Annotated in this window: 93 protein-coding genes (1 of these 93 running past the window's edge); 57 read left to right on the top strand and 36 right to left on the bottom strand. The window is 52.2% G+C overall.

Features of this window, described 5'->3' with window-relative positions; translation table 11 throughout:
- The 7 genes from EII14_RS00455 to EII14_RS09420 form a co-directional block, all read right to left on the bottom strand.
- Positions 1-1198 carry the 5' portion of a C1 family peptidase gene (locus tag EII14_RS00455; protein WP_124930606.1) on the bottom strand. The gene continues 194 nt to the left of window position 1, outside the view, so 1198 of the gene's 1392 nt are visible here — the first part of the coding sequence; its start codon is at positions 1196-1198; the stop codon falls past the left edge of the window.
- Between the two features lie 42 nt (positions 1199-1240).
- Complete coding sequence (locus EII14_RS00450; RefSeq protein WP_124930605.1) at positions 1241-2287, bottom strand: NAD(P)-dependent oxidoreductase; 1047 nt, start codon at positions 2285-2287, stop codon at positions 1241-1243.
- 107 nt (positions 2288-2394) lie between these two features.
- Positions 2395-5019, bottom strand: a complete 2625-nt coding sequence (locus EII14_RS00445; protein ID WP_124930604.1) for an outer membrane protein assembly factor — start codon at positions 5017-5019, stop codon at positions 2395-2397.
- 21 nt (positions 5020-5040) lie between these two features.
- Positions 5041-5775: an isoprenyl transferase gene (locus EII14_RS00440; RefSeq protein WP_124930603.1), complete on the bottom strand. Its 735-nt coding sequence runs from the start codon at positions 5773-5775 to the stop codon at positions 5041-5043.
- Between the two features lie 3 nt (positions 5776-5778).
- Complete coding sequence (locus tag EII14_RS00435) at positions 5779-6615, bottom strand: hypothetical protein (protein ID WP_233569311.1); 837 nt, start codon at positions 6613-6615, stop codon at positions 5779-5781.
- Positions 6585-7715 carry a DUF6242 domain-containing protein gene (locus EII14_RS00430; protein ID WP_124930602.1) on the bottom strand — a complete coding sequence of 377 codons (1131 nt, stop codon included), beginning with the start codon at positions 7713-7715 and terminating at the stop codon, positions 6585-6587. The genes EII14_RS00435 and EII14_RS00430 overlap by 31 nt, the downstream gene beginning before the upstream one ends.
- A gap of 456 nt (positions 7716-8171) precedes the next feature.
- Positions 8172-8396 (bottom strand): hypothetical protein, encoded by a 225-nt coding sequence (locus EII14_RS09420; RefSeq protein WP_124930601.1) that lies wholly within the window; start codon positions 8394-8396, stop codon positions 8172-8174.
- Between the two features lie 590 nt (positions 8397-8986).
- Between EII14_RS09420 and EII14_RS00420 the strand changes: the two genes are divergently transcribed.
- The 3 genes from EII14_RS00420 (at position 8987) to EII14_RS00410 (ending at position 12307) form a co-directional block, all read left to right on the top strand.
- Positions 8987-10426: an MBOAT family protein gene (locus EII14_RS00420; RefSeq protein ID WP_124930689.1), complete on the top strand. Its 1440-nt coding sequence runs from the start codon at positions 8987-8989 to the stop codon at positions 10424-10426.
- Positions 10427-10490: 64 nt separating this feature from the next.
- A complete protein-coding gene (locus EII14_RS00415) occupies positions 10491-11519 on the top strand; it encodes a hypothetical protein (protein WP_124930600.1) in 1029 nt (342 codons plus the stop codon).
- A gap of 167 nt (positions 11520-11686) precedes the next feature.
- Entirely contained in the window at positions 11687-12307 is a 621-nt protein-coding gene (locus EII14_RS00410) for a DNA alkylation repair protein (protein ID WP_124930599.1), read from the top strand.
- A 124-nt stretch (positions 12308-12431) separates the two neighbouring features.
- On the opposite strand, the gene metG is transcribed toward EII14_RS00410, so the two are convergent.
- On the bottom strand, positions 12432-14474 hold the full coding sequence (gene metG, locus EII14_RS00405) for a methionine--tRNA ligase (RefSeq protein ID WP_124930598.1): 2043 nt from the start codon (positions 14472-14474) through the stop codon (positions 12432-12434).
- Positions 14475-14759: 285 nt separating this feature from the next.
- Here metG and secDF point away from each other — a divergent pair, with 285 nt between their 5' ends.
- A complete protein-coding gene (gene secDF / locus EII14_RS00400; protein WP_124930597.1) occupies positions 14760-17792 on the top strand; it encodes a protein translocase subunit SecDF in 3033 nt (1010 codons plus the stop codon).
- Between the two features lie 260 nt (positions 17793-18052).
- Here the strand turns inward: secDF and EII14_RS00395 are convergent, their stop codons facing one another.
- The gene (locus tag EII14_RS00395) at positions 18053-18862 is read right to left on the bottom strand and encodes a ThiF family adenylyltransferase (protein WP_124930596.1); all 810 of its coding nucleotides are present in this window, start codon (positions 18860-18862) and stop codon (positions 18053-18055) included.
- Entirely contained in the window at positions 18859-19566 is a 708-nt protein-coding gene (locus EII14_RS00390) for a Sir2 family NAD-dependent protein deacetylase (protein ID WP_124930595.1), read from the bottom strand. Before EII14_RS00390 ends, EII14_RS00395 begins: the two co-directional genes overlap by 4 nt.
- A gap of 165 nt (positions 19567-19731) precedes the next feature.
- On the opposite strand from EII14_RS00390, the gene EII14_RS00385 reads away from it, so the two are divergent.
- The 6 genes from EII14_RS00385 to EII14_RS00360 all read left to right on the top strand — a co-directional run bounded on the left by EII14_RS00385 (position 19732) and on the right by EII14_RS00360 (position 25498).
- On the top strand, positions 19732-20952 hold the full coding sequence (locus tag EII14_RS00385) for a sugar MFS transporter (RefSeq protein ID WP_124930594.1): 1221 nt from the start codon (positions 19732-19734) through the stop codon (positions 20950-20952).
- A gap of 197 nt (positions 20953-21149) precedes the next feature.
- Entirely contained in the window at positions 21150-21620 is a 471-nt protein-coding gene (locus EII14_RS00380; RefSeq protein WP_233569310.1) for an FKBP-type peptidyl-prolyl cis-trans isomerase, read from the top strand.
- A 147-nt stretch (positions 21621-21767) separates the two neighbouring features.
- Positions 21768-23252: a cysteine--tRNA ligase gene (gene cysS / locus EII14_RS00375; RefSeq protein WP_124930593.1), complete on the top strand. Its 1485-nt coding sequence runs from the start codon at positions 21768-21770 to the stop codon at positions 23250-23252.
- Positions 23253-23272: 20 nt separating this feature from the next.
- On the top strand, positions 23273-24418 hold the full coding sequence (locus EII14_RS00370; protein WP_124930592.1) for an AAA family ATPase: 1146 nt from the start codon (positions 23273-23275) through the stop codon (positions 24416-24418).
- Complete coding sequence (locus EII14_RS00365) at positions 24415-24882, top strand: hypothetical protein (RefSeq protein WP_124930591.1); 468 nt, start codon at positions 24415-24417, stop codon at positions 24880-24882. Before EII14_RS00370 ends, EII14_RS00365 begins: the two co-directional genes overlap by 4 nt.
- 22 nt (positions 24883-24904) lie before the next feature.
- On the top strand, positions 24905-25498 hold the full coding sequence (locus EII14_RS00360; protein WP_124930590.1) for a YqiA/YcfP family alpha/beta fold hydrolase: 594 nt from the start codon (positions 24905-24907) through the stop codon (positions 25496-25498).
- Between the two features lie 164 nt (positions 25499-25662).
- On the opposite strand, the gene EII14_RS00355 is transcribed toward EII14_RS00360, so the two are convergent.
- The 5 genes from EII14_RS00355 to EII14_RS00340 all read right to left on the bottom strand — a co-directional run bounded on the left by EII14_RS00355 (position 25663) and on the right by EII14_RS00340 (position 30008).
- Positions 25663-26172, bottom strand: coding sequence for an isoprenylcysteine carboxyl methyltransferase family protein (locus EII14_RS00355; RefSeq protein ID WP_124930589.1), 510 nt, complete (start codon positions 26170-26172; stop codon positions 25663-25665).
- A gap of 48 nt (positions 26173-26220) precedes the next feature.
- Positions 26221-26370, bottom strand: coding sequence for a hypothetical protein (locus EII14_RS09395; protein WP_199733836.1), 150 nt, complete (start codon positions 26368-26370; stop codon positions 26221-26223).
- Positions 26371-26733: 363 nt separating this feature from the next.
- Positions 26734-28185 (bottom strand): tryptophanase, encoded by a 1452-nt coding sequence (locus tag EII14_RS00350; protein WP_124930588.1) that lies wholly within the window; start codon positions 28183-28185, stop codon positions 26734-26736.
- A 110-nt stretch (positions 28186-28295) separates the two neighbouring features.
- Positions 28296-28850: a CvpA family protein gene (locus EII14_RS00345; protein ID WP_124930587.1), complete on the bottom strand. Its 555-nt coding sequence runs from the start codon at positions 28848-28850 to the stop codon at positions 28296-28298.
- A gap of 21 nt (positions 28851-28871) precedes the next feature.
- Positions 28872-30008, bottom strand: a complete 1137-nt coding sequence (locus EII14_RS00340) for a DNA polymerase III subunit delta (RefSeq protein WP_124930586.1) — start codon at positions 30006-30008, stop codon at positions 28872-28874.
- Positions 30009-30485: 477 nt separating this feature from the next.
- Between EII14_RS00340 and rd the strand changes: the two genes are divergently transcribed.
- Positions 30486-30650, top strand: coding sequence for a rubredoxin (gene rd / locus EII14_RS00335; RefSeq protein ID WP_124930585.1), 165 nt, complete (start codon positions 30486-30488; stop codon positions 30648-30650).
- Between the two features lie 159 nt (positions 30651-30809).
- Here rd and EII14_RS00330 read toward each other — a convergent pair whose 3' ends face one another.
- Positions 30810-31826, bottom strand: coding sequence for an aspartate-semialdehyde dehydrogenase (locus tag EII14_RS00330; RefSeq protein ID WP_124930584.1), 1017 nt, complete (start codon positions 31824-31826; stop codon positions 30810-30812).
- Positions 31827-32004: 178 nt separating this feature from the next.
- On the opposite strand from EII14_RS00330, the gene EII14_RS00325 reads away from it, so the two are divergent.
- Genes EII14_RS00325 through EII14_RS00315 form a run of 3 tightly spaced genes read left to right on the top strand, consistent with a single transcriptional unit; the run spans position 32005 to position 35736 of the window.
- A complete protein-coding gene (locus EII14_RS00325; protein ID WP_124930583.1) occupies positions 32005-34068 on the top strand; it encodes a cation:proton antiporter in 2064 nt (687 codons plus the stop codon).
- Positions 34069-34116: 48 nt separating this feature from the next.
- A complete protein-coding gene (locus EII14_RS00320; RefSeq protein ID WP_124930582.1) occupies positions 34117-34839 on the top strand; it encodes an ABC transporter ATP-binding protein in 723 nt (240 codons plus the stop codon).
- Between the two features lie 60 nt (positions 34840-34899).
- A complete protein-coding gene (locus EII14_RS00315; RefSeq protein ID WP_124930581.1) occupies positions 34900-35736 on the top strand; it encodes a S1 RNA-binding domain-containing protein in 837 nt (278 codons plus the stop codon).
- 942 nt (positions 35737-36678) lie between these two features.
- Here the strand turns inward: EII14_RS00315 and EII14_RS00310 are convergent.
- The 7 genes from EII14_RS00310 to EII14_RS00280 form a co-directional block, all read right to left on the bottom strand.
- The gene (locus EII14_RS00310) at positions 36679-37152 is read right to left on the bottom strand and encodes an anaerobic ribonucleoside-triphosphate reductase activating protein (protein ID WP_124930580.1); all 474 of its coding nucleotides are present in this window, start codon (positions 37150-37152) and stop codon (positions 36679-36681) included.
- 153 nt (positions 37153-37305) lie between these two features.
- Complete coding sequence (nrdD, locus tag EII14_RS00305; protein ID WP_124930579.1) at positions 37306-39411, bottom strand: anaerobic ribonucleoside-triphosphate reductase; 2106 nt, start codon at positions 39409-39411, stop codon at positions 37306-37308.
- Positions 39412-39997: 586 nt separating this feature from the next.
- A complete protein-coding gene (locus EII14_RS00300; RefSeq protein ID WP_124930578.1) occupies positions 39998-40420 on the bottom strand; it encodes a SufE family protein in 423 nt (140 codons plus the stop codon).
- Between the two features lie 84 nt (positions 40421-40504).
- Positions 40505-41512: a M28 family peptidase gene (locus EII14_RS00295; RefSeq protein WP_124930577.1), complete on the bottom strand. Its 1008-nt coding sequence runs from the start codon at positions 41510-41512 to the stop codon at positions 40505-40507.
- A gap of 43 nt (positions 41513-41555) precedes the next feature.
- Positions 41556-43337 carry a gamma-glutamyl-gamma-aminobutyrate hydrolase family protein gene (locus EII14_RS00290; protein ID WP_124930576.1) on the bottom strand — a complete coding sequence of 594 codons (1782 nt, stop codon included), beginning with the start codon at positions 43335-43337 and terminating at the stop codon, positions 41556-41558.
- A gap of 122 nt (positions 43338-43459) precedes the next feature.
- A complete protein-coding gene (locus tag EII14_RS00285) occupies positions 43460-43795 on the bottom strand; it encodes a DUF4491 family protein (protein WP_124930575.1) in 336 nt (111 codons plus the stop codon).
- Between the two features lie 45 nt (positions 43796-43840).
- On the bottom strand, positions 43841-44365 hold the full coding sequence (locus EII14_RS00280) for an Lrp/AsnC family transcriptional regulator (protein WP_124930574.1): 525 nt from the start codon (positions 44363-44365) through the stop codon (positions 43841-43843).
- Positions 44366-44684: 319 nt separating this feature from the next.
- Between EII14_RS00280 and EII14_RS00275 the strand changes: the two genes are divergently transcribed.
- The 17 genes from EII14_RS00275 (at position 44685) to EII14_RS00195 (ending at position 64001) form a co-directional block, all read left to right on the top strand.
- Positions 44685-46340 (top strand): putative transporter, encoded by a 1656-nt coding sequence (locus tag EII14_RS00275; RefSeq protein ID WP_124930573.1) that lies wholly within the window; start codon positions 44685-44687, stop codon positions 46338-46340.
- A 123-nt stretch (positions 46341-46463) separates the two neighbouring features.
- A complete protein-coding gene (locus EII14_RS00270) occupies positions 46464-47114 on the top strand; it encodes a S24 family peptidase (RefSeq protein ID WP_158608282.1) in 651 nt (216 codons plus the stop codon).
- A 1204-nt stretch (positions 47115-48318) separates the two neighbouring features.
- Positions 48319-49191 carry an ABC transporter permease gene (locus EII14_RS00265; protein ID WP_158608281.1) on the top strand — a complete coding sequence of 291 codons (873 nt, stop codon included), beginning with the start codon at positions 48319-48321 and terminating at the stop codon, positions 49189-49191.
- Positions 49192-49262: 71 nt separating this feature from the next.
- The gene (locus tag EII14_RS00260; protein ID WP_124930570.1) at positions 49263-49511 is read left to right on the top strand and encodes a DUF3098 domain-containing protein; all 249 of its coding nucleotides are present in this window, start codon (positions 49263-49265) and stop codon (positions 49509-49511) included.
- Positions 49508-50395, top strand: coding sequence for an undecaprenyl-diphosphate phosphatase (locus EII14_RS00255; RefSeq protein WP_124930569.1), 888 nt, complete (start codon positions 49508-49510; stop codon positions 50393-50395). Before EII14_RS00260 ends, EII14_RS00255 begins: the two co-directional genes overlap by 4 nt.
- Before the next feature lie 124 nt (positions 50396-50519).
- Positions 50520-51236, top strand: a complete 717-nt coding sequence (gene truB, locus EII14_RS00250) for a tRNA pseudouridine(55) synthase TruB (RefSeq protein WP_124930568.1) — start codon at positions 50520-50522, stop codon at positions 51234-51236.
- 131 nt (positions 51237-51367) lie between these two features.
- On the top strand, positions 51368-52423 hold the full coding sequence (queA, locus tag EII14_RS00245; protein WP_124930567.1) for a tRNA preQ1(34) S-adenosylmethionine ribosyltransferase-isomerase QueA: 1056 nt from the start codon (positions 51368-51370) through the stop codon (positions 52421-52423).
- Positions 52424-52442: 19 nt separating this feature from the next.
- Entirely contained in the window at positions 52443-53342 is a 900-nt protein-coding gene (folK, locus tag EII14_RS00240; RefSeq protein ID WP_124930566.1) for a 2-amino-4-hydroxy-6-hydroxymethyldihydropteridine diphosphokinase, read from the top strand.
- A gap of 6 nt (positions 53343-53348) precedes the next feature.
- Positions 53349-53990 (top strand): O-methyltransferase, encoded by a 642-nt coding sequence (locus EII14_RS00235; RefSeq protein WP_124930565.1) that lies wholly within the window; start codon positions 53349-53351, stop codon positions 53988-53990.
- A 21-nt stretch (positions 53991-54011) separates the two neighbouring features.
- Positions 54012-54347 carry a ribosome-binding factor A gene (locus EII14_RS00230; RefSeq protein WP_124930564.1) on the top strand — a complete coding sequence of 112 codons (336 nt, stop codon included), beginning with the start codon at positions 54012-54014 and terminating at the stop codon, positions 54345-54347.
- 4 nt (positions 54348-54351) lie between these two features.
- On the top strand, positions 54352-55587 hold the full coding sequence (locus EII14_RS00225; RefSeq protein ID WP_124930563.1) for an FtsX-like permease family protein: 1236 nt from the start codon (positions 54352-54354) through the stop codon (positions 55585-55587).
- A 126-nt stretch (positions 55588-55713) separates the two neighbouring features.
- Entirely contained in the window at positions 55714-58551 is a 2838-nt protein-coding gene (gene leuS / locus EII14_RS00220; protein WP_124930562.1) for a leucine--tRNA ligase, read from the top strand.
- Between the two features lie 53 nt (positions 58552-58604).
- A complete protein-coding gene (locus EII14_RS00215; RefSeq protein ID WP_124930561.1) occupies positions 58605-59627 on the top strand; it encodes a YitT family protein in 1023 nt (340 codons plus the stop codon).
- Between the two features lie 63 nt (positions 59628-59690).
- Positions 59691-60539, top strand: coding sequence for a hypothetical protein (locus EII14_RS00210; RefSeq protein ID WP_124930560.1), 849 nt, complete (start codon positions 59691-59693; stop codon positions 60537-60539).
- Positions 60536-61117: a non-canonical purine NTP diphosphatase gene (locus EII14_RS00205; protein WP_124930559.1), complete on the top strand. Its 582-nt coding sequence runs from the start codon at positions 60536-60538 to the stop codon at positions 61115-61117. Before EII14_RS00210 ends, EII14_RS00205 begins: the two co-directional genes overlap by 4 nt.
- 57 nt (positions 61118-61174) lie before the next feature.
- Positions 61175-63556, top strand: coding sequence for a hypothetical protein (locus EII14_RS00200; protein WP_124930558.1), 2382 nt, complete (start codon positions 61175-61177; stop codon positions 63554-63556).
- 178 nt (positions 63557-63734) lie between these two features.
- Positions 63735-64001, top strand: coding sequence for an HU family DNA-binding protein (locus tag EII14_RS00195; protein WP_124930557.1), 267 nt, complete (start codon positions 63735-63737; stop codon positions 63999-64001).
- A gap of 440 nt (positions 64002-64441) precedes the next feature.
- Here EII14_RS00195 and pckA read toward each other — a convergent pair whose 3' ends face one another.
- The 3 genes from pckA to EII14_RS00180 form a co-directional block, all read right to left on the bottom strand.
- Positions 64442-66046, bottom strand: a complete 1605-nt coding sequence (gene pckA, locus EII14_RS00190) for a phosphoenolpyruvate carboxykinase (ATP) (protein ID WP_124930556.1) — start codon at positions 66044-66046, stop codon at positions 64442-64444.
- Between the two features lie 285 nt (positions 66047-66331).
- Positions 66332-67552 (bottom strand): C1 family peptidase, encoded by a 1221-nt coding sequence (locus EII14_RS00185; protein ID WP_124930555.1) that lies wholly within the window; start codon positions 67550-67552, stop codon positions 66332-66334.
- A 68-nt stretch (positions 67553-67620) separates the two neighbouring features.
- Positions 67621-69030, bottom strand: a complete 1410-nt coding sequence (locus EII14_RS00180) for an aminopeptidase P family protein (protein ID WP_124930554.1) — start codon at positions 69028-69030, stop codon at positions 67621-67623.
- A gap of 263 nt (positions 69031-69293) precedes the next feature.
- Here EII14_RS00180 and EII14_RS00175 point away from each other — a divergent pair, with 263 nt between their 5' ends.
- The 20 genes from EII14_RS00175 to EII14_RS00080 all read left to right on the top strand — a co-directional run bounded on the left by EII14_RS00175 (position 69294) and on the right by EII14_RS00080 (position 97668).
- The gene (locus EII14_RS00175) at positions 69294-70340 is read left to right on the top strand and encodes a hypothetical protein (RefSeq protein ID WP_124930553.1); all 1047 of its coding nucleotides are present in this window, start codon (positions 69294-69296) and stop codon (positions 70338-70340) included.
- Between the two features lie 107 nt (positions 70341-70447).
- Entirely contained in the window at positions 70448-71065 is a 618-nt protein-coding gene (locus EII14_RS00170) for a hypothetical protein (protein ID WP_124930552.1), read from the top strand.
- 804 nt (positions 71066-71869) lie between these two features.
- Complete coding sequence (locus EII14_RS00165) at positions 71870-72898, top strand: PorP/SprF family type IX secretion system membrane protein (RefSeq protein ID WP_233569309.1); 1029 nt, start codon at positions 71870-71872, stop codon at positions 72896-72898.
- 81 nt (positions 72899-72979) lie between these two features.
- Entirely contained in the window at positions 72980-74431 is a 1452-nt protein-coding gene (locus EII14_RS00160) for an SUMF1/EgtB/PvdO family nonheme iron enzyme (RefSeq protein WP_124930551.1), read from the top strand.
- A gap of 30 nt (positions 74432-74461) precedes the next feature.
- Positions 74462-75475: a gliding motility protein GldL gene (gldL, locus tag EII14_RS00155; protein WP_124930550.1), complete on the top strand. Its 1014-nt coding sequence runs from the start codon at positions 74462-74464 to the stop codon at positions 75473-75475.
- Between the two features lie 27 nt (positions 75476-75502).
- Positions 75503-77056 (top strand): gliding motility protein GldM, encoded by a 1554-nt coding sequence (gldM, locus tag EII14_RS00150; RefSeq protein ID WP_124930549.1) that lies wholly within the window; start codon positions 75503-75505, stop codon positions 77054-77056.
- A gap of 48 nt (positions 77057-77104) precedes the next feature.
- On the top strand, positions 77105-78178 hold the full coding sequence (gene gldN, locus EII14_RS00145; protein WP_124930548.1) for a gliding motility protein GldN: 1074 nt from the start codon (positions 77105-77107) through the stop codon (positions 78176-78178).
- A 110-nt stretch (positions 78179-78288) separates the two neighbouring features.
- Complete coding sequence (gene upp / locus EII14_RS00140) at positions 78289-78948, top strand: uracil phosphoribosyltransferase (RefSeq protein WP_124930547.1); 660 nt, start codon at positions 78289-78291, stop codon at positions 78946-78948.
- Between the two features lie 937 nt (positions 78949-79885).
- Positions 79886-81730 (top strand): ABC transporter ATP-binding protein, encoded by a 1845-nt coding sequence (locus EII14_RS00135; RefSeq protein WP_124930546.1) that lies wholly within the window; start codon positions 79886-79888, stop codon positions 81728-81730.
- Positions 81731-81853: 123 nt separating this feature from the next.
- Positions 81854-83704: an LTA synthase family protein gene (locus EII14_RS00130; RefSeq protein ID WP_124930545.1), complete on the top strand. Its 1851-nt coding sequence runs from the start codon at positions 81854-81856 to the stop codon at positions 83702-83704.
- A gap of 3 nt (positions 83705-83707) precedes the next feature.
- Positions 83708-84616 carry a peptide chain release factor N(5)-glutamine methyltransferase gene (prmC, locus tag EII14_RS00125; RefSeq protein ID WP_124930544.1) on the top strand — a complete coding sequence of 303 codons (909 nt, stop codon included), beginning with the start codon at positions 83708-83710 and terminating at the stop codon, positions 84614-84616.
- A 63-nt stretch (positions 84617-84679) separates the two neighbouring features.
- Positions 84680-87508: an excinuclease ABC subunit UvrA gene (gene uvrA, locus EII14_RS00120; protein ID WP_124930543.1), complete on the top strand. Its 2829-nt coding sequence runs from the start codon at positions 84680-84682 to the stop codon at positions 87506-87508.
- 118 nt (positions 87509-87626) lie between these two features.
- Positions 87627-90248, top strand: a complete 2622-nt coding sequence (mutS, locus tag EII14_RS00115) for a DNA mismatch repair protein MutS (protein WP_124930542.1) — start codon at positions 87627-87629, stop codon at positions 90246-90248.
- Positions 90249-90276: 28 nt separating this feature from the next.
- Positions 90277-91002 carry a nitroreductase family protein gene (locus EII14_RS00110; RefSeq protein WP_124930541.1) on the top strand — a complete coding sequence of 242 codons (726 nt, stop codon included), beginning with the start codon at positions 90277-90279 and terminating at the stop codon, positions 91000-91002.
- A gap of 813 nt (positions 91003-91815) precedes the next feature.
- Positions 91816-92418 carry a riboflavin synthase gene (locus EII14_RS00105; RefSeq protein ID WP_124930540.1) on the top strand — a complete coding sequence of 201 codons (603 nt, stop codon included), beginning with the start codon at positions 91816-91818 and terminating at the stop codon, positions 92416-92418.
- Positions 92419-92445: 27 nt separating this feature from the next.
- On the top strand, positions 92446-93096 hold the full coding sequence (nth, locus tag EII14_RS00100) for an endonuclease III (protein ID WP_124930539.1): 651 nt from the start codon (positions 92446-92448) through the stop codon (positions 93094-93096).
- A 72-nt stretch (positions 93097-93168) separates the two neighbouring features.
- On the top strand, positions 93169-93690 hold the full coding sequence (locus tag EII14_RS00095) for an OmpH family outer membrane protein (protein ID WP_124930538.1): 522 nt from the start codon (positions 93169-93171) through the stop codon (positions 93688-93690).
- A 14-nt stretch (positions 93691-93704) separates the two neighbouring features.
- The gene (gene murI, locus EII14_RS00090) at positions 93705-94517 is read left to right on the top strand and encodes a glutamate racemase (protein ID WP_124930537.1); all 813 of its coding nucleotides are present in this window, start codon (positions 93705-93707) and stop codon (positions 94515-94517) included.
- A gap of 36 nt (positions 94518-94553) precedes the next feature.
- The gene (gene rnr, locus EII14_RS00085; RefSeq protein WP_124930536.1) at positions 94554-96896 is read left to right on the top strand and encodes a ribonuclease R; all 2343 of its coding nucleotides are present in this window, start codon (positions 94554-94556) and stop codon (positions 96894-96896) included.
- 220 nt (positions 96897-97116) lie between these two features.
- On the top strand, positions 97117-97668 hold the full coding sequence (locus EII14_RS00080) for a hypothetical protein (RefSeq protein WP_124930535.1): 552 nt from the start codon (positions 97117-97119) through the stop codon (positions 97666-97668).
- 366 nt (positions 97669-98034) lie between these two features.
- On the opposite strand, the gene ahpF is transcribed toward EII14_RS00080, so the two are convergent.
- Together ahpF and ahpC are read right to left on the bottom strand one after the other, a co-directional pair.
- A complete protein-coding gene (gene ahpF, locus EII14_RS00075) occupies positions 98035-99591 on the bottom strand; it encodes an alkyl hydroperoxide reductase subunit F (RefSeq protein ID WP_124930534.1) in 1557 nt (518 codons plus the stop codon).
- Positions 99592-99691: 100 nt separating this feature from the next.
- The gene (ahpC, locus tag EII14_RS00070; protein WP_124930533.1) at positions 99692-100258 is read right to left on the bottom strand and encodes an alkyl hydroperoxide reductase subunit C; all 567 of its coding nucleotides are present in this window, start codon (positions 100256-100258) and stop codon (positions 99692-99694) included.
- 230 nt (positions 100259-100488) lie between these two features.
- On the opposite strand from ahpC, the gene EII14_RS00065 reads away from it, so the two are divergent.
- Entirely contained in the window at positions 100489-101421 is a 933-nt protein-coding gene (locus tag EII14_RS00065; RefSeq protein WP_124930686.1) for a LysR substrate-binding domain-containing protein, read from the top strand.
- An 846-nt stretch (positions 101422-102267) separates the two neighbouring features.
- On the opposite strand, the gene bcp is transcribed toward EII14_RS00065, so the two are convergent.
- From bcp to EII14_RS00030, 7 genes are all read right to left on the bottom strand, one after another.
- A complete protein-coding gene (gene bcp / locus EII14_RS00060; protein ID WP_124930532.1) occupies positions 102268-102729 on the bottom strand; it encodes a thioredoxin-dependent thiol peroxidase in 462 nt (153 codons plus the stop codon).
- Positions 102730-102777: 48 nt separating this feature from the next.
- A complete protein-coding gene (locus EII14_RS00055; RefSeq protein WP_158608279.1) occupies positions 102778-103056 on the bottom strand; it encodes a hypothetical protein in 279 nt (92 codons plus the stop codon).
- Entirely contained in the window at positions 103031-104644 is a 1614-nt protein-coding gene (locus EII14_RS00050; protein ID WP_124930530.1) for an RNA-binding domain-containing protein, read from the bottom strand. Before EII14_RS00050 ends, EII14_RS00055 begins: the two co-directional genes overlap by 26 nt.
- Positions 104645-104677: 33 nt before the next feature.
- Positions 104678-105439 carry a YaaA family protein gene (locus EII14_RS00045; RefSeq protein ID WP_124930529.1) on the bottom strand — a complete coding sequence of 254 codons (762 nt, stop codon included), beginning with the start codon at positions 105437-105439 and terminating at the stop codon, positions 104678-104680.
- 63 nt (positions 105440-105502) lie between these two features.
- Positions 105503-106033, bottom strand: a complete 531-nt coding sequence (locus EII14_RS00040; RefSeq protein WP_124930528.1) for a nitroreductase — start codon at positions 106031-106033, stop codon at positions 105503-105505.
- 23 nt (positions 106034-106056) lie between these two features.
- Positions 106057-106536 carry an S-ribosylhomocysteine lyase gene (locus EII14_RS00035; protein ID WP_124930527.1) on the bottom strand — a complete coding sequence of 160 codons (480 nt, stop codon included), beginning with the start codon at positions 106534-106536 and terminating at the stop codon, positions 106057-106059.
- A gap of 210 nt (positions 106537-106746) precedes the next feature.
- Positions 106747-107442 (bottom strand): 5'-methylthioadenosine/adenosylhomocysteine nucleosidase, encoded by a 696-nt coding sequence (locus EII14_RS00030; RefSeq protein WP_124930526.1) that lies wholly within the window; start codon positions 107440-107442, stop codon positions 106747-106749.
- Positions 107443-107537: 95 nt separating this feature from the next.
- Between EII14_RS00030 and EII14_RS00025 the strand changes: the two genes are divergently transcribed.
- Entirely contained in the window at positions 107538-110180 is a 2643-nt protein-coding gene (locus EII14_RS00025; RefSeq protein WP_124930525.1) for a YfhO family protein, read from the top strand.
- A gap of 42 nt (positions 110181-110222) precedes the next feature.
- Here the strand turns inward: EII14_RS00025 and EII14_RS09570 are convergent, their stop codons facing one another.
- Positions 110223-110351, bottom strand: a complete 129-nt coding sequence (locus EII14_RS09570) for a hypothetical protein (RefSeq protein WP_255422046.1) — start codon at positions 110349-110351, stop codon at positions 110223-110225.
- A 103-nt stretch (positions 110352-110454) separates the two neighbouring features.
- Between EII14_RS09570 and EII14_RS00020 the strand changes: the two genes are divergently transcribed.
- The 4 genes from EII14_RS00020 to EII14_RS00005 all read left to right on the top strand — a co-directional run bounded on the left by EII14_RS00020 (position 110455) and on the right by EII14_RS00005 (position 115131).
- Positions 110455-111042, top strand: coding sequence for an FKBP-type peptidyl-prolyl cis-trans isomerase (locus tag EII14_RS00020; RefSeq protein ID WP_124930524.1), 588 nt, complete (start codon positions 110455-110457; stop codon positions 111040-111042).
- A 20-nt stretch (positions 111043-111062) separates the two neighbouring features.
- A complete protein-coding gene (locus EII14_RS00015) occupies positions 111063-111974 on the top strand; it encodes an FKBP-type peptidyl-prolyl cis-trans isomerase (protein WP_124930523.1) in 912 nt (303 codons plus the stop codon).
- 107 nt (positions 111975-112081) lie between these two features.
- Positions 112082-112957 (top strand): FKBP-type peptidyl-prolyl cis-trans isomerase, encoded by an 876-nt coding sequence (locus EII14_RS00010; RefSeq protein WP_158608278.1) that lies wholly within the window; start codon positions 112082-112084, stop codon positions 112955-112957.
- 299 nt (positions 112958-113256) lie between these two features.
- On the top strand, positions 113257-115131 hold the full coding sequence (locus EII14_RS00005) for an SLC13 family permease (RefSeq protein WP_124930521.1): 1875 nt from the start codon (positions 113257-113259) through the stop codon (positions 115129-115131).
- The last annotated feature ends 212 nt before the right edge of the window (positions 115132-115343 follow it).

The following is a 115343-nucleotide window of genomic DNA, read 5'->3' as shown; positions in this document are numbered from 1 at the left end:
ATTTCTTGGCTTTTCCTTGCTCGTCGAGATCAACGGCACAAAGGGTCATGGCGTGGCTCGAAGCCGAAGCAAACGTTTGAATGCGTTCGGCTTTTGTCATCGGAAAATCTGTGTCGAACAATGTGGCGTAATCGTAGTTGTCAAGCGAGAGAATACCCGTCTTGCGGTTGTAAAACTTGCCGACATCGCACGAATAATACATCCGCACGCTGTCTTTGATGCTCGCGATGGCCATCTCCTTGATTTCTTCGATAGGGAGGTTGATATACGTCCAGTTGTGTCCGTCGTAGGCGTGGCGGTCAAGATCGATGGTATAAGTCTTGTGGAACGGTCGCGAGGGGTCGTTCATGAGCATGACATAGTTGTCGATCAGATTCCAACCCACAAATCGACGATAGAAAGAGAGCGGTGTGTATTTCTCCGTGCTGACGGGTCGGCCGTCGGCAGCACGCATCGTCCAAGTAAACTCTGTGGGCGGTTCTCCCAAACAAGCCACGAGAATACGATAAATCGTGCCGAGCATCTCGGTCTTGCGAGCTTCAAGTTTTTTGTCGCGTTCGCCGGAGGCATAAGCCTTGCGAAGCGTCAGACCATATTCTCGAAGTTTCAAACTGAGGATAGAAGCCATGCGCGAGGTGTTGTTGGCATTGTGGCTTTCGGGCATCACCTCAGCCGGCACAGCTCCGTATTTGCTCACCAAATCCTGCACGCCGGTAAATGTTCCTCCGTCGGAAATGGGATTTTTGAACAGCCACTCCACCTTCTGATCGCTCATGGGTTTTGCGGCGTTGTCGATGACGGATTGCAGAAAGAGGTTCGACTTTTCGAGTTGGTCATAGAAAGAGTTGTAACTGTGCGAGAAGTGAAACTCTTTGAGAGCTTCTTCTTTAATGATGTGTGCGCGCATCACGTTCAGCCCGGTGAAGAGCCAGCAACGTCCGCTCGAAGCCTGATCGGTGATTCCTTTTGAGGGAGCTTCGTTGGAAAAATAAGTATCGTTGTTTTCTGCCGTGTTTCTCATGGTGGCCACGGCGTCGATACCGTTCATGGTGAGGGCATTTTGCAACGCACGAGCTGAGGGCGATGAGCTTTGTTGTTTTCTGAACTTGGTCAGCATTTCGGCAGTGATGCTGCCTCGTTGCGCCTCTGCCGCTAAGGGTGCGGCCAAGAGGCAAAAAGCAAGAATTATTTTATTCATTGTGTAGAAAATGTTTTTTTTATAAAGTTCGTTGTGCCGGTATCAGAGCCAGCCCTCTTTCTTATACCAATCGACGGCAGCTTCTACGCCTCGTGCCAATGTCCATTGGGGCGTATATCCGAGTTCTTTCCGTGCCGGTTCGATGTCGCACTTCCAGTTGCGTTGTCGAAGAATGTGAAACTTGTCCATGTTCAAGGCCGACATCTTTCCCGTCAGTTTTGAGAGCCAAGTGTTGAGTTGGCAAACGATTTGCAAAAACCACACCGGAGCTGTGATGTGCAACACATTGCGCACCCCCATTTCCCGTTGCAACAAGTCGCTGAAAGCGCGGCTGTCGTAGGTTGCTCCGTCTGAAAGTAAATAAGCCCGTCCGCATTCGCCGCGGGTCAGAGCCAAGAAACATGCTTCGACAAGGTCGAGAACATAGATAAAAGTGATGGCCTGCGGCGTAAAACCGACTGCGAAGTCGATGTGTTTGCGAATGCTGTCGGCCATGAGAAAATAGTCGCGTTCGCGAGGGCCGTAAACACCTGTCGGACGAAGAATGATGTAGTCAAGATCTTCAACGTCGGCCAATCCTTTTTCTGCATCCAGTTTAGATCGGCCATAGGCCGTGTTGGGTTGAGGCGTGTCGGTTTCGGAAATCGGTCGATAGCGTTCAAATCCGGGCAGCGGTTTTCCTTTGTTGTCGAGCAGAGGCATGTCGCAGACGTTGCCCATGATAGAAAGCGAAGAAACGAATACAAATCTTCCGCGCAGCAATTTCAAATCCGAAAGCAAACGTGCCAATCGGATTGTTCCCTCGGTGTTGGTGTGGCGAAATGCAGCTTCGTCTTTGGCTTTTGTGGCTCCTGCGGCATGTATGACGTGGTCGAATGCTTCATGCTTTTCTTTGAACGCTTCGAGTTGCCGTCGCAATTTTTCGTCGCTTCCCAAATCGAGTTCGATAAATCGAATGCGCTGGTCTTGCAAGTAGCGACGCGAACTGCCCACGCGCAGAGCCGCCCACACTTCAAAACCTTGTTTCAAAGCATGTTCCACCAAAAAAGATCCGACAAAACCGGAAGCTCCCGTGATGAGGATTTTCATAGATTGTAATTGCTTTTTTGTGAACGAATCGTCTATTTTCGTTTTCTTGTTCGCCCTTTGAACGATGCACGGCGAAAAGGTCGGGAGATGCTCCGGGGGAACTTTGTTTAGAACTCTTGTCCCAATACGAAGTGGAATTGTCCTCCGCCGATCTTTTGACCGCCGTTGTTTCCGTATTTTTGGAAGCCATACGCCCAGTCGATACCCATCAATCCGATCATGGGCAGGAGGATGCGTACACCGACGCCGACGGATTTTTTGAGCTTGAAAGGATTCATTTTATAAACATCCGTCCAAGCATTTCCGCCTTCGGCAAAGGCAAGGGCATAGATCGAGGTTGAGTTTTCGAGCATGAGGGGATACCTCAATTCGAGCATAACTCTGGTGTAGGCATAAGCATTTTGGTAGTTGGCACCGGCAATCGAACCGTCGTCATATCCGCGCAAAGCCACGGTTTCGGTGGCAAATCCGGTGGAAAGTCCCGACATGCCGCTACCGCCCATGTAGTAAGTTTCAAAGGGCGATTTGCGGTGTTTGTTGTAGGCTCCCAATATGCCCATTTCGGCGCGAGTCATGAGCACGGGGCAGTGTTTGAAGCTCGAATTGAGTGCCGTATAGGTGCGGAACTTGAAGCTCCATTTGTAGTATTCGATCCAACGATATTTTTCCTGCGCTTCTTTTTCGTAGGTCGCACTGTTGCGATTTTCCGCCAGTCCTTTGTAGCTTTTTCCGTCAATCAGACTGTAAGGAGGTGTAGCCGTGAGCGAGAGTGAAAATTCCGAACCGCGTCGGGGGAAGAAAGGATGATCCGTGGAGTTGCGTGCAAGGGTGACGGAAGCGTTGATGTTGTTGCTATGTCCGTTGGAAATGAGGAAACCTTGCCAATTTTTGAGCATGTAGCGCGTGTATCCGATCGAGGCCATGAACGTGAAATAGTCGTCCGGCCAACGCAGGCGTTTTCCGAAACCTACGTTCAGTCCGAAGAGCTGTATGTATTTGTCGGGATCGTAGAAATTGCCGTAGTTGTAATAGCTCGAATTCGTACCATAGCCATACATCATGTTGTTCAGGCCATAGTTGTTGTAGAAGCTGGAATGGATGCCCGTTTGCTTCGAGAAGAAGGCCGAGAACGAGAATTGGTTGGGGCGTTTGCCGCCAAACCACGGATCGATGAATGAGAAAGAATAGCTATGGTAATAGCGTCCGTTGGTTTGTAGCGAAAGTTGCAGCGTCTGTCCGTCGCCTTGTGGAATGAATCCGGCTCGTTTATATCCGTCGCGTCCGAAGAGGTTTTGAATTGAGAAATTGGTGAATTTTAGGCTTGCACGTCCGGTGAGTCCCGTTTGTGCCCAACCGGCCGAAAGTTCCACTTGGTCGCCTCCTTTGGTGACGAGCGGATAGGTGATGTCTACCGTTCCCGACAAGCGGTCGGGACGGATGTTTTTGCCTATTTCGCTTTGCAACACTTCGGGGTCGAATTGGTTCATGCCGGCCAATTCGCGCACAGAGCGTTCGAGGGCATCCATCGAGAAGAGGTCGCCCGGTTTGGTGCGCAGTTCGCGGCGAATGACGTGGTCATACACGCGGTCGTTTCCGGAGATGCGGATGCGGTTGTAGGTAGCCTGTCTGCCCTCGGTGATGCGCATTTCGAGGTCTACGCTGTCTTTGTCCACGTTTACTTCGACGGGGTCGAGCGAGTAGAACACATAGCCGTTGTTGTAGTATTGCTTTCCGATTGCGTCTTCGTCGCCCGACAATCGTTTTTGCAACAAAGTTTGGTTGTACAGATCCCCCTTGCCCATTTTGAGCCAAGCCGATAGCATGTCGGAAGAGTAGACCGTGTTGCCCGCCCATTTGATGTCGCGGATGTAGTATTTTTGTCCTTGGTGGAGGTGGATGTAAACGTCCACGTGTTTGGCGTCGTAGGGCACGACCGAGTCGGCCACAATGAGGGCATCACGATATCCCCATGAGTTCATTTTATCGATGAGATATCCCTTGTCTTCTTCATATTTGTCGGCAAGGAACTTCTTCGAGTTAAACCACTTTTTGAGCGTACTTCGGTCGTTGGTTTTCTTCATCGCGTTTTTGAGCGATTTGACGCGGTCTTTGTCAACGCCGGTGATGTATATTTTGTGGACGCGTATTTTGTCTTTTTTCTTCACATTGACATCGACCATCATTTTGTTGTCGGCCGTGATGTCTTCTCGTTGCACGATGTCGACCTCTGCATTTTTATAGCCTTTCTCCTCAAAGTATTTGACGATGCGGCGTTTTGCACGATCCACCAAGTTGGGGGTGATCTGATTGCCCGTTTTCAGAGGAATGCGCGCTTCGATCTCCTCTCGTTCCGATTTTTTCATTCCGTTGAATCTGATCGACGAGATGCGGGGTTGCGCGGTGAGTTTGATGTGCAGATAGATTTTGTTGCCCACGATGCTGTCGGCCTCTATCTTTACGTTGGAGAAAAGTCCTTGTTTCCAATAGTTGCGAACGGCCTGTGTGATGTCGCTTCCCGGAATTTGATAGGTTTTGCCCACTTCAAGACCGGAAATGTTGATGAGCAGTTCGTCGTCATACCCTTTCAGCCCATCGACAGCGATGCCCCCCAACTCGTATTTTGAAGGGCGCGCAGAATAGACGATGTCGGGCGAGACGAAGGTTTGTGCTCCGGCGGCCGATGCCATGATCCAAGACACGACAAGGAGAAAAGAGAAATGCAGATATTTCATAAGAAAAATTTGTAGGGCGTATTAGGCCTTTTCGGTCACTTGTTCTGAGGTTTTTCCGAATCGTCGTTCGCGATTTTGGTAGTCGGCAATGGCTTGCTTCAAGCAGTCGGGATTGAAATCCGGCCAGAAGGTGTCGGTGAAATAAAGTTCGCTGTAAGCCGATTGCCAAAGCAGATAGTTGCTCAAACGACATTCACCTCCCGTTCTGATGAGCAATTCGGGATCGGGCATGAAGTGGGTGGCGAGTGTTTCCGAAATGGCGTTTTCGTCGATTTCTTCGGGTTTTATTTCGCCCTTCGCGGCTTTGGCGGCCAAGGTGCGCACGGCTTCGGTGATTTCCCATTTCGAGGAGTAGGACAATGCCAGCACCATCGTCATTCCGGTGTTTCGGGCAGTGTTGTTTTCGCAGCGTTCGAGGGATTTCCTCACAAAATCGGGCAATCGTCCTCGGTCGCCGATGACGCGCATCCGGACGTTGTTTTTCATAAACAACTCTTCCTCCAAACTCTCGATGATCAAAGCCATGAGGGCTTCCACTTCGGGGGCGGGACGGTTCCAGTTTTCGGTCGAAAAGGTGTAGAGGGTCAGATATTTCACCCCCAAGTCAGAGGCTGCTTCGGTGATGTTGCGCACCGTGGCAGCTCCTTCCTGATGTCCCATTGTTCGGTCGAGTCCGCGGGCTTTTGCCCAGCGTCCGTTGCCGTCCATGATGATGGCAATGTGTCGGGGTATGCGGTGAGGGTCGAGTTCGATCATTTTTTATTCTGCTTTGTGGCACGCCGGACAGCGTGGTGAGAAGTCGTAGGTGAGCGTAATCATCGTTTGCCCATAGTGGTCTTTGTTGCGAAACATATCGCTTTTGATGCCGGCCGGATAGGCAAGTCCTTCGAGGCGATCCGACAAGGTAAAATGAAACGTCCAATCGAGTGCCAAATTCAGGCGCGGTCGAAGTTTGTATTTCAAACCGAAGCCGATAGGCACGTTGGGCGTGAAGGCTTTTCCGATGTCGCCGTATGTCAGACCGAGACCGAATTGCATGAAAGGCACGAGGCGTCGATAGCCTTGATAGCCTCGGTGATAGCCGTAGGGGAGAAAGTGGACTTCGTAGACGGTGGAGAGATCCGCCCAACCGCCGTCGAATCGGTGTGCAACCCGATCGGTGGTGATTTGGTCGAACTGCGACGGATAGAAGCCCTTCATCGTCGAGGCATCGCCTCGTGTGAAGTTGTAGGTGAGCATGGTTTTGACGGCCATGCGGGGGTTGAGCACGAAGCGCAACAAGGCTCCGCCCGAAAAGTTGGAGCCGCCGTAGAACGAGGAGTTGACATCGTTGAGCATGAAATTCGTGCCCAACGTGCCCCCGATTTCTTTGGTGTAATACTCTTCGTCTTGCGCCCTCAGCGGAAGGGCAATCCCTATCATCAGCGCCGAGATGCAGATACAAAGAGAAAGAAGAGGTTTCATAAATACGCTTCGGTTAGTCGGATCTTCACGGCAAAGTCGGCCGCTGTCGTCGGTGGTCGGATCGTCGTCTGCCGTTCGGCCGTGTTTTTGTGTCGGCTTGTTCAGAAAAAGATGTGTTTCACCTTTTTCCACTGCAATCTGTTGATCGTGCCGCTCCACACCGTGTCTTGTCCGATGCGCAGCCACACGTTGTTGTGTTCATCGACAGTGGCTTTCAAAGCCGACACTTCGGCGGCTTCAAACGGCAAGCGGAATGTGTCGTGGTGTTTCCACGTGCGACCGCGATCGCGACTGAAACGCATCACCAACCGCTGCCCGGCATCAACGCCGATCAACAGCAAACCATCGTCGAAGGGCAGCAGGCAGGGCATGTTCAAGGCCGGCGCGCCCAGCGGATTTTCTGCGGTGACGGGGTAGTATGTCCAGCTGAAATCATAAGTTCCGCTCAGGTCTACATGGCGTTTCCAAATGCGGCTCTCGCCGTTTTGCGTGCCATACATCACTACCTCTTCCAGCTTTCCGTCTTTGCGCATGGGCAACCCCACTCCCACCACTCCCGTCGTGGGGAGAAATGGAGTGTCGGCGGCATCGCAGGCATCTTCCTGCCAGTCGAGGCCGTTGGCGGAGCGATATATTTTTCCGTTTTCGATTTTGAATTTCAGTGTCGAAGCAGCAAACTTTCCTGCTTGGACGTCGGCAAAATGACGTGCATCCCAATCGGCCGCGCTCCGGCGACTCCATTTCGCGCTGTCGCCCTCTTCGCGGTGAACACGCAGCTCTATGGTGTAGGTGCGTTTTGAAATGCCGTCTTCTCCGTGAATGGTGAGTCGGCGCGGCTGCGAGAAGTCTATCGAGTCGGTCAGCGAAATGATGGTGTCGCGTCCCGTTGCGAGCGATTGCAGGGTGGCTCCTCCTCTTACGGACAAAGCCGACAACACCACCCGCTTCACGTTGGTGTTGAAGGGGAGAGAGTCGGCATTGTAAATGGTGTTGTTGTGTTGGTCGATCGTCAGCTCATAGAGTCTGCCCGGCACGTTTTGCACATAAACGCTGTCTTTCTTTCCGTCGGCAGTGCGTGTTTTGATCTCTCGGTGCAGCTTTCCCAGTTTGATTTGGGTCACCACACAATCGTTGGAAACGACGATTTCGGTTTGGTTGTCGGACAGACAAGCCGTGAAGAGGCATCCGAAAACGACGGACAGAAGAGGGATAGCGGTCAGTGTTTTGAGCATAAGGAGATTTGTTTTGAGAACAAGCCTTGTCGGTGACGGATCACCGTGCCGGCATCTGTCGGGCTTCGTTTGAAGCATGACCGAACCGCGTATTCGCACCTCTGAAACGACAATGAGGCACAATACGGGCATGATAATTCACTTTGCAAAATTAAAAAGACTTTTTTCAAGAGAAAAACAAAAGCTTGTTTTTTCGCCCTTTTTTAAGTTTATATATGATTTTTCTCCGCCCCTCCGATCCCTCCCTCTGTTTGAGGATTGTGCTCTGCGAGAGTGGCCGAAAAACATAGTCTTTGTGTGCGAAACTGTGCGGTTTTTCGACCTCCGCAACCGGCTTTCTCGGTCTTCTTTCCTTTTTCGGCAAAGAGGATTTCTTCGTTGTTCCGTCGCGCTTTCTTTCACCTTGTCGTGTTTTCCGTTTCCGATGAAACCGCCCTTTTCGGCCGTTTTCTTACCCTATATTTTATTTTTTGCCGTTTTGCTTCCGCTAAAATGGGTATCGATTTGATTTTTAGTGTGTTTGGTGCGAAGGCAAAGCGAAGGCAAACGTTCGATGGTTTTTTCAACCGTCTGAAAATCATTGGTCTTACGGTGAAGGCAAAATTCTCTTCTCCCTTCACCTGCTTTCACCTGTTGGCGCGAAAAATGCCCTTTTTCAAAAAAGTGAAGGCAAAAAATCAATTTAAGAATATGATTTACAGGGATTTACAAATCCGTTTTTTATTTTGCTTTCACTTGCCTTCGCAAACATTGAGTTGATATTCAGCGTTTTACGCCTTTTAGCGGAAGCAGTGAAGGCAAAAAACTATGTTATGGTATACGCGCGCGTGCACGAAAGGCTATTCCGAACTCCCCGTTTTTGAAGGAAGTAGTTTTCACAAACTAAGAGATAGAATTGTCTGCCTCAGAGGCCGTTTTTTTTAGCTCTGAGGTAGTGACGTCCGGCCGTTCCGCCGGTGTTCGGGCGGCAGGCGTATGGCGACATCTATTTCTTTTTTTGATGAGAGAAGTTTTTGTAGGAATTGCAATGGGGGCTTTTATCTTTTTGTCGGTGTGATGCCGGTTGATGAGAGTTTGGGCTTTTCGTTTTTCGAGAGAATATTGTGAAATCATCAGACAAGCCGGAATGGGCGGCACAAAAAACATGGCTCGTTCTCCGGATTTATCGTTGTGTTCATGTGCAAGATTCTTTATATCTTTGCAGTTCTATTATAAATCGTTTGTAAATATGCCTGATTTACAACATTCTTTTGGTATCATTATTATTGATCATGCTGTTTAACTCCATACAATTTCTTGTCTTTTTGCCGATAGTGTTTTTAGTCTATTGGAGCTTACGGAACAAACTGCATTGGCAAAACCTTTTTGTGGTAATGGCCGGTTATGTTTTTTATGGTTGGTGGGATTGGCGATTTCTTTTGTTGATAGCCGTCACTACGGGGAGTAGTTTTTTGTCAGGTGTTTTTTTGGAGAGAGCACACAAAAACAGGCAATGTCAGAAATACATCAGTGCCGGAAATATAGTTTTGAATTTGCTGATTCTCTGCATTTTTAAGTATTTCGACTTTTTTAGCGAATCCCTGTCCGACTTGTTCGGTCAAATGGGCTATACGCTCGACAGGGTAACCTTGGACATTCTGTTGCCGGTGGGAATCAGTTTCTATACTTTCCAATCCATCGGTTATACGATTGATGTGTATCGGCGTAAGATAAAAGCCACCAAGGATGTCGTTGCATTTTTTGCTTTTGTATGCTTTTTCCCTCAGTTGGTGGCGGGTCCCATTGAGCGATCCGCAAATCTCTTGCCTCAATTTCTTCAACCGCGCCGATTTGATTATGCCCAAGCCATAGATGGTATGCGCCAAATATTGTGGGGCTTTTTTAAGAAAATGGTCGTGGCAGATAACTGCGCCGTGGTGGTGAATATGATTTTTGATGATTATCAGCATTTGGGGAGTGCCGATTTGTTTTTGGGAGCATTCCTGTTTGCATTCCAAATATATGGCGACTTTTCCGGCTATTCGGACATAGCGATCGGTACGGGGCAGTTGTTTGGCATCAACTTGATGCGCAACTTTAATTACCCCTATTTTGCGAAAAATATATCTGACTTTTGGCGCAGGTGGCACATTTCGCTGACAACATGGTTTCGCGATTACATCTACATCCCCTTGGGAGGAAATCGAGTGAGTCGCTCCAAACTTTTTTTGAATACTCTTATCGTCTTTGGGATCAGCGGTATTTGGCATGGTGCCAATTGGACTTTTGTTTGTTGGGGCTTGTATCATGCGTTTTTGTTCGTTCCCACGTTTTTTGTGAAGTCTTTGAGAAAAAACAATGACCGAATGAACAACGCGGGCGTGCTCACTGCCATGGGCGACATCTCCAAAATGGGAATGACCTTCTTTTTGGTCATGTTGGGCTGGGTGTTGTTTCGTTCCGACAGCATGGCGGATGCGCTTTCATATTTGGTGCGTATGTTTACCCAATTTCAATTTGGCCTGCCACAACATGGAAAACGTCTGGTTTTCTTGGTGATTTTTATGTGTTTGGCGGAATGGTTGCAAAGAGATCGTGCTCACGTTTTGCAGTTGGAGCGTTTTTCCTTTTTCAAATATGCTGTTTTCAGATATATCTTGTATTACACGCTGATAATGGTGATTTTTAATTGCTCCGCCGAGAAGGCCGATTTCATTTACTTTCAATTTTAGCCTGTTCGGGGGTATGGCTTTGAGCTGCCGCCTTGCAGTCGGATAAACTTCAATATCAATCATAATGATGCCCGGTTATAAACGATTTATAAAGAAAATACTTTTATTTTCCATTCCCTTTTGGTTGCATGTGGCCGGCTATGTTGTGGCAGACCCTTTCATGGTGATAGGCAACTACGACAATTTTTATCTTGAAAGAGAAATCCCCGTGGCATTGGACAGAGATTATGTCAGCACGATGACCTACATGCGCAATAGAGAAAAAACAGATTACGACAGTTTTATTTTCGGCAATTCGCGCAGCATGTATTATGAGGTTTCCGATTGGCGGGCACTGATAGGAGAACAGCATGCTTGCTATCATTTTGATGCTTCTGCCGAGTCGTTGTATGGAGTTTTGAAAAAGGTGGAGTATTTGGATGCAAACAACGATACGATAAAAAATGCTTTGTTCGTAATTGATGATACCTTATTGGAGCAGGCAGAGCCAAAGAAAGACAGTCATTTGTATTACCTCTCCCCCGTTTTGGAATCATATCGGAACGTTTTCGGCTTTCATGTTGCACATTGGAAATCATTCCTCAATCTGAAATTTGCTTATGCCGTCTGTGACTATTATTATTCGGGGATTATCAAAGACTATATGGTTGTCAATCATTTCTTTGAAAATTATGACATGGAGTATGACGTCGTGAGCAATGAGGTGAAAGAAACGGCCTTTGAAAATGAGATATTGGCAGGAACTTACTATACCGCCGAGCGCATGAAACTTTTTGAGGGCGTTCAACATCCGACGATGAGGGAGAGTGTCATCAAAGAAGAACAAAAAGAACTGTTGAAAGCCTTAAAACTCATTTTGGATAAACACCGAAGCCAATATAAAATCATCATTTCTCCCCTATATAACCAAATCAAGTTGAATAAAAAAGATGTAACTTATTTGTGCAACCTTTTTGGGAGCAATCGTGTTTTCGACTATTCCGGAGTAAACTCGATAACAGAGGATTATGGAAATTACTACGAGGCGGCGCATTATAGGCCGATCGTAGCCAAGCGGATTTTGCAAGAGATTTATGAAAAACGTCGGCCGTAAGCGAATGTTTTAATGATGTTCCGATTTGTCGGGCAACCTGATTTGGAAAGGGCTGTTTTTTGTTGCTTTCTTGCATATTTTCTTCGATCAAGCATCCTGCATTTTTATTTTATTTGTATCTTTGCGAAAACAAACTCATTGCATATTTCTAAAACTTCCTTTACTCGATGATTTCCCAAGAACTACCTCTCGAAGACCAAATTCGCGAGATAAAACGCCTGCTTCGTGCTGCCATGAACGGAATGGTCAGCGGCTCGATGCGTCGTCAGGGTTTGACCTATCGCGTGAATTTTGGAGTTGATCAGCCCCGACTGATCGAAATCTCCAAGGATATTCCTCATACCACCGCTCTTGCTCTGGCACTCTGGAAAGAAGATATCAGAGAATTACGTCTGCTTGCTCCCATGATCATTCCTCGCGAAGAGGTAGACGAGGAGTTGGCATTGCTGTGGATCGAGCAACTCGCCTTTGCCGAAGAGGCGCAGGTGTTGGTGTTGCATCTGTTGCGACATTGTGACTTTGCCTCCGATTTGGCTTTTCGGCTCATGGCGGCCGATGCCCCGATGAGTCGTTTGTTGGCATGGCTGCTGATCGGACGCTTGTTTATGGACGGTTTTCGCCTTTCGCCTCGCGACACCGACGAAGTGTTGGATCATCTCGAAAGCGAGTTGCGCGCCAAGCGCAACGACAGAGAGGTGCAACGCACCGCGCTCAACACGCTTCATAAATTCATGGAACTGGGAGCCGCAGAGGCGGCACGCGGAGAGCGCATCTTGCAAAGTCTGTAAGCGGCACTTGTTGCATCGGTGCCATTAAAAACGAAAGCGGCTCGCTTCCTTTTCCATGAGGGAGCGAGCCGCATTTTTTGGGGGGCGGAGCAAAGAGATTTTGTCGGCCTTGGCTGTTTGGCGTTTAGCACACTTCCGAACCGGGTAACACCGAACGGTCGGGGGTGATGACCGAAAGCGAACCGTCGGCATTGAGTGCGGAAAGGATCATACCTTCGCTGACAAGACCGTTTTTGAAAGTGCGAGGCGGAAGGTTGGCAATGAAGCAAACTTGTTTTCCGACAAGGCTTTCGGGTTCGTAGTGGCGAGCAATGCCCGACACGATGGTGCGATTGTCGAGGCCGTCGGCAATGGAGAATTTGAGCAGTTTGTTCATCTTCGGCACGCGCTCACAAGAGAGGATCGTGCCGACGCGGATGTCGAGTTTTTCAAAATCGGCAAATTCGATGTCGGGACGAACGGGATTGGCGCGGTGATTCTCGGCTTCGTTTTGCTTCTTGATTTCTGCCAAACGGTTGAGTTGTTTTTCGACGGCGGCATCTTCGATTTTCTCGAAAAGCAATTCGGGAGTGGCAAGGCGGGTGCCGGCGTCCAAAAGATCCATGCTTCCCAAACGTCCCCAGTCGGCGGAAGAAAGGGAAATCATGCCGCGCAGGCGTTCCGAAGAAAAGGGCAGGAAAGGTTCAAAAGCGATAGACAGGTTGGCCACAAGTTGCAGAGCGATGTGGAGAATGGTTTTCACGCGTTCGGGGTCGGTCTTGATGACTTTCCAAGGTTCGGCGTCGGCCAAAAACTTATTGCCGATGCGAGCGAGATTCATGGCTTCTTTTTGCGCATCGCGAAAACGGAAACCTTCGATCAAACGCTCCACTTCGGCCTTGATGCTCTTGAACTCTTCGACGGTGGCAAGGTCGGTTGGGGTGAGCTCGCCGCAAGGCGGCACGATGCCGTCATAGTATTTCCATGTCAGTTGCAGCGCGCGGTTCACGAAGTTGCCGTAGACGGCCACAAGCTCATTGTTGTTGCGCGCTTGAAAGTCGGCCCATGTGAAGTTGTTGTCTTTCGTTTCGGGGGCGTTGGCGGTGAGAACATAGCGCAACACGTCTTGCTTGCCGGGGAAATCCTGCAAGTATTCATGCAGCCAGACTGCCCAATTTCGAGAAGTGGAAATCTTGTCGTCTTCGAGATTGAGAAATTCGTTTGACGGAACATTATCGGGCAAAACGTAGCTGCCTTCGGCTTTTAGCATGGCGGGAAAGACGATACAGTGGAACACAATATTGTCTTTTCCGATGAAATGCACAAGGCGGGTGTCTTCACTTTTCCACCACTGCTCCCAAGTGTCGGGCAGGAGTTCTTTGGTGTTGGAAATATAGCCGATCGGTGCATCGAACCATACGTAGAGCACCTTGCCCTCCGCTCCCTCCACGGGCACGGGGATTCCCCAATCCAAATCGCGGCTCACGGCACGGGGTTGAAGTCCCATGTCGAACCAGCTTTTGCACTGGCCGCTCACGTTGGAACGCCACTCCGGATGGCTCTCAATCCAAGGTTGGAGCCACTCTTGGTGCTTGTCGAGCGGAAGATACCAATGCTTGGTCTTGCGCAAAACGGGTTTGCTGCCCGATACTTTCGATTCGGGATTGATCAGCTCGGTGGGCGAGAGGTCTTTTCCGCACTTTTCGCACTGATCGCCATAAGCTCCCGCCGAATGGCAGTGGGGGCATTCGCCGGTGATATACCGGTCGGCCAAAAATGTTTTGGCCTCTTCGTCGTAGTATTGCTCGGTTTCTTTTTCCAAAAACTCTCCTTTCTCATAGAGCGTTCGGAAAAAATCGGAGGCATGGCGACGGTGTGTGTCGCTCGTGGTGCGGGAATAAATGTCAAACGATATGCCGAAATCTTCAAAAGACTGCTTGATGAGTCGGTGATAGCGATCGACCACTTCTTGAACGCTGCACCCCTCTTTGCGGGCACGGATCGTGACGGGAACTCCGTGTTCGTCGGAACCGCAAATGAAAAGCACATCTTTGCCTTTTAGACGAAGATAGCGCGAGTAAATATCGGAAGGAACATAAACACCGGCGAGGTGGCCGATGTGGACTCCGCCGTTGGCATAAGGCAAAGCGGCAGTGACGAGAGTACGGTTGAATTGCTTTTCGCTCATTATAAATATAAGAATGTGTTCGAAAGTTCGTTTGCGAAGCCGTTTGTTTCGGCCTCACGTTGCTTGCCGAAGACTGCAAGCCGCTGATTTTGTTGGCAAAGTTAATTATTTTTCGATAAGAAAGGCATTAAACAAACAAGGAAAATATGTATTTTGACAAGCTCTCATCTTGTGAATGGAAATAAATCGCTATATTTGCATGCTCTTTGGTCTGTCTTCACGACACGAGATACCCCTTTTTATCCGTAAAACAATTAAAAACTTTATAAATAAAATTCTAATCAAATGCAAAACAAAGGATTTGTCAAAGTCATTGCCGGCTTACTGACGCTCATTTGCATCTTCTATCTCAGTTTCTCGTTTGTGACTTCTCACCACGAGAAAAAGGCAGAAGCCATGGGCGAAGTTGCGGGCAGGGCTTATTTGGACTCTCTGCGTCAGAGCGAGGGTAGCGTGTGGCTCGGCTACGACTACAAAACTTGCGAAACGCTGCAAATCGGTTTGGGGCTGGATCTCAAAGGTGGCATGAATGTCATCCTTGAAGTGTCGGTGCCCGATGTAGTAAAGAACCTTGCGGGCAGCAATGCCGAAGATCCCAAGATGAAAAAAGTGATCGAAGAGGCTCGTGCCGAAGCCGCTCACTCATCGGAAAACTTCCTCGATGTCTTCGTGCGCAAGTATCAGGAACAAGTGGGTAAAAACCAACTGGGAGGTATCTTCTCGCTCAAACTCAAAGATTCAGGCATCACGCCCAACAGCTCTGATGCGGCGGTGAAGTCTGCGCTTGAAAAAGAGGTGAAAGCTGCCGTCAGCAACTCTTATCAAGTCGTACAGCAGCGTATCGACCGCTTCGGTGTGGCACAGCCCAATATACAAATCCTTGAAGGTCGCGGACAAATGGGGCAGATCATGGTCGAAATGCCCGGTATCAAAGAGCCCGAACGTGTTCGCAAACTGCTCCAAGGCAGTGCCAATCTCGAATTTTGGGAAACCTATATGTTTTCCGAAGTGCAAGCGGCCATTTCTTCCTTGGACAGCCGGCTTGCCCAAACCAAACCCAACACCCAAAACAACACCGAAACCGAAACTGACGGCGAAACCGGTGCCACGAAACAAGACGTGACAGCTGTCGGCGACACGGCAAAGGCAACGGCATCGGCCGCAGAAGCCCTTAAAAATTCCGGCAAAAAAGAAGAAAACGCTACGGTCAACGCCAAACAAGCTGCCGGAAATGCCGCACGCCTCAAAGCCAATCCTTTCATCGGACACTTTGTGTCGATGGGACATCCCGAATCTTGTGTCGTGGGTTATGCCCTCTCCACGGATACGGCAGCCATCAACAGCATTCTCCACTCGGAAATGGCAGCCGAGGTTTTGCCGGCCGATCTTAAACTGGCTTGGAGCGTAAGCCCCGAAAACGGTATTTACTCCCTCTATGCTTTGCGCCGCACGGCAGGAAAAGCTGCCCTTGCGGGAGAAGTGATTGCCGACGCCAAAGACGACTACAACGAACACCACCAACCCGTCGTTTCTATGAGAATGACGTCTGACGGTGCTCGCGAATGGGCTACGATCACCAAGCGCAACATCAAACGCTCCGTTGCCATTGTGCTTGACGACGTGGTGTATAGTGCTCCGGTTATCAGAAGTGAAATCAACGGCGGTAATTCCGAAATCAGCGGAAACTTCACCACCCAGCAAACCCAAGACTTGGCTAACGTCCTCAAAAGCGGTAAGATGCCTGCTCCCACCAACATCGTACAGGAAGAAACCGTTGGTCCGAGCCTCGGTGCCGCTTCCATTCAGGCCGGATTTACGGCTTGCGTCGTGGCTTTCGTGTTGCTCATGATTTTCATGTGCGTATTTTACGGCTTCATCCCCGGCATGGTGGCCAACGCCGCTCTCGTGCTCAACTTCTTCTTCACTTTCGGAGTGCTCACCTCTTTCCAAGCCGCATTGACCATGAGTGGTATTGCGGGTATGGTGCTTGCGCTCGGTATGGCAGTGGATGCCAACGTGCTTATTTATGAACGCACGAAAGAAGAGTTGCGCGCCGGCAAGAAAATCAAACAGGCACTCGCCGACGGTTACGGCAACGCTTTCTCCGCGATTTTCGACTCCAATCTCACCTCAGTCATCACCGCCGTTATTCTCTATAATTTCGGAACGGGTCCCATCCGCGGTTTTGCCATGACGCTCGGTATCGGTATCGTTGCCTCTTTCTTCACCGCCGTTTGGCTCACTCGCATCGCTTACGAGCATTTCCTCGGCAAAGAAAAGTGGCTCGGTCTTACCTTTACGACCGGAATTTCTCAAAAACTCTTCTCCGAAACTCGTTTCGCATTTATGTCGATGGTCAAGAAGAGTGCCTTCATCTTCAGTTTGCTCATCATTGTCGGTGGTCTATCCCTTGCCGTTCGCGGTTTGCAGCGCGGCATCGACTTCACGGGTGGTCGAAACTACGTGGTTGAATTTGAACAAAAAGTTTCTCCCGAAGATGTGAAGAAAGCCGTTGAGACCAAGATTATTTCAACCGGCGAACAAGCCACGGTCAATACGCTTGCCATCGTGACAACGCAAAATCCTGCCGTTCGTATTTCGACATCTTACAAGATTGAGCAAAACGATCAAGAGGTCGATCAAGAAGTGGAACACCTCATTTGGGAATCTCTCCATGAGGCCGGTCTTATCAAGGCTGACTACAATGTGTTCAAAGATCGCGACAACCGCGCCGGAGGCTCTATCATCTCCGCCCAAAAGGTAGGCCCGAGTGTGGCTTCCGACATGACTCGCGGTGCCATCATCGCCGTCTTCTTCTCGCTGATCGCCATATTCGTTTATATTCTTGTGCGTTTCCGCAGCGTGGCTTTCTCTATCGGTGCCATTGCGGCCTTGGTGATTGATACATTCCTCATTATCGCTATGTATTCTATTTGCTGGGGATGGATGCCGTTCTCGCTTGAAATCGATCAAACCTTTATCGGTGCCGTTCTCACGGCGATCGGTTACTCGATCAACGACAAGGTGGTGGTGTTCGACCGCATCCGCGAAAATCTCGGTCTGTATCCCTCGCGCGAAACCGAACGTGTGTTCAACGAATCTATCAACAATACGTTGACTCGTACCATTATGACTTCGTTTACCACCCTTTTGGTGCTGCTTTGCATCTTCTTCCTTGGTGGCGATGCCATTCGCTCATTCTCTTTTGCCATGATTTTGGGTGTTATCTTCGGTACGCTGTCTTCAATCTTCCTTGCTGCACCGATCGCCCACAAAATTTACGGACGTCGCGCCCAAAAGGCCGTTGTACAAGCCTAATCTCGAAGGAACGACATTCGTTCTTTGCAATACGCAAACCGCGCTTGAACTGAAAAGTTCAGGCGCGGTTTGCGTTGTGTCGTATGTTGTGATGGCCATTGACAGACCGCAGAGAAACTGTATATCTGCTAAAATATCGACTTTGGCGGTTTGGGTGTTGTCTGTCTTGATCGGGTCGTTTTGAGGAGTTTTTCCCGTGGTTTCATTGAAAAGGCGATGGTTGCCGTGTGTGTCATGGCTTTTCAAACAACTTTCCGAAACTATTCTTTGGAAAGTTCGGCAACGATCAGTCCGGCGAGGGTGAAGCCGAAAATGGCGGTGATGTGTGCCACGGTGCCGTTGATTTGTGCTTTCTTGGTGTTCCAGTCGTGTGTCATGAGGTCGGCTCGTCCTTCGAGGCGGTCGGTCGTGTCGGCCACGGTCGGTTCGGGGCATTCGAGGATTTGCACGCCCACATTTGGGAGCAGTTCGTCGCTGTACACGACTTTGAATTTGCGCGAGGGGAAGGTTTTGGCGCGTTTGAATTTATTGCGCAATGCCCGAGCCAAAGGACATCCCGACGCTTTCCAAAACTCGGCCACGGCCACGCGTGTGGGATCCATTTTCAAGGCAGCCCCCATTGACGAAACAAAGAGGGCTTTTGTCGAAGTGGCGGTGAGAATGAGGTGTGTCTTTTCGGCGAGCGAGTCGATGGCATCGACGATCACGTCGTAGTCTTCGAGGTGGAACGAAGCCGCATTTTCGGCGTTGTAGATGTCTTGCACGGCCTTGATCTCGGCTTCGGGGTTGATGTCGATCAGGCGTTCGCGCAAGGCCTCGACTTTGACGCGTCCCACGGTGGGAAGCGTGGCCATGAGTTGGCGGTTGATGTTGGTGATGCAAACGCGGTCGGAGTCGACCAACGTGAGCCGGCGAATGCCGGAGCGCACGAGGCTCTCGGCGCACCAGCTGCCCACGCCGCCCACGCCGAAAATGATGACGCGTGCGTTTCGGAGGCGCGACAAGGCATCGTCGCCCACGAGCAGGCGCGTGCGATGAAGTATTTGGAGTTCGGTGTCGGAAGACGTCATGGGAGGTTGTTGAGGAGTTCGATGAGGCGTGCCACACCGATCGTGGCCGGTTCTCGAATGATTTCGACCGAGGCATGAGCCGGCAGTCGCACTTCTTGCGGATCGATGAGAAAGACGGGAATGCCCCGACGGCAGTGGCGGATGAGGCCGGCGGCCGGATAGACGGCGAGCGAAGAGCCGATGATGACGAAGATGTCGGCCTGTGCCACCTCTGCCGCAGCGGCTTCGATGAGCGGAACAGGCTCGCCGAACCACACGATGAAGGGGCGCAAAAGACTGCCGTCGCCGGCGAGCTGTCCCGGCCGGATATCGATTTCTCCGGGCGTGAGCGTGACGATGTGTTGCGGATCGTTGGGAGCGATCGACGAGCAGGCTTTCATCAGTTCGCCATGAAGATGAATTACTTTCGACGAGCCTCCCCGTTCGTGGAGGTTGTCCACGTTTTGCGTGATGATCGTCACGTCGTAAGTCTTTTCGAGTCGGGCAAGCAGGCGGTGTGCCTCGTTGGGCGAGGCTTCGACAAGTTGGCGGCGCAGTCCGTTGTAAAACTCATTGACAAACACGGGGTCGGCCTGCCAGCCTTCGGGCGTTGCCACTTGTTCGACGGGATGCGTTTCCCACAAGCCGTCTTTGTCGCGAAAGGTGGAAAATCCGCTTTCGGCACTCACGCCGGCTCCGGTGAGAACAACGATTTTTTTCTTCATGGCAGAATGAATTTATAGGTGCAAAATTACGCTCTTTTTGAAAAGCGCAAAGTCTTTTTGAGGGATTTTGTCGGTCGGAAATAAGAAAAAGCCGCTTTTTCATCGGTCGTTTCTCGACGAATGCTTAACTTTGTCTCCAAACACTCGTAAAACAGCATATACTATATGAACTTTGTCAAAACGCGCGATGGTCGCAATTTTTTCGTACCCTTTCTGCTCATCACGTCACTTTTCTTTTTGTGGGGTTTTGCCCATAGCATTCTTGACGTGCTCAACAAGTATTTTCAAGACGAAATGGGACTGACGAAAACTCGTTCGGCTTTGATTCAGGCCGTGGTCTACGGCGGATATTTCCTCATGGCTCTCCCGGCCGGTGCCGTCATCACGCGGTGGGGTTATCGCGTGGGCGTTCTGACCGGTCTGTTGCTCTACGGCGTGGGGGCTTTGCTCTTCATTCCGGGCGGACAGATCATGAATTTCGAGTTTTTTCTCTTCTCGCTGTTCATCATCGGCTGCGGACTGACCTTTCTCGAAACCTCGGCCAATCCCTATGCTACCGTTTTGGGCGAGCCCGAATCGGCCGAGAGGCGCATCAATTTCGCACAATCGTTCAACGGCTTCGGTTGGATTGTGGGGCCGCTCGTGGGCGGAGCCTTTCTTTTTACCGCCGACGGCAGTGCGCCCAACATCACGCTGCCCTATGCCATCATCGGAACGGTGGTGATTTTGATTGCCGCCGTGTTTTCTCGAATGAAGTTGCCCGAAATCGAAGCCGCCCCCGAAACCACCGACGACCTCATCGAGATCGACGAGCCGCAGCCCACGAGCCGCATATCGCTCTTTCGCCACAAAAACTTCCTCTTCGGACTGCTCGCCATTTTCCTCTATGTGGCGGCACAGACGGGCATCAACAGCTTTTTTATCAACTATGCCGTAGACAACACCGCCATCAGCGAAAGCACCGCCGCGCAACTCCTCGGCATGGGCTGCATGGGCTTGTTCATGCTCGGCCGCATGGGCGGCAGTTGGGCGATGGGCTACATCAAGCCCGAACGTCTCCTCATGTTTTGCGGACTTGGTGCAACAATCGCCACGACGCTCGTCGTGGCCATGCCCGGGCAGTGGGGCTTCTATTCTCTGTTCTTCGTTTATTTCTGCGAAAGCATCATGTTTCCCACTATTTTTGCCCTCGCCCTGCGCGGTTTGGGCACGCACACCAAAATGGCCTCTTCTTTTCTGATCATGGGCATCGTTGGCGGTGCGATCGCTCCGCTGCTGATGGGGCTCATCGCCGATGCCCACAACATGGCCGCCGGCTTCATCATTCCCCTTCTCTGCTTCGTGGTCATCACGACCTATGGAGCCTACGTGCATCGCAAAAAATAATACCGCTCTGCCGCTCACGCTCGTCTGCGGAAGCGGCGATGGCGGAAGCCGAACGGTGAAAATCTACCTCAGAGGTAGAATTTCCTACTCCGCGGTGCAGAATTTTCCACCTCTGAGGTAGTTTTTTCCGCCTCCTTTGTCGAGGCAGTCGTCCTCAACGAACTTTCGCACCCCTCCATTCTTTTTTCTCTCTGCTCATGGCGCACAAAAAGAAAATGACCGCTGCCGACAAGGCGGCCTATAAAAAAGAAAACGAAGCCCATCTCGCCGCACTCCGCCGACAACCCGACGTGGGCGAACTCCGTTGCGGCGTGCTCTACCGCGTGCTCCGCGCTGCCCCCGACCCTTCGGACGAACCCGACGAACGCCGACGCCGCAAGCTCGAAAGCACCCCTTCGCCCCGAACCGTGGTCACCGTGCACTACACCGGACGGCTCATCACCGGCAAGCAATTCGACTCCTCGCACCGTGGCAACGGAACGCCCGTCGCCTTTCGCGTAAACGAACTGATCACCGGTTGGCAGGTGGCATTGGTCAATATGCACATCGGTGAAAAATGGGAAATCCACGTTCCGGCCGCCGCCGGATACGGCGAACGGGGAGCCGGCCGCGACATCCCCGGCGACAGCACCCTCATCTTTGAGCTCGAATTGCTCGACATGGTCTGACCTCACCGGCATCTCTCCTCCCTCCTTTTCCTCCGAGAGGGTGCGGACGCACGCTTTCTTCTCATTCCTCAAAACGACATTCAAACACAAGGGAGTATCTCTTCTTTACGCTCCGCTTAACCATATAAAACACAACCTGCCCTCATCATGAACAATCCGCTTTTCATCCATAATACGCTCACACGCACCAAACAACGCTTCATCCCCCTCCACGAAGGCCGTGTCGGCATGTACGTGTGCGGCCCCACCGTCTACGGCGACGCCCACCTCGGCCACGCCCGTCCGGCCATCACCTTCGACCTTCTCTATCGCTACCTCCTCCACCTCGGCTACAAAGTGCGCTACGTGCGCAACATCACCGACGTCGGCCATTTGGAACACGATGCCGACGAGGGCGAAGACAAAATTGCCAAAAAAGCACGCCTCGAACAGCTCGAACCCATGGAAGTGGCGCAACACTACACCAACCGTTTCAACACGGCGATGGGAAAACTCAACGTCCTTCCCCCCTCCATCGAACCGCACGCATCGGGGCACATCATTGAGCAAATCCGCCTCGTCGAAGAAATCCTCGAAGCCGGCTATGCCTACGAGAGCAACGGATCGGTCTATTTCGATGTCGTGAAGTACAACGAAGACTTCAAATACGGCATTCTCTCCGGCCGCAACCTCGAAGACGTTCACGATGCCAGTCGCGAGCTCGACGGCGTGGGCGAAAAGCGCAATCAGGTCGACTTCGCCCTTTGGAAACGCGCCCAGCCCGAACACATCATGCGCTGGCCGTCGCCTTGGGGAGAGGGCTTCCCCGGTTGGCACTGCGAGTGCACCGCCATGGGACGCAAGTATCTCGGCGAAGAGTTCGACATCCACGGCGGAGGCATGGACTTGGTGTTCCCCCACCACGAGTGTGAAATCGCACAGGCCGTGGCTTCGCAAAAGAAACAGATGGTGCGCTACTGGATGCACAACAACATGATCACCATAGCCGGCAAGAAGATGGGTAAGTCCTACAACAACTTCATCACCCTCGACGAGTTTTTCACCGGCGGCCACGAGTTGCTCGAACAAGCCTACTCGCCGATGACTATCCGCTTCTTCATTCTCCAAGCGCACTACCGCTCCACCCTCGACTTCGGCAACGAAGCCCTGCAAGCCTCTCAAAAAGGACTCGAACGCCTCATGGACGCCCTGCGTCAGCTCGGCCGCATCGAGGCTTCCGACAAGGGGAAACTCACCGAGGCCTACGCCGCCGAAATCGAAAAGAAATGTTATGAGGCTCTCAACGACGACCTCAATTCGCCCATCATGATCAGCCACCTCTTCGAGGCCTGCCGCACGATCAACACCTTGGCCGACGGGAAAGAGAGCATCACCGCCGCCGGTCTCGACGCCCTGCGCCGCGTGTTCACCACGTTTTGTTTCGACATCCTCGGACTGCAAGCCGAAGAGGGTGGCAATGCCGGGCGAGAAGCCGCATTCGGACAGGCCGTGGATCTCTTGCTCGAAGTTCGCGCCAAAGCCAAAGCCGACAAAGACTGGGCTACGTCCGACAAAATTCGCGATAATCTCACCGCCCTCGGCTTCCTCGTCAAAGACACCAAAGACGGTGCCACTTGGAAGTTGAACAAATAATCTGCAAAATATTTCACTCCATGAAAGAGTTTAGAGTCGTCAATTTCGGGCCTATCCAAAAAGCCTCTGTCATGCCGGGAAATCTCACGTTTCTTGTCGGAGCGCAAGCCGGGGGAAAAAGCCTTTTTCTCGAAACCATGAAACTGTGGATTGACAAAGATGCCATTGTAGACACTTTGGAGAAATACAGCTACGTCACGACGAACGACACGGACAAGGTGTTGAACCTGTACTATGGAGAGGGAATGGCAAAGATTTGGAACGAAAACAGCAGCATCTGTTCCGATGGAGATGCCTTCTTGAAGGAAACACTTTCATATAGGATTGAAAAAAAAGAAGAACGCGTATTCTATGTTCCGGCACAGAGAATACTGAGTCTTACCGACGGTCGCCCCAAAAACTTCATGGAGTTTGACAACACGACGCCTTACGTGTTGAGAGCTTTCAGCGAAACGCTTCGCTTGTTCATGCAGCAAGGCTTGTCGGAAAGCGGGAAGTTGTTTCCTCTCAACCAACGACTCAATCAGGAAACACTTCTGTCTCTCAACAACAGTATATTCCACGATGCAAAGGTGTTGTTGGAAGAAAGAATGGGACAGAAAAAAATGTTTCTCCACACCGATGGTATGCAAATTCCTTTTATGGCATGGAGTGCCGGACAAAAGGAATTTATTCCGCTCCTGTTGGCATTCTATTGTCTTGCCGGCTCCCCCTCACAAGTGCTCAAAAAAAACAAATACGAGTATGTCGTGATAGAAGAACCCGAAATGGGGTTGCATCCGCAAGCCATCATCAGTGTTCTGTTGCAAATCTTGGAGTTGGTCGGCTTGGGCTATAAGGTGATTGTCTCCACCCATTCTCCCGTTTTCTTGGAGTTTGCTTGGGCGTTCAACCTTTTGAAAGACAAAGAACAAGGACGAGGGGTTTACGAACTTTTTGGTATGGACGCCGGCTCTTCGGCTGCTCATGTCGTCGAAAGTATGCTCTCGAAGACCATCCGAACCTATTATTTTTCACGAGATACGACAACGCAAAAAGTAGTGACCAAAGACATCTCTTCTTTGGATGCCGGCGACGAAAATCCATACATCGCCGAATGGGGCGGCTTGGCGTCTTTTGCCGGACGCACTTCGGAAGTTGTTGCCAAATACATGAGCCGGTTATGACGCGTTCCGTTTCTTCTCCTCTTAAAGCCGCCGCCGACCAAATCGAGGAAGTGAGAGGCTGTTGCAAAGACGGCTTGCAAGCCATTCCTTCGGCAGATCGTGCGAAGTTCAAGCCCATCAATATGCGGCTGCTGAAAGCAAGTTTGGATATTGACAAAAGCGTAAAAGATAGGTATCCGGAAGCCTCCCGTTGGGATTATGCCGTGGAATATGCGGGGAAAGTATATTTCGTAGAAGTGCATGGTGCCACTGAGGGAGAAGTGCAAAAGGTCATAGAAAAAGGGAGATGGCTCAAAGAGTGGTTAAGGGAAAGGGCAGAGAAAATTTCGGACATCAAAGCCGATGCCCCTTTCTTTTGGGTGCCGACAAGTGGTAATCAAATCCTCAAAACTTCTCCGAAAATGAAGCTATTGGCGCAAGAAGGCATAGCTTTGACCAACGTTTGGAGAGTCAATGAAAATTAGGAGAGTTCAATAAAAAACGGTTATGACCACGATTCTTTACATCCACGGTTTTGCGTCGAGCGGAGCTTCGGGCACGCCGCAGATGCTGCGACAAATGCTCTATGAGCAAGGTGTTCGTGTTCTTTCGCCCGACGTTCCCATCATGCCTGCCGAGGCTTTTCCTTTTCTGCAAAATCTGGTGACTGCCCAAAAGCCCGATCTCATCATCGGTACGTCGATGGGAGCTTTCTATGCCGAACAGCTGCGCAACACACTCCGCATCTTGGTCAATCCCTCTTTTCAAATGGCGCGCCTGCTCACCTTTCGCGGCATGGGACGGCGCGATTTTCTCAACAAAAGGGAAGACGGCGCGAAAGACTTCAAGGTGGACAAAACGATGATCGAACAGTTCGGAACGCTCGAAAAAGGCAGTTTCAAAAACATCACCGACAGCGACAGGGCAAAGGTGTGGGGATTGTTTGGCGAAAAAGACGAAAGCGTGAACCACCAAAAGGAGTTTCTCCGTCACTACGACCCTTCGCATTTCCGCCTCTTCGACGGCGGCCATCGTTTGAACGACAAAATCCTCAACCACAGCGTCGTGCCGCTCGTCAGGGAATTGCTTCATCTTTCTTGAAGCGTTTCTCATTGCCACAAACGATCCGACACGAAAGAAAAAGCGATCGACGGCCGAACCGAAAAGGTATGAAAAATGCCGAAGACAGAACACCGAGTTTGCAATCGGTTTCTGTCTTCGGCATCTTTGTTTGTCGCGCCTCGAAATAGGGTATTATCTCTCTGTTACCACAATGTTTTCATGGCTTGTTCTTCTTGGCGAATGCGAACGACGAGCAAAATGAGATAAATGGGCAGTCCCGCGCAAAGTGTTGTCCAAGCGTTGCAGAGCAAGGCCACTCCGATCAATTCGGGAATGATGTTGAGGAAATAGTTGGGGTGACGCACCGTTCTGAACAAGAAACTTCTTTCGATGCGATGTTCGGGCACGATGTAGAGTTTCAATGTCCACACGTCTTTCAGTTTGTAGATCACATAAAACAGCATGATGTAAGCAAAACTCATCACTGCAAGGCCGCTCAAAGAAAAGGTGTTGAAATCCGTGCCCGAAGCGTAAGCCTCATAGAGGGCGGTGAAGTAAAACGCGATGTGTGCCAAGGTCAATAGCAGTGAGTTGAATTTGCCGTATTGAACGGCTCCTTTTTTGAGCAGGCGTTTCTCGTTGCGGATGGAATAGGAAAGTGATACCAAACGTAAAGAAAAAAATACGACAAATGCTACAATAATACTTTGCATGAGTTGTTTTGAATATGTTTTAAGGTTTGAAAATAAGTTGGTTAGCAATTAGTTGTCCGTGTCGGGAATTTCGTTTTCGTGTTTTGCGTTCCACGCTTCGATACTGTCGTTCATCCATGACTCGCGACACAGTAAAATGCCATTCACTCCTTGTACGATGGTGACTTCTTCTTCGTCAATAATGTTTGTTACGCTCATAATATTATTTTGAAATGATAAATATTCTTTTTTTGAACGGCAAACGCATGGTCATCGAGACTTTTCGATGTCCGAATACTCCGAGTTTCCCCTTCGTTCTTCCGCAGCATTTCTCCGAAAATGCGGATTTTTGCAAAGGTAAGGAGTAATTTCGGCATCGACAATAGCTGAAAGAGGTGATTCTCATCTCTTTGAGCGAAGGGCTGTGCTATTTTTATAAAAACGTGTAAGCTCCGAGAGGTTGAAATCAAGTGGTTTGAACAACGACTTGTTGTCATGGAGCTTACACGTTTTTCGGATATTCTCCGAGGGGTCTTTGCTGTGTTTCGCCTTTCGAGAACGACCGGGCGAAACGAGGTGTTTTTAGAGCGAGTCGCCGAAGTCTTCACGGAATTTGGCGGCCAGTTTCTCCTGCCAATCTCCGATGGGTTGAAGGCGTCCGAAGAAGAAACGCAACACTTTCGGTTCGTCTTCCCACCGCAGGCCTCCGATGAGGTGGCGGTTGTCGTAAACCCATTTCACGCGATCGGCGCAATACTTCACTTGCGAGAGGGTGAACACGCGTCGGGGCAATGCCAAGCGCACGAGTTCCATTTCGGCGTGTTGTTCCGAACCGTCGGGATTGCGTTGTTCGGAAAGCGTGCCGCGCTCCATGCCGCGAATGCCGCCGGCGATGTAGAACGCCGTGGCCAATGCAGCGGCAGGATATTCTCCGTGGGGAATGTGGGGCACGATTTCGCCGGCATTGACGTGTGCGCCCAAACCTCCGGCAGGCTTCACCATCGGCACGCCGTAAGCGTCCAGTTCGTCTACGAGATATTTGGTGAAGAGAGGGCCTTGACTGATGATTTCCATGTCGAGCGTTTCGCGCAACCCCACGGCCATGGCTTCCATTGAGCGCACTTCCATGCCGCCGTAGGTGAGGAAGCCTTCGTAGAGAGGTATGTATTCTTTCATGCGGAGAATGAGCTCTTCGTTGTTGGATATAATGGCACCTCCGCGGGCGAAACCGAGTTTGCGGCTCGAAAAATAAATCAGATCCATCGCCTTGCCCAATTTGTGCATGATCTTCTTGATGCTCATCTCCTTGCACTGTTCCTCTCTGATTTTCATGAAGTAGAGGTTGTCTTGCAGGAGCGAGGCGTCGAGCACGCTCAGAATGCCGTTTTCTTTACAGATCTTGGCTACTTCGAGCATGTTTTCGAGGCTCACGGGTTGTCCGCCGATCAGGTTCGTTCCGGCTTCGATGCGCACGAAAGCAATGTTTTTCGCTCCGAGATCTTTGATGGTTTGTTTGAGGCGGGGAATGTCGAAATTTCCTTTGAACGGCTCGTCGTTGGCCGGCACCAAACCTTCCGGGCGCACCAGTTCGATGACGCTTCCGCCCATGCGCGTGATGTGTGCTTTGGTGGTGGTGAAGTGGAAGTTCATCAACGTAAACATGCCCGGCTTCACAAATGTTTCGGCCAAGATGTTTTCGCAAGCACGTCCTTGGTGGGCAGGGAGAAAGTGTTCCGTTCCGAACACTTCTTTTATGGAGTCGAGCAGTCGGTTGCAAGTTTCGGAACCCGCATAAGAGTCGTCGGCAATCGACATGGCCGCCACTTGATTGTCGCTCATGGCATTGACGCCCGAATCCGTGAGCATGTCCATGAAGACATCTTTGTTTTGCAGCAAGAAGGTGTTGTTTCCGGCTTCTTTCAGTTTTTCAAGACGCTCTTCGACGGGGAGGAGATGTAGTTTTTGAACAACACGCACCTTGTGCATTTCCAAAGGTACTTGCTCTTCCGGCAGGTAAAACTTTACAGATGACATAATTGAGTAGATGGGGATTTATTAGAAGTTGATGATGATTTCGGGAAGTCAATGCGTCAAAGGGTGTTGCAAACGGTCATGCTCGTAAAACTTCCGTAGCAAACCTCGGTCTATACGTCGATCCGCGTCGTGTCGGAGGACGCGGCGGCGCTGTCGTGCTCATTCCGGTCTTGTCGGAAAGAAGCGTCGTCCGAAGAGAGGGTTATGCCAAACGCATTTTTCACAAAGGCCGAAAAATTGGCTTGTATCGGCCGGTAAAGCAGGCTCTCTTCCGTGCGTTCGGCGTTGAGAATGCCCAAAGCCGACATGGCGGTGAGAATGCAACCGAGAAGAATGAAAAACTTGATGAAACTCACCACCGCTCCGAGTATGCTGTTGATAGTGCCGAGGCAAACGGCTTTGAGGGCTTTGGTGAGCATGTTGGCCACGGCTCCCAACACAATGGGAACGGCCACCCACAATATGAAGAAAGCCAGCAGCGAAGTGACGGCGTTGGCTTCGGTGCCGTCTACGGAAAGATAACGGCCGAAAGCCGAGTAGAAAGCAACAGCCACCAGCAGACCTACCAAAAAGCCGACGGTGGAAACCAGCTCTTTGAGCAAACCGTTTCGCCAGCCGGAAAACAGCGACCAAGCGGTGACGACCAAAATGAAAATATCGAGCATGGGTGAGTTGGGGAGTATAAACTACTGAATGAGTAAAACGATCATTTTCAAGGAAAAGTCGAAGAAGACCATGCGGGCATTGACGTTTTGCTCAATGTCGCGCTGTGCCAAGGCCAATTCTTCGGTGATGCCGATGACGTTGCGTTCGTTGATAAATCGTGCAAAATTCACGGAAAAAGCGGCTTCGTCTTTTGAGAGAAAATTGAGTTGGGGCAGTCCGAAGTTGAGCACAAAATTTTCGCGCACGAGCCGCTGTGCATAGTCGAGAAATGCCTTCTGTCGCTCACGACCCCACGTTGCGATGTGTTCGCTCCAAGCATGCATTTCTTTGATGTCGCGTAAGTAGCATTTGCGCATCAGCAGGATGAACATGTCAAGAAATTCTCGCTCATCGTTGTTCACTGATATTTGCCGCAACGCCCTTGTGTAGCTGCCTGCGGCAAGGTGGGCTATGTGTGCGGCATCGGTTTCCGAAAGTCCTCTTTCGCTCCGAAGCGCAGCGGCGATCTCCTCTTCGGGCAATGCTTTCATGTCGATGCGTTGTGTGCGCGAGAGAATGGTGGGCAGCAGTTTTTCGGGTTGGTTCGAGCAGAGGATAAACACGGTTTGCGCCGGCGGCTCTTCGAGCAATTTGAGCAGTTTGTTGGAACACGACACGTGCATCAGTTCGGGCAGCCAGATCACAACCACCTTGTAGCCGCCCTGAGAGGAAACAAGACTCACTTTCCGCAAAATCTCTTCGCTCTCGTCCGAATAAATGATCGGCTGTTGGTTTTCGATGCCCATGCGCTCTTCCCATGCGGCGAGATCGAAGTAAACGCCGTCGTTGAGCATCTCTCGCCATTCTTTCAGCCAAAGATCACACACCACCCTCGAAGCCGAAGAAGCATTCTTGGGGCGAATGACGGGAAAGACGAAGTGTAGATCCGGATGCGCCGCTGTGCGAGACATGGCGCATCCGCGGCATTTTTCGCAAGGGCGTGCCTGCTCTTCTTCTTTCAACGGCTGTTCGCAGAGCAACAATCGGGCATAATCAAGGGCAAGCGGCATTTTGCCGCAACCCTCCGGGCCGGCAAGAAGCAAGGCGTGAGGTATGCGTCCTTCCGACCATTGTTTTTGAAGACGAGATACGATGTGTCGTTGTGCGATGACAGACATAGGAAAAGACAATGCTTGACGAAAAACAGACGCCCCGTAGCAAAGTGGTCGTATGGGGCATTGTGCCTACAAAAGTACAAAAAATGTGGGATTGAGCGCAGTTGAAATCCAAATAACCGTCACTTATCTCCCACGATGCGATGTTTTTGTCGCAAAGACATTCGCTCATCTGCCAAAAACTCTTCCGAGATCGAGGCTTTGCCGGCTGTTCGGTGAGCAAGGAGGGATACCGGTGCGAGCATTCTCCGAATCGAAAATCCTCAGAGGCTGTCGCTCTGTGTATTTTCTCTGTTGTCGTCAAAACAAAACTGCGGATTTTTAGAATGGCCGTCCCGACATTTTTTACAACGGAAATATCTTGAATAATTTGTTTGTTTCATTTTTTTTCTTCATCTTTGCAAACGAAGATGGAAAACATCTTCACACAATATTCGTATAAATCAGATAAGTAGACTACTAAATTTAAATTCAGACACAATGAAAAAGTATCTTTGTGAACCTTGCGGCTATATCTACGATCCCGAAATAGGAGATCCCGATTCCGGCATCGAGCCCGGCACCGCTTTCGAAGACATCCCCGAAGATTGGGTTTGCCCCATTTGCGGTGTGACGAAAGAAGACTTCGTTCCCTACGAAGAATAAGCCGCGAGAACCACCGTTTAAGACACGAATAAACCGCGTCATGTCCCATTGGGGCGTGACGCGGTTGTTTTTGGGGCTTGTGTAAAAGGAAGCATGAAGCCTCCCATCGGCGTCGCTCCCGACCCGAAGGGTGCGGTTGCGGCGGCGATGTTTTTTTGTTTATTTGTTGAGGCCGTTGTTGGCAATGAGCCATTCGGCGATTTGCACGGCGTTGAGTGCCGCGCCTTTTTTGATCTGGTCGCTCACGAGCCAGAAGGTGAGTCCGTTGGGATTGGCCAAGTCTTTTCTGATGCGACCCACATAGACGTTGTCGCATCCGGCAAGGAAGAGCGGCATGGGGTAGTCTTTTTCGGCAGGGTTGTCTTGAAGCGTGAGACCTTCGCCGCCGGCGATGGCTTGGCGAGCTTCTTCGACGCTGATGGGGCGTTCGGTTTCGACCCAAATGGCTTCGGAGTGGCTGCGCATCACGGGCACACGGACGCAAGTGGCACTCACGTCGATGTCGGAGTGCATGATCTTTTTCGTTTCGTGATACATTTTCATCTCCTCTTTCGTGTAGCCGTTTTCGGTGAAAACGTCGATTTGAGGAATGACGTTGTAGGCCAGTTGGTAGGCAAACTTGCTCACCGTGGGTTTTTCTCCGCCGACGATTTGTTTCATCTGCATTTCCAATTCGTCCATGGCGGCAGCTCCTGCTCCCGAAGCGGCTTGATAGGAGGAAACATGAACTCTTTTGATGTGCGACAGTTTTTCGATGGCTTGGAGTGCCACGACCATCATGATGGTTGTGCAGTTGGGGTTGGCGATGATGCCGCGCGGGCGGTTGAGGGCATCTGCTGCGTTGCATTCGGGCACGACGAGGGGCACTTCCGGATCCATGCGGAATGCGCTGGTGTTGTCGATCATCACGGCACCGTGTCGGGTGATGTCGGCTGCAAATTCTTGGCTGATTCCGCCTCCGGCACTGGTGAAAGCGATGTCGATGTCTTTGAAGTCATCGGTGTCGTGGCGGAGTTCGCGAACGACGATGTCTTTTCCGCGGAATTGATAGGTCGTACCTGCGCTACGGCTCGATCCGAAGAGTCGAAGCTCGTCGATGGGAAAATTGCGTTCGGCCAATACGCGAAGAAATTCTTGGCCGACGGCGCCACTGGCGCCAACGATGGCTACGTTCATGTTACAAAAAGTTTGTGTTGCTTTGCGGTGCATTGCGCTTGTGCAAAGAAAACGAGTGATTCAGTTGCAAAAATATGATTTTCCGAGGGAATAATAGGCCGGATTGCAAAGTTTTTTGTTACTTTGTAGCCGATTTATATACTTGAATGTATACCTATTGCGGTTCTATACAAGCTTCATGTCTGCTCTGCATTTGCCCATCACCGATCCGACTTGGATTTTCTTCCTTGTGCTCAGTGTCATCCTCTTTGCTCCGATGATGCTCGAACGCCTTCGGCTTCCGTCGATTGTCGGACTGATTGTGGCGGGCATGGTGATCGGGCCGCATGGTGTTCGTCTGTTGGATCGCGACGCTTCGTTTGAGCTGTTTGGCAAGGTAGGTTTGTACTACATCATGTTTCTTGCCTCGCTCGAAATGAATCTGACCGATGTGATGAAAAACCGCAATATCGCCATCGGTTTCGGTTTCATTTCCTTTGCTCTGCCTTTTGGTGTGGGCTTTGCAGTCAATCATTGGCTGTTGGGCTTCACCGTTCCGGCCTCGCTGATGGTGGCCTCTATGTATGCCGCCCACACGCTGCTGACCTATCCTCTCGTGATGCGTTGGGGTTTGTCGAAACATCGTGCGGTGGGTATCGCCGTCGGTGGCACGATCATCACCAACGTCCTCACGCTGTTGGTGTTGGCCGTGGTCGGCGGTGTCAATAAGCCCGGCGTGACCGACTTCAACCTGCTCGAACTCATCGCCAAGATCTGTTTGGTCGGTGTTGTGATCGTGTTGGTGTTTCCCCGATTGTGCCGATGGTTCTTTCGTCGTCACGGCGACAGCATCGTGCAATACATCTATGTCCTTTCGCTTGTGTTTTTGGGTGCAGGGTTGATGGAGTGGGTTGGCATGGAGGGCATTTTGGGTGCCTTTTTGGTCGGGCTCGCGCTCAATCGCTCCATTCCCCCCACCGGGCCTTTGATGAATCACATCGAGTTTGTGGGCAACGCCCTCTTCATACCCTATTTCTTGCTCGGTGTGGGCATGCTCATCGACATTCGCGCGATGACCACCGATCGGAGCGTGGTGCTGCTGGCTGCGATAATGCTGCTGACGGGTGTCGTCGGCAAGGGTGTTGCGGCATGGCTTTCGCAAAAGCTGTTTGGGCTCACTCGTTTCGAGGGTCGGCTCATTGTCGGTTTGTCGGCCGCAAGAGCCGCGGCAACGCTGGCCATTGCGCTTGTGGGCTACGACATTATTTTGCCCGACGGCAGCAGGTTGTTGGGCGACGACGTGCTCAATGCCGCCATGTTGCTCATTTTGGGCTCGTGCGTGGTGGCATCTCTGGCCACGGAAAGAGCGGCCAAAGACATCGTTCTCTCCGGTGAGGCGAAGCAGGAAAGTTCGGGCGAAACGAAAGACACGCTCCTTGTCGCGCTCAACAATCCGCAGACCGTCATTCCGATGGTAAACATGGCTCTCATGCTCCGCACGCCGGTTCCCACCTCCGAACTCACGGCCGTGAGTGTCGTGTTGGACGACGATGCCGAAAAGCGTGCCGCCGCCCAAAAGCAACTCGACTATGCCGCCAAAATGGCCGCTGCCATCAACGTCAGGATGCAAACCCACTGCCGTTGGTCGGTCAATGCGGTGACGGGCATTGTACACAGTGCAAGAGAGTATGAAGCCTCCGACATCTTGGTCGGTCTGCATCAGAAAGAGCACATCGGCGAAACCTTCTACGGCAAGTTTACCACCGATCTCATCGCTGCTGCGCGTCAGCAAATCATCGTTTACAGGGCACTCATACCGGTGCATACCATTCGCCGCATTCACATCGTCGTGCCGCGCAAGGCCGAGTTCGACCCCGGTTTTCGGCATTGGTGTCGCCGCATGGCCATGCTCGCCACGCAGACTTGCAGCCGTATCTCCGTGTATAGCGGCACGACCACCCTCAAAGCCGTGGAAGAGGTGTTGAGGGGCGAGCATCGCATTGTCGATGCCGAATACCACGAGCATCTTTCGTGGAACGACTTCTTGTCGGTGGCCGAGCGACTCAGGCAGGATCACCTCATCGTCTTCATCTATGCCCACAAGGACATGCCCTCTTATCATCGCTACATCGACCGCATTCCCGAACAGCTCGAACGCTATTTCTCCTCTCGCAGTTCGATGATCGTCGTGCCGGCACAGTCGGGAGCAGCGAGCAACATCACCTCCGATCTGCGCAGCGGTATTTCTGTCAGACAAAAATAACCCCCTTTCATTCCTCTACCGATTTTCTTCACCGTAGATCACGGATTTATGATTACGCTAAACAACATCAGCAAGTCTTTCGGCACGCTCCGAGTGCTCAAAAATATCGATCTCAGCATTGAGCGCGGTGAGGTCGTCAGCATCGTCGGCCCTTCGGGAGCCGGCAAAACCACATTGCTCCAAGTCATGGGCACGCTCTATCGTCCCGACGGGGGCAGCCTCGAAATAGCCGGTTGCGACGTCACGAAACTGTCGAAATCGGCATTGGCGCGTTTTCGCAACGAGCACATCGGTTTTGTGTTTCAGTTTCATCAGCTTCTGCCCGAATTTACGGCACTCGAAAACGTGATGATACCCGCACTGATTGCCAAAAAATCTCGTTCGGAAGCAACACGCCGCGCCTTCGAACTGCTTGATTTTATGGACTTGACACCGCGTGCGCACCACAAGCCTTCCGAACTTTCGGGCGGCGAAAAGCAGCGTGTCGCCGTGGCCAGAGCGTTGATGAACAAGCCCGACATTATCTTTGCCGACGAACCGACCGGATCGCTCGACACACGCAATCGTCGCGAACTTCACGAACTTTTCTTTCGTCTGCGCGACACCATGGGACAAACCTTCGTCATCGTCACGCACGATGAGGAACTTGCCCGTATTGCCGATCGCTGCATTCACATCGTGGACGGCTGCATAGAGCCACCTGCCGTTGAAGCGGCCGCCGTTGCGGTGCCTGACGTTGAAGAAAGCTCCGTTGCCGCCGAAGAACTTTGATGCCCGACGTCGTCCCACCCTTTCGTTTCACCAGATTTTTTCTTTTTACACTACCATTATATGCTGCAACTGGGTCGCTACAACACGCTTACCATTACCCGATTTACCGACCACGGAGCCTATGTCGATGGCGGCGAGGCCGGCGAAATACTGCTCCCCAAATCCTACGTCCGTCCGGAGATGCGTCCGGGCGACAGTTTATCGCTCTTCGTTTATCTCGATCAGCAGGAACGCCTTGTCGCCACCACCGAAAGACCCCTCGCCCAAGTCGGTGATTTTGCTTTTTTGCAAGTGGCTTGGGTCAATGAATACGGAGCTTTTCTGCATTGGGGGGTGATGAAAGATCTGTTTGTGCCTTTTCGCGAGCAGAGGCGCACCATGCAGATCGGCGAAAGCTACATCGTACACATCTACATCGATGAGGAAACGGGGCGTTTGGCCGCCACCGCGAAAATCGAGCCCTTCCTCCGGCCGGCTTCCTCTCATGCTTATCATCGCGGACAGGAGGTGGACATCCTCGTGTGGAAACGCACCGAACACGGGCTTAAAGTGATTGTGGACAATGCCCATTCCGGATTGATTTACAATGAATTTATCTACGGCGTCGAACCCCGCACCGGTCAGCGTCTGCGTGCCACGGTGATCGACGTGCGTCCCGACGGTCGTCTTGACATCAGTTTGCAGCGTTTGGGCAAAGGGCGTTTTCGCGATTTTGCCGAAGATTTGTTGGAAGCTCTTCGCGCTGCCGGCGGCTTTTTGCCTTTCACCGACAAAAGCGCTGCGGAGGTCATTGCCGAACGATTTGCCGTTTCCAAGAAGACCTTTAAGCGTGCCGTCGGAACGCTCTACAAAGAGCGTATCATCACGCTGTCGGACGACGGCATACATTTGGTGTGATTTCCTTCGTCGGTCTTCCCCTCAAAAAAGACAATGGTCGTTGGCAAAGCAACGACCATTGTTTTTTGTGTATCCTCAATCTGAGGGCATGCTCGTTGCCTGCCGTTTGCGAGTAGAAAGAACCCGCCTTCCGTTTTTTGAGGCATGCCCTCGATTTCCCAAAATGATGCCCGGCACAAATGTTGTTTTTCCACAAAGACATCGGCAGGTTTTTCGAGTGCCGATTTTGAACAATTGCTTGGAAAATCAAATTTTCTTCCTTGGAAATAAATACTACATGGCTCGCAGAAAATTCTATCTCAAAGGTAGGGAAATCTACTTCCTTTCGGAATGAAAGAAAACAACTCTCTCGCGCGTACGCGCGCGCGTTCCCTATACGATTGTTTTTGCCTTCACTGCCTCCGCTAAAATGGGAAACCTACTGAATATCAGTTTGTTTCGGTGAAGGCAAGTGAAGGCAAAATGGAGGTTTGTTTTATAATGGGTTGTAAATCAGTGTGTTGTTTCGTGATTTTGCCTTCACGTTCTCGAAAATGGCCATTTTGTTGCCCGAAGTGCGGAAGGAGGTGAAAGCAAACGGTGGTTTTTGCCTTCGCTAATATAATTTTGTATATCAGTATGTTATGAAATTTCGTGAAGGCAAACTTCCGCTTTGCCTTCGCAAGAAAATCGCTCATTGTCAGAGGTATATCGGTTTTAGCGGAAGCAAAACGGCAAAAAATAAAAATACGGGTAAGAAAACGACGAAAAAGGGCGGTTTCATCGGAACATGATGAAATCGAAAAAAGGAGCGAGAGTGTGAAGGGAGCGGTGGAAGATTGCGTGCTCCCCAAAAACGGTTCGAGGCGGACGGCACAACTTGTTTTGACAGATGAGGGACGGCAGCGGCATTCGATCGACTGAAAAAAAACGGCCGACAGATTTTCGAGCCATCGGCGTTTTTTATCTTTTTTTCTGAAAACGAAAGGTGATGTCTTCACGCGTGCCGTCGGCCGAAAAACGATACATTCGTTGATTGGTCGTCGGGGCATTGAGCGGCCCCCTGTCGGCACGCCATGCTCCGATTTTCACATAGTCGGGAGCCACATCGGCCGAAAGCATGGGGGGGAACTTGTCGCGACCGCTATACCACCCCGTATGCAGACGCGGATAGACTTTTTTCAATCGTTTCAAGAGAGAAAACACAGAAGCCGGATCATTGTCCCCTCCCATTAAGCCTACACAGGTTATGGTCGCCCCATATTGCTCGACAAGGGCAAAAAGACGTTTCTCCGTCAATTCCTCACCGTTGTCGCCCCAAAGGTAGGTGCTGTGGCATCCGGGGCAGGCGCAGGGACAGAGCGAAAGATTGACGGCGAGGGTGATTTCGTCGGGAAATTCTTGAAAAACGATGTCGTGATTGACGTATTTGAGCATGGGGCGATGAAAGAAAACCGGTGATAGAAAAAATGACGCGCCCGACCGGAGAGGCCATTCGGGCGCGTCGAACCAAAATACTTTGAACCGGTGATGGGCAACACTTCTTTCGATAACCGAGATGGTAGAAAGCAGTGTCGGATGGGGGGGGGATCACACTTTCACTTTGGGTACCGTGCCGTAGTAGCGACGAGCCGCTTCTTTCTGACGGTCGGCCGAGAAGTTGGAAATGCGCTTCAAATAGCCGATGATGCGTGTCAGATAGTCCACGTCTTTACTCTTGCAGTGCGGACATTCGTCGAGGTATCGTTTGTCGATCTTTCCGCAGGCATTGCAGAGTGTGTTGGGAATGTTGAAAGTGAAATAGTTGCATCCTTCTATGGCCGCCACGCGCAGCAGTTGTCGATATTGCGGTTGGGAGAGGTGTTCGTCGAGATTGCAGTGAAGCGCGCTTCCTCCCGTGAGGTGAGCGATGTAGCGACGGCCATGGAGGCGGAATTTCTGTATGGGGTCTGTCGAGGTGTCTTCCACGACATAGAAATAGGAATTGTAGCACTCGCGCGGCACATAGTAGCCGTCTTCGCGATCCCAGCGTGCGTGCTTGACGCCCACGTTTTCGGCAGGAATCATTTCGCAGTTAAACATCAGGTCTTTCGTGCGATAGAGGCGGTTGTAGTGCTCGATGGTGGAGAGAATGTTTTCCACAAATTGTGCATACTCATCGTTGTCACTGATGGTCATACCGAGACTTTCGGCGGCTTCCACAATGCCGTTTACGCCGATAGTGAGATATTGACGCTTGATGTTGATGTATCCGGCATCGAAAAGGGGCAGAAGGCCTTTTTGGCGCATCCATTCGAGGTTTTCGTTGTAGGCGGTCTGCACTTTGTGAACGAGATCGACGATGTCGGCAAGATAATCCACATAGTTTCGTCCTTCGCGGGTGGCCTGTTGCACACAGCGGTTGATGTTGATGGTGAGCACCGATTTTGAACCCGTCGAAACTCCGCCGGCTCCAAGGGTGTAGGAAAAACCGTTGTCTTGAATTTCGTTGCGCAAACGGCAGCAGGACGCAAGCGAATCGGCATTGTCGCTCATGTAGGTGAAGAAAGAATGCCCCTTGCTATACATTTCGGCGGTGAAGTCGGCATATTCTGCGTCGATGACGTCGCCGTCTTTGCTGAGCAGTGCCATGGTTTCCACGGGGAAGGTGAGCACGGTTTTGGTGCGTTCGGCGTTGAACCAATTCATGAAACGCTTTTGCAACCACGACACCGACTCCCAATTCGGACGCGAACCGTCGGGGAAATAGAACTCTCCGAAGATGGATTCGAAATAATAGCGGTCGTAGTAGGAGATGTTCCAAAACACACTTTGGAAATTGCGTGCTCCGGTGGGTTGGTTAATGGAATAGACGATTTGCTCGAAGCAGTCGGTGATAATCTTGTCGAGTGTGCGTTTGCGAAGCGAGAGGTCCATCACTTCGTCGGCACGTAGATGGAAGTCGTCGCCATATTCTTTGGCCAGAAAATAGCTCATGTACATCAGAAACTCCGGCGTGGCAATCGCACCGCTGAGCATCGAACTGACAATGAACACCATATTGACAAAACCGCCGCAGAAGGATTTGAGGTTGGTGGGCGCGGTGGAGTTGCCTCCGATCGACAACGTTCCGTTCAGAAGCCACGGATACATCGTGATCGAAGCACAATAGTTGGCCAGCGAGGTTTCGTCGTTTTTGTAGATAAAGTGCTTTTTGAGCAGATAAATATACCGATCGGCCACTTCTTTTCCATACATCTGCTTGATTTTGTCGCAGAGCAAGCGACGGTTCAGGCGAATGAAGTCGCCTTTGGGGATTTCGCCGATGAGGGTGGCCAAGTTCTTGTTTTCCACATTGGCATTGGAGTCGAACTTAGAGCCGGAAGCCGCATTTCGGGCGTTGCAATAGTCGATGAGGAAACGGAGTTTTTCGGCAGTTTCCCGATCTTCGCTGTGTCTGTTTCTATACACAATGAAGGCTTTGGCCGATTTGAAGTAGTGTTCCGACATCAAGGCCACCTCCACTTGGTTTTGAATGTCCTCGACACTCATGCCGTTGCAAAAACGGAGGTGCGACACAATTTTGGTCAAATCGTCGGCATTCAAGGCTTCGCCTGCTGCGGTACAAGCCTTCATGATGGCGCTTTTGATTTTTTCGATCGAAAAAGACTCTACATTTCCGTCGCGCTTGGTGATGAGGAAATTTTCAGTGCTCATAAGAAATTTGAAAAAGAAGAAAAGGAAACTGAGAATGACTGTAAAGACGAGGGGTTTGCTCGAAAAGCCGCAAACGAGACACTCATCATGCCGCAAAGATATAACTAAAAAACTATATTACGAAATAATAAAATAAATATTTTTCTTTCCAATGATAAAAATATTTCTTTGAGTGGAAAGATAAAAGTTTTCCGAAATGGAAAACTTTTTATATATTGTATGATATGTAATTTATTGATATAATAATATTTATGCTTTTATTTTGGGGAACTTTTGTTTTTGCGAATGATATTATTTGTAAACTAAACTTCATGTAGAGTGAACAAAAATACGCATATCTCTTGATTGTTGGCAGATATGAGAAATTTCTCTCTTCAACACTGATGAGTGGGTCGAAGAACGTTGGCAATCGGGGAATTTCAAACCCAAAACTCTTTGTTCAAAAAGCAAACGGCGCGGTTTTCCGCCTTTCCGCACGAAAAGGAATGACGCCGGGAAGAAAAGCACCGACAGAATACACCAAACGCTCCTCTCCGCACGACAAGCGAGGGGTGCGGAGAGGAGCGTTTGGTACTTTTTTCTCCGATCAGCCGCGGGCACTTATGGCAAGAGCATACATCTTGATGCGCTTGATCATGGCAAGCAGCCCGTTGGAACGGGTGGGAGAAAGGTGTTCGATGAGGCCGATGTCGCGAATGAAATAGAAATCCGCGTCCATGATGTCTTGCGCGGTTTGTCCGTTGACGACACGCAGCAAAAGACTGACGATGCCTTTGACGATGAGCGCATCGCTCTCGGCACGAAAGCGGAGTGTGCCGTCTTCTTTTTCGTCGCACACAATCCATACGCGACTTTGGCAACCGTCAATCAAGTTGGTTGCTGTCTTTTCTTCCTGCGGCAGGGGCGTGCAATCTTCACCCAAATCGATGAGGAGTTGGTAGCGGTCCATCCAGTCGTCGATTTCGTTAAACTCTTCTATGATTTGGTCTTGCGTTTCGTTGAGGGTCATGGGGATATATGGTTTAGGGAAAGAGGAGTGGTGAGCAGTAAAATCTCTACCGAAAGAAAAAGGCGATGTCCGTTTTCATCGGGATCAGTTTGAATTCTCTTCGGACAGGAGTTGCAACACAGTCTGTCCGACGGCGCGGAGCGTGGCCGGGTCGATATTTTCGGGCGTGTCGTGGGTGGTGTGCCAGTGTGAAGTGAAGTTTGCGCCCTTGTTGTAGGGGATGATGTTGATTGTGGGAATGAGCGCAATGGTATTCATCGGAACATGATCGTCGGTGACATATCCTCCGTTTTCTTGGGGGAAGAAATCGGCAGCTTCGGCATAGCGGGCGGCTTCCCAAGCCCGGACAACCACATCTTGGGCAAACTGCAACGAAAATCCCTCGTAGTGAAACTTACTGCCGCGGCCGCCTACCATGTCGAGCAACACGCCATATCGGGCGGTATAGTTGGGGCGATGCGGATTTCGACTCCAATACTGGGAGCCAAGACACCAATTGTCGGCATTGTCCTGTGCCTCTTGGGGTGCCCAATAGGGCGCGCCGTAGTCTTCGGCATCAAAACAGATGAAGTCGATGCCCACCGCGAGGTTGAGGCGGTCGATTTGACGAGCTATTTCCATCATCACGGCGATGCCCGAAGCTCCGTCGTTGGCGGCCATGACGGGCGTTCGGTGGAGCGTGGAGTCGGGGTCGTGGTCTGCCCACGGACGAGCGTCGTAGTGTCCGGCAATGATGATGCGGTCGGCCAGTTCGGGCTTGTAAGCGGCAATGATGTTGCGGCATCTCAAATCCTTTCCGTCCCACCCTTTGACGACGGTGCGCTGTTCGGTGACATCAAGGCCATGGCCTCGAAACTTCCGCACAATATAATCGCCACACCGCTCAATGGCTTCGGAATTGGGAGTGCGGGCGCCGAAATCGCATTGCGCTTTGACAAAGGAAAAAGCCGAATCGGCATTAAATTTGACGCTGCAAATGCGCGACGAGTCGATTTCGGAGGCGTTTTGAACGGAAGCGTCGCTTCCTTTGCAGCCCGCACCGAGGAGCAACACGCCGATAACGGAAAGGAGATACGGAAATTTGAAAATCATGATAAACCTATTGACCATTACAGATATGGTGTATAAAGAAAGATCAGAACAAAGGTTGTGCGTCCGCCTGTGCGAGCGTCATCACTCTGAGGAAATTGCCTCCCCAAATCTTACCCAAATCCTCGTCGGTGAAGCCCTCGGCTTGCAGCCTGCGCGTGAAATTGAGCAATTCGGAGGCATCGGCCAATCCGCGAACACCGCCGTCGCCGTCAAAATCGGTGCCGATGCCCACGTGGTCAATACCGGCAACCTTCACCATGTGGAGGAGATGAGCCACGGCGTGTTCGAGGTCGGCATGCTCGGAGGGATCGTTCAGAAATCCGGCGTAGAAGGTGCATTGTGCCACTCCGCCCTTTTGCGCCAAAGCCCGAAGTTGATCGTCGGTGAGGTTGCGCGGATGATTGCAAAGAGCACGAGCCGAAGAATGGCTGCAAACAATCGGCGTCAGGGAGTGGTCGAGAGCGGCATAGAAGCTGCTTTCGGCGGCATGGGAGAGATCGACGATCATGCCGACTCTGTTCATTTCGCGAACCACCTTTTTCCCGAAATCCGAAAGTCCGCCGTGTTCCGCTCCGCCCCTCGCGGCATGGCGTCGGAGATCGGCGGCATTCGGGCGCGCCGAGTCGCAAATGTCGTTGTTGCCGTTGTGGCAGAGGGTGGTGTAGACCACGCCCCGACGTCGGAAACGCTCGATATTGCCCAAATCAGTGCCAAAGGCATAACCGTTTTCGATGCTCGGCATGATGCTTTTGAAACCTGCGACTTTATGGCAGATAAGGTCTTCGGGCGTAAAGGCCATTCGTGCCTGCGGACAATGTTCGATCATCGTTTCAAGACGATCGAGAATGCCGTTGGCACAGGCCGTGGCTGCCGTGTGTTCCTCCGCGCTTCGTCCGCCTTGCGGCAGATAGGCCACCATGATCGAGGCGTCCAATCCGCCTTCGGTTATTTTGTGAATATCGACAAGCAGTTGAGGATCACGGCGGTTGAAGTCGATGCCGCAGTCAAATTTCATGGGCGTATCGCAATGGGAGTCGAGCGTAAGGTGTTTGGCATGAAATCGGCGTACACGGCGATAGCTCCGCGCCTGTTCCACGAAATGGTCGAAAAGCGGCCACATCGTTTCGCCCCCCATTGCTTCGGGGTGCCATTGCACCCCCATCATGCTCTTGTATTCGGTGCTTTCGACGGCTTCGATGATGCCGTCGGCGGCAAATGCCGTGGGGCGAAAACGCGTTCCGCACGACTTGACCGCCTGATGGTGAACGGAATTGACGTTGGCCGTCGTACCCAAAAGGCGCGCCAGCGTCGAGTCGGGTTCAATGGAGATGCGGTGCGTGGCTTCGGTGCGCGGTGCGGCTTGTGCATGTTTGAGCAAAGGGCGCGTGGGATGTTGCGCCGAAATGTCCTGATAGAGCGTGCCCCCCATTGCGGCAACCATGAGCTGCATGCCGCGACAGATGCCGAAAATAGGCATTTGGCGGTCGGCGGCGAGGCGAACAAGGAGCAATTCCAAAGCATCGCGGCGAGGATTGATGCCGCCGAGTTCGGGAATGGGGTCTTGGTTCAGCCAAAGGGGGTTGATGTCTGCGCCGCCCGAGAGGAGCAGCCCGTCGGCACGCTCCAAGGCTTCGTGCAGTCCGGTCAAATCTTCGGTCGGCGGCAAAACGAGCGGCGTTGCGCCGGCTCTGAGAAGACTCCGACTGTATCCGTCGGCTAGTTCACAACCCTTGTCGCCCCAATTTCCGGTGATGAGAATCAGGGGTCGAGGAGAGGGAAGCGTCCGAGTGTTTTCGACGTAGAGATTTTCCAAGTCGTATTGCATATCGTGTGGTGAGATGAACTTAAAAAGGTAAACAACGACGGCATTGCCGAAACAACATGAGCATGAGCCCGCAACATTTCCATGCGCAACGGTCGTCCGGGAAACAGTATGAAAGCCGATGTCTATTTTTTTGATTCGGCATAGGGTGCGGCCGATTCGGGATAATCATGCTTGCGCTTCGGGTTCATCGGAAACCAGCCTTTGATGACTCGTTGGCGTTGCTCGAACAGTTCGATAATGCTCCACAGACACGAGAAGCCGAGAATGGCCAAAATCGCACTCCAAAATATATTTTCGATGAAAAGCGCAGTCACCGCCAACCCGATGCCCGCCACGAGAAACGCCCACCACGGACGCGTCCCGAAATAGTATTCTGCCTTAATGACAATGGGGTGAAACACCCCGATGATGAGAAATGTACACAAGCCGAGCAGGGCGCCTTGATAAAAGATGTCCATGGGAATAAATATTAAAAAAATAAAATCAATCGGATGGGAAAGCCGTCAGTTTTCCACCTCATCGACCACTTCGATGTGGCGTCCGGCGTGCTTTTCGTCGTCCTCTTCCTCGCCCAGAGTGATGGGCACGGTGCGGGCGATGCTCTGTTCGAGCGAAATCATGGTTTCGGTCGATGTCACGCCGGGAATTTGCTGAATGCGGCTGTTGAGCAAGTCTTTGAGGTGCTCGTTGTCTCTGGAATAGAGTTTGACAAGCATCGTGTAAGGGCCTGTCGTGAAATGACATTCCACGATTTCCGGGATATTGGTCAGTTCCTCAACGGCGTCGTTGTACATCGAACCGCGTTCGAGTTTGATGCCGATATAGGTGCATGTGCCAAATCCGAGATATTTCGGACTCACCTGATAGCCGCTTCCCGTGATCGTTCCTTTTTCTACCATGCGCACCACCCGCTGATGAATGGCAGCGCGCGACACTCCGCACTGTCCTGCGATTTCCTTAAAACTGCGTCGTGCATCGACGGAAATGACTTTGAGAATCTTTCGATCCAATAAATCTGCTTTTTTCATGGAATGTTTTTCTGTTTATTCGGCCACAAAAGTAATCAATAATATTGACAAATGAACCATTTAATCCTCCTTTTTTCCTGTATTGTATAGTCGTTTGCCGCGTTTTGAGGCAAATTGGTGCATGTTTGTCTAAATAGTTGAAGATAAATGTTTTTTAGAATAAAAATAATTTAAATCAAAACCTTTCTTTTTCTCCAAATTCTCTCTACCTTTGCGCATTGATGAACCGTTTCGCCGTCTTTCGCCACTCTCGTCGGCACGGCCTCGGCTTGTCGGTTTACCTCCTTTTTAATCCTCCATATCTCTCTCGCTGCTGCTCATGTGGTTCATTGACCTTCTCACCCGTCCCACCGCGATCCAAGCCGTCATCGTGCTTTCTTTCATTTGCGCCTTGGGGCTGTCGTTGGCCAAGTTCCGTTTCAAAGGAATCAGCCTTGGCATCACTTTCGTTTTCTTTGCAGGCATTTTGGCCGGTGCATCGGGCTTGCAGCTCGACCCTCAAATGTTGCTCTATGCCGAGAGCTTCGGGCTTGTTCTCTTTGTGTACACCCTCGGTCTGCAAGTGGGGCCGGGATTCGTGAGTGCTTTCAAACACGGCGGCACCGAACTCAACCTCCTCTCTCTCTCCGTCGTGGGCATCGGCACGCTGATGATGATAGCCATGGCCATGGCGCAGTGGCTACCCCTCCCCGACCTGATGGGAGTGTTGTGTGGGGCGACGACCAACACTCCCGCCCTCGGCGCGGCACAACAAACGTTGAAGCAACTCGGCCAGCCCTCGGCCGTGGCGGCGTTGAGTTGCGCCGTGACCTATCCCATCGGCATGATCGGCGTCATCATCGTCTTGGCCGCCATGAGGGGCTGGCTGCTGCGCCACGAACGCGCCGAAGAACGCACCGCCGACGAAGAGGCTTTCATCACCTCGTTTTGTGTGTGCAATCCGGCTTTGTTCGGACAAACCATCTACGAGGTGGTCACGGGCTTTGAACATTCCAAATTTGTCGTGTCGCGCATTTGGCGCGAAGGAAAGGTTATTCTCCCCAATCGCAACACCGTGGTCGAAAACGGCGACCGCCTGCTCGTCATCACCCGACGCACGCAAGTCCCGATGCTGACCAAACTGTTTGGCCGGCGCGACGACACCAACTGGATGGAAGAGAATATCGACTGGAACGCACTCGATGCGCAGCTCGTGTCGCGCCGCATACTCATCACCCGTCCCGAAATCAACGGAAAACGCCTGCGCGATCTTCATCTCCGCAATCGCCACGGCGTGACCGTGAGCCGCGTGAAACGCGCCGACTTTCAACTTGTGGCCACTCCCGAATTGTTGCTTCGCATGGGCGACCGTGTCATCGTTGTCGGCAGTCGGGAAAGCATCGACCGCGTGGCCGACGAATTGGGCAACGTCGTCAAACAACTCGAAGAGCCGAACATGGTCACGATCTTCTTCGGCATCACGCTCGGTTTGCTCCTTGGCAGCATCCCTTTCAACTTCGGCCTGAGCTACCCCGTGCAGTTGGGATTGGCCGGCGGCCCCATCGTCATGGGCATTCTCATCGGCAGCTACGGCCCTCGCTTACACATGGTGGCCTATACCACTCAGTCAGCCAATCTCATGCTTCGTTCGCTCGGCTTGTCCATGTATTTGGCCTGTCTCGGCCTCGACGCCGGCGGCGAATTTTTGGAAACCGTCATGCAGCCCGCCGCCCTCAAATGGATCGTCATTGCCGTTCTCATCGCCGCCGTTCCAATCGTGTTGGTGGCTGTTGTGGCGGTGTTCTATCGAAAAAAATCGCTGGCCACCACGGCCGGCATGATCTGCGGAGCCATGGCCAACCCCATTGCCTTGGGCTATGTGAACGACACAATCCCCGGCGACAAAGCCTCCATCGCCTACGCCACGGTCTATCCGCTTGCCATGTTTCTCCGCGTCATTATCGCCCAAATCGTCGTGATGCTTTGGTTTGCCTAAGTTGAACAACGATGGCTTGCGCATGGCTGAGATCGCAAGTATCCGCCGGGAAAACGGAACAGTTCGATAAAAATGCGTATCTTTGTCGCAACAACCTTTTGCAAACATCTTCACACCTTCTCCATGATCCAACGCTTACAGCAATTAGTAGACCGCTTTGCCGAAGGCCGCAACACGCGGTTTGCACAAATGCTCCACACCAACGAAGCCCGCATACGCAGTTACCTCACGGGAGCCGTGATGCCGAAATACGACTTTCTGTCGGCCGTGAGCCAAGAGTTGGGCGTTTCGATCGACTGGCTCATTTCGGGCGAAGGCGAAATGCTCCGCAAAGACAACGCCGCCCTCGAACGCCGCCTCAAAGCCGCCGAATCTGCCGAGCCGTCGGGGCTGCCGGTCTACGAAAGCGATTTCACCTGCAACTTTGAAGAAGTCGAAAACGATCAAAACTGCCGTCCCGGCTACTTCATGGACACGCCGCTCAACCGCTCGGCCGATTTCTGGTGTTCGGTGCAAGGCAAAAGCATGAGTCCCGACATCGAACCGGGCGACAAAATCGCGTTGCGCCGCTGCACATGGGATAACTTTGAGCCGGGACACATCTATGCCGTCGTCATGGATGATCTCCGCACCGTAAAAAAACTGCGCCGCGTTCCCTCCGATCCCACCGTGCTCGAATTTGTGGCCACCAACCCCGACTACGGCATCGAGCGATACCCCGTCAGCCGCATTCTTCATCTCTACCGCGTCGTCGGAAAACTGCATAGTTTCTGATGTCCGCGCGCCGAAAGTCCCCCTTTTCCCTTTCTTCCTCCTTTCGTGCCACCATTCCCGATCAACATCTCGCAACGAACCTTCGCCCCATGCGGATCGTCGTTGCGAGATGTTGTTTTTTCTTCCGTACCTCTATTTTTCCTTCGGCACATAATGCCTGAGGATTTAATCAAGATGAGTGTTTTTTGTCAAATCGAGCTTACTGTTTGATGTGTGATGTGTTAAATAAGTAACCAATGTGTCGTTTTTTACGCCCTGCTTCTTGCAAATGGAAACAAAAGGCGTATCTTTGCATTGTGTTTTTCATAGTATTAGATTTAAGGTTAACAAGGTTGGGATACAGTGGTATCCCTTTTTTTATGCCCGAAGGTTCGGAAGACGCTTTTTCCGGCACTTTCAAAACCCCTTAACCGCTTCATGATACGGGCTTCCCCAATGTTTATTTCATGAAATTGTCGAAAAACATACACTGTGCTTTCCATATCTCTGAATATCAAGGAAATGTGTATGTAGGCAGATGATTTTCCGTCTACACGGTAAAAAGTTAAGTCGATGATGCACAGACAAAAAGGAATGTAGACGGATTTTCCCAAAACCTACACTGCCTACATGGGCGATTTCGGACGTCTGTACACCTGCCCGACAGCATGTGTAGGTTTCGGCGACGAATGTAGGTAATTTTCCGTGTTGTCTACATTCGCAACAGCTTATATTTCTGCGACTTAACAAGGATAGTGTAGACAATGTAGATAAAAAGAAGAAAAACTCCCTGTATAGGGGGAAAGTTGCTTTTTCTCGCGAAAAACGGCCTCACCTCCTCTTCCGCTTGTTCGGATATGCCTTAATGCGTTGTTGCGCATCTTGGCCAAGGGGGCGTGCAAACGGAGTAACGATTAGAAAAAACTACTCGTTACTTAAAAATTTCTACTCGTTATGTAGAAAAAACTGTTACAGACCTAATTCCCCAAAGTTCCTACCCGCTTCTCTTCTCGGTAATTCAAACAGACGACTTCTATGCCCCGGCGGCGAGTTTTGCTGCGGTCTTTTTCTCGTTGATGCTGCGGTTGATGCTTTCGGGTGTTAAAAAAAACGGATTCATCGACAAATCCGTCGTGAAATTGTAATTTTGCAGCAACTTAACCATAGAATGCCCTTGCGCGAACAAGGTGTTCGGGATACAACGCAATACACGCGGTTCAATTATATGAGAAAAAGAAAGAAACGCTCAGTCGGACATTTCAACTCCGTGACGGCCTGCATCAGTACGACAATGGTGTTCATATTGGTCGGCACGGTTGTGTTTTTTGCCACCATGGCCGACAATTTGGGGCGCACGCTCCGAGAAAACTTCACGGTCGAAGTGTTGCTTGACGACAGCATTACGCACCAAGACAGGCAGCAACTCCGAAACTACCTCAATCGGCAGCCCTACACGCGCCTTGTGAAATATATGTCTAAGGAAGAAGCCACCAAACAACAGGCGGAGGCACTCGACACCGATCCCAATGATTTTTTGGGATACAGCCCGATCCCCGCTTCGTTTGAGGTGCATTTGAAGGCGGAATACGCCAATTCCGATTCGCTGCATTTGTTTATGCCTCCGATCAAGAAAAAAAGTTTTGTGAGCGATGTGGTTTATCCGGAAGATCTGATGGATAATGTAAACCACAACATCAAAAACGTGAGCATAGCTCTCCTTGTGGTGGCATTGTTGTTGGCTTTCATCAGTATTTCGCTCATCAACAACACGATGAGGCTGAGTGTGGCACGGCGCAAACACGCCATTCAAACGATGAAACTCGTTGGGGCAAAATGGAGTTTCATCCGTAAGCCTTTCTTGTGGCAGGCCTTTTGGATCGGGCTCATATCTTCTGCCTTGTCAGACGGCGTGCTGTTTGCGGGAATGCATGCCTTGACTTTGTGGGACGCGCAGATCGCCGGGCTTATCACGCCTTTCGTCATGCTCTCCACGTTGCTTTTCGTGCCCGTGTTCGGCATCTTCCTGATCATATTGTCGGCTTTCTTCTCGGTGAACAAACATTTGCAAATGAGCCGCAACGAGTCGTATCTTTATTAAGAGATGCCTCCGATCACTCGATTTTTGATGATTGACGATTTTGAAAATACCCATTACATTTATAAAGTCTTATGAATAAAAAAAGCGTTTTTGCCTTCTCGCGCATCAATTTCATCTTGTTGGCCGTTTCGATAGCCGTTATTCTTGTCGGTTTTATATTGATGAGCGGAAAGGGCACGACCAACGACAGTTTCAATCCCGACATTTTTGAAACCCGCCGCATCGTTGTGGCTCCCGTCGTGTGTCTGGTCGGCTATCTTTTCATGGTGGTTGCCATTCTCTATCGTCCTAAACGTAATTCCGAAAACACTGCCGAATGACGCTTTTTGAAACCATTGTAATTGCCATTGTCGAAGGATTGACAGAGTTTCTTCCCGTCAGTTCGACCGGGCACATGATTATCACGCAAGGCGTTTTGGGAATGGAAAGCACACCGTTTCTGAAAGCGTTCACCGTCATCATACAATTCGGAGCCATTCTTTCGGTGGTGTGTTTGTATTGGCGAAAATTTTTCTATCCCGAAGTGAAAAGCGACAAGGGTCAGACTTGGTGGGGAAGCATTTGGCGATTTTATCTTAAACTCATCGTGGGCGTGTTGCCGGCGGTGGTTTTGGGATTGGCGTTCAATGATTTCATCGAGTCGAACCTCGGCAATGTTCCCCTTGTGGCGGTTATGCTCATCTTGGGAGGTGTGTTCATGCTTTTTTGCGACCGTATTTTCAATCGCGGCAGCGACGACACGCCGCTTACCTATAAACGGGCATTCGTCATCGGCCTTATTCAGTGTGTCTCGATGATTCCCGGCGTTTCGCGTTCTTTATCGACCATTGTCGGCGGAATGGCGCAAAAACTCACGCGCCGGGCGGCAGCCGAATTTTCTTTCTTCTTGGCCGTTCCCACAATGTTTGGTGCAACCGTGCTCGAAACCTACAAGCTCGTCAAGCACGGCGACGGCAACATACTCATGGAAGGCAACAACCTCACGCTCCTGCTCGTGGGGTGCGTTGTGGCGTTTATCGTCGCCATTTTGGCCATCAAGTTTTTCATCGACTACGTGGCACGCTATGGTTTCAGAGCCTTCGGCTGGTATCGCATCGTGGTCGGCATTCTTATATTGGTGCTGCCTTTCTTTGGCTATGAACTCAAAATGGAAGACTCGGCAGAGCCCGTTGCGGCCGAACGGACGACCACGCCCGATGCGTGACTTTTTCGTTGCAACGCGAAATTTTCGGAAAAGATAGCGACGTCTTGCGCCACTTGTTCCGATTCGTTAGAACAAAAGCCGCATTTCAACGAAATGGCTTTGAAGATATTTACTCTTTGTTTTCATGAACTTTCTCACCGGACAAATTCTTTCCTTCGATAAACCTCTCGGTCTGACCTCGTTTCAACTTGTGGCCAAAGTGAGGCGTATGATTACGTTGGCCATGGGCGGCAAAAAAATAAAAGTCGGCCATGCCGGCACACTCGACCCCTTGGCGTCGGGAGTGATGGTGATTTGTACCGGTCGAGCCACCAAACAAATCGAACAGCTCCAAGCCGGAGTCAAAGAATATGTGGCCACGCTGAGGCTGGGAGCCACTACGCCGAGTTTTGATTTGGAACATCCGATAGACGCCACTTACCCGACGGCACACATCACTCGCCGCTTGGTGGAAGAAACACTGCCTCGATTTCTGGGCGACATCCTGCAAGTGCCTCCTGCCTTTTCGGCTTGCAAGGTAGACGGAAAACGTGCTTATGATTTGGCGCGAAAAGGAGAAGAAGTGGAACTGAAAGCCAAATTGCTTCGTATTGACGAGATAGAACTCACGGATTGTGTGCTGACAGGCGGCGAACCGCAGCTCACCATTCGTGTTGTCTGCTCGAAAGGAACTTACATCCGTGCGCTTGCCCGCGATATAGGGGAGGCACTCGGAAGCGGCGCACACCTCACTGCGCTCAGACGCACTCGCGTGGGCGAGTATCGAGAGGAAAACTGCTTTTCGATCGATGGTTTTGAAACTTGGCTTTCGCACCAACAAATCGAAACCGAAATGCCCTAACCCCGATGCCGCGGTGTGCCGATCTCGCGACGGCCGACGGTTCGGAAATGTTTTTGAAAAGAAAACGCCGAAACGCTGTGTGAATGGCAAAAAATTAAGTCAATAAGAATTTTCAATCATCCTTCACGATAATGAAACTCTCACAATTCAAGTTTAAACTCCCCGAAGAGCAAATAGCCGAATATCCCACTCCCCACAGAGATGAATCTCGAATGATGGTGCTTCATCGCACAACGGGAGAAATTGAGCATCGGATGTTCAAAGATTTCTTGGAATACTTCGACGAGCACGATGTGTTTGTGTTCAACGACACCAAGGTGTTTCCTGCCCGACTTTATGGCAACAAAGAGAAAACGGGCGCACGCATCGAGGTGTTTTTGTTGCGCGAATTGAACAGAGATCTCAGATTGTGGGATGTGTTGGTCGATCCGGCGCGTAAAATTCGCATCGGCAACAAATTGTATTTCGGCGACGACAATTCGATCGTGGCCGAAGTGATCGACAACACCACGTCGAGAGGACGAACACTCCGCTTTCTTTACGACGGAGAGCACGAAGAGTTCAAAAAATCGCTCTATGCCCTCGGAGAAGCTCCCATTCCTCACGAAATCATCAAACGACCCTCCGAACCGGAAGATTTGGAGCGTTTCCAATGTATCTTTGCCAAACACGAAGGTGCCGTCACCGCTCCTACGGCAGGCTTGCATTTCAGTAAGTCGATGATGAAGCGAATGGAGATAAAAGGCATTGAAAGTGCATTTATCACCCTGCACTGCGGATTGGGCAACTTCCGACAAACTGATGTGGAAGATTTGACCAAACACAAAATGGACAGCGAGCAAATGTTTGTCAATCACGAATGTTGCTCGATCGTCAATAAGGCCAAAGACGAAGGGCGCAAAATATGTGCGGTGGGAACGACGGTGCAACGCGCACTCGAAGCCTCAGTGAGCACCGAAGGGCACATCAAAGAATACGAAGGGTGGACAAACAAATTCATCTTCCCACCCCATGATTTTTCGGTGGCCAACGCCATGTTCTCCAATTTCCACATGCCGCTCTCCACGCTGCTCATGCTCACCGCGGCGTTCGGAGGCTATGATTATACCATGGCTGCCTATGAGGAAGCCATCAAGGAGGGTTATCGTTTCGGTACTTATGGCGATGTCATGCTGATTGTGGATTAAGATCGTTGTAAAAGACGTTATGAAACTGTATATCGGTCTTGGCTCCAATCTCGGAAACAGATCTGAAAATCTGAATCATGCGATCGAAAGCATCGAACGGCGTATCGGCTCTTTGCTTCGACGCTCGGACTTCTACGAAACATGGCCGGCGGATATGGATTCCGAGCATCTTTTTCTCAATGCTGCCGCTTGCTTTGAAACCGACTTGCCGGCTTTCGAGGTGTTGCGCCTGACGCAAGAGATAGAACGAGAGCTCGGCCGTCATCGCAAAAGCGTGAATGGCGTTCATTTTGATCGAACCATAGACATCGACCTCCTGCAATATGGCACGCTCGTGGTGGACACCGACATGCTCAAACTTCCTCATCCCGAAATGGGAAACCGATCGTTTGTCATGCAACCGCTGGCAGAGATTGCTCCCAAAGAACAATATGCACTGCCGCCTTTCAAAACTTTCTCGGAAATGGAACACGAACTCCTGCCTTTTGTCGTAACGGAACCGAAAACGGCCGACATGTCCGAATGGGAAGCTGTCGTTGCCCTCATCGAGATGCTCTCTCCCGGAAAGTCGCTGTCGTGGGAAGACTATCGGCACCTCATCGGCTCTTCCGAAAACCATTTGGCGTTGTTGCTCCACAGAGAAAACGGCACGACAAGGCCTTGCGGAATGATCACGCTTTGCACAACTTTCAGTCCGACCGGACGAAAGGCTTGGATAGAAGACGTCGTGATCGACCCTGCCTATCGGGGCAGAGGATTGAGCCACCGTTTGTTGGAGTGGGCAAAACAAAAAGCCGTGGCATTGGGAGTTAAAAAAGTGATGCTCACCTCTCGTCCCTCTCGTGTCGAAGCCAATGAACTTTATCGGAAAGAAGGGTTTGAGCCTCGCGAAACGAATGTTTATCAGTTGTTTCTCTAAGTAAAGATGTCAGAAACACTCGACGACTACATCCTCGATCACATCACGGCCGAACATCCCTATCTTCGTCGTCTTTATCGGGCAACGAATTTGCAGCTCATACGTCCGCGCATGGCCAGCGGTCATTTGCAGGGACAGTTGCTCAAAATGCTCTGTGAGCTGATCGCCCCGAAAACTGTGGTCGAAATCGGAACTTATTCGGGATATTCGGCTTTGGCAATGGCATCGGGCATGCCCGAAGGCAGCCGCCTGATCACGTTTGAAATCAACGATGAACAAGAGGATTTCACGCGGCCGTGGCTCGAAGGAAGTCCGTGGAGCAAAAGCGTGAATATCGAAATGGTCATCGGCGACATACGCACCCTGCTCCCTGCCATGAATCTCAATATCGATCTCGTGTTTATGGATGCCAACAAGCGAGATTATTGCGAGTATTTCGATTTGGTCATGCCTCTGCTCAATGTCGGCGGATACATCATTGCCGACAATACGCTTTGGGACGGACATGTCGTTGAAACCGAACGACAAGACCCTCAAACCGTCGGCATAAGAGCGTTCAACGACAAAATTGCGGCCGATCATCGAGTGGAAAACGTCATCCTTCCCATTCGCGACGGCTTGACACTCATACGAAAAAAATCATCATAATTTTCTCCTTTTTGAAACACAATGGAAACCACACGCCAACAAAAAATATCGCGCTTGCTGCAAAAAGAGCTCAGCGACATCTTCCTGCTTCAAACCAAAGCCATGCCCGGTGTGCTCGTGTCGGTCAGCAAATGCTACATCAGTCCCGATATGAGTATCTGTCGGGCTTATTTGAGTATCTTCCCCTCGGAAAGAGGCGAAGAAATACTGAACAATATCACCCAAAATGCCTCTTCCCTGCGTTATGAGTTGGGCACCCGTGTTCGGCATCAGTTGCGCATCATTCCCGAATTGAAATTTTTCATCGACGATTCGCTGGATTATCTTGAAAACATAGACAAACTCCTTCATCAATAGGATCATGTCTTTTTCTTTTTTCATCGCCCGCCGCTATCTCTTTTCCAAAAAGAGCCACAACGCCATCAATCTCATCTCGGCCATTGCCGTCGGAGGCATCGCACTGGCCACGGCAGCCATGATTTGCACGCTCAGCGTGTTCAATGGTTTTCGTGATTTGATCGGCAGTCTTTACACCGCTTTCGATCCGGAGCTGGTGGTCGTTCCGACAAAAGGGAAATTTATCGAAGAGAACGACTCTATTCTCCAACTCGTTCGCCGACACAAAGAGGTGAAAGCGGCTTCGGCCACCCTCGAAGAAAATGCACTGATTCTCTTTCGGGGACATCCGCTTGTCATTAAAATAAAAGGAGTGGATCGACACTTCGACACCGTGACGGGGATACGCTCCATTCTCATTGGTGAGAAAGGACAAAAAAATCCTTTTTTGCTCGAAGCCGCCGAGGTTAAATATGGTATTCTCGGAAAGGGGTTGGCACAACAAATAGGCACTGTCGATTTCGGACAACTGCAAATTTGTGCGCCACGAAGCGGAGAACGCATCAATATTTCAAATCCCATAGAGTCTTTCTCTGTCGAAAACCTCCATTCCAATGGGGTGGCTTTCGAGGTGGGGCAGCGAAAATACGACGATCACTATATTCTCACCTCACTTGATTTTGCCACGCAGCTCTTTGAGAAAGAGGGAAAAATATCTCGCCTCGAACTCAAATTGCACCCCGAAGCAGACACGGAGCGCGTTAAAAAACAGTTGCTCGACATCGTTGGCGATCGCTACGATGTGCTCGACAGAATGGAACAGCAGGCAGAAGTGTTCGGCATCATGCAGATCGAAAAACTCATTGCTTATATTTTTCTGACTTTCATCGTTCTCGTGGCCTGTTTCAATATCATCTCTTCGCTTTCGATGCTCATCATCGAGAAGCGGGAAGATGTCGAAACCCTTCGTCATCTCGGACTTTCTTCGGGCAGCATTCGCAACATCTTCATGACCGAAGGACGACTTATTTCTCTTTTCGGCGCCGGCATCGGTATCATTGTCGGCATCGGACTGTGTTGGCTACAACAGGAATTTGAGCTTCTTCGATTGGGAAATGCCGACAGTTTCATCATTCGAGCCTATCCCGTGAGCGTTCATTTCAAAGACGTACTCCTCGTATTCTTCACCGTTGTGCTCGTGGGATTTCTCTCTGTCGTTTATCCCGTGCATGCACTCAGCAAACGATTGCTCAATCGTTGAACCCGCATTCGGGCAGAATAGCTTCACCCTCTTCGGACTTGCCGATCGGAAAACTCATGCTTTTCCTTGTTATTTAGCATGCCTTAATGTAACTTTGCAACTTAGAACGAAACAATAATACTATTCATGGAATATAATTTCAAAGACATCGAACAACGTTGGCGTGAAACATGGGCGAAAGAGGGAACTTATCGCACGGAAGAGCGCACGGACAAAGAGAAATTCTATGTGCTCAACATGTTTCCCTATCCCTCCGGAGCCGGTCTCCACGTAGGCCACCCCCTCGGCTACATCGCTTCTGACATCTACGCCCGCTACAAGCGGTTGCGCGGATACAACGTGCTCAATCCCATGGGCTACGATGCCTACGGACTCCCCGCGGAGCAATATGCCATACAGACGGGGCAACACCCGGCCGTGACCACCGCGCAAAACATTGCCCGTTATCGTGAACAACTCGACAAAATCGGGTTCGGATTCGACTGGAATCGGGAAATCCGCACCTGCGACCCCGAATATTACCATTGGACGCAATGGGCGTTTCAGCGCATGTTTGAATCGTATTATTGCAACAGCTGCCAAAAGGCTCAGCCCATAGTCCGACTCGTGGAGCATTTCGAGAAAGAAGGTACGAACGGGCTCGACGTGGCACAAAGCGAAGAGCTGTCCTTCTCCGCAGCCGAATGGGGCGCGATGAGCGAGGTGAAGCAGCAAGAAGTCTTGATGAACTACCGAATCGCCTATCTCGGCGAAACAATGGTGAACTGGTGCCCCGAACTGGGTACGGTGCTGGCCAACGACGAAGTGGTGGATGGTGTTTCGGAACGCGGCGGACACCCCGTTGTTCAGAAGAAGATGAAACAATGGTGTTTGCGCGTGAGTGCCTATGCCCAACGCCTGCTCGACGGTCTTGACACGATCGACTGGACGGACTCGCTCAAAGAGTCGCAACGCAACTGGATCGGCCGATCAGAAGGAACGGAGATGAAGTTTGCCGTGAAAGACAGCGACGTGACGTTCACCATTTTCACCACGCGCGCCGACACGATCTTCGGCGTGACGTTCATGGTGCTCGCTCCCGAGAGCGAACTCGTGGAACAGCTCACCACCCCCGAACACCGCGCCGAAGTCGAAGCCTACGTCGAAGCCACCAAAAAGCGCACCGAGCGCGAACGCATCGCCGACAAGAAAGTGAGCGGCGTGTTCTCCGGAGCTTATGCCGTCAATCCCTTCACGGGCGAGGCTATTCCCATTTGGATCTCCGACTATGTGCTGGCCGGCTACGGCACGGGAGCCATCATGGCCGTTCCGGCTCACGACAGCCGCGACTATGCCTTTGCGCGCCATTTCGGGCTGCCCGTGGTTCCGCTCATCGAGGGAGCCGACGTGAGCCGGGAGAGTTTCGATGCCAAAGAGGGCATCGTGATGAACAGTCCGCAAGAGGGCAAAACCTCTCATCACGGATTTTCGCTCAACGGCTTGGACGTCCTCTCTTCCATTGCCGCCACCAAAAAGTTTGTGACCGAGCAGGGAATGGGACGCATCAAAGTCAATTTCCGCCTGCGCGATGCCATTTTCAGCCGTCAGCGTTATTGGGGCGAACCCTTCCCCGTGTACTATAAAGACGGCATGCCCCGGATGATTCCCTCCGAGTGCCTGCCCCTCGAACTTCCCGAAGTGTCGAAATTTCTGCCCACCGAAACGGGCGAACCACCCCTCGGCAACGCCACCCGATGGGCTTGGGACATCGTCGAAAATAAAGTGGCGGACAACACGCGCATCGACCACAAAACCGTCTTCCCCCTCGAACTCAGCACCATGCCCGGATTTGCCGGTTCGTCGGCCTACTATCTGCGCTACATGGATCCGCGCAACCGCCAAGCTCTTGTCGGCGAAAAGGCCGTGAACTATTGGCAAAACGTGGATCTCTACCTCGGCGGATCGGAACACGCCACAGGCCACCTGATCTACGCCCGTTTTTGGAACAAGTTCCTCTTCGACATCGGCATCAGCCCGAAAGAAGAGCCGTTCCAAAAGCTCGTCAATCAAGGCATGATTCAAGGCCGTTCCAACTTTGTGTATCGCATCAAAGACACCAACACCTTCGTCAGCCTCGGCTTGAAAGACGAGTACGACGTCACGCCCATACACGTCGACGTCAATATCGTCAACAACGACATCCTCGATCTCGAAGCCTTCAAGGCATGGCGTCCCGAATATGCCGATGCACAATTTATGCTCGAAAACGACCACTACGTCTGCGGCTGGGCGGTGGAGAAAATGTCGAAATCCATGTTCAACGTGGTCAATCCCGACACGATCATCGAAAAATACGGTGCCGACACGCTTCGCCTCTACGAAATGTTCCTCGGCCCTCTCAATCAGAGCAAGCCGTGGGACTCTAACGGCATCGACGGCTGCTTCCGCTTCCTCAAAAAGGCATGGAATCTTTTCTATAAAGGCGACGCCTTTGTCGTGACCGATGACGCGCCGACGAAAGAAAACCTCAAAAGCCTGCACAAGCTCATCAAAAAAGTGAGCGAAGACATCGAGGAGTTCTCCTACAACACCTCCGTTTCGGCCTTCATGATTGCCGTCGGCGAATGGGCGCAACAAAAATGCACGAGCCGCTCCGTGCTCGAAACCTTCGTGGTGCTGCTCTCCCCCTTTGCACCGCACATCGCCGAGGAACTGTGGCACGCCATGGGCAACAGCGGTTCCGTGTGCGACGCCCGTTGGCCGGAGTTCAACGAAGAGCATCTGAAAGAAGACAGTGTCACACTCGGCATCTCCTTCAACGGGAAAACGCGCTTCACGCTCGACTTTGCCGCCGATGCCACTGCCGCCGACATCGAAAAGGCCGCCCTTGCCGCCGAACAGAGCCAAAAATATCTGGAAGGTATGACAGTGGCCAAAGTCATTGTCGTTCCCGGTCGCATCGTCAATATTGTTTTGAAAAAATAATTATTCATTCCTCCTCTTCGCTTTTGCGGAGAGGAGGCTTGTACTTTCAATTCATGCCCATCACCACAATCAAAACCAACGTTTGGCTCGAAGTCAAAGACTTTTTGCTCATCTTTCTCGGTCTGCTCGGCTATGCCATCGGCTTCAAATGCTTCCTCGTCCCCCACGAAATCACGCCGGGAGGCACTACGGGGTTGGGAGCCGTCATCTTCTATGCCACGGGCTGGTGGAAAGTGGAATATACTTTCTTTTTGGCCAATGCCATTCTGCTGATCATTGCGGCCAAAGTATTGTCGTGGCGTTTTTCGCTTAAAACCATTTTGGCTGTCGCCACGCTCACCATTCAGCTGTGGGGTGTGGAGTGGCTGATGCAATACCTTTGGAAAGTCAATTCCGAACTCTTTCCCGCCGGTTTCAACCAAAGTGTCAATTTGCCGATTCTCGTCGACAACGCCTTCATGAGCAGCATCTTCGGCGCAACGATCATCGGTATGGGTATGGGCTTGATTTTCTCGCGCAACGGTTCCACCGGCGGCACCGATGTCATTGCCGCCATGGTCAACAAGTATCGAGACATGTCGTTCGGCACGCTCATCATGCTCAGCGACGTGGGCATCATCACCTCGGCGATTTTTTTGCCCAACGGCAGTTTGCAATCTCTGCTCTACGGCTACACTACGCTCATCGTGATGAGCATCATGATCGACTTCGTGGTCAACAGCGGTCGGAAATCCGTACAATTCCTTATCTTCTCCGAAAAATACGACGCCATAGCCTCCGCCATCAACGAGTTGCACCGCGGTGTGACGGTGTTGAGCGGACAAGGTTGGTATACCAAACAGGAGCGGAAAGTACTCGTCGTATTGGCCAAAAAGCGCGAATCGACCACCATTTTCCGCATCATTCAAAGCATTGATCCCAACGCCTTTGTGAGCCAGACCCTCGCCCACGGCGTGTTTGGCTACGGCTTTGATCAAATCAAGGTTAAGGCCAAGAGCGAGAAAGGCGTAAAGAAAAACAATATGGCAAGTTCGGCCGCCGAAAAAAACGGTATCGAAACTACCGCCGTACCCTAAGTATCAGGCCGTCGTGCCGCGACACAACGGCTTCCTCTTTTATTCTGACAACCGACTTTTATCGTGACCCATATCACCCTCGTTCTACAAGGCGGATTGTGCAACCGACTTCGGGCTGCGCTCTCCGCCTTGTGGCTTACGGAGCAGTTTTCCGATTGTCGGGTGGAGGTGGCTTGGGCGGTCAGTGCCGAATGTGCAGCTCCGCTTCATCGGCTCTTTGAACCCGAAACCTACACGGGCGAGCGTTTTTCCGTTCGTCCCTACAATTGGTTTTACACGCCCGTTTGCCGTGCCAACCTCCACATCCCCGGCTTGCTGCGACGGTTTAGCTACGACGCGCAATGGGTGAACTTCCGTTCCAATCTCACTGCCACGCAACTGTCACAGTGCATCGCCGTCCACCGGCGGCTTTATATCTCCACGGGCTATGACCTCTGTGCCACGCCCGACGACATGTGGCGACGCCTGCAACCATTGCCGCATCTGCAACGGAAAATCGAGGCTCTTTCGCGCTCATTCTCCCGCCACACCGTGGGGTTGCACATTCGCCGAACCGATAACGCGGTGAGCATGGCACACAGCACCGAACCGATGTTTTTCGAAGCCATTCGTCGCACCATTTCCGAAGATCCTATGGCCGACTTTTTTCTTGCCACCGACGACAATTCGCTCAAAGACAGATTGTACGAGACCTTTCCCGACCGCATCTTTACGCAACATTGTCGTGGCAGTCGTGCCGAACTGCGCGGCATCGAAGAAGCCGTGATCGACTTGTTCTGCCTTGCTCGCACCTCCCGACTGCTGGGCAGCTATTGGAGTTCGTTCACCGACGCTGCCGCCCAACTGGGCAATCTCCCTCTTCTCATTATCGACAACAGCACCTCTTGCTCTACATCCGAAATCCCGTCATGAAACAAAAACTTGTCATTGCCACCAACAACCCCCATAAGCTCTCCGAAATCTCCGCCGTTGTGGGCGACCGTTTTGAAATTCTCTCTCTCCAAGACATCGGCTGCCACGACGACATTCCCGAAACGGCCGAAACGCTCGAAGAAAACGCACTTCAAAAAGCGCGCTATATTTACGAACGCTACGGCCTCGACGTCTTTGCCGACGACACGGGACTCGAAGTCGTCGCTCTCGACGGACGCCCCGGCGTGCGCACCGCCCGTTATGCCTATCCCGACCGCAACGATCCCGAAGCCAACGTGGCCAAGATTTTGAAGGAAATGGATGGAAAAAGCGACCGCCGTGCACAATTTCGCACAGTTGTTGCGTTAATACTAAAAGGGGAAGAACATCTTTTTGAAGGCAAGGTCGAAGGCTACATCGCCACCGAATGTCGCGGTACGGAAGGTTTCGGCTATGACCCTCTTTTTTCACCCGAAGAAACGGGAAAAACATTTGCCGAACTGGGAGTGGCTGTCAAAAACAGCCTTTCTCACCGTGCGAGAGCCGTTGTCAAACTCTGCGAATTTCTGGAAGTCTGATTTCCTGTATTTCAGCCAAACCTCCTTTTCGGATTTCGTTTCTCATAGCCGACAGTCATGAACAAATATCTCTTTCTGTTTTTTTCTTTTTGTTGTCTGTTTCCTTTCGCTTCGGGCTTTTCGGCAACAAACCCTTGGTCGCTCCACCTTTCCTACCACGACGGCAAACAATGTCTTCGTGCCGGCGAAGAGCTTTATGCCCTTTTCGGCGAAAATCTGCTCATTTATAACATTTCCACGACCGAAATTACCACCGTCGATCGTGTCAGTCATGGGCTCAACGGCAAGCGCATCAAGGAGATCGGATACAGCAAAACACGAAAACTCCTTGTACTCCTTTATGCCGACGGCAACATCGATCTTTTCTCCCCGCAAACCGGTGAAGTGATCAATCTTCCGCAGATCAAGAGAGATAACGATAGCGACATCCAGTTGCACCAACTCAGCGTGCGGCAGGATCACGCTTTCATTTCCACCAACGTCGGTTTTTTCTGGGTAGATCTTGCCAAACGGGAGTTCAGAGGTTTTTATCGCATCGGTTCTTGCAACGACGTGGCGATTTTCGGACAACACATTTTTGTTGCCCGCACCGACGGCGGCGTGATTTATGCCCGCTCTACCGACAATCTTTCCGACACTTCGCTTTGGAAAAACTATTTTCCTCACAAGACACTCTCCCTTATCTCCACCGCTTCTGCGCTTCATCTGATCACCTCTCCCTCCGAGCAATCGGCCGCCGGAGTGTGGTATGTCGCAGCTTCTCCCGATGCCGACACTCCCTCATCGGCTCGTCAAATCGGCAACTATTCTCTCACCGGAGCTCATGCCGATGTCGATGACAATGTCGTGGCCGTTGCTCCCGGTCATCTTCTCGTTTATGCGAAAGGCGGCGAAACTCCCGAAATCTTCACCCGACCCTCCGAAGGAAATTTCTTTGAACCCGACGGCAAGGGCGGTTTTTGGGTCGCTCTCGATGGGCGCGGCGTCGTTTCCGTTGCTCCCAAAGGTGCTGCCATTGATTATGCGGCTGCGTCGCTCTCCATAGGCGGTTTCGGCCCTCGCTACGACAGACAATACTATATGACCTATGACGGTGCCGATCTCCTTGTGGCCGCCGGTCGTCTTGATCCCACCGACGCCGACCATCTTCCCCAAACCGCCATGCTCTACGACGGACAGCGTTGGAAACTTTTCGACGCCCCCACCACGGCAGACGGTTACATCGGTTCGCGCTTCGAAGACGCCACCTGCATCGCCACCGACCCTCATCGCAAAGGGCGTTATTTCGTATCCACAGCCCGCACCGGCATTTATGAATACGATTTCTCGGAGCGTTTCGGAAAAATAGCCCGTCAATACAGCCGTGGCAACTCCGCGCTCAACAGCGTGACCGCTCTTTACAAAGATCCCGTCGGGGTGGAATACGTCCGCACCGACGGCGTGGTATTCGACAAGGCCGGAAACTTGTTTGTTGTCAATAATCAGCGCGACACCACCCTTTGGGTGTTGAAGCCCGACGGCTCTTGGAAAGGGCTCTATCACCCTTCGCTCAAACAAGCCCCCACGCTCGAAAAGACCCTCATCGACAGCCGAGGCCGTCTTTGGGTAGCCTCTCGCCGCACCGTCAATAATCACGCCGGAGGCTTCTTCTGCATCGACTACAACGGCACTATCGACAACACCGACGACGACATCGCCGTTTATCGCTCTTCCTTTTTCAACCAAGACGGTGCAAGTTGCATCTTTCAACGAGGTTTTGCCATGGTTGAAGACAAAGACGGAGCCGTTTGGCTCGGTACCGATCAAGGCATTTTCAAAGTAGAAGATCCCGATCGCTGGTTTAACAAAGATTTTCACGTCACGCAAGTCAAAGTGCCCCGAAACGACGGCACCAACTATGCCGACTATCTGCTCTCCGGAGTGGCGGTGACGGCCATTGCCATTGACGGTGCCAACCGCAAATGGATCGGTACGGAAGGCAACGGCATCTACCTCTTTTCTCCCGACGGAGAGCGTATGATCCTCCACTTTACTTCGGCCGACTCTCCTCTTCTTTCCGATAACATTTGGAGCATCGCCTGCCACCCTGTTTCGGGTCAGGTCATGATTGCCACCGACAGCGGTTTGCTCTCCTACGAGAGCCACGTTTCCGAACCTCTCCCCTCTCTTCGTCGAGAAGCCTTGCGCGTATATCCCAATCCCGTTCGTCCCGATTATGAGGGCGACATCGTGCTCGACGGACTTGTTTCCGATGCCGACATCAAGGTGACCGATGCCGGTGGTCGTACCGTGGCACACGGCACTTCTTTGGGCGGCACTTTCATTTGGAATGGCCGCGGCTACGACGGCACTCGCGTAGGGAGCGGCATTTACTACTTTCACATCGCCTCACCCGATAGCAAAAACGCCGTGGCGGCCAAAGTGGCTATTATCCGCTAAAAAGTGCTGAATATCTTGCTTTTTCTCCTTTTTTCTACTCTTTATTAAAAAAATAAGCAGAACATTGGATTGAGGCATAAAAAAAAAGGAAAAAAGCTTGTGAAAGCCAATACATTACAATATATTTGCATCGAAAAGCGATTTCTTAACGAAACATCAACTCTAAAAAATAATCAATATGAACAAAACAGAACTCGTAAGTGCAGTTGCAAAACAAGCAAATCTCACACAAGCACAAGCCAAAGCCGCTATCGATGCCGCTCTCGACGCTATTGCCAACGGCATTAAGGAAGAAGGTAAAGTTGCTCTTCTCGGTTTTGGAACTTTCTCTGTGAACGAACGTCCCGCTCGCGAAGGTATTAACCCCGCCACCAAACAAAAAATTCAAATTCCTGCCAAGAAAGTCGTGAAGTTCAAGGCCGGTGCACAGCTCGAAATCAAATAAGGCTGAACATATTTTTGTTCATCATATTTGTGAGGTCGTTCCAAAATCGTATGGATTTTGGAACGACCTCTTCTCTTTGCTTGATGAAAAAGATACGATTTTGAAGTTTGGTTACTATTCTTGAAAAGTGTAAGGGTAGTGTCCGAAAAAGTGTGTAAGTTTCAAAATTGATAGTGTCCGAACAGCTCCAAAGATACAGCCTCAAATGACCCGCTCCTCAAAATGGATTTTGGGACGGACGTGTAGTTTGGCAGCGATCTCTTAAAGCCCGAAAAAGAAGCGTCTGCAAGCCGCTATGTGCAAGTTTGGGGAAATTGTATCTTTGAAAAAGAAAAGGTGCGCCAAAACTTTATGTTGAGCGGCAGGGCGAAGAAATCTTCGTGTACTGCACGCCTAAAATAAAGTTTTGACGCACCTCTTACGTATGAAGTTTAGTCAGATTAGAGCTGAGGGCCCGATGCCACGAGAGCCTTACCGGCTTCGTTGGTGGTGTACTTGGAGAAGTTCTTGATGAAACGTCCTGCAAGATCCTTGGCTTTTTCTTCCCACTGAGCGGCATCTGCGTAGGTGTCGCGGGGGTCGAGAATAGCGGGGTTCACGCCGGGAAGGGCGGTGGGCACCACGAAGTTGAAGAAAGGCACGGTCTTGGTTTCGGCCTTTTCGATCGAACCGTCGAGGATGGCGTCGATGATGCCGCGGGTGTCCTTGATGGTGATGCGCTTGCCGGTACCGTTCCAACCGGTGTTCACGAGATAAGCCTTCGCGCCGTTGGCTTCCATCTTCTTAACGAGTTCTTCCGCATACTTGGTGGGGTGGAGCGAAAGGAATGCTTGTCCGAAGCAAGCGGAGAAGGTGGGAGTGGGTTCGGTGATGCCGCGTTCAGTTCCTGCGAGCTTAGCGGTAAATCCGCTGAGGAAGTAGTACTGAGTTTGACCGGCGTCGAGGATGGAAACGGGGGGCAACACTCCGAAAGCGTCGGCCGAGAGGAAGATCACCTGTTTGGCAGCGGGAGCGGCAGAAACGGGACGTACGATCTTTTCGATGTGGTCGATGGGATAAGATACGCGAGTGTTTTCGCCGTTGGCCTTGCTGTTGAAGTCGATCTTGCCGTTTTCGTCTACCACTACGTTTTCGAGGAGTGCGTTGCGACGGATGGCGGCGTAGATGTCGGGTTCGCTTTCTTTGTCGAGGTTAATCACCTTGGCATAGCAACCGCCTTCAAAGTTGAAGACGCCGTTGTCGTCCCAGCCGTGTTCGTCGTCACCGATGAGAAGACGCTTGGGATCGGTGGAGAGGGTGGTCTTACCGGTTCCGGAGAGTCCGAAGAACACTGCGGTGTTTTTGCCGTCGAGGTCGGTGTTGGCAGAGCAGTGCATGGAAGCGATGCCGCGGAGGGGGAGGTAGTAGTTCATCATGGAGAACATACCCTTCTTCATTTCACCGCCGTACCAAGTGTTGAGGATCACTTGTTCTTTGGAAGTGATGTTGAAGGCAACGCAGGTTTCGGAGTTGAGCCCGAGTTCTTTGTAGTTGTCTACTTTGGCTTTTGAAGCGTTGTAAACGATGAAGTCGGGGGTGAAGTTTTCGAGTTCTTCTGCCGTGGGCTTGATGAACATGTTGGTCACGAAGTGAGCTTGCCAAGCTACTTCCACGATGAAACGAACGGCAAGACGAGTGTCGTGGTTGGCACCGCAGAAAGCATCGACAACGAAGAGGCGCTTGTTGGAGAGCGTTTTCTTGGCGAGGTCTTTCACCACAGTCCAAGCTTCTTCGGTCATGGGTTTGTTGTCGTTCTTATACTCGTCAGAAGTCCACCAGATGGTATCCTTGGAGTTTTTGTCCATTACGATGAACTTGTCCTTGGGCGAGCGACCGGTGTAGATGCCGGTGAGCACGTTTACGGTGTCAAGCTCGGTGTTTTGACCTTTTTCGTAACCTTCGAGGCTGGCCTTGGTTTCTTCTTCGAAAAGTACTTCGTAAGAGGGGTTGTGTACGATTTCGGTAACGCCGGTAATACCGTACTGGGTAAGATCTAATGTTGCCATTGGTTAAAGTATTTATGGGTTGTTAATTGGCAGGTTGCGGAAGAGGCTGTTCGGCTTTCCGATCTTGTCGGAAGGTGCTTTCTCTCTCCGTGACAAAATTACGAAAAAAGTTTTTCGCCCTACAAACTTTCTTCCGACTTTCTTCTCTCTCGGCTTTACTTATTAACGGTTTTTGGGGTTTGGGTTAAGCGTTCTCGAATGGTTTGACACGTGCGCGTGACAAAAGCCGCCGACAATCCGGGAGCGGAGTTGTCGGCGGCTTTTGAGTGGGAGAATTATGCCCGATCAGATGCCGAGTTTGGCGCGAATGGGGGCAGGTATGGCGTTCTTGTTGATGACGATGTTCATCGTCTTGTAGGCGGCATAGGGCTTGGAAATATACCAAAATCCTTTGTAGGGGCCGAAAGCTCCCCAAGAGTTTTTCATCATGAAATATTCCTTGCCGTGTTGGTCTTTGGCGATGCCGTAGATCTGCATGCCGTGGTCGTCGGTGGTTTCGCGGTTGTCGTAGGCGAGTTGGCGCATTTCCTGCGTGATGGTCTTTTCGCCTTTGGTGTCGCTTTCGGAGATTTTGGCACCGGCCTTTTCTCCTGTCCAGCGCGACTGGTCGGAGCCTACTCCTGCGGTGCTTTTGGTGTCGGGCACGGTGGCTACGCAGCGGTTCTTGCCGGTGCGGCGCGAGAAGCCGTCTTCCGACACGTCGGCGCCCCATGCAAAGGTGTATCCGTTGCGCACGGCACTCTCCATGACTTCCATCAATTCGTCGATGGGGAGGTTGTAGGACGAAGCCCAACGCCAGTTGTCTTGAATTTCAAGAATGAACTGTCCGTAGAAGGGGTGGTGCGTGTAGGACGTGAGGCTGACGTAGTCGGCGGGGTCGAGGCGGAGATAGTCGGACACATAGGTTTTTGGGGTGTACTCCTTGCCGGCCACGGTGAACGTTTCGGGGGCTGTGCCGAAATAGCCGTCGAGCATGTATTGCACGTTTTTCTTCCAAATGGGGTTGATGGTTTTGTTTTCGGGCGACGACACGGATTTGACATAGGCTTCGAGCCCCGGCCAAAACTGTTTGAAGTTGAAGAGCGAGTCGCCATAGAGGGTGTTGGGATAGGGCATGACGCCTTCGGGCGCGAGGCCGTATTGCTCCATGCAGAAAATGGCGTCATAGAAAGAACCGCCTTGCGAGAAGCTGGCGTCGCCATGGGTGCGCACGTTGCGATCGGCGCGGTCGGTGTAGGTCTTGGTCACGAGAAACGACTCGCAGAGGTCGATGTCTTCGGGTTTCATGCCGGGATTTTTTTTGAGCACTTCGCTTTCCAAGAAGGCGAAAGCGGAGTATGCCCAACAGGTGCCGGAGTTGTTTTGGTTTTTGATCGAGGTCACGGGTTGAGCCACAACGGTGGTGAAGACGAGCGTGTCTTTGGGGAGAGCGGCTTTCTTTTTGCGCGCTTCGGCTCCGCTCACCGCAAAGAGAACGGCGAGGGCGACAAGAAGTACTTTTTTCATTGAAATGAATGGTTTTATGGATGTGTTGATAATATTCTGTTCGGTCAAAGCCGACGTCCGTGCGGTGTTCAGGCTTCCGCGTTTTCTTGGAGAAAAGCCTCCACGTCTTGGGCGTGATAGGGGATGCGTTTTTCTCCGATGAACCGGCAGCCGTCGGCGGTGATGAGCAGGTCGTCTTCGATGCGGATGCCTCCGAAGTCCTTGTAGGTTTCGATCAGATCGAAATTCAAGAACTCCTTGTTTGTGCCCTTGCTTCGCCACAGGTCGATGAGATCGGGAATGAAGTAGATGCCGGGTTCGTCGGTGACGACGTGTCCGACCTCCAAACGCCGGCCGAATCGCAGGCTGGCCAGTCCGAACTGGGCGGAGGGCTGCGTTTCTTCGTCGTAGCCGACGTTGCTTTGTCCGAGGCCTTCCATGTCGTGCACGTCCATGCCCATGGCGTGCCCGAGTCCGTGGGGCAGGAAGAGGGCGTGTGCTCCGGCGGCCACGGCTTCGTCCGTGTCGCCTTTCATCAGTCCGAGGGCTTTGAGCCGTTCGGTGATCAGACGGCAAACGGCCAAATGCACGTCCATGTAGCGCACGCCGGGTTTGGCGTGGCGGAGCGCAAGGTCGTGGGCATCGACCACGATGTCGTAGATGTCGCGCTGGCGCGAGGTGTAGCGTCCGGAAATCGGCGTGGTGCGCGTGTGGTCTGAGCAGTAGTGTTCGCGAGTTTCGGCTCCGGCATCGACCAGCAGGAGGCGGCCGCTTTCAAGCACTTTGGGAGAGGGATATCCATGGAGCACTTCGCCGTGCATCGAGACGATGCTCTGAAACGACACGTGGCTGCCGTGGCTTGCGGCAATGCCGTCGAGCACGCCGCCGATGTAGGCTTCGGTCATGCCCGGGCGGACGGCAAGGCGCATGGCGGCGGTGTGCATTTCGTAGCCGATGAGGGCGGCGCGTTCGAGTTCGGCGATTTCCTCTTCGGTCTTGATGTTGCGCAGCGCGATCACGGCTTTGATCAGCTCCATGCTTGCCGCTTCTCGTTGTTGCGAGGGGTGAATGCCGGTCAGATCCATGAGTTGTATCATGGTGTCGTGGCGATAGGGGGGGAGGAAATGCACCTTTCGTCCGGCCACTTTGGCGGTTTGGATGAGGCGCGCCAGTTCGCTCATGGGGGCGGTTTGCCCGATGCCGCTTTCGGCGGCCATGTCGTGCATGGAGGGCACGGGGCCCGTCCAGATGATGTCGTCGATGTCAATGTCGTTGCCGATCAGGGTTTCCACGCCGCTTTCGCAGTCGATGGCGAGGGCAAGGCCGTCGCGGTGCTGACCGCAGAAGTAGAGGAAAGAGCTGTCTTGCCGGAACTTATAGGTGTTGGAGGGGTAGTTGAAGGGGCTGTCGTTGTTGCCGATCAGCACGATCAATCCGTTTCCGACGAGTGTGCGCAGGCGGGCACGTCGATCAACGTAGGTGTTTTGGTGGAATAGCATAAGGCGAGATTTGGGAAGAACGTTGGACATCGGGGCAGCCGCGATCGGGAAGAGCCGCCCAAAACTCCCAACAACTCTTTGGGTTTTAAATATAATTATTGGGCAAAGATACTGATTTCAGACGGGAAACCTATACCTTTGCACAACTTTTAATATAAAACCCCGCCTTTTGTCTTTCGTCCGTTGGCGAGATGCTGCATTTTGTTTCGGCAGGCCGGGTAAACTTCTTTGAATAAAGCAGTTGTTTTTGCGTTTGGAGTTTCATGTTGCGCACCCTTCATTTGTTTAATCCTTGGCACGACGAAGCGTTGGCCGTCCACCGCCCGCACCACATTCCCACGCTCGCTTCGCGCCGTTTGGCCGCGGCTTTGGGCGATCTGCCTCGGTGGTGGATGCCGCCCGAAGACGTTTGTCTTGTCTTTCCGCCGTCCATGCTCCCCGAAGACGCGACGCCGCCCGACTGGGACACGGTCGGCCGCATCGAGCCGTGGGGGTGGGACATCTGTTTGGTGCAAATGCTGCGCCGAATCGGGGCGCCGGATCGGCTCTTGCCCACGGACGGACAGCTCGACCGCCTGCGCGCGCTGAGCAGTCGAAAAACGGGGGTCGGGCTTCTCGAATGGCTGAACGGACAACGGCTTCCGCCCGGCGTGTTGCCCGGCGAAAGCCGCTGGTGTACCTCGTGGTCGGAGGTGGCCGAGGTTTTGGCGCAACATCCCGACGGAGCGATGCTCAAACAGCCGTGGAGCAGCAGCGGAAGGGGTGTGTTTTCCAATCGCGGCGGACAAAACGCGATGGCAGAAGCCCGTGCGCGCCGGTGTCTGCACCGACAAGGCGGCATTGAGGTGCAGCGGTGGTATCGCCGAGAAGCCGACGGAGCGTTGGAGTTTGGAAGCTGCGAGTCGGGGCGCGTAGAGTTTGTCGGCTGCTCCCTCTTCTCCACGGCCGAAAACGGAGCTTATGCCGGACACCTCATTGACAAGGCCGACGCTCTGAAAATGCGCTTCTTGCAAACATGGCGACAAACCTCGGCCGACGCCTTGCCCGCGTCCGTCCTCGAACGCTCCCTCAACGATCTGATCGCCCTGCTCTCCGAAGGATTGCAGCGACTGATCGGCGGCGCGTATGTGGGAGATTTGGGGGTCGATGTTCTGTTTACGCCCGAAGGGTTGCACCCTTGCATCGAAATCAACCTTCGCCGCACAATGGGACACGTGGCACTCCGCATGGGGGAACGGTTGCCGGAGTCGGATTTGCCGGCAGTGCTCACGGTCGGTCTTGAAGGCTGTATGCTGAAACCGCTCTCTTGACCGCCGTCGGGCTGTCGCATCGTGAAGGCAGGGCACGCCACCGCCGTTTTTTTGCTTTTTCGCGGCATTCCTGCCCATAGTCCGAAAAGAAAACGTACATTCGCCGCATGAACACCGACTATTGTCTTTCTCGTCGCCTCTTCGAGTGGTTTCGCCGCATCCGTCATCGGTGCGGTTACGGCGTGCATTCCCCTTTTGCTTTCAACTTGGTGACGGGCGTCATCTATTGCCGCGACGAGTATTATGCCTATGCTCCGCTCTCGCGGCAACGCAAGGCATGGCAGGGATTGCTGTCGGAAAAAGACGAGCGTTTGCTGTTTCGATTGGCCAATGCGCAAAAAGCCGATCGCATCGGCATGGTCGGAACGGCCGACCGACGTGTCGAGGCTTATCTGCGCGCCGCGCGACCTCATGCCCGACAGACGGTTTACGCATCGCCCGTTTCGCTCTCCGAACTGATTGCAACATGCGATTTCGTCTATTGCTCCGACTTTTTGCAGAACTGTATCTCGGCCGACGACATTTTTTTGAGCAACCCCGTCGCCGTTTCCTCTCCCGCGCTCATCGTGTGTCGCAGTCCGCATCGAAACGCCGCGTCCCGAAAACTTTGGAAAGCCCTCTGCCATGCGCCTTCCGCGGTCGTCACGTTTGACCTCTATCGTTTCGGACTGATTTATCTCTATCCGAATCTCAACAAACAGCACTACGTGATCAACTATTTTTGACGTTCCCTCCTTGTGGAAAAAGCCACATGCCGGGTGGGACATTCTACATGGCTCGCAGAAAAAACTACATGGCTTGCAGAAATTTCTAACTCAGACCTGAGTAAATCCGCCTCCCGTGGGCACAAAAATACTTCGCTCTCGCGCACGCGCGCGTATTCCTTGTGATTGCATTTTGCCTTCACTGCCTTCGCAAAACGAGCAAATCTCCTGAATGTCAGTGAGTTTCTTGCGAAGGCAAGTGAAGGCAAAATCTGTTCTCGGATTGCAGTTGTCTGAAAATCAGTTTATTGAAACGATTTTTTGCTTTCACTGCCTTGAATGTAAGCCGTTTTGCGCACTGCAATGGCGGAAGCAGGTGAAAGCAAACACCTCGTTTTGCCTTCACCGTTATGTCTTGATTTTCAGTTGTTTGAAAATCGATTAAAAAGTTTGCCTTCACTTGCCTTCGCACGAAACCCGCTGAAATTCAAATGGAAAGGCGTTTTAGCGAAGGCAAAACGGCAAAAAATAAAAATAGGGTAAGAAAGCGGCCGAAAAGGGCGGTTTCATCGAAAACGCTGCGACGAAAGAGAAAAGGCAATCAAAAGATAAAGGTAACAAGTAGCAAAATAGAAACCTCTGTAAGATAATCCTCTTTTTTGGGGGCTTCCGATGAAACTGTTTCAAGCTAAAAAACAAGTATTCTTTATCCCGAATTGGCTTACGACAATTCCTCTACGAGCGCGTCGTTAGGGCGACGACATACTAAAAGTTGCCGCGAAACGTTGGTGTAATTAAGGGATTATCGTAAATTTGTCGGCGAAAATGTTTCACACGAACCACATTTCTCTCCTCACCGGAGAGATGCCCCCATGTTTCGACTGTCTTTCCTTTCAAACGATAAGGAGAGCCGTTTGTCGTATCGTGTGGGCTGTGCTCGTGTTGTCGGGCGGTTGGTTTCCTTTCTCTGCGTATGCACAGCAAGATGTGGCATTCATGCAATATCACCAAGTGGAAACACAGTGGAACCCGGCCGCCGTGGGCAGATCGCCACAACTCACCGTCAACGCCGCACTGCAAACGCACGCCGCCGGTTTTGAAAACGCCGGAAGCACCATGTGGGCAGGTGCCGACATGGCTTTTGCCATGGGAACGACCCGGCACGGTGTGGGGGCGATGTTTCTGAATGACGCCATCGGACTGTTTTCCCACAAGCGTTTCGCCCTGCAATACGCCTATCACCAAAAACTATACGGAGGCACTCTCTCCGTGGGACTTCAAGCCGATATGTTGCAGGAGGAAATCGACGGCACGAAAGCCGATTTGGCCGACGGTAACGATCCGGCCTTCCCCTCGGCCAAACTGACGGGATCGGCTTTCGACCTTTCGGCAGGAGCCGGATACACAAGGCGCAGTCTTCACCTCGGAATATCCATGCTCCGCCTGACCGCGCCGACGGTGTTGCTGGGAGAAAGCAACGATTTGGAGGTCAAAAGTTTGCTGAATTTCAGCGGCGGATACAATATAAAATTAAACCATCCGTTCTATACAATAACCCCTTCTGCCATGTTGCGCACCGATTTTACCGACTATCGGCTCGATCTGACGCTGCGCGGACAATATGAGTTTGAAAAACGGAAGCTCTCTGCCGGCCTCAACTACGCTCCGGGTCGCAGTGTGGGGCTTTTTGTCGGAGGCACGTTTCGAGGCATTGATCTGAGCTACGGCTACGAGGCCAACACCGCCGGCCTCGGCTTGTCGGCCGGGCAGCACGAAATCACCCTCACCTATCGTTTGAACTTGGATTTGGGCAAAAAAGGGCGCAACCTGCACAAAAGCGTGAGGTGGCTCTAACCCCTCGCTTCACGCCACACCGAGGCTGTCTGCCGACATCCGCCGACGGCCGCTCTTCACCACGATGCATTTGATTGACTTATGAAAAAGATATTCACACTCTTTTGGGGTGCGGCGATTGCCTCCGTACTCGTTTCCTGCTTCGGCGGCAGCGGCGTTGCCATGCGCAACGGCGGCGAGGTCACCGGCCAACGCTCCCATGCACCTATGGAACCGACGCCCTACGGCATGATCGAGATTAAACGAGGCTATCTGCAAATCGGTCTGCAAGAAAACGACAGTCTGTGGGGCACGATGATTCCTCAAAAGGAAATTTCGGTCGATGGCTTCTGGATGGATCAAACGGAAGTGACCAACTCGATGTATCGGCAGTTTGTGGAATGGGTGCGCGACAGCATTTTGCGCGAGCGCATGGCCGATCCTTCTTTCGGCGGCGACGAAACCTACAAAATTGAAACCGACAAATTCGGCGATCCTGTCAAACCTCATCTCAACTGGAACAAGCCTCTGCCGTGGCGCAAACCCAACGAAGACCAGGCCAGAGCCCTCGAAAGCGTCTATAAAACGCATCCCATCGACGGCACCAAAATGCTTGACGACCGGCAGCTCAACTATCGCTACGAAATCTTCGACTACGAAAAAGCCGCCCTCCGAAAATATCGTCTTAATCCCGAAGAGCGTGTGCTCAACACCGACATCGCGGTCGATCCCGAAGAGGTGGTGATGATTTCAAAAGACACGGCCTATATTGATGAAAACGGAAAGATCGTGCGCGAAACCATCAATCGCCCCCTCTCTTCGCTCTACGATTTTCTCAACACCTACATCGTGCCCGTATATCCCGACACGACTGTGTGGGTCAATGACTTTCCCAATGCCAACAACGGCGTGTACATGAAAAACTACTTCTCCTCGCCGGCCTACAACGACTATCCCGTCGTGGGCGTGACGTGGGAGCAGGCACAGGCTTTCTGCGCATGGCGCACCGAATATCTGTTGCGCGGCATGGGAGCCGAGGCGCGCTACATACAACGCTACCGCCTGCCCACCGAAGTGGAGTGGGAATTTGCCGCCCGCGGCCGTGAAGGAAATCCCTTTCCTTGGGAAAGCCAAGAATCGAAAAACGAAAAAGGATGCTTCTTTGCCAACTTCAAGCCCGATCGCGGCAACTACACCGAAGACGGCAACCTCATTACCTCCCGCGTGGGCATCTACGGCGCAAACAGCAACGGCCTCTTCGACATGGCCGGCAACGTGGCCGAATGGACAAACACCGTGTTTACCGAAGCCGGCGTGAACGCAATGGCCGATGTCAATCCCGAACTGCGCTACGACGCCGCCAAGGAAGACCCCTATTTCCTAAAACGAAAAAGCGTGCGCGGCGGTTCGTGGAAAGACCCCCTTTCTTTCATTCGATCGGCATGGCGCACGTGGGAATACCAAAATCATCCGCGATCTTTCGTCGGTTTCCGATGCGTGCGTTCCAAAGCAGCAACGGTCAGCTCCAACACCAGCGATAAGAAAAAACGATAATTCCTCCTCTCGCAATCAACGCTTAGCCTTATGAGCAAACTCAATATCGTCGTCCGCCTCCAACACTGGATGGACAGTGTGCCCGGACAAACCTTTCTCAACTACGCCTATTCGTGGGGCGCAGCCATCGTAATTCTCGGCGCACTCTTCAAACTCACCCACATTCCCGGCGGCAACCTCATGCTTTTCCTCGGCATGGGCACCGAAGCCGTCGTGTTTTTTCTCGCCGCTTTCGACCGTCCTTTCGACAAAGAAGAAATCGGCAAGGAATTGGCCAAAGATTTTGAAACCGACGAGGAAATCGAGCGCGCCGAAGGTTGGATTGAAAACGATACCGAACACGGCACCGAGCACGAGATTGAACATGAACATCGCCACCACGAACACCGCGCTTCCGAAATCGAAACACCCTCTTCTCCGGCAGCGGCTCACGGCAGCGGCGTGCCGGGCGGTTCGACGATCATCATCGGCGGCACATCGGCAGTCGGTAGCGGAGTAGCTCCCTCTTCCGGTGAAGGAGAAGCCGCAGCAAACGCTCCCGCCGGTTCATGGCAGGCGGCCGTCGCCAACCTCTACAACACCCCCGAAGGAACCGCCACCGTGGAACAAGAGGCCGACAAACTCGCCACCATTATCCGTTTGGCCAACGACGAACTCCTGCGCCGTGCACAAGCCGTTTTGTCGCCCGAAATGGAAGCCGCCACGCAAGACTACATCGGAAAACTCACCACCCTCAACGAAACCCTTGCCAAAGTAGACGAACAGAGCGCAAGACTCACACGCGACTCTCAGGAAATGGAAAACCTCAACCGCACGCTCATCGGCATCAACAAGGTTTACGACCTGCACTTTGCTTCCATTTCCCGACAAGTCAATACCATTGAAGACATCAATGCGCAAACCAAAGATTTGGCGGCCAAAATCGAAGAGGTCAATCGTATTTATGCCCGCATGATGCAGACGCTCAGCATCATGAGCAATCCCGCAGCCGCCATGACCGCCACAGCTTCTGCCGCCAATCCCCAAAGCGAAACCGAATTATAAGTAGAAAACATTCAACATTCCCGACGAATGTCTATCAAGAAAAAACCAATATCGCCCCGACAGAAGATGATCAACCTGATGTATGTCGTGTTGATGGCCATGCTGGCACTCAACGTTTCCAACGACGTACTCAAAGGTTTCGTTCTCGTGGGCGACAGTCTTGATCGCACCATTGCCAACGCGGAAAAAGAAAACCAAGCCATTTACGACGACTTCGCCACACAGCTCAAAGCCAATCCCACAAAGGTGAAACCGTGGTTTGAAAAGGCACAACGCGTCAAAATGGCTTCCGACAGTCTGTGTCGAACGGCCGAACAACTCAAATGGGCGATTGCGCGCGAAACCGACGGGAGAGACGGAGATCCTCAAAATTTGGAAAACAAAGAAGATCTCGAAGCCGCCTCGACCATTATGCTCAACCCCGTCAGTCTGCGCGGACGAAAACTCTATGATCACATCAACCGCTATCGCCAACTGATCACCTCTTTCATTTCCGACAAACGCCAACAGGCACTCATCGCCTCCAACCTCTCGACCGAAGTTCCGGCCAATTCCGACAACCTCGGAAAAAACTGGCAGGAATACATGTTTGAGTCCATGCCCTCGATAGCCGCCGTGACGATGTTGAGCAAGTTGCAGAGCGATGTCCGCAAGGCCGAAAGCGAAGTGTTGCACACCCTTGCCGCCAACATCGACCTCAAAGACGTGCGTGTAAACGAACTCAATGCCTACGTGCTGCCCGAAGCCACCACGCTCTTTCCGGGCGACGAGTTTCGGAGCCGCATCTTCATGGCGGCCGTGGACACCACGCAACGCCCCGAAGTCTACGTAAACGGCCGTCGCATCGACAACGGCGGACAATATAACTTTCGTGTCGGTGCTCCCGGCGAATACAACTTTTCGGGCTACATCACCGTTCCCAATGCCGGCGGCGAAATCATTCGCCGCGAGTTCCGACAAAAATACAACGTCATCGCTCCTCCGACCGGTGCCACCGTGGCGGCCGATTTGATGAACGTGCTCTATGCCGGCTATGACAACCCCATTTCCGTGAGTGCTTCCGGCGTGGCCGCCGACAAAATCTCGCTCTCGCTCAACGGCGGTACGCTCTCGCCCAAAGGCAACGGAAAATACGTGGCTCGTCCCTCCAAGGTCGGACAAGACGTGACGTTTTCCGTCAATGGCGTTGTCGGCGGAAAGCCACAATCGCTCGGAAGTTTCTCTTTCAAGGTGCGCAAGCTCCCCGACCCCTCTGTTTTCATCGCCGTGGGCGACGATCTGATCAGTGGCGGTCGCATCGCCAAAGGCAGCATCGTCGGCGCAAAATCGCTCACCGCCGCTATCGACGACGGCCTGCTCAACATTCCTTTCCGCGTGCTCTCGTTTGAATGCGTCTTCCACGACCGCATGGGCAACGTGCTCACCCGCGCCTCCTCTTCGGCCTCGTTCACCGAAGACCAACGCAACCTCATTCGCACGCTTTCCAAGGGCAAGCGTTTCTACATCAGCAGCGTCCGCACCATTGGCCCCGACGGCATGGAGCGTACCCTGCCCGGCTCGCTCGAAGTGATCATCAACTAACCCCCCGGCGCATCACCGCCATATCCGACACTCAGAATATTTGATTTTATGAAGTGCTCTCGTCTTTTCTTCCTTTTGCTCCTTTTTGTCGGCCTTTCCGCCGTAGCACAGCCCCCTGCACGCCGAAACGAGGCGGCAGCGGCCAAAAAAACAGCTGCCGCCAATAACGGCACCGCGGGCAAAGGCTCGATCCGCGAATTTCCGACGGCCGTCAAAATGCCCGAAGATGCCGCATGGCGACGCGATGTGTACCGACGCATTCATCTCAAACAGGAAGAGAACGCGCCGCTCTACTATCCCGTCACCCCCACTCGCGATCGGGCAAACCTTTTTGTTTATCTCTTCCGACTCATCCTGAGAGGGAAGATCAAGGCCTACGAATATACCATCGACGCCAACGAGCATCTCGATGAGGCACATGTGGTGAAGGGGCGGAAAATCATGGACGACAACAGCATCTTCTACGAAACCGTCGAAGGCAAACTCCGTGTCAATGACGCCGACCTTCCCTCGGAAGACGTCAAGGTCTATTTCCTCAAAGAGAGCGTTTACTACGATCAGCACACCGCCACGTTTCGCACCAAGGTGTCGGCACTTTGCCCGGTCGTCGTCACCGAATTTGGCGAAGGAGAAAACCAATACAAACCCCTCTTCTGGATCAGCTACGAGGAGGCCGCTCCCCATTTGGCCAAACTTTCCCTCATGGGCAGCAATCTCAACAATGCCGCTGTCATCTCGGCCGATGACTATTTCTCGACCAATCGCTATCGCGGAGATATTTACAAAGCCACCAACCTCCAAGACCGCATTATCGAGCAATACGCCACCACCGATTCCGCACAAACCAAAGAGCGCACCCGCATCGAAAACGAACTGAAAATGTTTCAAGACCATGTTTGGGGAAATCTTCCCAAACCCAAATCTCTTTCGACCGCCGCCGATTCCCTTGTGCAAGCCGCCGATGCGTCCGACACGGGAAAAACCGCATCCGATCGCCGCAAAAAGACGCGACGGGCATCGCGCTCTGCCTCAAAAAACACGGCATCGCCGCCGAAAGTGAAAACCTCGAAAACTTCATCATCGTCATCGCGCACCTATTCCGTGCGTCGCCAACGACGATAGACACCGACAACACCCTCCCCTTAGGAGATGTTCGACAAAGAGCATCTCTAAGGGGAGTTTTTTTGCGCCCGTTTCTCTCTCTTCGTGCATCCAAATACATACGACATATTATGAAAGTTATCAACTTCTCCGAACAAAACTCCGTCATTAACAACTACATCGCCGAGCTGCGCGACGTCAATATCCAAAAAAATCGCGCATGGTTTCGCCAAAACCTCCGCCGCATCGGCCACGCCATGGCTTACGAGGTGTCGCGCACGCTCGATTACAGCAAGAAAGTAGTGCAAACGCCTCTCGCACAAGCCGACGCCAATACCATTGACGACCGCATTGTCATCGGCACCGTGCTCCGTGCCGGCATCGCTTTGCACGAAGGGTTTCTCGATGTCTTCAACGATGCCGACAGCGCATTTGTCAGTGCCTATCGCAAAGAGGGACGAAAGGAAGACATCGAAGTGTGTGTGGAATACATCGCCTCGCCCGATCTCAATGGTTGTACTTTCATGCTCGTCGACCCAATGTTGGCCACGGGCGGCAGTTTCAATTTGGCCTATCAGGCTTATCTCACCAAAGGCACTCCCGCCAAACTGCACATTTGCGCCGTGATCGGCTGTCAAGAGGGAGTGGAAAGGCTCAAACAACTCTTTCCCTCAGACGACGTCACCCTTTGGATTGCTGCCATCGACCCCGTGCTCAACGAAGCGGCCTACATTGTGCCCGGACTGGGCGACGCCGGCGACCTTTGCTACGGCGACAAACTGTCGGAATAACCGTTTCGACAGCGTACCCTCATCGTTTCTGCCTTTTTGTTTGGAGGCCGCTCCGGAGCTTTGGTTCCGGTGCGGCCTCACACCATGAGAGAGGGGATAGTCCCAATGTCGAAAGTCCGAATTACCGAGAAGAGAAGCAAAAAGAAAAGCGATTGGGAACTTTCGGAATTTAGGTCTGTGATAGATTTTTCTACTCGTTACTCCGTTTGTTCTACTCCTTGGGTAAGACGCGTTCCGACGCACCAAAGCATATCCCGACAAGTCGAAGAGGAGGTGCAACCATTCTTCGTAAAAAAAACATTTTCAGCCCTTACCCAGACTTTTTCCTTTTTTTTGTCTACATTGTCTACATTTTTTGTGTAAATCGCAGATATATAGATTGTTGTGAGTGTATGCAACACGGGAAATCGTCTACATTCGTTGTCACAACCTACACGTTGCATCGGGAAAGCGTGCAAAGGCTCGAAATCGCAGAATGTATAAAATGTATAATAAGTAGGTTTTGGGGAAATCCGTCTACATTCCTTTTGGTCTGTGTATCATTGACTTCCCCATTTTTCGTGTAGATGGGAAAATTGTTGTCTACACTCCGATGTTGTTGATATTCAGTGAAATGGGAGGAGAAGTGTATGTTTTTCGACGATTTTATGAGATCATTGTGAGATAAGCCTCCCGTAACGGGGCAATCTTCCCCCCCTAAAAACCACACTTGATGCGCAACCCAAGGTGCGTTCGTTCACATTGCGGAGAAATCGGCGGCGGTTTTGCTGCGTGTGGTTTTGGGAATGCGTATGGTTTTGCCGCGGTCTTGCAGGCAACGATATGATAGAAATGAGCGGTGAGCGGTAGCTCTAAGACAAGATATTTCGCCCGAAAGATGTCGGTGTCTCGCTTTTTCTGTGTATTTTTGCAAGGCAATATATAAATACGATTTTTCGTGAAAGAATTTTTCAGAATGATGCGACGCTACGTCGCACCCTATAAGGCTTATTTGGGAGCTTCGCTCTTATTCAATGTGTTCAGTGCGGTGCTCAACATTTTTTCTTTCATTTCGCTTGTGCCCATGCTCCAATTGCTTTTCGGCATCAACCGGCAGCACTACGAGTTTCGCCCTTGGCAGTTCGACGATTTGAAAGAAATCCTCATCAACAATCTCTATTACTACACCACACGTCTGATTGCCGAATACGGTGCCAGCACCACGCTGCTCATGATCGGCTTGTTTCTGGTGTTTGCCACGGCCTTGAAAACGTCGTGCTACTTTGCCTCCGTGGCCACAATGGTGCCGGTGCGAACGGGCATTGTGCGCGATATTCGCAATGCCGTTTATCGCAAAATCACGCGCCTGCCGCTTTCTTTTTTCAGCGACGAGCGAAAAGGCGACATCATTGCCCGAATGAGTGGCGACATCAACGAAATCGAAAATTCTATCATGGGAAGTTTGGAGATGATCATCAAAAATCCCGTGTTGCTCACCATTTATTTCGGCGTGTTGCTCTACACCTCTTGGCAACTCACGATTTTCACCATCGTCGTGTTGCCGTTAATGGGGTGGGCAATGGGTAAAATCGGCCGAAAACTCAAACAATCGAGCATGTTGGCACAAACAAGGTGGAGCGAAACGATGTCGCAACTCGAAGAAACCCTTGGCGGCATGCGCATCATCAAAGCCTTCGGTGCGGAGCGCAAGATGCAGGAGCGGTTTGAGAAAATCACCAATGACTTTCGCAACATTTCAGCCTCGGTGTCCACCCGGCAAGGATCGGCACACCCCGTGAGCGAATTTCTCGGCACCTGTCTCATCGTGCTTGTGCTGTGGTATGGCGGAACGCTCATTTTCTCCGACAACAGTCCCATTGATGCCCCCACGTTCATCTTCTACATGGTGATTTTGTACAGCCTCATTCAGCCGCTCAAAGACCTTTCGAGAGCCAGCTACTCCATTCCCAAAGGATTGGCTTCAATGGAGCGCGTCAATAAAATTCTATTGGCCGAAAATCCCATTTGCGAACCGGAAAATCCCCTTACCGTCGAAAAGTTGGAAGACAGCATTGAGTTTCGCAACGTGAAATTCGCCTATGCCAATGCCAACGACGAAGAGCCCAAACTCGTCATTCGAGGAGTGGACTTCACCGTGCGGAGAGGGCAGACTGTGGCTCTTGTCGGACAGAGCGGAAGCGGAAAGAGTACGTTGGTCGATCTCGTGCCGCGATACCACGATGTGACGGAGGGTAGCATTTTGATCGACGGAAAAGACGTGCGCGCCCTCCGTTTGAGCGATCTGCGCGCCCTCATCGGCAATGTCAATCAGGAGGCCATTCTTTTCAACGACTCGTTTTTCAACAATATTGCTTTCGGCGTCGAAAACGCTACGCTCGAACAGGTCATCGAGGCCGCCAAAGTGGCCAATGCCCACGACTTCATCATGGCCACCGAAGCCGGATACGACACCTCGGTGGGCGATCGTGGCTGTCGATTGTCGGGCGGACAACGCCAACGTATTTCTATCGCAAGAGCCATTCTCAAAAATCCCGACATTCTCATTCTCGACGAGGCCACTTCCGCCCTTGACACCGAGAGCGAGCGTTTGGTGCAAGAGGCGTTGGAGCGACTGATGTCGAGCCGAACCACGATCGCCATTGCTCACCGGCTTTCGACCATTCGCCATGCCCACGAAATCCTCGTACTGCACGAAGGACGAATCGTAGAACGCGGTACACACGACAGCCTCTTGCAACTCAACGGCTACTACAAACGCCTCAACGACATGCAGCAGCTGTGAGACGCGGAGGGAGAGTTTGAGGCAACGGAAGCTGAACGACATTGCCGTTGCCGAAAGTAAGCCCCTCCCCCGACCCAATACAACATAGCAACTAAACTCGTTTTCATCCATAACATCATTGTTGTGACAACAAGATTATCGTTTCTCCTCAAATTCTATGCGACGCTCGTTTTAACTTTCGTCGTCGCCAAATTCGTGTTTTTCCTACACAACGGCTGGGTTTCGCCGACGGACACGTTTCAAGTCATTGCCCACGGTCTTGCCCTCGATCTCAACGTCGCGGCCTATGCCTCCGCACCCTTGTGGCTGGCAATGCTGTTCGGCCTTTTTGTGAAAGAAAATCGGTGCGAGAGCCTGCTGCGTCTGCTCTATCGCGTCTACACCTCCGTCATCGCCCTGACCGTCATATTGGTCTTCATCGTCGATACCATTCTCTACGAAAAATGGGGCTTTAAGCTCGACGCCGTCTGCCTTTCCTACCTCGACAATCCGTCGGGAGTAACCGACAGCCTCAACACCGGGTTTGTCGTTGTCGCCTTGGTGGTGTTTCTTCTGTTGGTGGGCGGTTATGCTCGTTTGCTGTGGACACTTTATCCTCAAAAAGAAGCCTTGCTCCGCTCCTCGTCGATGAGGCAACGGTCGTTTTTCGGCACCGTTCTGTTGCTGGTCGGCGGTTTGCTCTTTTTGGCTGTTCGCGGCGGTGTGGGTACTTCCACGGCCAATGTTGGCATGGTTTACTTCTCCTCCAATCAGTATCTCAACCACTCGGCCGTCAATCCGATTTTCTCGTTCTTCTACTCGTTGTTCAAAGAGAAAGACTACTCCCGACAGGCACTTTATTTTTCGCCCGAAGAGGCCGATAAGATCTTCGAAACCTTGGGCTACAACACTGAAAGCCGCATTCTCCCCACCGACTCCCTCCTCACCGTCCGACGCCCCAACGTGTTGCTCATTCTCATGGAAGGGTGTGGCGGAAGAGTGGTGGGCTGCACCGAAGGCACGAAAGGCGTCACCACTCATCTCGACCGGTTGGCCGAAGAGGGCGTGTTCTTCTCGCGCTGCTACGCCAACAGTTTCCGCACCGACCGCGGCACTATCTGCGCTTTCTCCGGCTATCCGGCCTTCCCCGATGCCAGTGTGATGAAGATGCCGGCCAAGTCGCGCGTGTTGCCCTCCATCGCCGGATCGCTCAAAGCCGAAGGCTACAACACGGCGTTCTATTATGGCGGCGACAAGAACTTCACCAATATGAACTCCTACCTCCTCGCCACGGGGTACGACCTCGTAATGGGAGATGCCGATTTTCCCGAAAAGCTCCGCGGCACACACAAATGGGGTATCACCGACCACTTGATGTTTGCCGAACTGCTGAAAGAAATCGACCGCACGCCGACCGACAAACCTTGGTTCAAAACGATACTGACTCTTTCGAGCCACGAACCTTGGGAAGTGCCCCACGAGCAGCTTGACGATCCCGTGCTCAATGCTTTTGCTTATCTCGACAAATCGATCGGCAACTTCATAGCGGAGTTTCGTCGTCGTCCCGAATGGAACAATACGCTGATCGTCATTCTGCCCGACCACGGCGTTTCGTGGCCGGTGGACATCAACGAGTTTGACACGCGCAAATACCACATCCCGATGATTTGGACGGGAGGTGCCGTCAAACAGCCGCGTCGCGTTGAGGCGATCTGCAACCAAACCGACCTCCCGGCCACGCTGCTCGGACAGCTCGGCATCGGCCACGAACGTTTCCGCTTCTCGCGCGACGTGCTCTCGCAAACCTACACCAACCCTTGTGCCTTCCACGCATGGCCGGAAGGCTACACGTTGATCGATTCGACAGGCGTCACCACCTACGAACTGGCCATTCGAGGCGCATCAAACACCACTCCCGACCCCACGGGCATTCGCCTCAACAAGGCCAAGGCGTTTATGCAAAAGATCTATCGCGATCTTGAACATCTGAAATAAATCATGTGCCCCCCCCCTCTCATGAAAATCGATCATTCCCTGTTCCGCCTCGACCGCATGATTGCGCTGAGGCTCACGCCCGACTACGACGAACGCGAAGCCAAAGCCATTGCCGCCTGCTATCTTGCCGATCGCTTCAAGGTGAACCGAACCGACATTTTGCTCGACAAAACTCTCTCGCTCACCTGTGAGGAAAACGACAGGCTTCAAGAAGACATCTTCCGCCTTGAACGGGGCGAACCGTTGCAATACGTGCTCGGTCATGCTGAGTTCGACGGTCATTTCTTCGAGGTGTCGCCCGCCGTGCTCATTCCCCGTGTCGAAACGGTCGGGCTTGTGGAGCTTGCCGCCGCACGTTGTTCCAAAGGCCGGGCATGTATTCTCGACGTGGGAACGGGTAGCGGTTGCATTGCCGCAAGTCTGGCCTTGCGCCTGCCCGATGCCGACATCACGGCGTGGGACATTTCGCCCGATGCGCTCGCAGTGGCGCGTGGCAATGCCGCCTCGCTCGGTGCAAACATACGCTTCGAACAGAAAGACGTCATCCCCCTTTCGGAAGAGAGTTGTCCGCCCGAAAGACCATTTGATCTCATCGTGAGCAATCCGCCCTATATCCGCCGACGCGAAGCGGCCGATATGGCTCGGCATGTGGTCGAACACGAACCTCACACGGCACTTTTCGTACCCGATTACGATCCGCTGGTGTTTTACCGCGCTCTCGGTCGGTTTGGCACGACGCACCTTGCGGACGGCGGCGTGCTCTGCGTCGAAACCCACCGCGACTACAACCGACATGTGCTCGAATTGTTTGAATTGCTCGGCTATGACGATGTGTCCGCTTCAAACGACTGTTTCGATGCTCCGAGATTTGTTTGTGGAGTGATGCGGCGAAAAAGCCATCATCAACAATAAAGCGTAGTTCCGAGAGGAATTGACGTTTCCTTTTTTTCATCTTACATTCTCCCGATTTCCCGTATGAACAACGCCATCATCGTGAAAGGTGCGAGGGTCAATAATCTCAAAAACATAGATTTGGAGATTCCTCGCGAAAAATTTGTGGTCATCACCGGACTCTCCGGTTCCGGAAAATCCTCATTGGCTTTCGACACGCTCTATGCCGAAGGACAACGCCGCTACGTGGAGAGCCTTTCGGCTTATGCGCGACAGTTTTTGGGAAGAATGAACAAGCCAGAATGCGATTTCATCAAGGGATTGCCTCCCGCCATCGCCATCGAACAAAAAGTGACGAGCCGCAACCCCCGTTCGACCGTGGGCACGAGCACAGAGATTTATGAATATCTTCGCTTGCTTTTTGCCAGAATCGGTCGCACCTATTCGCCTGTGAGCGGAGAGGAAGTGCGGCGTCATAGTGCCGACGACGTGGTGGAGGCCGTTTTGAAAAGACCTGTCGGCACGCGCTTCACCGTGCTCGCACCGCTCAAAACACTGCACGATCGCACCTTCAAGGAGCAGATCGAAGTGATGATGCAGCAAGGGTTGTCGAGGCTTGACGTCGACGGAAAAATGTTGCGCATGGAGGAAGCTGTCGAGAGCGAGGCTGCTCTGTTTGAGAATGAACGGGCATTGGCCGAAAAGCGGCTTTTTTTGTTGATTGACAGACTGGTTGTCGATGGTTCGAAAGATGGCATTTCACGCCTGACAGATTCTGTCGAAACAGCTTTGTTTGAGGGTGACGGCGAATGCTTGTTGCGTTTTTATCCCGAGGGCGAACTGGTGTCGTTTTCCACACGCTTTGAAGCCGACGGCATTGTTTTTGAAACACCCGGCGACAACTTGTTTTCTTTCAACTCTCCGGCCGGTGCATGCCCAAAGTGCGAAGGTTTCGGTCGTGTTGTCGGCATCGATGAAAGCCTCGTCGTCCCCGATCGCTCTTTGTCGGTCTACGATGGCGCGGTGATGTGTTGGCGCGGTGAAAAGATGAGCATTTGGCAACAAGAGTTCATGCGAAAAGCGGCACAACACGATTTCCCCATTTTTGAGCCCTATTTCAATCTGACCGATGCGCAGAGAGAGCTGCTTTGGCATGGCGGAAAAGGCATCGTGTGGGATGAAGGAGGAGGCGATGTTTCGATCGACAACTTTTTCCGCATGCTCGAAGAAAATCAATATAAAATTCAATATCGTGTGATGCTCTCTCGCTATCGCGGCAAAACCTCTTGTCCCTTTTGCAAGGGGAGTCGGTTGCGAAAAGAAGCTCTCTATGTGCGCGTCGGCGGACGGACGATAGCGGATTTGGTGCGAATGCCCGTGAGCGAACTGTCGGAATGGTTCGACGCGTTGCAGCTCGACGAGCATGAAACCCAAGTCGCCTCTCGCCTGCTGGTCGAAATCCGCAATCGTCTTCGCTTTCTCGACGAAGTCGGGTTGAGCTATCTCACCCTCGATCGTTTGAGCAATTCGCTCTCCGGCGGTGAGAGCCAGCGCATCAATCTGGCCACCTCTTTGGGAAGTTCGCTTGTGGGCAGTCTTTACATTCTCGACGAGCCTTCCATCGGTCTTCATTCTCGCGACACGGATCGCCTCATTCGCGTGTTGCAACAATTGCGCGACCAAGGCAACACCGTCGTGGTGGTCGAACACGACGAAGACATCATTCGTGCTGCCGACCACATCATCGACATCGGCCCCGAAGCCGGAAGAAACGGCGGAGAAGTGGTGTGGAACGGAACGGCGATGTCGGTTTTGAAATCCTCGAAAACAACCTCCGTGCAGAGTCACACCGTCAATTTTCTGAACGGCGCGGAAAGCATTCCCACACCCTCCGTTCGCCGACGTTGGAATCGTTCGATCGACATCATCGGTGCCCGTCACAATAATCTCAAAGGCATTGACGTAAAGTTTCCGCTCAACGTCTTTACGGTGGTGACGGGTGTTTCCGGCTCCGGTAAATCAACCCTTGTGCGCGACATTTTCTATCAAGCCCTGCGGCGGGAACTCAACGAAGGAGGCGAACGTCCGGGAGAATTTGTGCGCATCGAGGGAAACATCGCCGACATCAAAATCGTCGATTTTGTCGATCAAAATCCTATCGGAAAATCTTCACGCTCCAACCCCGTCACTTATGTGAAGGCTTACGATGAAATCCGTAAGCTCATGGCCGAACAGCCTTTGGCTCGACAGCTGGACATGACTCCGGCCTTCTTCTCGTTCAACACCGACGGCGGTCGTTGCGAAGAGTGCAAGGGTGAGGGTACGGTGAAGGTGGAAATGCAATTCATGGCCGATTTGGTTTTGGAGTGCGAAAGCTGTCACGGCCGTCGTTTCAAGTCGGAAGTGCTCGATGTCAAATTCGCCGGCAAAAACATCTGCGACATCCTCGACATGACGGTCAATCAGGCCATAGAGTTTTTCGACGCGAACAAGAAAAAGAAAATCGTCTGCCGTTTGCGTCCGCTGCAAGACGTGGGGTTGGGCTACATCAAACTCGGACAATCTTCTTCCACCCTCTCCGGGGGTGAAAATCAACGCGTCAAGCTGGCTTATTATTTGGGACAGGAGCGTTGCGAACCTACCTTGTTTATCTTCGACGAGCCCACTACCGGTCTTCACTTCCACGACATTCAACGCCTTCTCAAAGCCTTCGACGCATTGATTGACCGTGGCCATTCTATCGTGGTCATCGAGCACAATCTCGACGTCATCAAAACGGCCGACCACCTCATCGACCTTGGCCCCGAAGGAGGAGCCGAAGGCGGCCGCCTTGTGTTTGCCGGCACTCCCGAAGAGTTGGTGAAACACGGCAAGGGCTACACTGCTCGCTATTTGAGCGAAAAAATGGCGTAATGTTTGGGTGTTGATTACAAATTTATGCACTATTCTCCTATTGAGGTGGTGCTTTTTTTGTATCTTTGCTTGCTCACTTTTCCGATTTACTCCGAATTTATTTCTACCTCATATCTCCATGGCAAAAGAAGAACTCACGCCGATGATGCGGCAGTTTCACGACATGAAATCGGCCAATCCCGATGCCATACTGCTGTTTCGATGCGGCGACTTCTACGAAACTTACTGCGACGATGCCGTCGTGGCCTCCCAAGTGTTGGGCATCACGCTCACCAAACGTAACCAAAAGGGAGCGAGCGGCTCGACCGAAATGGCCGGTTTTCCTCATCATGCACTCGACAACTATCTGCCGAGGCTGGTGCGTGCCGGCTATCGGGTGGCCATTTGCGACCAACTCGAAGATCCGAAGCAGACCAAAAAACTCGTTAAGCGAGGCATCACTGAATTGGTAACGCCCGGCGTGGCCTTGGGGGACAACGTGCTGACAAGCCGCGAAAACAACTTCTTGGCGGCCATACATTTCGGAGCGGCCTCCGTGGGGCTTTCCCTGCTCGACATCTCGACGGGAGAATATCTCGTGGCCGAGGGAGAGGTGGAATATATCGACAAGCTTTTGGCCGGTTTCATGCCCAAAGAGATATTGGTGGAACGCGGTTTGAAGGGCAAATTCGACAATCTCTTTTCGGGACGCTATTTTGTGTTCGAACTCGATGACTGGGCTTTTGCCGACACCTCGGCGCGCACGAAGGTATTGAAACACTTCGACGTGAAAAACCTCAAAGGTTTCGGGGTCGATCATCTGCATGTCGCCACGACGGCGGCCGGAGCCATTCTCACTTATCTCGACCTCACGCAGCATCACCAAACCGACCACATCACGCGCCTCTCGCGCATAGAAGAGGAGCGTTTCGTTCGTCTTGACAAATTCACCATTCGCAACCTCGAACTCATCTCCACCAACCACGGCGACGGCCGCTCGCTGCTTTCCGTCGTAGACCGCACACTCACCCCCATGGGCGCGCGACAGTTGCGCAGGTGGATGCTCTTTCCGCTCCGTTCGGTCGACGAAATCGAGCGTCGCCTCGACAGCGTCGAGCATTTCTTTCGCCACCCCGATTTCCGCGAACTCTGCGAGATGGAGTTGGCCAAGGTGGGCGATTTGGAGCGCATCGTGTCGAAAGTGGCCACCGGCCGCATCAATCCGCGCGAGATGCAACAGCTTCGGCAGGCCTTGGAAACCGTGATGGTGCTGAAAAACGTGTGTGCTTCTGCCGCACAGGAGAGTATTCGCACCATTGGCGAACAGCTCTCGCCCTGCACCGAACTGCGGCAGCGCATCGAGCGAGAACTCCGCACCGATCCGCCTTTGGCCGTGAACAAGGGCGGAGTGATCAACAACGGTGTGGATGTGCAGCTCGACGAACTGCGTGAAATCCAGACATCGGGTAAAGACTATTTGCTCAAAATTCAAGAACGCGAAATCAATCGAACGGGTATTCAAAGCCTGAAAATCGGTTTCAACAACGTCTTCGGCTACTACATCGAAGTGCGCAACACCTACAAGGAATACGTTCCGGCCGAATGGATACGCAAACAGACGCTCGTCAGTGCCGAACGCTACATCACGCAGGAGCTGAAAGAGTATGAAGAGAAAATTCTCGGAGCGGAAGACAAAATCCTTGTGCTCGAAACGCGCCTCTACGCCGAGCTGGTTCAGGCCGCGGCGCAATGTATCAACGACTTGCAGCGCAATGCCCGCGCTCTCTCCGATTTGGACTGCTACCACTCCATGGCGCATCTGGCCAAAGAGCGGAGATACGTCCGCCCCGTGGTGGACGACAGTTTGGTGATCGACATCAAAGCCGGTCGCCACCCCGTCATCGAAACCCTCATGCCGGTCGGCGAGGAATATGTGCCCAACGACGTTTTGCTCAACACCGACGACCAGCAAATCATCATCATCACGGGGCCGAACATGGCCGGTAAGAGTGCGCTGTTGCGTCAAACGGCACTCATCACCCTGCTTGCACAAATCGGAAGTTTCGTGCCTTCCGATGCTGCCCGCATCGGCGTGGTCGACAAGATTTTCACCCGTGTCGGAGCGTCGGACAACATTTCGGTGGGCGAGAGTACTTTCATGGTCGAAATGAGCGAAGCGGCCAACATCATGAACAACCTCACGGAGCGTTCGCTCGTGCTCTTCGACGAGCTCGGACGAGGCACCTCGACCTACGACGGCATCTCCATAGCTTGGAGCATCGTAGAGCACATTCACGAACATCCCAAAGCCCACGCCCGCACCCTCTTTGCCACCCACTACCACGAGCTCAACGAGATGGAACACCTCTTCTCGCGCATCAAAAACTACAATGTTTCCGTGCGCGAGGTGGATCACCGCGTTGTCTTCTTGCGCAAGTTGGCGCGCGGCGGTTCCGAACACTCTTTTGGCATACACGTGGCGAGATTGGCCGGCATGCCCTCGCCCATAGTGAAGCGGGCGGAAGTCATTCTTGCACAACTCGAAGCCAACAATGCCAACAACGGAAAAATGCCCGATATGCCCGAAGAACTTTCCGCACCGTCTTCGGGAAGCGGAACACAGTTGTCGTTTTTTCAGCTCGACGACCCTGTCCTTTCTTCCATTCGCGACGAAATTCTTCATCTCGACATCAACAATCTCACGCCTGTCGAGGCACTCAACAAACTCAACGAAATCCGAAAAATACTGACCGGAAAATAAATCCTTCGGTCTTTTCACGCTTTTTCTCATGACACTTTCAGACATTCTCCACCACCGCCGCGCCGTGCGCAATTTCGATCCCGACCGCCGGCTCGACGACCAAATCGTGCGTCGCTGCATCGAACAGGCCGTGCTTGCTCCCACCAGTTCCAACATGCAGCTTTGGGAAGCCTATCACGTGACCGACCCCCAACTGCTCCGCACCCTTGCCCATGCCTGCTTGGATCAGCAAACGGCACGCACGGCTCGGCAAATGGTGGTCTTTGTGACACGACAAGACAAATATCGCACCCACGCCAAAGCCAATCTCGACCAATCGGTGGACAACATTCGGCGCACCTCTCCCGCCGAAAAACAAGACAAGCGCATTCGTCGCATGACGATCTACTACGGCCGCATCATGCCGTTTTTCTATGCTCGTTTTTTCGGACTGCTCGGCTGCTTCCGCAAAATGCTTGCCCTCGTCATCGGGCTGTTTCGCCCCATCGTGCGTCAGGTGTCGGAGGGCGACACCCGCGTCGTGGTTCACAAGAGCTGTGCCCTTGCCGTGCAAACCTTCATGCTCGGCATGAGCGAAGCGGGCTATGACACCTGCCCCGTCGAGGGCTACGACTCGCGACGCATTCGCCGCGCACTCAACCTGCCCTGCGGAGCGGAGATCAATATGCTCATCACCTGCGGCATCCGTCTGCCCGACGGTGTTTGGGGCGATCGTCTGCGCATGCCCTTCGAGGAGTTTTATCACAAAATCTGACGGCGATTTGTTCGCCCCGACAAACCACACGAACCACACGCGGCTTGATGTCGAAAAGTTCTTTGCGTGCGGAAGCAAGACGACATCGAGCCGCGTTTTGCCCCCAATTTCACCCCATATTTTGTTTTTTGCGGTTTTGCCTTCGCTAAATGATCTATCGTCTTGATTATTAGTTTGTTTTGTGCGAAGGCAAGTGAAGGCAAACCCCTTAAAGGGTTTTTCAAGGGGTTGATAATCAGCGGTGTTACGGTGAAGGCAAAAAGCAGTGTTTGCCTTCACCTCCTTCCGCTCTCTCGGTGTGAAACATTGCCATTTCGGATAGGTGAAGGCAAAAAATAGCTCCAATGGGTTGATTTTCAGATTTTTGCAAATCCATTTTTTATTCTTCCTTCATTTGCCTTCGCACAAAACGGATTGATGTTCAGTGTGTTGTGCTGTTTTGCGAAGGCAGTGAAAGCAAAATTCAATCACAAGGGAACGCGCGCGTGCGCGCGAGGGACGATGTTTTTTCCTCTTCTGCTTTCGCGGCGATCACTGCCTCCCATGTAGAAAAAACTAACGCTTAGTTAGAAAATTCTACCTCCCATCCAAATGCGGCGAAGTGCATGAGGGGAGCAGCGGGATTTTCAAAAACCGAAATGCCCGGCCTTTCGGCCACAGCGGTCGTCTTGCTTTCACCGCTTCCTCATGGAGCGATCGGCAACCGCCCGCCGAAGGCCGGGAAATGTCAAGGTTTCATATTTATGTTGCCGAGATTTCCGTTTCCGAATCTAAATGCGTACTTTTGTCGTATCATCAACAATTCATACACTTATGTTTTCAGGAATCATAGAAGCCACGGCTCGAATCATGGCCATTGAGCAAGAACAAGAAAATATACATTTCACCCTCGAATGCCCCTTCGGCGATGAACTCAAAATCGACCAAAGCGTGGCACACAACGGAGTTTGCCTCACGGTGGTGCGCCGGGAGGGCAAGCAATATGTCGTCACGGCCATGAACGAAACCTTGGAACGCAGCAATCTCGGAGTGCTCAAAGTGGGCGATGAGGTGAATGTGGAACGCTCGATGATGATGAACGGGCGGCTCGACGGACACATCGTGCAGGGACACGTCGACCAAACGGCTGTTTGCGTCGAGAAAACAAGCGAGGAGGGAAGCTATCGCTTCACCTTTGCTTACGATTACGACAGCCGAATGGCGCAACGCGGATATTTCTGTGTGGACAAGGGGAGCGTGACGGTCAATGGAGTGAGCCTCACCGTGTGCAACCCCACCGAAAACTCGTTTCAAGTGTGCATCATTCCCTACACCTACGACAACACCAACTTCCACGGCATAGAGGTGGGAACGAAAGTCAATTTGGAGTTTGACATCATCGGAAAATACATTGCCCGAATGCAACAACTCGGCTGATTGTCCGACAGGGTCTCAACGAAAATTATGCGCAAACAAGAGCTTTTCAACCATGTGCTCGATTTCTTTGAGCGCACCATGGATGCCACCGAAACCGAACTTGACTATCGCAACAATTTCGAACTGTTGGTGGCAGTGGTACTCTCGGCACAATGCACCGACAAACGCATCAACATGGTGACACCCCGGCTTTTTGCCGACTATCCCACGGCCGAAGCCATGGCCGCTGCCACGCCGGAAGTGATCTTCGACTACATCAAGACGGTGAGCTATCCCAACAACAAGGCCAAGCACCTTGTGGGACTGGCAAAGGGATTGATGCGCGATTTCGGCGGCGAAGTGCCCTCCACACTCGAAGAACTGACCTCGTTGCCCGGCGTGGGGCGCAAAACGGCCAATGTGGTGCAGGCCGTGGCTTTCCACAAGGCGGCTTTGGCCGTGGATACGCACGTGTTCAGGGTTTCGCACCGACTTGGGCTTGTGCCCAAAAAGGCAACGACGCCTTATGCCGTCGAAATGGCACTGATGAAGTACATTCCCACCTCGAAAGTGGCAGCCGGACATTATTGGATTTTGCTCCACGGCAGATACGTCTGCACTGCCCGAAAACCCCATTGCGACAAATGCGGACTGGCCGATGTCTGCCCGTCGCGAAAGCAGTTTGCGGCGGAGTCATAGCGGCTTCGAGCAACATCGGCCGGCAACACGAATACGCCCCATTTCATACGGACGTCTAAAAAACAAATTCTCATGAAAAAACAACTCTTTCTCCTCTCCTTCCTCCTCTTGGCGACCTTCATCGGACTTTCGGCGCAATCGGTGGCGAAATACGGCTATCTCAGTCGAAAGGCCATTGTCGAAGCCCTGCCCGAAACCATGGTAGCACGCTCGCAACTCGACACCCTTCGCGCCAAATATGAGGCCGAAACGCACTATAACGAAACGGAGTTTCGCCGCCAGTTTTCGGAATTTCTGCAAAGTCAGAAAGGACTGCCCGAACCGATCTTGCTCAAACGGCAAAGTGATTTGCAAATTCTGATGGAACGATCGCTCGCCTTTCGACGGGAGGCCGAAATCTTGCTCAAAAAAGCCGAGACCGATCTCTTTGCCCCGATCAACACGAAAGTCGATGCCGCCATCCGCGTGGTGGGCTCCGAAAGAGGATACGACTGCATCATCGACACCGACGCCGGCTCCATGCCCTATTTCAATCCCGCGCTTTCGGAAGATGCCACTTCGTTCGTGAAAGCCAAACTCAACACGCATCGATAGACACACACAGAGCAATGATTGGTGTTTTCGACTCCGGATATGGCGGACTGACCATTTTGCGACAGATTCGCAGCCTTCTGCCCGAATACGATTATCTCTATTTGGGCGACAACGCGCGTGCCCCCTACGGCTCGCGCTCTTTCGATGTGGTCTATCGCTACACGCTCGAAGCCGTTCGGGCACTTTTCGACCGTGGTTGCGAAATGGTCATCTTGGCCTGCAACACCGCTTCGGCCAAAGCCCTGCGCACCATTCAGCAGAACGACTTGGAGAAACTCGGCGGAGAGAAGCGCGTGTTGGGCGTCATTCGCCCCACCGTGGAGATCGTGCCGACCTTGACGCGGTCGCAACATGTGGGCGTTTTGGCCACGCAGGGCACGATACTCTCGCGCAGCTACGAACTCGAAATACACAAACAAAATCCCGACATCAGCGTGACGGGAGTGGCCTGCCCGATGTGGGTGCCGCTGGTGGAAAACTGCGAGTATGACACGCCCGGAGCGGACTATTTCGTGAAAAAACGCATCGACCAGATCTTGCGCATCGACCCCGAAATCGACACCCTCATCTTGGCTTGCACACACTATCCGCTCTTGATGAACAAAATCGTGAAACACACACCGCCCGGCGTGCGCGTCATCTCGCAAGGCGACTACGTGGCGGCCGCACTGCGCGACTATCTGCGGCGGCATCCCGAAATGGACTGCCGGCTCGAACGACGAGGAACGGCACGATTTCTCACCACCGAAGACTCGGCCAAATTTCTTGAAAACGCTTCCATATTCATGCCCGGATGCGACATCGAAGTGGAAAAAATAATGCTCTGATTTCACTTTCCCCTTAAATCCAATACCTACAACGCCATGGCCAAACAAAGTAAAGGCAAACGCCTCAACAAAAAAGAAATTCGCAACCGGTTGCTTCTCGTTTTCGAGCAGAGCGGAGGCGAAGAACTGAACGTGAAAGACATCTTCCGGCAAGTCGGAGTCGGAACCCACCCGGCCAAGATGATGACCCTCGACGTGCTCAACGAATTGGTGTTCGACGATTTCCTATCGACCGATAAAAAAGGCAATTATCGACACGCCGTGCGCGAGGTGCAGGTCATCGAGGGCGTGTTTCGCCGCAAGAAAAACGGACACAACGTCTTTGTGCCCGACGACGGAGGAAAGGACATTCTCGTCACCGAGCGCAACTCCCACCATGCTCTCGACGGCGACCACGTTCGCGTGACGATGCTCGCCCGACGACGCGGACACACCCGTGAGGCCGAAGTGACCGAAATCATCAAACGGGCGAAAGACACCTTCGTGGGCAGATTGCAGGTGGAAAGAGGCTATGGCTTCTTGATCACCGAGCGCGCCCTCGCCACCGATATTTTCATTCCCAAAGACCGGCTCAAAGGCGGAAAAAACGGCGACAAGGTGGTCGTGAAAATCACCGATTGGCCGGAAAACTCAAAAAGCCCGATCGGGAAGGTGATCGACGTGTTGGGAGCACAGGGAGAAAACGATGCCGAAATGCACGCCATTCTCGCCGAATACGGCCTGCCCTATGTTTATCCCAAACATGTGGAGCGGGCAGCCGACAAACTCGAACCCGGCATCACACCCGAAGAGATTGCCCGACGCGAAGACTTCCGCGACGTGCCCACATTCACCATCGACCCGCGCGACGCAAAAGACTTCGACGACGCCCTTTCCATCCGACCACTCGGCAGTGGAAAATGGGAGGTGGGCGTACACATTGCCGACGTGAGCCACTATGTGGAAGAAGGAGGTACCATCGACCGCGAAGCCTTCGACAGAGCCACGAGCGTATATCTCGTAGACCGCACCATACCGATGCTGCCCGAACGCCTCTGCAACTTCATCTGTTCTCTTCGGCAGGACGAAGAAAAATTGGCCTATTCCGCCGTGTTTGAAATGAACGAAAAGGGCGACGTGCTTAAATTCAGAGCCGTCAAGACCGTGATTTGCAGCAATCGACGCTTCACCTACGAAGAAGCGCAAAACATCATCGAGCGCAACGGACAGGCTTCGCCCGACGACCTCGCCACTCCCGGCGATCACCCCCAAATCGATGGCAGCTTCGACCAACCCAAAGGAGAATGGGGCAAAGAAATTCTTTGGCTCGACCGATTGGCCAAACAGCTCAGGGCGCGTCGCTTCCAAGCCGGAGCCATAGGCTTTGACCGGCCGGAGGTGAGGTTTGAAATCGACGAAAAAGGAAAGCCGCTTTCCACCTACGTCAAAATCGCCAAAGACGCCAACAAACTCGTGGAAGAGTTTATGCTATTGGCCAATCGCTTCGTGGCGGAAAGCGTGGGAATCGTGCCCAAAGGCAAACAGCCGAAAGTCCTGCCCTATCGCATTCACGACGTGCCCGACCCCGAAAAAATGGAAAAACTGCGCGGCTTTGTCGCCAAGTTCGGCTACAAGGTGCGAACCGAAGGCACAAAGACCGACGTGTCGAAATCGCTCAACAAACTCTTGGGCGAGGTGAAAGGCAAGAAAGAAGAAGGCGTGATCGAAATGGTCGCACTCCGCGCCATGATGAAAGCGCGCTACTCCGTACACAACATCGGACACTACGGCCTCATGTTCCGCCACTACACCCACTTCACCTCTCCCATACGTCGCTATCCCGACCTTTTGGTACACCGCCTGTTGTCAAAATATGCCGCGGGCGGTCGAACGGTGAGTGTCACAAAATACGAAAGTCTGTGCGAGCATTGCTCCGAACGCGAACAGATTGCCGCCACGGCCGAGCGAGCGTCCATCAAATACAAGCAAACGGAATTTATGGGCGAGCGCATCGGACGGGAGTTCGACGGTGTGATTTCGGGCGTGACGGAATTCGGCATCTATGTGGAAGACGTGCTCACCAAATGCGAAGGTATGGTGCCGTTGCGCGATCTGTCGGGCGACTACTACGAGTTCGACGAAGACAACTACCGCCTCGTGGGACGCCGCACCAAGCGCATTTACAATTTGGGCGACAAGGTGAGATTTCGCGTAGAACGCGCCAATCTCGAACGCCGACAGCTCGATTTCTCCCTCATCGAGGACGAAAACTATGTGCCGCCCGTTCCTAAAAAAGCCCCTTCCTCGAAAGGGCGCAAGAGCTCTCCGGCCGAGTATGGACGCAAAAAAGCGAACAAGAAGGCCGATGCGGGAGGTAAGAAAAAAGGAAAACGCCGATAAAAGAAAAGGCGTCTTCCGAAAAATGATCTCCCGACAGTGTACGAAAGGAGGACTATGCTTTTGACAAACATCCCTACTTTATTCGTGATGTGCTCGAACCTTTGGCTATGTATCAACCATTTTTTTAGGGTGAACATAATTAAGATTCAGGTGTTCAAACCAAATCGCCATAAATAGGTATTGTGTAGTCTTTTTACTATCGCTTCTTTTGAGAAAAAATATGAATGAGAAATTAAAATATTTATTTCTTTCCTTAGTAATATTGCCTACTTGCTTATATGCACAACGAGAGCAAGGGATATTCGTAGAGTTATTGGGGGCATCAACTACGGTGGGAGTTCACTATGATACACGTTTTAATGAACATACCCGGTGGGGAGGAAGAATCGGCTTCTCCTATACCAACTCCAAATCTCAAGATTTTTTTGAGTCTGCTCCGGAGAATACAACCGGTTGGAGTTTTCCCATAGCTGTAAATTATCTTATTGGTAAAGGAAGACATCATGCAGAAATCGGTATGGGATTCAGTTATGGACTTTATGAATGCAAATACCATGACAAAGCAGGGAGAGAGGTTCAGTATGACAGATCAGGCACCTTTGTCTTTTGGGATTTAGGTTATCGCTATCAGTCTAAACATGGTATTATGGTACGCGCAGGGATTAATCCCGGCATGGCTTTGGGAAGGCACGACCAATTAGGAGAAAATGACCATGGTGTTGATCGTGCGGCAGTTATTTATCCTTATATAAGTTTTGGTCGTAATTTTTGATAAGAAATGCTGTATGGTAAAAATCTGATTTTTCTGTTCAATGCCCTTTTGGAAAGTTGTTTTACGAAAAATGAAGGATTTCAACTCAAAATCTCTAACCTCTTAAATTTTACGGGACAGCAATATCGCAAAAAGCACCAATATCATCGCAAAACGGACGATATTGGTGCCGGAAAAAAAGAAAGGATAGTCAGAAAATTATATTTCATTCAAAGACCTGTTTCGCCGTTTCGGTGATCGGGTCTTTGTGCGTTTGGTTGGGGGAACTGCCGTTTGAGGTCGCTGTAAAACTCCTCAAAGCACATATCACTGCCTGATGAACAAAATGATGTTTCAGTGGATATGTCGTTTTTCGGCCGTCGTCGTTCAGATGATGCCGCGCACGCGGTCGTCGAAAGCCGCGAGAGCCGCTTTGGCACCTTCGCCGATGGCCACGACGATTTGCTTGTAGGGAACGTCGGTCACGTCGCCGGCGGCATAAACTCCCTGTGTGGCGGTGCGACAGAAATTGTCGACGGGAATTTCGCGGCGGCCGTTCAGTTCGAGGGTTTCGGCAAACGGCTGCGTGTTGGGCGAAAGGCCGATTTGCACAAAAATGCCTTCGAGCTCGATGTCGCGCTCGGCGTCGGTGGTGCGATCTTTCACGCGGATGGTTGTCACTTTTTCGCCATTGCCCAAAACGGCCGTTGTTTGCGAAGAGGTGAAGATTTCCACATTGTCAAGACTGCGAGCTTTCTCCTGCAACACGGTGTCGGCACGGAGCGTGTCGGCAAATTCCAACACGGTGACGTGGCTGCACAAACCGGCCAAGTCGATGGCCGCTTCGATGCCGGAGTTGCCGCCGCCGATCACGGCCACGCGTTTGCCTTTGTAGAAAGGCCCGTCGCAGTGGGGGCAGAAGTGCACGCCGCGCCCCATGTAGTCGGCCTCGCCTTCGACGCCGAGTTTGCGCCATCCGGCTCCCGTGGCGATGATCACGGCCGGCGCGGTGAAGACTTCACCGCCTTTGACAAAGACTTGTTTTTTCTTGTCGGAGAAATCGGTGTTTTCGATGCGTCGGTTTTCGTAGATGTCAATGGGATAATCGGCCATGTGTCGGGCAAAGTTGGCGGCCAGTTCGGCTCCCGTGGTGTGCGGCACGGAGATGAGGTTTTCGATGCCCACGGTTTCTTTCACCTGTCCGCCGATGCGTTCGGCCACAACGGCTACTTTCAAGCCTTTTCGCGCGGAGTAGACGGCTGCCGCCGAACCGGCGGGGCCTCCGCCGACAACCACGACGTCGTAGTCGTAGACAATCGGTTCGGCCGAAGCGTCGGGCACGGAGCCGAAGGTTTCTTCGAGCTTATCCAAAACGGAGGCCAGTTCGCCGCGGCCGCTGTGTACGAGTTTACCGTCGGCAAACACGGCGGGAACGCCCTGCAAGCGGAGCGCATCGACTTCGTCTTGGAAAAGTGCGCCATCAACCACTTCGTGTGTGATGTCGGGGTGAACGAGTGCGATGATGTTGAGGGCTTGCACCACGTCGGGACAGTTGGTGCAAGAGAGCGAAACATAAGTGGTGAGGTGAATGGGGCTGTTGAGCGCGGCGATGCGGCGCAACAGGGCGGCGTCGGGCAGGTTTTTGCCTTTGCCGTCGGCATTGAGCACGGCGAGCAGGAGCGACGTAAATTCGTGCCCTCCCGGTATGCCGCGAAAGCGAATGCCGGTTTCCTTGCCGTCTTTCAAAATCGAAAAATCCAATCGTCCTTCGGCCGCGGTCGTTTTCAGGGTGATGCGTTCGGAGGTTGATGCAAATTTTTGGAGAAAGTCGGAAAACTCGCCGTAAGCGGAGTGGCGTTCGTCGGCATGAAAGTCGAGAACATACGTTCCTTCGAGAACGGCAAAAATATCTTTTACTTGTTGAATGAGAGCTGTGTCGAGCATTGATGGTATTTGTTTGTTGGTAAAAAATGGCGCGAAAGGATTAGTTTTTCACCATCCCTCCGCGCCTCTGAAAACCTACATTATCATTTGTTTCATCTGCTTAGATCTTACCCACGAGATCGATGCTCGGTTTGAGCGTCTCGCCGCCTTGCTTCCACTTGGCGGGACAAACTTCGCCTTCGTGAGATGCCACAAAGAGGGCTGCTTCCACTTTGCGAAGGAGTTCGTCGGCGTTGCGGCCGATGCTGTTGTCTTGAATTTCGGCAATCTTGATTTTTCCTTCGGGGTTCACCAAGAAAGTGCCGCGATAGGCCAAACCTTCTTCTTCGATGTGCACACCGAAACCGCGAGTCAGCACACCGGTGGGGTCGGCCAACATGGGGTAGTTGATCTTCTTGATGCTGTCGCTCGTGTCGTGCCATGCCTTGTGGGTGAAGTGAGTGTCGGTGCTTACGGAATACACCTCAACACCTTGTGCCTTGAATGCTTCGTATTTTTCGGCCAAGTCCACGAGCTCTGTGGGGCAAACGAAAGTGAAGTCGGCAGGATAGAAGAAGAAGATCGCCCACTTGCCTTCGATGTCGGCGTTGCTCACGGTTTTGAATTGTCCGTTGTGAAAAGCCTGAACCTTAAACTCAGGTGCTTGTGCGTTGATGATGGATTGCATATTATTATGAGAGTTTTATGTGTTTGAGTCTATGTTTCTTTGGATTACGATGCAAAGGTAGTGTTTTTGCTTCGGCCTGCAAACAGAAATCATCTATTGCATCATAGAAAAAATCTATCGGCTCTCTGCCAATCCCTTTCTCCAAAAGGGATAAAGGCTGTTTTTACATTGAGTTTCAAAATAAAAATTATAACTTTGTGGCATCAATCCAAACCTTTCCGATCACAGAAATGACACTCCAACAATTAGAATATGTGGTGGCCGTGGCCGAACATCGCCATTTTCTCAAAGCCGCCGAAGCCTGCGACGTCACGCAACCCACGCTCAGCTCGATGATACAGAAATTGGAAGAAGAACTGGGCATCAAAATCTTCGACCGAAAGCAAAAGCCGATCGTCACGACGTCCATGGGCGAAAACATCGTGGAGCAGGCTCGCCTCATGCTCCGACAGGTGAAAAACCTGCGCGACAGCATCGCCGAAGAAAAACAATCGCTCAACGGCACTTTCCGCATCGGCATTCTGCCCACCATCGCTCCCTATCTCATACCGCGTTTTTTTCCACGCATCACCCGAAAATACCCTCATCTCGACCTGCGCATCACCGAGATGAAAACACACACCATCAAGCAATCGCTCGATCGAGGCGAAATAGATGCCGGCATCTTGGCGCAGCTCGACGGCATGGACGAGTATGAAACCAACCCGTTGTTTTTTGAACAGTATTTCGTCTATGTTTCCGACGCCAACCCTCTCCACAACCTCCCCTCGGTGCGCACCACCGACTTGCGCGACCAACCGCTGTGGTTGCTCGACGAGGGGCACTGCTTTCGAGATCAGCTCGTCAAGTTCTGTCATCTGAAAGGCGCGATCCACAGCCAGAAGGCCTACAAGCTCGGCAGCATCGAAACCTTCATGCGTATGGTCGAAAGCGGAATGGGTGCCACCTTCATTCCCGAACTCTGCACCCTCCAACTCTCCCCGGCTCAACAACAGCTCGTTCGTCCTTTTGCCGTGCCCGTACCCACCCGAGAGGTGGTGATGCTCACTTCCAAAGACATCGTGCGCCGAAGCCTGCTCCGCATTCTCGTCGAAGAAATACGACAATCCGTGCCGTCTGATATGCTGAAACTCAGCAAAACGCAAAAACGGCTTTTTGAATGACCCGCCGCCGTTGCTCCACCCACACAAACCGCCGCTTCGCCCCTCGTCGGGACGAAAGCGGCGGATTTTTGATTTTCCGGCAGTTTGCGAAACGGTTTTCATCTTCGGCAACCTCGATTTTGGATCTTCGCCCATGCCCGACCAAGCAACGGAAAGAGCAGGCAAAACACGACTGCCTCCGAGTTGCACATCTTTACCTCTGAGGCAGGCATTTCTACCTCTGAGGTAGGGAAATCTACTTCCTTTCGGAGCGAAAAAACAGCCTCTCTCGCGCGCACGCGCGTATCCCTTATTCATTGTTTTTGCCTTCACTGCCTTCGCAAAATGAGAAAAGTTGTTGAATATCAATGTGTTTCGTGCGAAGGCAAGTGAAGGCAAAATAAATTCTCTGTTTGCAGTTGTTTGAAAATCAGTGTGTTGAAGCGATTTTTTGCCTTCACGGCATGGGGAAAAGGCCGTTTTACGCACCGCAATGGCGGAAGCAGGTGAAAGCAAACACCTCGTTTTGCCTTCACCGTTATGTTTTGATTTTCAGTTGTTTGAAAATTGCTTCGACAGTTTGCCTTCACTTGCCTTCGCACGAAATCCGCTGAAAATCAAATAAAAAGGCGTTTTAGCGGAGGCAAAACGGCAAAAACAAAAAAATAGGGGGATAAACGTCGGAAAATGGCCGTTTCATCGGCGTCGCGATCGAAGCGAAAGTGGCGGCCGCGGCGACGGGGCGAACGATGAGGTTTTTTGTTTCGACAAATCGCCGCCTTTGGAAATCTGAGAGGCTGTGAAAACAGAACTCGACCGCAGAAAATCGGCGGTCGGGTTATGCAGGTTCGAGAGGCGGTCGGTTTTTTACGGACGATGATGTTTCAAAATCTGTTCGGCGTGAGTTTTCGTTTTAATTTGTCGCGGTGCGAAAACGTGTTCCACGCGTCCCTCTTCGTCGATGAGGAAAGTGGTGCGAAGCAATCCCATCGTGATGCGTCCGTACATATTTTTTTCGCCCCACACTCCCATGGCTTCGATCAGCTTTTTGTCGGTGTCGGCGATGAGGCGGAAAGGCAGTTGTTGCTTTTCGATGAAACGGCGATGGCTCTCCTCGTTGTCGGCACTCACGCCGATCACTTCATAGCCCGTTTCGAGCAATTCGTCGTAGTGATCGCGCAGCGAGCAGGCCTCGGCGGTGCATCCGGGTGTGTTGTCCTTGGGATAGAAGTAGAGAATGATTTTCCGGCCTTTGAAGTCGGCCGTTTTCACCTCGTTTCCGTTTTGATCCGTTCCGAGGATTTCGGGTATTTTGTCTCCTATGTTCATGGGGAGTAAGGGTTTAATAGTGCTTTTAGTATTGTTGTCTTTATCTTGTCATGATGTTTTTGTCGGGGTGCGATAAGCCTGTTTTCTATGCTTGGGCATATTGGGATATAAGTAGGCCAGTTTGTTTTCTGCAATGAGATCCCCCAATATCCGTTTGAACAGATAGTCCGGATTTCTTCGGAGATAATGTCCGAGTTCTTCTTTGGAAAGAGGGCGAATGGCACAGAGGCGGCAAATGATTTCTGCCAATTTTTCTTTGGTAATCTTTTTGGGAAGTTCTTTTACGATAGCAGCCAGTTGTTCATCGGATATTTGCTTTTTGTTCATCGGATATTTGCTTTTGTTCATCGGATATTTGCTTTTGTTCATCGGATATTTGCTTTTGTTCATCGGATATTTGCTCTCCGATAAAGGTGTTGTTGCCACCAATCGTGTATTTTTTTCCTCTTCCATAGCCTGTGGAAGATAAGAAACCTTTGATCGCCAGTTTTTTTAGAAGTTTAGAGAGATCATAGGTGTGCAACCCCATTTCTCCATATAAGGCGGAATGGTTGATTTCTCCGTATGAAAGAGTAAGACATAAAAGGCGAATGGCATCGCCTTCGAGAGAAGACAATTCTTCTTTTCCAAACCTTCTGTTCAGCTCGGAGAGAGCTTCGTCGGGAAGCAGTCTGTTGAGCGACAAGGTCAGTGTGACGCGTGCCGGTAGGGCGGTTTCTTCTACAAAAGGTTTCCTGAAATTACCTTCTCTCCATCCTTTCAGAATGATACTCACTCCACTACCGGCTTTTTCGGCTCCTCCGATCAGCATGAACATTTGAGAGATGATTTTGTTTCGACAAATGCTCTCTCCTCCTTCATAGTAACGAGAAATGGGTATCAGCAAATCGCCCGGATTGGAAAAGCGGATGGCATCTGGCAACGACTCGATGATGAGATGGGCTTCGGAGGAGTAATCGGCGTGTATCAGTGTGTTGAAGAGTGCTTCTCGAAGAGTTTTATGCAGGGGGCTGTCGTCTATTCTGATGCCGTTTTTCAATGTGAAAGGTTGTGGCACTCGTTTATAGAGTTGTGGTAGAACGCGACGGTAAAACTGAAACAAATTCGCCTCCCACGTTCCGTCGGGATAGATGCGGTCGTCCCATCGTTCGTTGCTGTCTTGAAAAATCCGCTCTTGGAAATCGGGAAAGAAATCATGCAACTCTTTGGCTTCAACAATGCTTGTCCATTTTCCCAACACCAGCAAGCCGCCCACTGTTACTCCTTCTTGTCGGGTCGTGCGGTCGGTGCGATAAGCTCCGATGTGAGTCAGAAATTCTTTGTCCGTTCCAAGCAGCCAAGGGTGTCCCGGACTTCGATTGTCCAGAGCCTGACGATATTGGCGGAGTGTTATGGGATCGATGTCTTCTTCGATGGTGAAACCCTCGATGATCCTGCTGTCGAATGACTGCCGTGTATTGGCATCGGCAAACATGCGGTTGATTTCTTCCCGTGTGCATTTGTAGTCGCCTTCATGGTTGCGTTTATAAGTATTGCCATAAGGCGTTTGTTTTCGGAAGACAGGGCGGTCTTGGTAGTGCGCTTTGGGAACGGAGAAAGATATGATCCCCAGTTTTTCGTTGATGATGACATCCTTCTCGCTCAAAAGATTGTGGCTGATGGTGCTCGGATTGTTCACATCGTTCCAAAACTTCTTTTTATATTCCTCCAACACCGTTAGAGGTAAACGCATGGGCGCGAAACCTCTTGCACTTTCTTTCACTCCGATGATAATGGTTCCTCCCTGTGTATTGGCAAAGGCCGAATAGGTTTCCCAAAACGAGTCGGGAAATCCTCCTTTTCCTTTCTTGAATTCAAGTTCGTAGTTCTCCGTATAGAGGTCTATAAACTCTTGGAGTTGCAGTTCAAAGTCCATGATGAGAATGCGTTTTGCAGTGTTTGGGTAGGTTTACCCCAACACCCACTTGCCGTTGTGGGGCGTGCTGAGTTCGGGGCGGTAGGCAAATCCTTCGTATTCAAAGTCGGAGAGGGCATCGAGCGAGTCGATACGCCGCGTGATGAGGTGGCGCGCCATCGCACCGCGCATCATTTTTGTGTAGACCACGATTGTTTTGAGGCGGTCGCCTTGATCCACGTGAAAGTCGGGGGCAAAGACGTTGAGTGTTTTTTGCACGCGCTTCCAGTCGAAAAGCTGTTTCATCTCCGCACTGGCCAAAAAGATCAGAATGCCGTCGTCGGCGAGGGTGCGCCCGATGAGCGCGTCGGTGAGCCGCTCGCGCCAAAATCGGAAAAGGGTGGCTCCGTCGTGGTCGGGCAGGCGGACGTTGCCTTCGAGGCGGTAGTTTTTGATTTCGTCCAAGGGGCGGAGCAGGCCGTAGAGGAAAGACGTTATCGAGAGATGCTCCTGCGCAAAGCGGAAGTCGGCTTCCGAAAACTCGGAGGCGCGCAGGTGTCGGTAGGCCATGCCCGTGTAGGAGAGTACGGCCGCGGCGCGCGGTTCGGGATCGAGGAAGTCGTGATAACGCTGCTTGTTGAGCGCGGCCAGTTGGGAGTTGATGCCCAAGAGTTGCGAAAGGTTTTCGGTCGAGAGTTCGCTCATTTGGAGGGCATGGCTTTCGGCTTCGGCCTGAAAGAGCGGACGGGTGGAAAACGGCACTTCGACGGCGGCGGTGGGCGTCATGTCTTTGGCCGGCGAAAGGAGGATTTGCATGGTTGTGGAGCGTGGGGTGAAACGTGGGGTTTTCCGATGTCGGGGGCGGTTGGAGCGGTCAGGTCAGTCCACTCGATACACTCTGCCCTCGCGACGCGGAGGAGCCGTCGGCAATTGGCCGTCGGGATAGCCGAGGGCGAGCTGCCCAACGCCTTCGTATTCGCACGAGGGGTCGATGCCGATTTCGGCCAACCAAGCCTTCCACTCCGGGCGGTCGAAGGTTTGGAGGGCGCGGTGTATCCAGCAGGAGCCCAATCCCTCGGCGTGGGCGGCGAGCATCATGTTGCCCAGTGTCAGACTGCCGTCGTATTGTCGGTTCGGGCAATCGGTGCGCGCCAAGACGATGAGGATGACCGGTGCGCCATAGAAGGGATCGAACCCCGGTCTTCCCAAGATTTCGGCATTGACTTCGGTGAGGCGTCGGCGCACCTCGGCGTTGGTCACGGCGATGATGGCGGGGCTTTGTTGGTTTTTGCCCGATGCGGCATAAAGTCCGGCTTCGATGACGCGGTCTGTTTTTTCGCGCTCGACGGGCGTGGAGAGGAACTTGCGGCAGGAGCGTCGCGTGAGGATGGTGTGCAGGGTTTCGTTCATGGGGAAAGGGTTGAGGGGTTGTGTCAATCGGGGTAGGAGAGTTGGTCTTCGGAAATGTTGCGCAATACCTCGTCGAGATACTTCCGAGCCTCCCATTTGGCAATGTTGAGATCCATTAGGCGGTAGTTACCGCAATCGCGCGGAGTGGCTCCGGGAATGTCGCCCTCGAAATCGGCAACAAACTCGAAGGTTTCGACGAGCAGGGGGATAATTTCGCGCGAGGTGAGGTCGCCGCGCAGAATGAGGTAGTTGCCCGTGAGGCAGCCCATGGGACCCCAATAGATGACGCGCTCCGCCCACGCGGGGTGGTTGCGCAGGAAGGTGGCGGCGAGGTGTTCGATGGCGTGCAGGGCGTTGATGTGGAGGGCGGGTTCGCGGTTGGGCTCTTTCATGCGCACGTCGAAGGTGGTGACGATGTCGCCGCCGACGGCATCTTGCCGACTGACGTAGACGCCGCGGCGGAGAGTGAGGTGATTGACGGTGAAGGAGGGTATTTTTTTCATGTTCAAAAGCTGTGGGTTGAGGTTGCGTGGCGGAGGAAACCGCCTTTGAGGTGGGAGAATTTAGCTCTGAGGTGGAAAATTTTAGCTCTGAGGCCGAATTTTTTAAGTCTGAGGTAGAAAACTCCGGCTCTTAGGCCGCTTTTCGCGGCGGTCTGCGGGAGATGTGGAAAAGGCTCGTGCGGCAATCTGCGGGCAGCGGAGAGGGCAGGGTCAGAGGTTTTCGAGAAAGCGGCGCGTCACGTCGAAAGATCGGTGTGCCATTTCGCCCCAAAAGTCTTGATACTGTTGCCAATGGTTGTCCACTCCGGGCGTGTCGCTGACGATGCGGAAACTCAAAAACGGAACGCCGTGTACGTGGCACGCATGGGCAATGGCTGCACTCTCCATGTCTACGGCCAGACCGTCGGGGAAATCGGCTTTGATTTGTGCCAGTGTCGCAGGGTCGCTGATGAATTTGTCGCCCGTGCAGATCAGGCCGGTGCGGATGGTGGTTTCGATGGTAGGATCGTCGGCCAGTCGTGTCGCGGTGTGGAGCAGTCGCTCGTCCGATGCAAAGCGTTCGGGCAGCCCCTGCACTTGTCCGTAGGCGTTGCCCTCGCCGCACCACACGTCGTGATACACCGTGGTGCGGCTCGCCACGACGTCCATTACGTTCAACCCCTCGTCGATCCCTCCGGCGCAGCCCGTGCTCACCACCGCGTCGGGGCGGAAGCGGGCTATGAGGGCGGTGGTGCCGATGGCGGCGTTGACTTTGCCGATGCCGCATTGCATGAGGACGACGTCGTGTCGGCCGATTTGTCCGAGGGTGTAGGTGTGAATGCCTTCGACCACGCTGTCGGGGCATCGGAGCAGTTTGCAAATCTGTTCGTGTTCGACCGACATGGCCGTGAGAATACCGATTTTCATAAAGGAGTGGTGATTTATTTCTTGGCAAAAATACGGATTTCCGCTCGGCTTGATGTATCTTTGCAGGGAAATAATCCAAAAAACGCTTGAAAATCATGAAAGAATTCCTCAAACGTTCGTGGCCGGATGTCGCGGTCGTGTTTGCTTTCCTCGTGCTGAGTTTCGTTTATTTTGCTTCGCCCGTGAGCCGCGGCTTGGTGCTCGGCGGCCACGACACCGTGGCCGGCATGGGCTTGGGGCAGGAGCAGACGGCCTTCTTGGAAGCCACGGGCGAACGCACCCGGTGGACGAACAGTGCCTTCTCCGGAATGCCCACCTATCAGATTTCGCCCTCCTACGATTCGACCGATGCGCTCGGCGTGGTGGGCAGGATCATCGCCCTTTTCACCACGGGCCCCGTGTCCTACCTGTTTCTCTACCTGTTGGGCTTCTACATTCTCATGCGCGCATTCCGTTTCAAACCGCTCCTGTCGGCGTTTGGTGCGGTGGCTTGGGCTTTTTCGAGCTACTTTTTCATCATCATCGCCGCCGGACATCTTTGGAAAGTCAGTACCTTGGCTTTCATTCCCCCCACCATTGCCGGACTCGTCTTGGCCTATCGGGGCAAATATTTGTGGGGCGGATTGGTCACGGCTTTGTTCACCGCCTTGCAGGTGTTGAACAACCACATTCAGATGACCTACTACTTCCTCTTTCTCATGGCCTTTCTCGTCGTGGCTCATGCCGTCGATGCGTTTCGCAAGGGTGAGCACCTGCGTTGGTGCAAAGCCACGGCCGTCGTCGTGGCAGGAGGGCTGATCGGGGCTTTGATCAATCTTTCCAATCTCTATCACACTTGGGAATACTCCAAAGAATCGATGCGCGGAGCGGGCGAACTGAGCTCCAAAACCCAAACCGATCTTTCGGGACGGAAGGCCACCGGAGGGCTCGATCGCGAATACATCACCGCGTGGAGCTATGGCATCGACGAAACCCTCACGCTGATGATTGCCAACTTCAAAGGCGGCGGTTCGCAAAGCATCATGGAGCGCGACGACGCGCAAGACATCGAGGGCTACGACGACTTCTACAACCACGCCTCCCAACTCTATCAGGCCACCGGAGGGGGCTATCTGCCCGGAATGTCGCAATATTGGGGCAACCAGCCGATGACGGTCGGTCCGGTCTATGTCGGTGCCATCATCTGTTTCCTTTTCGTGCTCGGACTCTTTGTCGTGCGCGGCCCCACCAAATGGGCATTGCTCGCCGCCACGGTGCTTTCGCTCCTCTTTGCATGGGGCAAAAACTGGATGTCGCTCACCGATGTCTTCATCGACTACCTGCCGATGTATGCCAAGTTTCGCACCGTTTCGTCGGCACTCGTCGTGGCCGAATTCACCATGCCGCTGCTCGCCATCCTCGGTTTGGCCGAAGTGCTCCGCCGTCCCGAAATGCTCGGCCAACGCAGGGGGCGCATTGCTTTCGGCGCGAGCTTCGCCCTCACGGCCGGCCTCTGCCTGCTCTTTGCCCTCGCTCCCGGCGTGGCCGATGTGATGTCGCAGCAGGACCGACAAATCTTCGAGGAAATGAAATCCGCCGGACTGCCGGCCGACTTTCTCTCCGGATATTCCGCCGCCGTCGAAACCATGCACAAGGCCATTCTCTCGGCCGACGCTTGGCGGTCTTTCCTCCTCATCGCCGCTGCCGCACTTCTCATCGTGCTGCACACCCGTCGCCCCAAATTCCTCCCTGCTTGGAGCGTGGTGAGTCTGCTGCTCGTCATGACGCTGGCCGACATGTGGAACGTGAACCGCCGCTATCTCAATGCCGACAGTTTCTCTGAGCCGGAGGCGCGCCAACAGGGCTTTGCAAAAACCGCCGCCGACCTCAAAATTCTGGCCGACAGCGATCCCAACTTCCGAGTCGCCAATCTCGGCGTGGGCAACCCGTTCAACGAAACTTCCAACCAAACGGCCTATTGGCACAAATCCGTCGGCGGCTATCACCCCGCCAAACTTCATCGCTACCAAGACCTCATCGATCGCTATCTGCTGGATGAATGTGTGGCCGTGACCGCTGCCGTCAATCGAGCCTATGCCTCCCTCACCGCCGACTCGGCCGCCCTCGCAGCCAAAGGCCTTGCCGATGAAGACCGCCTCTTTGCCGCCGTGATGCAGGGCGTGCCGACCGACAGCCTCTCTCCCGTGCTCAACATGCTCAACACGAAGTGGTTCATTCTCTCGCAAGGCAAAGTCGCTCTGCGCAATCCCTCGGCCAACGGCAACGGGTGGTTCGTGCGCTCCCTCCGAATGGTCGACAACGCCGATGCCGAAATCGCCGCCTTGAAACACCTCGACAACAAGCGCGAGGCCGTGGCCGACAAGCGTTTTGCCGATCGTCTTGACGGTTCGCCGCTTGGCGAAGGACGTGTCAATCTCACGAGCTACTCGCCCAACGAATTGCGCTACACCACCGAGAGTGCCCAAGGCGGAGTGGTGGTATTCTCCGAAATCTACTATCCCGGCTGGACGGCCTCCATTGACGGAAAAACGGTAGAAATCGGCCGTGCCAACTACCTCCTCCGTGCCCTTAAAGTGCCGGCAGGACGCCACGAGGTGGTCTTGACGTTCCACCCAAGCTCGGTGAGCACCACCGAAACCGTGGCACGCATCGCCTTCTGGCTCTTGATGCTCGGTTTCGCCTTCGTCTTGCTGGGCGATCGCCTCCCGAACTTCCGCAAGCAACGCCCGACAAGTTAAAACGCCCGACCCGATGTGTAGGAAAAAGCCGTCTCGAAATCTTTATGGTTTCCAGACGGCTTTTTCCGTTTCGCAACCGCGCATGCGGCATTCGGGAGCAGAAGCGACTGCGAGGCTTTCTCGGAAAACGGCAATGAACTTCGCCGAATGGTACTCGCAGTTGGTTTCCATGTGATAAAATGAACGAAAAAACAGATTTGACAAGATATTGATTTTCAATATACGAAATAAATGTGTATTTTTGCTTGCTGAAATACGATAAGATTAAAAACGAATGAATAAACTTTCTTACGCCCTCGGCCTGATCATCGGCCAAAACATCAAGGGCATGAACATCAAAGAACTGGAAACGGCAGACTTCATGCGCGCCGTGGATCAAGTCATGAGCGGAGAGCGCCTCGAAATGACCGAAGTGCAAGCGCAAGGCATGGTGCAGGAATATCTGCGCGAACAGCAGGAAGCCGCGGGCAAGGAAGCTCGTGAAGCCGGCGAAAACTTCTTGGCTGAGAATGCTCGCAAAGAAGGCATTGTCGTCACCGAAAGCGGTTTGCAATATCAGGTGCTGACATCTGCCATTGGCCAAAAGCCCACGGCGGCCGACCGTGTGCGCTGCCACTACGAAGGTCGTCTTATCGACGGCACGGTGTTCGACAGCAGCTATCGCCGCGGCGAGCCGGCCACATTCCCCCTTTCGGGTGTGATCGGCGGCTGGACGGAAGGCCTGCAACTCATGGCGGTGGGAGCCAAGTACCGCTTCTTTATCCCCTACAACCTTGCCTATGGCGCACAAGGAGCCGGTGGTAGCATTCCGCCCTATGCCGCCCTCGTGTTTGACGTGGAACTTCTCGGTATCAACGAATAAATCAAAACAATATCTCTATAATGAAAAAAGTAATTTTTGGAGCCTTTGTGGCTACCACCGCTCTTTTGAGCGCATGCGAAGGAACCGGACTGCCGAAAGCCGATCTGAAAACCGAAGTGGACACTCTCTCCTATGTTCTCGGAGTGGCCAACAGTCCTTCCGAAGAAGAAATCAAGGCTTATCTCATGCAGGCCGGATGCGACTCGGCCTATGCCGATGCTTTCTTCAAAGGTCTGAAAGATGGGTTGAACGTATCCGACGACAAAAAAGAAATGGCTTATCAGCTCGGTATGCAGAGCGGCATGCAAATCAAAACACGTATGTTCACCGGCCTTGAAAATCAAGTGTTCGCCGGCGACAGCACGCGTCACCTTTCCACCAAGCAGTTTCTTGCCGGTATGATGGATGCCTCCAAGGGCAAGAGCGCCCTTGTGATCGGAAAAGACACCCTCGATCGCCAAAACGTGCAACCTTTCTTCATGTCCATGGTGGAACGCATGACCGCCGCTGCCAATGAAAAGGTTTATGCCGAAGCCAAAAAGAAAAATGAAGACTTCATCGTTCAAAAATCCAAAGAAGACGGCGTGAAGATGCTTCCCCAAGGCGTGTACTACAAGGTGTTGAAGGAAGGCAACGGTGTCGTGGCCAAGGCCGACCAAGTGGTTGAGGTCAAATACGAAGGCCGTCTGATCAATGGCAACGTGTTCGATTCGTCGAAAGAAGAAACCGTGAAATTCCGTTGCGACCAAGTCATCAAAGGCTGGACGATTGCTCTGACCAACATGAAAGAAGGAAGCGAATGGGAAGTTTACATCCCTTGGAACTTGGCCTATGGTGCCAATTCGCAAGGCCCGATCCCTCCCTATTCGGCACTGATCTTCAAAATCACGGTGGTGAAAGTAGCACCTGCCGAACCTAAAGCTGCCAAATAATCTCTTTTTACCTTATCGCTCTTCTCCGCTCGGCAATGTTCGTTTGCCGTTCGGAGAAGAATGTTTTGACATTCACAACCCACAACCTTTTATTTCATCCTCCATTCATGAAATTCCGTTATCTCCTGCTCTGTCTTTTGGCACTCTCCTTGGGAACTGCCACGGCCGACGCCGCTTCCAAAAAGAAAAACAAGAAAGTCGCCAAGGTGGAAATTCCTGCATTGAAATCGGTGTCCTCCTCCGCTTTTTCCTATGCCATCGGCATGGCGCAAGTGCCCAGCCTTTTGCAGTTCGTGCAGCAGCGTCACGGCGTAGACTCCACACAGATCGAAAACTTCATTTCGGGACTCCGCAACAACTACTCCGAAGCCGAAATCGCCCGTATGCGTTCGATTGTCGCCGGTTCTGAAATCGGTCATCAGATCATACAACAAAACGTGCCCCTCATCAATCGTCAGGCCACCGGCAAGGAAGATACGACTTATGTCAATACCGACTTGTTGCTTCAAGGGCTGATCGAAGGTTTGAGAGGCGGCGGAACGCTCACCCCCGACTCGGCTGCCAAAATCGTGGAATCGCAGTTTAAGTATCAAGAAGAACAAGTGAAGAAAGCCAATGCCGATTTCCTCGTGCAGTATAAAAAGCAAAAAGGCGTAAAAGCCACTTCCTCCGGATTGCTCTACAAGGTGGTGAAGCAAGGCACGGGTGCTCTGCCTGCCGACACGGCGCAGGTAGAAGTACACTATGAGGGAAAACTCATTGACGGCACGGTGTTCGACAGCAGCTATCAGCGCGGACAAACCGCCACTTTCGGCGTAACGCAAGTCATCAAAGGATGGACGGAAGCTCTCAAAATGATGCCCGTCGGTTCCGAATACGAGCTTTGTATCCCCTATGAGTTGGCCTATGGCGAGCGCGGTACACGTGGCATTCCGCCCTATTCGACGCTCGTCTTCAAAGTCGAACTGATCGCTATCAAATAGCCCCTTCCCCGCTCTTCGCTCTCAGACCTCCTTCTTGTCCGACGTGGCGAATGGTGTCGATTTTTCATTCCTCTCCCTCCGAAATGCGTTTTCGGGCGGAGAGGATTTTTTGGGGGTGCGCTCTTTTCTGCGAGATGTGTCGGTGCTTTGTCGGCGTCGTTTTTATGCTTATTTTGGTGAAAGTCGTCTTTTTATGTGTTTTTGTTTGTTTTATCTGCGGCAAATCTTTATTTTCGCGCTTGTCGGCGTCTGCCGGCAGGAACACTACAAGATCTTTATCTTTCTTCTCGTTTGTTTTTATGAAAACACTTCATGACCTTGTGAACAACACCCCCGCGGTGCTGACCATTCTCATTTTCTTTTCCACGATTGTGGCTTTTGTGTCTTCAAGAGTGCGTAGCGACATCGTCGCCTTGTGTTGCATGGCCGCTTTGTTGGCTTTTGGCATTGTTTCTCCGAAAGACGCCTTGGCCGGATTTAGTAATTCGAGCGTAGTCATCATGCTGGCATTGTTCATTGTCGGAGGTGCCGTTTTTCAAACGGGTTTGGCCAAGACCGTTTCCCGAAAATTGTTGCGCATGGCCGGCACGAGCGAAACAAAACTCTTTTTTCTGATCATGGGAGTCACCTCTTTTGTGGCAGCATTTGTATCCAACACAGGTACGGTGGCTCTGCTTCTACCCATCATCTTGGCCATGGCTAAAAGTGCCAAAATCAGCCCCTCGAAACTCATGATGCCCTTGGCTTTTGCTTCGAGCATGGGAGGAATGTTCACCCTCATCGGCACCCCTCCCAACCTCATCGTAGATGGGTATCTGCGCGATCATGGTCGGGGCGGTTTTGGCTTTTTCGATTTCGCTCCCATCGGTTTGGTTTGTTTTGTGGCCGGATTGTTGTTGCTCTATCCGCTCAGTAAGTTCTTCATGGGAAAAAAGTCTAAACTCAAAGAAAACGATGAAGACGGACATGCCCTCGTCGAACTCCTCAACGAATATGAACTGGACAGCTTTATTTTCAAACTCCAAATCGGCGACAATTCGCAAATGGTCGGCAAAACACCGCAAGAACTCGACCTGCATCGGCGTTTTGGAGTGACGCTGCTCGAAGAGCAACGGCGAAACAAGTTGCTCGGCACCGTCGTGCAAGAAACCGTCAGTGCCAACACCGTCTTTTCGTCGGGCGATGTGTTGTATGCCCTCGGCACGAGAGAGCACATCAATGAATTGGTGCAAATCTTCAATCTGACGCTCTTTGCGGAAGAAACGCGCGAAGATCATGCGAAACTGGATTTCTATGACCTCGGACTCTCCGAAATACTGATCAGTCCGGAGAGCAAACTCATTAATCTGACCATAGAAGAAGCCGGATTTCGCACGCGCAACAATGTCAATGTGCTTTCCATTAAGCGCGCCGGGCGTTGCATATCGAGCGATGTGCAGCAGCAAACCATTCATTCGGGCGACATGATGTTGGTACACGGAGCTTGGAGCGACATCAAAAAAATGAAGACCAATTTGCGAGAATGGATCATCATCGGCAATCCCGACGAAGAACTCGAAAATGTGGCACTCGATCACAAAGCCCCACTTGCGGCAGGCATCATGAGCGCCATGGTGATGATGATGGTCTTTTCCGATCAGATAGGTATTCCGCCCGTCACAACGGTCATCGTGGCCGGTCTGCTGATGGTTTTGTTGGGCTGCGTGCGTTCCGTTGACACTGCCTATAAAATGATCGGTTGGGAATCGATCGTGCTCATTGCCGCCATGATGTCGATGAGCACTGCGCTTTCTTCCACGGGTATTTCCGATTTCATTGCCACCAACGTCGTGCAGGGACTCCAAGCCTATGGTCCTTGGACAGTTTTGGTCGGGGTTTATATTGTGACTTCGGTGCTTTCTACCTTTATCAGCAACTCCGCCACGGCCATTCTTGTCGCGCCGATAGCTTGGAGTGCCGCAACTCAGTTGGGCGTATCGCCCACCCCCTTCATGATGACCGCCGCCATTGCTGCCTCTGCCGTGTTTGCATTACCCATTTCCACACCGCCCAATGCCATGGTTATGAACGCCGGACACTACACGTTCATGGACTACGTGAAGCTCGGCGTTCCGCTTCAAATCGTCATGGGCATTATTGCCATCTTGATCATTCCCTTTTTCTTCCCCTTCTGATACGGCCGGTTTGCCCGAAACCCGTTTTGATCCATGAGGGGTGTACAAAGGATGCGGTTTTGTGCACCCCGTCGGGTTTGAGATTTTTGTGCCGCGCGGTTTTCCGGCCATTTTTTGTGTTTTCGTCTTTTGGAGGTGATGTCATCTCCCCGGGAAGTGGGATTTTCTACATAAGAGATAGAAAATTCTACTCGTTAGGTAGAAAATCCTTC

The organism is Alloprevotella sp. OH1205_COT-284, assembly GCF_003859795.1.
Classification (GTDB): Bacteria; Bacteroidota; Bacteroidia; order Bacteroidales; family Bacteroidaceae; genus Alloprevotella.
The sequence above is the reverse complement of the archived record's forward strand: the minus strand, read 5'-3'. Positions and strand labels throughout refer to the sequence as shown.

Coding starts and splice junctions, on each gene's coding strand:
- EII14_RS00450 (WP_124930605.1), bottom strand. CDS start 2,287: ATGAAAATCCTCATCACGGGAGCTTCCGGTTTTGTCGGATCTTTTTTG.
- EII14_RS00445 (WP_124930604.1), bottom strand. CDS start 5,019: ATGAAATATCTGCATTTCTCTTTTCTCCTTGTCGTGTCTTGGATCATG.
- EII14_RS00440 (WP_124930603.1), bottom strand. CDS start 5,775: ATGATCGAACTCGACCCTCACCGCATACCCCGACACATTGCCATCATC.
- EII14_RS00430 (WP_124930602.1), bottom strand. CDS start 7,715: ATGCTCAAAACACTGACCGCTATCCCTCTTCTGTCCGTCGTTTTCGGA.
- EII14_RS00420 (WP_124930689.1), top strand. CDS start 8,987: ATGCTGTTTAACTCCATACAATTTCTTGTCTTTTTGCCGATAGTGTTT.
- EII14_RS00415 (WP_124930600.1), top strand. CDS start 10,491: ATGATGCCCGGTTATAAACGATTTATAAAGAAAATACTTTTATTTTCC.
- EII14_RS00410 (WP_124930599.1), top strand. CDS start 11,687: ATGATTTCCCAAGAACTACCTCTCGAAGACCAAATTCGCGAGATAAAA.
- metG (WP_124930598.1), bottom strand. CDS start 14,474: ATGAGCGAAAAGCAATTCAACCGTACTCTCGTCACTGCCGCTTTGCCT.
- secDF (WP_124930597.1), top strand. CDS start 14,760: ATGCAAAACAAAGGATTTGTCAAAGTCATTGCCGGCTTACTGACGCTC.
- EII14_RS00395 (WP_124930596.1), bottom strand. CDS start 18,862: ATGACGTCTTCCGACACCGAACTCCAAATACTTCATCGCACGCGCCTG.
- EII14_RS00390 (WP_124930595.1), bottom strand. CDS start 19,566: ATGAAGAAAAAAATCGTTGTTCTCACCGGAGCCGGCGTGAGTGCCGAA.
- EII14_RS00385 (WP_124930594.1), top strand. CDS start 19,732: ATGAACTTTGTCAAAACGCGCGATGGTCGCAATTTTTTCGTACCCTTT.
- EII14_RS00380 (WP_233569310.1), top strand. CDS start 21,150: ATGGCGCACAAAAAGAAAATGACCGCTGCCGACAAGGCGGCCTATAAA.
- cysS (WP_124930593.1), top strand. CDS start 21,768: ATGAACAATCCGCTTTTCATCCATAATACGCTCACACGCACCAAACAA.
- EII14_RS00370 (WP_124930592.1), top strand. CDS start 23,273: ATGAAAGAGTTTAGAGTCGTCAATTTCGGGCCTATCCAAAAAGCCTCT.
- EII14_RS00365 (WP_124930591.1), top strand. CDS start 24,415: ATGACGCGTTCCGTTTCTTCTCCTCTTAAAGCCGCCGCCGACCAAATC.
- EII14_RS00360 (WP_124930590.1), top strand. CDS start 24,905: ATGACCACGATTCTTTACATCCACGGTTTTGCGTCGAGCGGAGCTTCG.
- EII14_RS00355 (WP_124930589.1), bottom strand. CDS start 26,172: ATGCAAAGTATTATTGTAGCATTTGTCGTATTTTTTTCTTTACGTTTG.
- EII14_RS09395 (WP_199733836.1), bottom strand. CDS start 26,370: ATGAGCGTAACAAACATTATTGACGAAGAAGAAGTCACCATCGTACAA.
- EII14_RS00350 (WP_124930588.1), bottom strand. CDS start 28,185: ATGTCATCTGTAAAGTTTTACCTGCCGGAAGAGCAAGTACCTTTGGAA.
- EII14_RS00345 (WP_124930587.1), bottom strand. CDS start 28,850: ATGCTCGATATTTTCATTTTGGTCGTCACCGCTTGGTCGCTGTTTTCC.
- EII14_RS00340 (WP_124930586.1), bottom strand. CDS start 30,008: ATGTCTGTCATCGCACAACGACACATCGTATCTCGTCTTCAAAAACAA.
- rd (WP_124930585.1), top strand. CDS start 30,486: ATGAAAAAGTATCTTTGTGAACCTTGCGGCTATATCTACGATCCCGAA.
- EII14_RS00330 (WP_124930584.1), bottom strand. CDS start 31,826: ATGAACGTAGCCATCGTTGGCGCCAGTGGCGCCGTCGGCCAAGAATTT.
- EII14_RS00325 (WP_124930583.1), top strand. CDS start 32,005: ATGTCTGCTCTGCATTTGCCCATCACCGATCCGACTTGGATTTTCTTC.
- EII14_RS00320 (WP_124930582.1), top strand. CDS start 34,117: ATGATTACGCTAAACAACATCAGCAAGTCTTTCGGCACGCTCCGAGTG.
- EII14_RS00315 (WP_124930581.1), top strand. CDS start 34,900: ATGCTGCAACTGGGTCGCTACAACACGCTTACCATTACCCGATTTACC.
- EII14_RS00310 (WP_124930580.1), bottom strand. CDS start 37,152: ATGCTCAAATACGTCAATCACGACATCGTTTTTCAAGAATTTCCCGAC.
- nrdD (WP_124930579.1), bottom strand. CDS start 39,411: ATGAGCACTGAAAATTTCCTCATCACCAAGCGCGACGGAAATGTAGAG.
- EII14_RS00300 (WP_124930578.1), bottom strand. CDS start 40,420: ATGACCCTCAACGAAACGCAAGACCAAATCATAGAAGAGTTTAACGAA.
- EII14_RS00295 (WP_124930577.1), bottom strand. CDS start 41,512: ATGATTTTCAAATTTCCGTATCTCCTTTCCGTTATCGGCGTGTTGCTC.
- EII14_RS00290 (WP_124930576.1), bottom strand. CDS start 43,337: ATGCAATACGACTTGGAAAATCTCTACGTCGAAAACACTCGGACGCTT.
- EII14_RS00285 (WP_124930575.1), bottom strand. CDS start 43,795: ATGGACATCTTTTATCAAGGCGCCCTGCTCGGCTTGTGTACATTTCTC.
- EII14_RS00280 (WP_124930574.1), bottom strand. CDS start 44,365: ATGAAAAAAGCAGATTTATTGGATCGAAAGATTCTCAAAGTCATTTCC.
- EII14_RS00275 (WP_124930573.1), top strand. CDS start 44,685: ATGTGGTTCATTGACCTTCTCACCCGTCCCACCGCGATCCAAGCCGTC.
- EII14_RS00270 (WP_158608282.1), top strand. CDS start 46,464: ATGATCCAACGCTTACAGCAATTAGTAGACCGCTTTGCCGAAGGCCGC.
- EII14_RS00265 (WP_158608281.1), top strand. CDS start 48,319: ATGAGAAAAAGAAAGAAACGCTCAGTCGGACATTTCAACTCCGTGACG.
- EII14_RS00260 (WP_124930570.1), top strand. CDS start 49,263: ATGAATAAAAAAAGCGTTTTTGCCTTCTCGCGCATCAATTTCATCTTG.
- EII14_RS00255 (WP_124930569.1), top strand. CDS start 49,508: ATGACGCTTTTTGAAACCATTGTAATTGCCATTGTCGAAGGATTGACA.
- truB (WP_124930568.1), top strand. CDS start 50,520: ATGAACTTTCTCACCGGACAAATTCTTTCCTTCGATAAACCTCTCGGT.
- queA (WP_124930567.1), top strand. CDS start 51,368: ATGAAACTCTCACAATTCAAGTTTAAACTCCCCGAAGAGCAAATAGCC.
- folK (WP_124930566.1), top strand. CDS start 52,443: ATGAAACTGTATATCGGTCTTGGCTCCAATCTCGGAAACAGATCTGAA.
- EII14_RS00235 (WP_124930565.1), top strand. CDS start 53,349: ATGTCAGAAACACTCGACGACTACATCCTCGATCACATCACGGCCGAA.
- EII14_RS00230 (WP_124930564.1), top strand. CDS start 54,012: ATGGAAACCACACGCCAACAAAAAATATCGCGCTTGCTGCAAAAAGAG.
- EII14_RS00225 (WP_124930563.1), top strand. CDS start 54,352: ATGTCTTTTTCTTTTTTCATCGCCCGCCGCTATCTCTTTTCCAAAAAG.
- leuS (WP_124930562.1), top strand. CDS start 55,714: ATGGAATATAATTTCAAAGACATCGAACAACGTTGGCGTGAAACATGG.
- EII14_RS00215 (WP_124930561.1), top strand. CDS start 58,605: ATGCCCATCACCACAATCAAAACCAACGTTTGGCTCGAAGTCAAAGAC.
- EII14_RS00205 (WP_124930559.1), top strand. CDS start 60,536: ATGAAACAAAAACTTGTCATTGCCACCAACAACCCCCATAAGCTCTCC.
- EII14_RS00200 (WP_124930558.1), top strand. CDS start 61,175: ATGAACAAATATCTCTTTCTGTTTTTTTCTTTTTGTTGTCTGTTTCCT.
- EII14_RS00195 (WP_124930557.1), top strand. CDS start 63,735: ATGAACAAAACAGAACTCGTAAGTGCAGTTGCAAAACAAGCAAATCTC.
- pckA (WP_124930556.1), bottom strand. CDS start 66,046: ATGGCAACATTAGATCTTACCCAGTACGGTATTACCGGCGTTACCGAA.
- EII14_RS00185 (WP_124930555.1), bottom strand. CDS start 67,552: ATGAAAAAAGTACTTCTTGTCGCCCTCGCCGTTCTCTTTGCGGTGAGC.
- EII14_RS00180 (WP_124930554.1), bottom strand. CDS start 69,030: ATGCTATTCCACCAAAACACCTACGTTGATCGACGTGCCCGCCTGCGC.
- EII14_RS00175 (WP_124930553.1), top strand. CDS start 69,294: ATGTTGCGCACCCTTCATTTGTTTAATCCTTGGCACGACGAAGCGTTG.
- EII14_RS00170 (WP_124930552.1), top strand. CDS start 70,448: ATGAACACCGACTATTGTCTTTCTCGTCGCCTCTTCGAGTGGTTTCGC.
- EII14_RS00165 (WP_233569309.1), top strand. CDS start 71,870: ATGTTTCACACGAACCACATTTCTCTCCTCACCGGAGAGATGCCCCCA.
- EII14_RS00160 (WP_124930551.1), top strand. CDS start 72,980: ATGAAAAAGATATTCACACTCTTTTGGGGTGCGGCGATTGCCTCCGTA.
- gldL (WP_124930550.1), top strand. CDS start 74,462: ATGAGCAAACTCAATATCGTCGTCCGCCTCCAACACTGGATGGACAGT.
- gldM (WP_124930549.1), top strand. CDS start 75,503: ATGTCTATCAAGAAAAAACCAATATCGCCCCGACAGAAGATGATCAAC.
- gldN (WP_124930548.1), top strand. CDS start 77,105: ATGAAGTGCTCTCGTCTTTTCTTCCTTTTGCTCCTTTTTGTCGGCCTT.
- upp (WP_124930547.1), top strand. CDS start 78,289: ATGAAAGTTATCAACTTCTCCGAACAAAACTCCGTCATTAACAACTAC.
- prmC (WP_124930544.1), top strand. CDS start 83,708: ATGTGCCCCCCCCCTCTCATGAAAATCGATCATTCCCTGTTCCGCCTC.
- uvrA (WP_124930543.1), top strand. CDS start 84,680: ATGAACAACGCCATCATCGTGAAAGGTGCGAGGGTCAATAATCTCAAA.
- mutS (WP_124930542.1), top strand. CDS start 87,627: ATGGCAAAAGAAGAACTCACGCCGATGATGCGGCAGTTTCACGACATG.
- EII14_RS00110 (WP_124930541.1), top strand. CDS start 90,277: ATGACACTTTCAGACATTCTCCACCACCGCCGCGCCGTGCGCAATTTC.
- EII14_RS00105 (WP_124930540.1), top strand. CDS start 91,816: ATGTTTTCAGGAATCATAGAAGCCACGGCTCGAATCATGGCCATTGAG.
- nth (WP_124930539.1), top strand. CDS start 92,446: ATGCGCAAACAAGAGCTTTTCAACCATGTGCTCGATTTCTTTGAGCGC.
- EII14_RS00095 (WP_124930538.1), top strand. CDS start 93,169: ATGAAAAAACAACTCTTTCTCCTCTCCTTCCTCCTCTTGGCGACCTTC.
- murI (WP_124930537.1), top strand. CDS start 93,705: ATGATTGGTGTTTTCGACTCCGGATATGGCGGACTGACCATTTTGCGA.
- rnr (WP_124930536.1), top strand. CDS start 94,554: ATGGCCAAACAAAGTAAAGGCAAACGCCTCAACAAAAAAGAAATTCGC.
- EII14_RS00080 (WP_124930535.1), top strand. CDS start 97,117: ATGAATGAGAAATTAAAATATTTATTTCTTTCCTTAGTAATATTGCCT.
- ahpF (WP_124930534.1), bottom strand. CDS start 99,591: ATGCTCGACACAGCTCTCATTCAACAAGTAAAAGATATTTTTGCCGTT.
- ahpC (WP_124930533.1), bottom strand. CDS start 100,258: ATGCAATCCATCATCAACGCACAAGCACCTGAGTTTAAGGTTCAGGCT.
- EII14_RS00065 (WP_124930686.1), top strand. CDS start 100,489: ATGACACTCCAACAATTAGAATATGTGGTGGCCGTGGCCGAACATCGC.
- bcp (WP_124930532.1), bottom strand. CDS start 102,729: ATGAACATAGGAGACAAAATACCCGAAATCCTCGGAACGGATCAAAAC.
- EII14_RS00055 (WP_158608279.1), bottom strand. CDS start 103,056: ATGAACAAAAAGCAAATATCCGATGAACAACTGGCTGCTATCGTAAAA.
- EII14_RS00050 (WP_124930530.1), bottom strand. CDS start 104,644: ATGGACTTTGAACTGCAACTCCAAGAGTTTATAGACCTCTATACGGAG.
- EII14_RS00045 (WP_124930529.1), bottom strand. CDS start 105,439: ATGCAAATCCTCCTTTCGCCGGCCAAAGACATGACGCCCACCGCCGCC.
- EII14_RS00040 (WP_124930528.1), bottom strand. CDS start 106,033: ATGAACGAAACCCTGCACACCATCCTCACGCGACGCTCCTGCCGCAAG.
- EII14_RS00035 (WP_124930527.1), bottom strand. CDS start 106,536: ATGAAAAAAATACCCTCCTTCACCGTCAATCACCTCACTCTCCGCCGC.
- EII14_RS00030 (WP_124930526.1), bottom strand. CDS start 107,442: ATGAAAATCGGTATTCTCACGGCCATGTCGGTCGAACACGAACAGATT.
- EII14_RS00025 (WP_124930525.1), top strand. CDS start 107,538: ATGAAAGAATTCCTCAAACGTTCGTGGCCGGATGTCGCGGTCGTGTTT.
- EII14_RS09570 (WP_255422046.1), bottom strand. CDS start 110,351: ATGGAAACCAACTGCGAGTACCATTCGGCGAAGTTCATTGCCGTTTTC.
- EII14_RS00020 (WP_124930524.1), top strand. CDS start 110,455: ATGAATAAACTTTCTTACGCCCTCGGCCTGATCATCGGCCAAAACATC.
- EII14_RS00015 (WP_124930523.1), top strand. CDS start 111,063: ATGAAAAAAGTAATTTTTGGAGCCTTTGTGGCTACCACCGCTCTTTTG.
- EII14_RS00010 (WP_158608278.1), top strand. CDS start 112,082: ATGAAATTCCGTTATCTCCTGCTCTGTCTTTTGGCACTCTCCTTGGGA.
- EII14_RS00005 (WP_124930521.1), top strand. CDS start 113,257: ATGAAAACACTTCATGACCTTGTGAACAACACCCCCGCGGTGCTGACC.